We start from the raw sequence: 113,549 nt of genomic DNA, 5'->3' as shown, positions 1-113,549 counted from the left end.
CCATGACGATCCTCTATGCGCTTGGCTGGACGCAGCACTCGATCGGCGCACAGATCATCCGCAGTGCGGCCATGGTGCAGTTGCTGCTGGGTAACGTCGGCATGCCGGGTGGCGGGGTCAACGCCTTGCGCGGGCACTCCAACATCCAGGGCCTGACCGACCTCGGCCTGCTGTCCAACTCGTTGCCGGGTTACCTGACCCTGGCCGGCGATGCCGAGCAGGACTATGCCGCCTATATCGACAAGCGCGCCTCCAAGCCACTGCGCCCTGGCCAACTGTCGTACTGGCAGAACTACGGCAAGTTCCATGTCAGCCTGATGAAGGCCTGGTACGGCGCCAATGCCACGGCGGAGAACAACTGGGGCTACGACTGGCTGCCCAAGCTCGACGTGCCGGCCTACGACGTGCTGCGCATGTTCGAGATGATGGGCCAGGGCAAGGTCAACGGCTATATGTGCCAGGGCTTCAACCCGATTGCCGCGCTGCCGGACAAGAACCGCGTCACCGCGGCCCTGGGCAAGCTCAAGTGGCTAGTGATCATGGACCCGCTGGCCACCGAGACCTCGGAGTTCTGGCGCAACGCCGGGCCGTTCAATGATGTAGACACGGCCAACATCCAGACCGAAGTGATCCGCCTGCCCACCACCTGCTTCGCCGAGGAAGACGGCTCGCTGGTCAACAGCAGCCGCTGGCTGCAGTGGCACTGGAAGGGCGCCGACGGCCCGGGCGAGACCCGCACCGACGTTCACATCATGAGCGAGCTGTTCCTGCGCCTGCGCCAACGCTACCAGGCCGAGGGCGGCGCCTACCCTGATGCGCTGATGAACATCAACTGGCCATACAAGGTCCCTGAAGAGCCATCCCCGGAGGAACTGGCCAAGGAAATGAACGGCTGGGCGGTGGCCGACGTCACCGACCCGACTGGCGCAGTGCTCAAGGCCGGCCAGCAACTGGCGGGCTTTGGCCAGCTCAAGGACGACGGCAGCACCGCGTCCGGCTGCTGGATCTTCGCCGGCAGCTGGACCGAGCAGGGTAACCAGATGGCTCGCCGTGACAACAGCGACCCGTACGGCATGCACCAGGTGCAGAACTGGGCCTGGGCCTGGCCGGCCAACCGCCGCATCCTCTACAACCGTGCCTCCAGCGACCCGCAAGGCAAGCCGTGGGACCCGGAGAAGAAGCGCCTGGTGTGGTGGAACGGCAAGGCCTGGACCGGCACCGACGTGCCCGACTTCAAGGTCGACTCGCCGCCCGAGGCGGGGATGAACCCGTTCATCATGAACCCCGAAGGCGTGGCGCGGTTCTTCGCCATCGACAAGATGGCCGAAGGCCCGTTCCCCGAGCACTACGAGCCGTTCGAGACGCCGATTGGCATCAACCCGCTGCACCCGCAGAACAAGAAGGCCACCAGCAACCCGGCCGGGCGGGTCTTCGACTCGGTGTGGGACAGCCTCGGCAAGCACGACGAGTTCCCGTACGCGGCGACCACGTACCGGCTGACCGAGCACTTCCACTTCTGGAGCAAGCATTGCCGGCTCAACGCCATTGCCCAGCCCGAGCAGTTCGTCGAAATCGGCGAGGTGCTGGCCAACGAGAAAGGTATCAAGGCCGGTGACCGGGTGCGGGTGTCGAGCAAGCGCGGGCACATCGAGGCGGTGGCAGTGGTGACCAAGCGGATTCGCCCGCTCAAGGTCAACAACCAGACCGTGCACCAGATCGGCATCCCGCTGCACTGGGGCTTCACCGGGGCTACGCGGCATGGCTACCTGACCAACACCCTGGTGCCTTTCCTGGGTGACGGCAATACCCAGACGCCAGAGTCCAAGTCGTTCCTCGTCAAAGTGGAGAAACTCTGATGGCCAGCCAAGACATCATCGCCCGCTCGGCCACCACCACCGTACCGCCTTCGGTACGCCAGCAGCAGGAAGTCGCCAAGCTGATCGACACCACCAAGTGCATCGGCTGCAAGGCCTGCCAGGTGGCGTGTTCGGAGTGGAACGAACTGCGTGACGAGGTCGGCCACAACCACGGCACCTACGACAACCCCCAGGACCTCACCGCCGAGACCTGGACCCTGATGCGCTTCACCGAGCACGAGCGCGACGACGGCAACCTGGAGTGGTTGATTCGCAAGGACGGCTGCATGCACTGCGCCGAGCCAGGTTGCCTGAAGGCCTGCCCGAGCCCGGGGGCGATCATCAAGCACGCCAACGGCATCGTTGACTTCAACCAGGACCACTGCATCGGTTGCGGCTACTGCATCACCGGTTGCCCGTTCAACATCCCGCGCATCTCGCAGAAGGACCACAAGGCGTACAAGTGCACCCTGTGTTCCGACCGCGTGACCGTGGGCCTGGAGCCGGCCTGCGTGAAAACCTGCCCGACCGGGGCCATCGTGTTCGGCACCAAGGACGAGATGAAGGTGCATGCCGCCGAGCGCATCGTCGACCTCCAGTCGCGGGGTTACGACAAGGCCGGGCTGTACGACCCGGACGGCGTCGGCGGCACTCACGTGATGTATGTGCTGCACCATGCCGACACGCCGAAGCTGTACGCCGGCCTGCCGGACCAGCCGGTGATCAGCCCGCTGGTGGGGTTGTGGAAGGGCTTCACCAAGCCGCTGGCGCTGCTGGCCATGGGCGCGGCGGTGCTGGCCGGGTTCTTCCACTATGTGCGGGTCGGGCCACAGCGGGTGGAGGAGGACGAACACCCGGCACCTGCGGATGAAAGCGTGCACCAGGTGGACCCGTCGGTCCATGTCTATGATCCGACCAAGCCCGGCGGGCAAGGGGAGCAGCGACCATGAACGACAACAAACCCATCCTGCGCTACAACGCCAACGAGCGCAGCAACCACTGGGTCGTCGCGATCCTGTTCGTCCTGGCTGGCCTGTCGGGGCTGGCGCTGTTCCATCCGGCGCTGTTCTGGCTCAGCAACCTGTTCGGCGGTGGGCCGTGGACACGCATCCTGCACCCCTTCATCGGGGTGGCGATGTTCGTGTTCTTCCTCGGCCTGGTGCTGCGTTTCTGGCGGGCCAACTTCATCACTGCCAACGACCGCCTGTGGCTGCGCCGCGTGGACCGGGTGATGCTCAACAAGGAGGAGGGTGTGCCACCGATCGGCAAGTACAACGCCGGGCAGAAGCTGTTGTTCTGGACCCTGCTGGTGTGCATGCTGGTTCTGCTGGTCAGCGGCGTGGTGATCTGGCGCGCATACTTCAGCCATTTGTTCGGCATCGAGGTCATTCGCCTGTCCGCTCTGCTCCACGCCCTGGCGGCGTTCGTGCTGATCCTCAGCATCATCGTGCACATCTACGCCGGCATCTGGATCAAGGGCTCGATCGGCGCCATGCTGCATGGCTGGGTCAGCCGCGCCTGGGCGCGCAAGCACCATGAGTTGTGGTACCGCGAAGTGACCGGTGACAAGACGCCGGGCAATCACGGACGAAAAGAAGGATGAGCGCTTGAGCACGATACTCGAACCCGGGCAGATCGAAGCGTCGGCAGTGATGCCGCCGTTTCTGCACCTGCCCCCTGCCAACCTGTTCGAACTGCGCGCCGCGCGCCTGGAGCAACTGGCCGAGGGCAATGCCCTTGGCGAATACCTGAAGCTGGTGGCTCGTTTGTGCCGTATCCAGCAGCAGCTTGTGGATAACCCGCCCGCTGGCATGCCGGTGGCCGAGGAGCGTCAGCGCCTGTGCATAAGTCATGGTTTGCCGCCATTGGCGGCGGACAGCCTGGTGCGTGAGGGGCCGTGGCTGGTCTGGTTGCAGGCCTTGCTTGAGCACCTCGACGCGGACACCAGCGGTCCGTTGGGGGAGGCGCTGCAAGCCCTGCGCAGCAGTGACGACCATCAACGCAAGGGTTGGGGCATCGCCTTGCTCGCCGGCCAGTACGATGCCGTGCCTGCGGCACTGGTGCCGTTCATTGGGGCGGCCTTGCAGGCGGCCTGGTCCAGCTGGTTGCTGGCGCTGCCCGCGCCAGAGCTCAAGCCCGCCGGCAGCCTGGCCCAGTGCCCGGCCTGCGGTTCGCCGGCGATGGCTGGGGTGGTGCGCAACCGCGGCAAGCACAATGGCCTGCGCTACCTGGCTTGTTCGCTGTGTGCCTGCGAATGGCATGTGGTGCGGGTCAAATGCGTGTACTGCGAGTCGAGCAAGGACCTGCGCTATACCAGCCTTGACGATGACCGCCATGCGCCGGGCAAGGCGCCGCTACGGGCAGAGTGCTGCCCGGAGTGCGAGAGCTACCTGAAGCAGAACTACCTGGAAAACGATGCGGCGGCCGAGCCGCTGGCCGATGACCTGGCCAGCCTGGCACTGGACATTCGCCTGGACGAGGAGGGCTTCCATCGGTTGGCACCGAACCTGATGCTCGCACCGGGTAGTGGGTGAGGGTCTACACTGCAGTACCGAGTCGCCCTTTTCGCGGGCACGCCCGCTCCCACAAGGACCTGTGCAGGCCTCGAGACCTGTGGAGAACCCTGTGGGAGTGGGCAGGTCGAACCGCCGCGAAGAGGCCAGTACAGACAACGGATCAGTCCAAGGTAGTACCGCATGTCCTCCAGCCTAGCCAGCGACACCCCACGCCTTCCCTCCATCGACACCCTTTTGCGCCACTTGGCCTGCCTCCCGCTGATCGACCGCCACGGTCGCGACGCGGTCCTCACCACCCTGCGGCAACTGCTCGACGACCTGCGCGACCCCGCCCGCACCGGCCAGCTCAGCGCTGCCGAACTGGCCGCTGAAGTCCTGCTGGGCCGCACTGGCGAACGTTTGGCCACCCAGCAACGCAGCCAGGTCCGCCGTGTGTTCAACCTCACCGGCACCGTGTTGCACACCAACCTCGGCCGCGCCTTGTTGCCAGAGGAGGCCATCGAGGCCATGCAGACCGCCGCCCGCTACCCGCTCAACCTGGAATTCGACCTGGCCACCGGCAAGCGCGGCGACCGTGACGACCTGATCGAAGGCCTGATCCGCGAGCTGACCGGCGCCGAAGCCGTCACCGTGGTCAACAACAACGCCGCCGCCGTGCTGCTGGCGCTCAACAGCCTGGGCGCGCGCAAGGAGGGGATCATCTCCCGCGGTGAACTGATCGAGATCGGCGGTGCCTTCCGCATCCCCGACATCATGGCTCGCGCCGGCGTGAAGCTGCACGAAGTCGGCACCACCAACCGCACCCACGCCCGTGACTACGAGGCCGCCATCAGCCCACGTACCGGCCTGCTGATGCGGGTGCATTGCAGCAACTACAGCATCCAGGGCTTCACTACCCAGGTGCCCACCGGCGAGCTGGCGCGCATCGCCCACCAACATGACCTGCCGCTGCTTGAAGACCTTGGCAGCGGCAGCCTGCTTGACCTTACCCGCTGGGGCCTGCCCGCCGAGCCGACCGTGCGCCAGGCCCTGGCTGACGGTGCCGATATCGTCACCTTCAGCGGCGACAAACTGCTGGGCGGGCCGCAAGCCGGAATCATCGTCGGGCGCAAGGAGCTGATCGCCAGGATCAAGAAGAACCCGCTCAAGCGCGCGCTGCGGGTCGACAAGATCACCCTGGCCGCACTCGAAGCGGTGCTGGCGCTGTACCGCAACCCCGACCGCCTGGCCGAGCGCCTGCCCAGTCTGCGCCTGCTGACCCGCAGCCAGGTAGAAATCCAGTTCCAGGCCGAGCGCCTGGCGCCAGAGCTCAAGGCCCGCCTCGGCGAACAATGGACGGTCAGCGTGGAACCGGCGTTGGGCATGATTGGCAGTGGCAGCCAACCGGTGGCCCGCCTGCCAAGCGCGGCATTGTGCCTGCGCCCGCAGGTGTCGAAGAAGCTGCGCGGGCGCAGCCTGCATGTGCTGGAGCGCGCCTTGCGCGGTCTGCCCGTGCCAGTGCTCGGCCGAATCGACGATGACGCCCTGTGGCTGGACCTGCGGCAACTGGATGACGAGGCCCAGTGGCTGGCGCAGTTGCCCGCCCTGCAATTGGGGCCGGTACAGTGATCGTTGGTACCGCCGGCCACATCGACCATGGCAAGACCGCACTGCTCCAGGCCCTGACCGGCCAGGCCGGTGACCATCGCCAGGAGGAGCGCACCCGTGGCATGACCATCGACCTTGGCTACCGCTATGCGGCGTTGACCGAGGGGGCAGCGCTGACCGGCTTCATCGATGTACCGGGCCATGAGCGCTTTATTCACAACATGCTGGCCGGCGCCCACGGCATCGACCTGGTGCTGTTGGTGGTGGCGGCCGACGACGGGGTGATGCCACAAACCCGAGAGCACCTGGCGATCATCGAGCTGCTGGGCATCCCTCAGGCCCTGGTGGCGATCAGCAAATGTGACCGGGTAGAGCCGGCCCGCCTGGTCGAAGTGCAGGCACAGGTCAGCGAGCTTCTGGCGCCGGGCCCATATGCTGGTGCACGGCAGTTTCCGTTGTCGAGTGTGACCGGCGAAGGTATCGATGCCCTGCGCCAGGCCGTGCTGGCCGCGCAACAGCGCGTGCGCCAGCGCAGCGTGCGTGGTGGTTTCCGTCTGGCCGTCGACCGCGCCTTCGCCGTTACCGGTGCGGGTGTGGTGGTCACGGGCACGGCGCTGGCTGGGCGGGTCAGTGCCGGCGACACCTTGTTGCTGGGCAAGGCCGGCAAACCGGTGCGGGTGCGTGGCCTGCATGCGCAGAACCAGGCCGCGCTGGTGGCCGAGGCGGGCCAGCGGGTGGCACTGAACATCGCTGCCGAACGGCTGGCGGTGGAGCAGGTGCGCCGAGGTGACTGGCTGGTGCCAGAGTGGCTGCACGCCCCCAGCGTGCGGGTGGATATCGAGCTGAACCTGTTGCCGGGCGAGACCCGTACCTTCGAACATTTCAGCGCTGTGCACGTGCACCTCGGCACCCAGGACGTAACCGCCCGGGTGGCCTTGCTCGAAGGTGAAACCCTGGCGGCGGGCCAGCGCATGTTCGCCCAGTTGCTGCTCAACGCGCCGCTGCAGGCGGTACACGGCGACCGTCTGGTACTGCGCGACCAGCGTGCCCAGCGCACCCTGGGGGGCGGCAAGGTGCTCGACCCGTTCGCGCCAAGCCGTCAGCGTCGCAGCGATGAGCGCCTGCGCCAATTGCAGGTGCTGCGTGATGCCGAGGACCTGGAGCAGGCCTTGCCGGCACTGCTTGCCAGCGCACCAGGGGGTATCGACCCACAGCGTCTGGAGCGGCAGTTCAATCGCCTGCGCGAAACCTGGCAGTTGCCGGAAGACGTGCTGGTGGTGGCCACGCGGCAGGGCCAACTGCTGTTTGCCAGTGCCCGGTGGCAGGCGCTCAAGCGGCAGGTGCTGGAGCAGCTGGCGCGGTTCCATGAACAGGAGCCCGACCAGCTCGGCCCGGACCGCGACCGCCTGCGCCGCTTTGCTGCCTTGCCGCTGGAGCGGCCCGTTTTTGTCAGCCTGCTGGATGAGTTGCTCGAGGACGGCGCCATTGCCAGCAGCGGGCCTTGGCTGCACCTGCCCGATCACAAGGTGCAGCTGAGCGAAGCCGACAGTGCGTTATGGGCAAATCTGCAACCGAAGTTGCTGGCGGGGCAATACGATCCGCCCTGGGTCAGGACGCTGGCGAGCGAGGAAAATTGTGCCGAAGCCGATGTGCGCCTGTTGCTGCGCAAGCTGGCCCGGTTGGGCATGGTGCACCAGGTGGTGCGCGACCTGTTCTACCCCGAGGCGACGCTACAGCGCATGGCAGAGCTGCTGCTGGGGCAGGCCAGTGAAACGCCGATAGTGCAGGTTGCCGCGTTTCGCGATATGTTGGGCATCGGTCGCAAGCGCAGTGTGCAGATTCTGGAGTACTTCGACCGCATCGGCCTGACCCGGAGGGTGGCCGATCAGCGTCACATTCGCGCCGACAGCGCCCTGGCCCAGCAGCAGGCCAGGCACTGAGTTCAAGGAAGGCAATCGCGCCCGGTGGCGCGGCCGGGCTTCAAACCCGGTTGGGGACGGCAGCCGTTCCCGGGCAGGTTCGACTCCCGCTGCCTTCCGCCATTTTCTTTTGCCTGTCAGGGCCCTATCGCCGGCAAGCCAGCTCCCACAGGTACTCCACAGGCCTCAGGCCTTGTGTTATCCCTGTGGGAGCTGGCTTGCCGGCGATAGGGCCAGACCAGGCAACACTCAGGCCCGTTCCCCACACAGATCCAGGGCAAACCACCGCTCCGCCGTGTCGACATCCAGCCCGGCCCCCAGCAACGCAACCATCTTGGCCAGCGCCGCCTCCCGGGTCATGCCACCGCCACTGACCAGCCCGGCCCCGCGCAAGCGGTTACCCGCCGCATAGGTGTCGAACACCACCGACCCCTCTGGGCACTGGCTGATAGCCGCCAGCATCACGCCCCGCTGGCGTGCCGCGCTCAGCACATCCAGCAACGCCTGGTCATCCGACGGCCCGGTACCGCTGCCGTAGCACTCCAGCAGCAACCCCTGCACGCCGCTGCCCAGCAGTGCCTGCAAGTGCCCGGCCTGCAGGCCCGGGAACACCGGCACTACCGCCAGGTTGACCGGCTGGCGCGGGTGCTTGTAGCCAAGTTCGGCTGGGATCGCCGTGGCGCGCTCACTGTCACGATGACGCGGCAGCGCGGCAAAGGCATCGAACGCCTCGCTGCGCAGCTTCGACGCCCGGCAGCCATGCAGCAGCTGCCCATGGAAGTACAGCTGCACGCCATCTTCCAGCCCCTGTTCGAACTGGCGCAGTGCGCCGCACAGGTTGTCCCAGGCGTCGCTGTCCGCGCTACCCGCCGGCAGCATCGAGCCGGTCAGCAGCACCGGCACCGGCAGGCCCAGCAGCAGGAACGACAATGCCGCGGCGCTGTAGGCCAGGCTGTCGGTGCCATGCAGCACCAACACGCCATCATGGCCAGCCACCTCTACCGCTGCGACGATGGCATCGCGCATCGCCAGCCAGTTGTGCTGTTGCATGTTGGCGCTGTCGAGCAGCGGGTTCAGTTCCTGCAGGGTCCATTGCACCTGGGGCGCATCGGCCAACTGGGCGAAGTGTTCACGCATCCGCGCTTCGAAACCACCGGCCGGCGCCAGGCCTTCCGGTGTTTCGAGCATGCCGATGGTGCCACCGGTATAGAGAACGAGAAGATTCTTTACTGCACGCATGGAAAGCATCCGTAGCGATGAGCGGAGAAAGAAAAGCCGCCCGCGGACGGGGCGGCTGGGCAGGAGAGGATATCAGCGCTGCGTCTGAGCTTGGCCGACTGCTTTGTCAGTGGCTGTTTCCGCCTGCGGATTGGCAGGCCAGGCATTGCGGTCCAGGTCCAGGTCGGTGAACTTGGCCGAGTCGAACACTGGCTGGTCGACGCCCGCCTTGCGCTGGTCGTCGTAGTCGCGCATCACCCGCAGGCCGACCTTGAACAGCAGGGCCAGGGCCACCAGGTTGACGAAGGCCAGGCAGGTCATGGTGATGTCGGCGAAGGCGAACACGGTCGACAGGTCCTGCATCGAACCCCATACCACCAGCGCCAGCACCAGACCACGGAACACCATCAGTACCACGCGGTTGCGGCTGAGGAACTGCAGGCTGTTCTCGCCCAGGTAGTAGTTGTAGAGGATGCAGGTGAAGACGAACAGCGACAGCGCCACGCTGACGAACACGCGGCCCCAGTCACCGACCACGGCGGCCAGCGAGTTCTGGGTCAGGACGATGCCGTCACCTTCGAAGCCCGGGGTGTAGAAGCCCGACAACAGGATCAGCAACGCGGTGCAGGTGCAGATCACGAAGGTGTCGAGGAACACGCTGAATGCCTGGACAACGCCCTGCGCACCCGGGTGTTTCACGGCGGCCACGGCGGCGACGTTCGGCGCACTGCCCAGGCCCGCTTCGTTGGCGAACACACCACGCTTCACGCCCATGACGATGGCGCTGCCGAGCAGGCCGCCGAATGCCGGGTCGAGGCCGAAGGCGCTCTTGAAGATGGTTTCCAGCATGGCTGGCACGTGCTCGATCTGGGTACCGATCACGTACAGGGTCACGCCGATGTAGGCCAGGGTCTTGACCGGTACCAGCAGGTCGGACACCGCAGCGATGCGCTTGATGCCGCCAATGAAGGTGATGGCCAGCAGCACGGCGAGGACGATGCCGGTGTGCTTGGGGTCGAAGGCAAAGGCGTTCTGCAGCGAGTGGGTCACGGTGTACGACTGCAGGCCGATGAAGGCGAAGCCGTAGGTGACCAGCAGCAGGATCGAGAACACGATGGCCATGCTTTTCAGCTTGAGACCGTGCTGGATGTAGTAGGCCGGGCCACCACGGTACAGGCCGTCGCCATCGGCGCGCTTGTAGACCTGGGCCAGGGTGCATTCGAAGAAGCTGCTGGACATGCCCACCAGTGCGGTGACCCACATCCAGAACACCGCGCCTGGGCCGCCCAGGGTCACGGCGATACCGACACCGGCGATGTTACCGGCGCCCACGCGGCCGGCCAGGCTCAGCATCAGGGCCTGGAACGAGCTCAGCTGGCCTGCCTGGCCACGCAGCGATTCTTTGAACACACCGAACATGTGGCCAAAATGGCGGAACTGGACGAACCGGGAACGGATGGTGAAGTAGCTACCCAGCCCTACGATCAGCACAATGAGAAGTTTCCCCGAGAGGAAATCGTTGAGTACTTCGAGCATTGGAAAATGACCTCGATTCTTATTGTTCGTGTGGAAAGATCAGCGGACGGCAGGCGCACCGCTTCGTGGGGCGCATGGTTGGCTATGACAAGAGCGGTTACAATTTCGCGGGTTGCTCTGATTTGGTGCAACTTGATGCTACAATTGCGCCATTCGCGTCACCTGAGTCCCGAGTCATGAGCGATCATTTCGCTACCAACCTCAAACTGGCCTGCAGCCACTACCGCTCTATCTCCGAAGTTTGCCGCCAGCTGTCGATCAACCGCGCGCAGTTCAACAAGTACCTGAGCGGGCAGAGCCGCCCGACGGCCTACAACCTCAAGCGCATCGGCGATTTCTTCGGAGTCGAAGATTACGAATTGCATTTGCCACCCGAGCAGTTCAGCCGCCTGATCGGTGCTCGCGTGTCGACCCCGGCCGAGCAGCCTGGCGACCCGATCAGTGATCTGTTCCGTCCGTTGCACGCCCATGCGGGGAACCTGTCGCGCTATTGCGGTTATTACCTGGAATATTCCAACTGCATGTCGGTTCCGGGCACGGTCCTGGTGTCATTGGTTCACCTGTGGGAGGAGCGCGGGCAGTTCCTTTTCGAACGCCAGGAACGCCAGGAGCGTTCCAGCGCCACCAACCCCCATGCCGAGGTGCGTTGTCGCTATCTGGGAGCGGCGTTCCAGTTGCAGGACCGGATGTTCCTGGTCGATTACGAGTCGCTGACGTTCAACGAGATGAGCCAGACTATCCTCATCCCCAGTTTCAAAAGCCGCATTACCCGCCTCAACGGCCTGAAGGCCGGCGTATCCAGCGGAGACCGGCGCAACCCGGCCTGCACTCGGGTTGTGTGGGACTACCTGGGAGAGGAGATCAATCGCATCAATGTCTACCGGCAGGTAAAACTGTACCAGCCGGATGATCCCCGCATAGATGACGATGTGCGTGAGCGCCTCAGCGTGGGGCCGCTGCGTAACAGTCTGTTCGAAATCGAGTGATGCTTTTTTCAGAGAACAAGTTGATGTAACCACTCGCCAACAGGGTTGCCTGGGTCGAGCAGCAACTTGATTGCCATGATGCAGCAAACACAGACCAGCAATGGCTTGATCAGCCGTGGGCCAAAGTGCACTGCGCAGCGTGCGCCCAATTGAGCCCCCACAAAAGCCGCGAACGCCATTGCCAGCGCCAGTGGCCAGATGATCGCCCCGCTGAGTGAAAAGACTGACAATGCGCCCAGGTTACAGGCTGCGTTCAAAAGCTTGCTGGTGCACACGGCTTGTATCAAGTGCTGGCCCAGGAGGATCACGCAGGCCAGCATGAAAAACGAGCCGACACCAGGGCCGAAGATACCGTCATAAAAGCCAATGATCGGTGCAACCGTCAGGCAGAACAGGCTGGTCGATACCTTTGCCTTGCGCGCTTGTTCATTCGGCTTTGGGCTGAAGGCAAAGTAAGCGGCTATCAGAATCAGCAGTGGTGGGACGCACGCCTGCAGAACGCTTTTGGGCACGTAAGTTATCGACAAGGCACCCAACGCCCCTCCGATAAAAGACATGACAGCCATTGGACTGCCTCGTCTCCAGTCGATCATGCCTTTGCGGGCGAAGGCGCATGTAGCCGAAACCGTAGCCGAAGCCGCCTGGAACTTGTTGGTGGCAATTGCCGCCAAGGGTTCGATACCGGCAATGAACAACACCGGGAGCGTGATCAGGCCGCCACCACCGGCGATGGCATCGAAAAAGCCGGCCATCAGTGCCACCAGTGCGAGTGTCAGAACAAGCGTTACGTCGAATTCGATCATGGGGTGTTTTCCTGTGATCAGCCACGCACGAGCAGTGGGTCTTCAGCGAGCACCAACGGTACTGCGAAGGGGGAGTATCCGAATTGACGGATGAGCAGCCGCCGGTTGTCCTGGACCATGTCGCGGCCGTGCAAGGCTCGGCTGTTGTTGATCAACAGTGCGCTGTCAGGCTGCAGGACAAACGCCAGTGGTCGTGCGTTATCCAGTGCTTTCTGAAAGGCGTCGAAAGCGCGCGCCGCTGCGCTGCAGGCGCGTTCATTCAGGCTGAAGCGATAGCTGTTGTAACGAACAGAGAAACCACCATTGGGCTCGAATTGCAGCATTGAAACTGCTTTGCCTGCATTGCCTTGTCCGTGAGCGAAGCAGTCACTGCGGGTGAAGTCGAAGGACGTTGAAGTCAGCGCAAGTGTGTCCAGGCTACCCAGGCGTTCGATGATTTCCCGGAGCGGGAAGACATTCGTAGGTTCATTGGCGGGGTTCCAGCGCGCAGTCAGAATCAGTGCAGAGGGGGCAGGGGAGTTGGCATTGGTGGAAATTGTCGAGCAGTTGTAGGGCGCTTCAGTGTGCGGCCCCAAGCGCAAGCCCGCATGGGAGCTGGTTTCAACTTCCAGGCAGGGATTTTCGTCGAGCCGCGGGATGCGGCCACCGCCCTTGAAGTTGCCGACCAGGCGAACCTGTTTACCATCGTTGTCTATATCGAAGGCGAAACTGCGGTAGCGCACGAGCTCCAGCAGCAGTTGATTGCGGGAGGCAAGGTATTGGCAGCGAGGGTTTTGCGCCAGGGCGGAAATGTCGGGCAGGTACTCTGGTATTGGCTCGTTGGCACAAGGCATCTGCCTGTACATCAAGGCAGATAGCTGGCCTTCACTGAAGCGTTGTAACAGTGCACGCTGTTCCTCACTCAAGGCTTGCTCGAGTTGATCGGCGAATATACGAGCCTGAAGTGCTACTCCTTTGGTCTCCGGGCCACCCAAGTCAGCAATGGTCTGGCTTGCAAAGGTTATGGCCTTGCTTTGCTCCGGGCTGAAATCCAGGTATGCAACTTCCGAACGAGGCATTGAACGTTCCCTGTACTTGTTTTTGTGAAGCTCCCCGGTTGGCAAGTGGGGGAGTCAACTATTCAATGCGGTTGTGCTGCGGCATGGAAGTCAGCTCGTTCCTGGTATGTCGTAGGAGAATTCTGCCTATGGTGGTATTGAACTGTGGAACTTTGGAATCAATACCGCCTGTGGCATCGAACGGGTCCGGTGTTGGACTTCCCGGGCAGGAAACCGCAAAATGACCCCTTTCCTTCAATCAACCTCTCCGGATCTGCTGACTCTATGCGTATGCGCCTAATGCTGTTGGGTGGTGGCAATGCCCTCGGGCAAGCGCTGATTCGTCTTGGGGCCGAGGAGGACATCGCATTCCTGGCGCCGCGCCCGCCCGAGAACGGCTGGACGCCGGCCAGCCTCACCCAGCTGCTCGACGATCATCGTCCCGATGCCCTGGTCAACCTGGCCTATTACTTCGACTGGTTCCAGGCCGAGTCGGTCAGTGAACAGCGCCTGGCCCAGCAGGAGCGAGCTGTGGAGCGGTTGGCGGAACTGTGCCAGCACCACCAGATCACCCTGGTGCAGCCTTCCAGCTACCGCGTGTTCGATGGTTCGCGGGCCACGGCCTATAGCGAAAAGGACGAGCCGGTACCGCTGGGCCTGCGTGGTCAGGCCCTGTGGCGCATCGAGCAGAGCGTGCGCGCGGCTTGCCCGCAGCACGTGCTGTTGCGCTTTGGTTGGCTGCTCGACGAAAGCATCGACGGGGCGCTGGGCCGTTTCCTGACCCGCGCCGAGCTACCACAGGAACTGCTGCTGGCCGATGACCGGCGTGGCAACCCGACGCCGGTCGACGACGCCGCCCGGGTGATCCTGTCGGTGCTCAAGCAACTCGATTGCAGTGCGCCGCTGTGGGGCACCTACCATTACGCCGGCAACGAGGCGACCACGCCGCTGGCGCTTGGCCAGGCGATCCTTACCGAAGCAGGCCAGTACCGCCAGCTGGCCGTGCAGGCGCCGACGCCGCAGGCCCATGCCGCACGGCCGGATGCCAGCGAAGAGCCGCAGCACGCGGTACTGGCCTGCAAGAAAATCCTTCATACCTTCGGCATCAAGCCGCGCGCCTGGCGCGCCGGCCTGCCGCCTCTACTGGACCGGTTCTACCGCCATGGCTGACGCCCCCATCCTGATCACCGGCGGTGCCGGCTTCATTGGCTCCCACCTGTGCGATGCGTTGTTGGACAAAGGCTACGCCGTACGCATTCTCGACGACTTTTCCACAGGCCAGCGGGGCAACCTGCAGGTCGGCCACCCACGGCTGGAACTGATTGAAGGCGATGTCGCCGATGCCGAGCTGGTCACGCAGGTTGCGGCTGGCTGCAGTGCCGTGGTGCACCTGGCAGCGGTGGCCTCGGTGCAGGCCTCGGTCGAGGACCCGGTGCGGACCCACCAGAGCAATTTCATCGGCACCCTCAACGTGTGCGAAGCCATGCGCGTGCATGGGCTGCGCCGGGTGCTGTTCGCCTCCAGTGCGGCGGTGTATGGCAACAATGGTGAAGGTGAGTCGATTGCCGAAGACACCCCCAAGGCGCCGCTGACCCCGTATGCCGTGGACAAGCTGGCCAGTGAGCAGTACCTGGACTTCTACCGTCGCCAGCATGGCCTGGAGCCGGTGGTGTTCCGCTTCTTCAATATCTTCGGGCCGCGCCAGGACCCGTCCTCGCCGTATTCCGGGGTGATCAGCATTTTCTCCGAGCGCGCTGTGAAGGGTTTGCCGATTACGGTGTTCGGTGATGGCGAGCAGACCCGGGACTTCCTCTACGTGGGCGACCTGGTGCAGGTGATGGTGCAGGCGCTGGAGCAGCCGCAGGTCGAGGAGGGGGCGGTGAATATCGGCCTCAACCAGGCCACATCGCTCAACCAGTTGCTGGCAGCGCTTGAGAAGGTGGTGGGTAGCTTGCCGGCGGTCAGCTATGTGGCGGCACGTTCGGGTGACATTCGCCATTCGCGGGCGGATAACCAGCGCTTGTTGGCGCGGTTCGAGTTTCCGCAGGCGACGCCGATGGTCGAGGGCTTGTCGCGGCTTCTGGGCAAGGGCTGAAATGCTTGGGGGCGCTTTGCGCCCCTATCGCCGGCAAGCCAGCTCCCACAAGAGCGAGTACGCGGTCCCTGTGGGAGCAACTGTCTTGTGCTGCCTGTACTGGCCCTATCGCTGGCAAGGCAGCTCCCCAAGTGATAGCCCATGGCTTGAGGTCAATGCGGTCGAGGTGGGAGCTGGCTTGCCGGCGATGGGCTGCGCAGCAGCCCCAGAATCACTCATGCCGCACCACTTTTCGCAGGCAATCCCCTGCCGCCAGCACCCGCCCATCCCGGGCTCGCACCTGCAATGTTTCCAGTGCCTGCCCCGTATCACCATCCACCAACTCCGAACGCACCTCACCCGCCTCGAACAGAAACCGCTCCCCCCACTGCCTCAAGCCAACCACCACCGGGAACACCGATCGCCCTTTCTCGGTCAGCACATACTCCTTGTAGGCACTGCCATCCGACGCCGGCTGCAGCGTCAGCAGCCCGCTTTCCACCAGCCACTTCAGCCGTGAGGCGAGGATGTTCTTCGCCAGCCCCAGGTTCTTCTGGAATTCACTGAAGCGCCGCAGGCCATCGAAGGCGTCGCGCAGGATCATCAGCGCCCAACGGTCTCCCAGCACCTCCAGGGCCCGGGCGACGGGGCATTGCGCATTGTTTTCATCGAGCATGGACAGGGCCTTTCGTGATCATCTGGTTGCAGATTAAAACCACATTTGCTAAATAGCCAGCATGTGGTTTCAATTCGAAACCAGATTGACGAGGCCAGCCCGATGAACCCTGCACTGACACGCTGGATAACCCTGCTGCTGGCCATCACCAGCGCCATGGCCGTGGCGACTGTGTATTTCGCCCAGCCTTTGCTCGAGTCGATGGCCGCTGACCTGGGCGTGGCGCAGCAGCAGATCGGTTGGGTAGTAGGCGCGACCCAGGCGGGCTATGCCCTGGGGTTGTTGCTGATCGTGCCGCTGGGTGACCTGATCGACCGCAAGCGCCTGTTGCTCGGGCAGTTGCTGTTCTCGGCCCTGGCGCTGGTTGGGGTAGGCATGGCGCCCAACTGGGCGCTATTGCTGCTGGCCCTGGCCATCACCGGGCTGATGGCGGTCATGGTGCAGGTGATGGTGGCGCATGCAGCGAGCCTTGCCGCCCCCGGCCAGCAAGGGCAGGCCGTGGGCACCGTCACCAGCGGCGTAGTGCTGGGCATTCTGCTGGCGCGGCTGGTCTCGGGCGGGCTTGCCGACCTGGCTGGCTGGCGCAGCGTGTACCTGATTGCCGCAGGGCTGCTGATGCTGCTGGCCCTGGTGCTGTGGCGCAGCCTGCCCGCGGGGCAACCGGTGTCGCTGCGGTCTGGCTATCGGGCGCTGATCGTTGCCCAGTTCAGGCTGTACCGGCACGACCGGCTGCTGCGTCAGCGCGGGCTGTTCGGCGTGTTGATCTTCGCTGCGTTCAGCGTGCTCTGGAGTGCCATGGTCATGCCCCTGAGTGCCGAGCCACTGGCGCTGAGCCATACCGCGATCGGTCTGTTCGGCCTGGCGGGTGTTGCTGGCACATTGGCGGCAGCGCGCGCCGGTCGCCTGGCCGACCAGGGGCTGGGGGAGCGCACCACCGGAGTAGCGCTGGTTTTGCTGGTGCTGTCATGGCTGCCCACGGCCTTCGTCGGGCATTCACTGATGGCCTTCGGGTTGGGTGTGCTGATGCTGGACTTTGCCGTGCAGGCGGTGCATGTCACCAACCAGAGCCTGCTGCTGGCCGGGCGTGGCGCAATGGCCAGCCGGTTGATCGGTGCCTACATGTGCTGCTATTCGCTTGGCAGTGGAGTGGGGGCAGTGCTGGCGAGCTGGGTGTATGCCCATTGGGGGTGGGCAGCGGTGTGTGGGCTTGGGATGGGCATCAGCGCGGTGGCGCTGGGGTACTGGCTATGGCTGCAACGCGCGAGGGCGGCCGAAGCCGCCCTGCAGTGTTCAGGTCAGAACTTGTAGCCAAGGCCGACCATGTACACCCACGGGTCGACATCGACGTCGACCTTGGTCTTGCTGTAGCCCAGTGCGGACGGGCCATCGACGCTGGCCTTGGTGTCGATGTCGACGTACCAGACCGATGCGTTGACCAGCAAGTTGTCGGTGATCATGTAGTCCATGCCCAGCTGGCCGGCGATGCCGACCGAGTCTTGCAGCTTCAGGTTGCTGAAGCCCTGCTGCTTGCGTGCGCTACTGAGGTCTTCGTCGAAGAACAGGGTGTAGTTGATGCCGACGCCGGCATACGGCTGGAACTTGGAAGTCGGTTCCATCGGGTAGTACTGCAACGACAGGGTCGGTGGCAGCTGCTTGATGTCGGCGAGCTTGCCGTCCAGGCCGCCGCCCAGGCCTTTGACGCCGACGGTGTGCTTGAACGGGGTGGCAGCCAGCAGCTCGAGGCCGATATGGTCGGTGAGCATATAGGCGAAGGTCAGGCCCAGTTGGGTGTCGCTGTCCAGAGTCGCCTTGGTGCCCGAGACTTTGTTGCCGTCGAATTTCAGGTCGCCGCTGCTTTCGTTGGGAGCTGTGGTAATGGCACCTGCGCGGACGATGATATCGCCTGCCTGGTGGGCGTGGGCGACAGGGGCAGCGAGCGCCAGGGCCGCGAGGGCGGCGCTGAGCAAGGACTTGTTCATGGAAGCTCCCAGAGGACGTGAGTAATCGAGTAGTCCAATGGTACGGATGCCGTTAAACAGAAAGTTTGACCCAGCTCAAAGAAGCGTCGTCACGAATTCGAAACAGTTCTCATCTCAGCTCATAAGCGTATATTTTCTCGGCTTCCATCTGGTAGCCGGCATCGGCCAGTTCGCTGCTGGAGGCTCTAACCTGCAGCTTTCCCTCGATCCAGTAGGGCTGGTAGAGGTCTTCTACGCGCACGCCCATTTCGCTGAAGATGTGCACGATCTGGTTCGAGGGTGGTGGTGGCACGTGGATGCACGCGCCGTAATAGGGGACCAGCAGGAATTCGGTGGTGCGGCCTTCTTCGCTCACCTCCAGCGGCACGATGTAGCCGGGCAGTTTGATCTGCTGGCCGTCGAGGCTTTTTACCACCGGGGCGTCGGGTGCCTGCTGGCGCGCCGGTGGGGCGGACTCGGCGGACAGGGCGTTGCTGAGCTGCGACATGTCGTGCAGCGGCGCCAGTTGGGGCGGGATGACCGGGGCGCCTTCGGGGATGAGGGCGGGCCAGTCAAGTTCGCGGGGTTCCGAGGCCCACAGCGGCATCGCTACTGTCAGCAGCAGGATCAGCAGCGTATGCAGTGCTGGCCTCTTCGCGGGCATGCCCGCTCCCACAGGGTTCACCACAGGCTTCGAACCTTGTGAAAGCCCTGTGGGAGCGGGCGCGCCCGCGAAGAAGGCGGTGAGGTTTCCGATCATTACTCGCACTCAGAGGTGAATGGACAAGCCATCGGCCAACGACTGCCGATAGGCCCGCCACGCCGGTACGCTGCCCATCAACAGCGCAGCTCCCAGGATGATAGCCAGCAACGTCCATTCATGAGCGCTCGGCATGGCCAGCGGCAAATACAAACCATAGTTGGCTTGCACATACCCCTGCGCCAGGGCGATTCCCGCATACAGCAAGCCAAGCCCGGCAGCGATCCCGACCGCCGCCAGCGACAGTGCCTCCAGCACCAGAAGCCCTGCGATATGCCACGGCCTGGCGCCAACCGAGCGCAATATCGCCATCTCCCTGCGGCGTTCATTGAGGCTGGTGAGAATCGCCGTAAGCATGCCGATCAGGCCGGTCAGCACCACGAACAGCGACACCACGAACAACGCCTGCTCCGCGGTGCCCATCAGGCTCCACAGCTCCTGCAGGGCTACCCCGGGCAGGATCGCCAGCAACGGCTCGCTGCGGTATTCATTGATCTCCCGCTGCAGGCTGAATGTCGCGATCTTGCTGTTCAGGCCGAGCATGAACGCAGTGATGGCGGCAGGCTGCAGGTCCATGGTCCGTGCCTGCTCGGCGCTGATACGCCCGGCGCCACGGGCCGGCACGCCGTTGTGCCAGTCGATGTGGATGGCTTCCATGCCGCCCAGGCTGATATGCAGCGTGCGGTCGACCGGCGTACCGGTGCGCTTGAGCACACCGACCACGGTGAATGGCTTGTCGTCGTGCTTGACCAGGCTGATCGCGGCGACACCATGTGCCAGCACCAGCTTGTCGCCCAGCTTGTAGTGCAACGCCTCGGCCACTTCGGCACCCAGCACCACCTCGAACGGATCATCGGCAAACGCGCGGCCCTGGCTCAATTCCAGGTGCTGGCGGCGGCCGTACTGGTAACGGCTGAAGTAGTCGCCGGTAGTGCCCATCACTCGATAACCACGGTGCGAGTCGCCCAGCGAGATGGGGATGGCCCATTTCACCCGCGGGTCCTTGGCGTAGTGCTCATAGCTGTCCCAACGGATGTTGTTGGTGGCGTTGCCGATGCGGAACACCGAATACAGCAGCAGGTTCACCGAGCCGGAGCGGGCGCCGACGATCAGGTCGGTACCGCTGATGGTGCTGGCGAAACTGGCCCGGGCTTCGGTACGGACCCGTTCAACGGCCAGCAGCAGGCACACCGACAGGGCGATGGCGAAGGCGGTGAGGAATGCGGTGAAGCGGCGGTTGGCCAGGCTGGCCAGGGCAAGGCGGAGCAGGTACATCAGGCCTCCCGGGGCTTGGCGGCACGGTTGAGTTCGGCCAGCGACAGGTGGCGGTCGAACAGCGGCGCCAGGCCCTGGTCGTGGCTGACGAACAGCAGGCTGGCACCGGCGGCGCGGCATTCATCGAACAGCAGGCGGATGAACGCTTCGCGGGTGTCGGCATCCAGCGCCGAGGTCGGTTCGTCGGCGATCACCAGTTCGGGTTGGCCGATCAGTGCGCGGGCGGCAGCGACCCGTTGCTGCTGGCCGATCGACAGGCTGTCGGCGCGGCGGGCGAGCAGGGCGGGGTCGTCCAGGCCCAGGTGGGCCAGCAGCGTGCCGGCTGCCTGGTCGACACTGCCATGGCGCTGCTCGGCGCGGGCCTTGCGGCTGCGCGAGAAGCGGCAGGGCAGCTCGACGTTTTCGCGTACCGAGAGGAACGGCAGCAGGTTGAACTGCTGGAAGATATAACCGGTGTGGTCGACCCGGAAGCGGTCACGGGCGCCTTGGCCCAGGCGGCCGAGGTCCTGGCCGAGCAACTGGATGCGGCCCTGGCCCGGTACGTTCACCCCGCCCAGCAGGCCCAGCAATGTGGTCTTGCCACTGCCGCTGGGGCCCTTGAGAAACAGGGCCTCGCCAGCCTCCAGGCGGAATGCCGGAATATCCAGCAGCGCCGGCTGGCCGGGCCAGGCGAACACCAGGTCATGCAGTTCGATCAACGGCTGGCGCATTCAGAACGCGACCGCGGCCTTGGCCGGTGTGGTTTCCATGCCTTTCTGGCCATTGGGGCCGATCAGTTGAACGTTGATCTTCTGGGTGGCCGGGAAGGCCTTGAACAGCGGAGCGAGGTCCACCTGCATCAGTTTGTCGGGGTTGGCGCAGGTCAGTTGGTAATGGGCGCCGATGTCGCTGTGCTGGTGCTCGTGCTCGTCACCATCGTCGTCGGCTTTCGGGGCATCACTGAACAGCGGGCTTTCCAGTTCCTGCTGGTCTTCCTTGCAGCCAGCGGCAGCGGGCAGGCCGAACAGCTTCAGTGGCTGCTCCAGCTGCTGGCGCACCGCCGCGACCTTGGCCTTGTCGGCGTCGCTGTTGGCGGCGTGTTCGAAGCCGACCAGGTTCATTGCCGGGCTGTCCAGCTCCAGCTCCAGGGTGTTGCCATCGAGCACGGCGTTGAGCTTGGCCACGCCATGCTCGTGGGCGCCGAGGGTGCCGTGGGCGTGGTCGTGATCATGGTCATCATCGTGGGCATGGGCCACGGCCAGGGGCAGCAGGGCGAAGGGCAGGGCGAGCAACAGGCGACGCATGGACGACTCCGGAGCGGGCGGGAAGATTGGGTTATGTTATAACAACTTTTCGGCGTGCTGCCAGCCTGCGTGGCGCAGGTTTCATGTTGGGGTAGGATGGTGGCATTGACTTGGGTTCAGGGAATGCAGCATGAGAATTCGTGGACAGATTGGTGACTGGCCTGTGGATCTGACCATCGAGCTGGCGCCTGAAGAGTGGGCGCAACTGGGGCGGCAGATCGAATTGCCCGCGGTGGCACAGACCGCAACAACGGAAACCGTGGCGACAACTCGTCAGGATGACGGGCAATGGACTGCGGCGCGTGAGGTGTTGCGCCTGGCAGGGCAGATGAGCGGGCCGGAATTGCTGGATCGGCTGGAAGGGCTGGCCGGGAGTACGGCGGCGGGTAAACGGCTGCTGGTGCGCTTGCGGCATAGCAGTGAAGTCAAGGTGGAAAGTGGCGTGGATGCGCCGGTGTATCACTGGGTGGGATAAATCTGTATTGCCTGTGCTGGCCTCGTTCGCGGGCTTGCCCGCTCCCACAGGTATACCACCGGTATTGAATTCAGTGCGTACCCTGTGGGAGCGGGCGTGCCCGCGAACGAGGGCAAAGCCCTCGCAATAGGCCTCAGGTCAGAACATCGCCGCCGACAACTTGCGACGATACACGCCGACCAGCGGGTGATCACCGCCCAGCAGCTCGAACACTTGCAGCAACGCTTTCTGCGGCAGCCCGTTCTCATAGCCACGGTTACGCTGGAACAGCTTCAGCAACCCTTCCAGCGCCGCTTCATACTGCTGGCGCGCCAGCTGCTGGATGCTCAGCTGATAGGCCGCCTCGTCATCCTGAGGGTTCTGTGCCAGGCGGCTTTTCAGGTCGGCCACTTCCGGCAGGCTGGCAGCCTGGCGCAGGAAGGTCAGCTGGGCCTTGGCGCCGGCCAGCGCAGCCTTGTGCTCGTCGGTCTTGACCGCATCCAGCACCACCTGGGCTTCACCCAGCTCCCCGCGCTCGGCCAGGCAACGGGCATACAGGATCAGCGCCTCGGCATTGCTGTTGTCCTCACCCAGCAGTGCCTGCAACAGTGCTTCGGCCTCGGCAAAACGGCTTTCGGCAAACAGCCCCTTGGCCTGCTCCAGCGGCGATGCGCTGGGTGCGGCGGGCAGTTGCACGTGTGGCTCGAGCATGGCGCGGATCGCCGATTCTGGCTGCGCACCGGCAAAGCCGTCCACCGGCTGGCCGTCCTTGAACAGCACCACGGTCGGTAGGCTGCGGATGCCGAACTGGGCAACCACCTGTTGCTCCACGTCACAGTTGATCTTGGCCAGCAGCAGCTCGCCCTGGTAACCCTCTGCGATCTTCGCCAGCAGTGGCATCAGTGCCTTGCACGGCGCGCACCACTCGGCCCAGAAGTCCACCAGCACCGGTTTGTGGAAGGAGTTCTCGATAACCAGTTGCTGGAAGGTGGCATCGGTAGCGTCGAAAATGTAAGGCGTGTCTTGGGTCATCGCGACTCTCGCAAACTCGTGGATAACACCACTATAAGGTGTCGCGGCTGGCGTGGTACAGGCTGACCCGGCGGAATTCGTGCGGCTCGGCCAGGTCCGGCAGGGTCAGCGCTTCCAGCACGCCCAGTTGCTGGTACAGCGGGTGGCTGAAGTCGCGTACCCGCGAGTCGGCCACCAGCGCCTGGCGCCCACGGCCGAGGAAGGCATCCAGCAGCGGCAGGTTGGCGCGGTCGTACAGCACGTCGGCAACCAGGATCAGATCGAAGCGATCGTCTTCGGCGAAGAAATCGCTGCTGTAGCCCAGTTCCACCCCGTTCAGCGCGGCATTCGCGCGGCAGGCATCGAGTGCCAGCGGGTCGAGGTCGCAGGCCACCACTTCCAGCGCACCGGCGCGGGCGGCGGCAATACCGGCGATACCGGAGCCGGCGCCAAAGTCCAGCACGCGCTTGCCGGCTACCCATTCCGGGTGCTCGGCCAGGTAACGGGCCATGGCCAGGCCGCTGGCCCAGCAGAAGCTCCAGTAGGGCGGTTCTTCAAGAATGCGCCGGGTCTCTTCGCTGCTGAAGGCGCGGTCCATGTTCTGGTCGTCGATCAGCCACAGCTTGAGGTCGCAGCCGGGCAGTTCGCTGACGACAAGGCGCGCTTCGCCGATCAGGCCGCTGAGGGCCTGTTGCAGGGGCTGTTGTAGGGAGACTGGCGCCACTTACGGCGCCTTCTCGAAACGCAGCGGGCCGATGGCCTGGGTCTGGGCCTGGGTAATGCGCACCGGCGGCAGGTGCATGATCAGCTGGCCAGAGCTGCTGGCGCGGCCGCGCAGCTCGACCCGGGCACCGGCGGGGAAGGCCTCGGGGTTGAAGCGCAGTTGGTAGGGCAGGGCCTGGCCGGTGCCGGTCAGGTTGCTGCTGGCCAGCAGGCGTTGTGGGCGGTCGCGTTCGTCGATGACCAGCAAGGCCAGCTCCACGTCGGCACCGGCCGGGATTGCCAGCAAGGTGCCGCTCAGCTCGCGCTGGTAGGCCGGCAGCGGGCCCAGCACTGCGGCCGGCTTGGCCGTGCGGGCTGGCGTGGGGGCCGGAGGGGTGTCGGGCTTCGGCCTGTCGCTGCCGCAGGCGGCGAGCAGGGCGGCGCAGCACAGCACGACGAGCGCTCGGTAGTGCATGGGGTAGTCCTTCACGGGCAGATTTCCCATGGATGTTAACCCCTTTGGCTTGTCTTGCCAGTGGGATGCGCTACCATGGCCCTCCCTTTTTTTGTTGCCTGCCACCATGCACTGTCCCTTTTGCGGTGCCAACGACACCAAGGTCATCGACTCTCGCCTCGTCGCCGAGGGCGAGCAGGTGCGTCGCCGCCGCGAATGCGTCGCCTGCGGCGAGCGCTTCACCACCTTCGAAACCGCCGAGCTGGTGCTGCCCCGGCTGATCAAGCAGGACGGCACGCGCCAACCCTTCGACGAAGAAAAACTGCGCGCCGGCATGCAGCGGGCACTGGAAAAACGCCCGGTCAGCGTCGAGCGCCTTGAAGCTGCGCTGGCGCATATCAAGAGCCGCCTGCGTGCCACCGGCGAGCGTGAAGTCAAATCGCTGGTGGTGGGTGAGATGGTCATGGCCGAGCTGCGCAAACTCGACGAAGTGGCCTATATCCGTTTTGCCTCGGTTTACCGCCGCTTCCAGGACCTCGACGAGTTCCGCGAAGAAATCGACCGCCTGGCTCGCGAGCCAGCTAAAGAGTGACCATGCCCAGCCAAGCTGCCATCCTCGACGCCCACTACATGGCCCGCGCGCTGGAGCTGGCGCGCAAGGGCCTGTACACCACCCACCCGAACCCGCGCGTAGGCTGCGTGATCGTGCGCGATGGCGAGGTGGTCGGTGAAGGCTGGCATGTGCGCGCCGGCGAGCCGCATGCCGAAGTGCATGCCCTGCGACAGGCTGGTGAGCGTGCCCGTGGCGCCTGTGCCTATGTCACCCTCGAGCCGTGCAGCCACCATGGCCGTACGCCGCCGTGCGCCGAAGCGCTGGTCAAGGCCGGCGTGGCACGGGTGGTAGCCGCCATGCAGGACCCCAACCCGCAAGTGGCGGGGCAGGGTCTGCGGCGCCTGGCCGAGGCCGGTATCGAAGTGGCCAGCGGCGTGCTCGAGGCCGAGGCCCGCGCACTCAACCCCGGTTTCCTCAAACGCATGGAGCACGGCCTGCCGTTCGTTCGCGCCAAGCTGGCCATGAGCCTGGATGGCCGCACCGCCATGGCCAGTGGCGAAAGCCAGTGGATCACCGGCCCGGCCGCCCGTTCGGCGGTGCAGCGCCTGCGCGCCCGCTCCAGCGTGGTGCTGACCAGCGCCGCCAGCGTGTTGGCCGATAACGCGCGGATGACCGTGCGCGGCACCGAGCTGGGCCTGGACGCCGAAACCACCGCCCTGGCACTCAGCCGCACACCGCTGCGCGTGCTGGTCGATGGCCGCCTGCGCCTGCCGCTGGATGCACCGTTCTTCCAGGCTGGCCCGGCGTTGGTGGTGACCGCTGTCGCAGATGACCCGCGCTATGCCGCTGCCGGCCACGAACTGCTCAGCCTGCCGGGTGACAATGGCCAGGTAGACCTGCCGGCGCTGCTGCAGGCCCTGGCAACCCGTGGCGTCAACGAAATCCTGCTGGAAGCCGGTGCCGGCCTGGTCGGCGCCTTCGCCCGGCAAGGCCTGATCGACGAGTACCAGTTGTTCGTCGCTGGCACTTTCCTCGGTTCCCAGGCCCGCCCGCTGCTGGACTGGCCACTGGACAAGATGAGCGAAGCGCCGCGGCTGAAAATTACCGAAATGCGCGCAGTGGGCGATGACTGGCGGGTCACGGCCATCCCCCTGCCGGCGCCCGGCGTATAATGCCAGGCTTGCCCCGCGCAAACCGTTTTTGAGGAAGACCCCATGTTCACCGGCATCATCGAATCCATCGGCACCATCCGCAGCCTGACCCCCAAGGGTGGCGACGTGCGCGTCTACGTCGAAACCGGCAAGCTCGACCTGGATGACGTCAAGCTCGGCGACAGCATCGCCGTCAACGGCGTGTGCCTGACCGCCGTCGAACTGCCGGGTGACGGCTTCTGGGCCGACGTCAGCGTCGAAACCCTCAAGCGCACCGCCTTCATCGACCTCAAGAGCGGCAGCAAGGTCAACCTTGAAAAAGCCCTGACCCCCACCACCCGGCTGGGCGGGCACCTGGTCAGCGGCCACGTCGACGGGGTCGGCGAAATCATCTCGCGCAGCGATAACGCCCGCGCCATCCAGTTCCGCGTGCGCGCACCGAAGGAACTGGCCAAGTACATCGCCCACAAGGGTTCGATCACCGTCGACGGCACCAGCCTGACGGTCAACGAGGTCAATGGCGCCGAGTTCGAGCTGACCATTGTCCCGCACACCCTGTCCGAAACCATCATGGCCGACTACCGTGCAGGGCGTCGGGTAAACCTTGAGGTCGACCTGCTGGCCCGTTACCTGGAGCGTTTGCTGCTGGGTGACAAGGCCGCCGAACCGAGCAAGGGCAGTGGCATTACCGAAAGCTTCCTGGCCGCCAACGGCTTCTTGAAATCCTGATTGAGAAGGGGGTGCCGCGTGGCGCTCAACAGCATCGAAGAACTGGTCGAAGACATCCGCCAGGGCAAAATGGTCATCCTCATGGATGACGAAGACCGCGAAAACGAGGGCGACATCATCATGGCAGCCGAGTGCTGCCTGCCCGAGCACATCAACTTCATGGCCAAGCACGCCCGTGGCCTGATCTGCATGCCGATGACCCGCGAGCGTTGCGAAACGCTGAAGCTGCCGCTGATGGCGCCGCGCAACGGCTCGGGCTTCGGCACCAAGTTCACCGTGTCGATCGAAGCCGCCGAAGGTGTCACCACCGGCATCTCCGCCGCTGACCGTGCACGCACCGTGCAGGCGGCCGCTGCCAAGGACGCCAAGGCCGAAGACATCGTCAGCCCAGGCCACATCTTCCCGCTGATGGCCCAGCCTGGCGGTACCCTGGCCCGTGCCGGCCACACCGAGGCCGCGTGCGACCTGGCGCGCATGGCCGGTTTCGAGCCGAGCGGCGTGATCTGCGAAGTGATGAACGACGACGGCACCATGTCGCGCCGCGCCGAGCTGGAAGTGTTCGCCGCCGAGCACGGCCTGAAGATCGGCACCATCGCCGACCTGATCCACTACCGCATGATCCACGAGCGCACCGTGCAGCGCGTCTCCGAGCAACCGGTGGAGAGCGAGCTGGGCGAGTTCAACCTGGTCACCTACCGCGACGCGGTGGAAGGCGACGTGCACATGGCCCTGACCCTGGGCAAGATCTGCGCCGAAGAGCCGACCCTGGTGCGCGTGCACAACATGGACCCGCTGCGCGACCTGCTGCTGGTCAAGCAACCGGGCCGCTGGAGCCTGCGCGCCGCCATGGCCGCCGTGGCCGAGGCCGGCAGCGGCGTGGTATTGCTGCTGGGCCACCCGCTGGACGGCGACGTGCTGCTGGCGCACATCCGCGAAAGCGCGGGCGATGCACCCGCCAAGGCACCGACCACCTACAGCACCGTGGGTGCCGGTTCGCAGATCCTGCGTGACCTTGGTGTGCGCAAGATGCGCCTGATGAGTTCGCCGATGAAGTTCAACGCGATATCCGGATTCGATCTGGAAGTTGTAGAATACGTGCCCTCCGAGTGACTTGAGGCGGCAGTGACGCCCTCCAGCTCGAGTCCATACCCCTGTCGAGGCCGCCAGCATGCGGCCTCGCTCTTGAAGATGAGAATATCGGAATGACCCTGAAGACCATCGAAGGTACCTTCATCGCCCCCAAAGGTCGCTATGCTTTGGTGGTTGGCCGCTTCAACAGCTTCGTCGTCGAAAGCCTGGTAAGCGGTGCCGTTGACGCCCTGGTACGCCACGGTGTCAGCGAAAGCGACATCACCATCATCCGTGCCCCGGGTGCATTCGAAATCCCGCTGGTGGCACAGAAGGTCGCCCAGCAAGGCGCCTACGACGCGATCATCGCCCTGGGCGCCGTGATCCGTGGTGGTACCCCGCACTTCGAATACGTGGCGGGCGAATGCACCAAGGGCCTGGCCCAGGTGTCCATGGAGTTCGGTGTTCCGGTGGCCTTCGGCGTACTGACCGTCGACTCCATCGAACAGGCCATCGAGCGTTCCGGCACCAAGGCCGGCAACAAAGGTGCTGAAGCTGCCCTGTCCGCTCTGGAAATGGTCAGCCTGCTGGCGCAGTTGGAGGCCAAGTGATTAGCGACGAAAGCGATCGTTTCAACCCGCGCGATCCAAAACCTGCGGATGCCGGCAAGCCATCGAAGAGCGCCAAGCGCCGCGAAGCCCGCAAGCTCGCGACCCAGGCACTGTACCAGTGGCACATGGCGCAGCATTCGCTGAACGAGATCGAAGCGCAGTTCCGGGTCGATAACGATTTCACCGATGTCGACGGTGCCTATTTCCGCGAGATCCTGCATGGGGTCCCGGCAATCAAGGGCGAAATCGACAAAGCGTTGGTGCCGTGCATGACCATCGCATTGGAAGAGCTCGACCCGGTCGAGCTGGCCGTGCTGCGCCTGTCCACCTGGGAACTGATCAAGCGCGTTGACGTGCCGTACCGCGTAGTGATCAACGAAGGGGTGGAACTGGCCAAGGTCTTCGGCGCCACCGACGGCCACAAGTTCGTCAACGGCGTGCTGGACAAGCTCGCCCCGGCCCTGCGCGAAGCAGAAGTCAAGGCGAACAAGCGCTGATCCTGGCGCTTGCGGACCATGGGTGAGTTCGAGCTGATCAGCCATTACTTCGCCGCCGCGCCCTGTGCGCAAGGCGGTGAAGGCGTGGCCCTGGGCATCGGTGACGACTGCGCCCTGCTGAGCCTTCCCGCCGGCGAGCAACTGGCGGTGTCCACCGACACCCTGGTTGCCGGGGTGCATTTTCCGGCTGTGTGCGACCCCTGGTTGCTCGGCCAGCGCTCGCTGGCCGTGGCGGCCAGCGACCTGGCTGCCATGGGCGCCACCCCCATCGGTTTCACCCTTGCCCTGACCTTGCCCGAGGTCAGCACCGACTGGCTGCAAGCCTATGCCAGCGGCCTCAACCGCATGGCCGGCCACTGCCAGCTGAGCCTGATCGGTGGCGATACCACCCGTGGCCCCCTGAGTATCACCATGACCGTGTTCGGCCGGGTTCCGGCGGGGCAGGCGTTGCGCCGTGGCGGGGCTCGCCCGGGCGACTTGCTGTGCGTGGGCGGTGAGCTGGGCAATGCGGCGGGTGCCTTGCCGCTGGTGCTGGGCCAGCGCCAGGCCGATGCCGCGCTGGCGCAGCCGTTGCTCGACCATTACTGGTCGCCATCGCCACAGTTCGCCCTGGGCCAACTGCTGCGCGGGCGTGCCACCTCGGCGCTGGATATTTCCGACGGCTTGCTGGCCGACTGCGGGCATATCGCCAAGGCCTCCCGTGTGGCGCTCGAGGTGAACCTGGAGCAGGTACCGGTGTCAGCCGCTCTGCAGGGGTTCCTCGGTGCCGAGGCCGCCGTGCAGGCGGCGCTGACCGGTGGCGACGACTATGTGCTGGCGTTCACCTTGCCGCCAGCCGAGCTTTCATCCCTGCAGGCACAAGGCCTGGCTGCGTTCCATGTCATCGGGCGGGTGCTCGAAGGGCAGGGTGTCAGCCTGCGCGACCAGCAGGGCCAGGACATCACCCCGCGGCAACGCGGCTATCAACATTTTAGGGAGACACCGTGACCGATCACCCCAACCAGGTGCCTGCGGAGTTCGTTCCGCCTTCGGTCTGGCGCAACCCGTGGCACTTCATCGCCTTCGGTTTCGGTTCCGGCACCTTGCCCAAGGCGCCGGGCACCTGGGGCTCGCTGGTGGCCATACCGTTCATCCCGCTGTGGCAGATGCTGCCCGACTGGGGCTACTGGCTGTTGCTGGGCGTGAGCATGCTGTTCGGCTTCTGGCTCTGCGGCAAGGTCGCCAATGACCTGCGCGTGCACGACCATGAAGGCATTGTCTGGGACGAGATCGTCGGCATGTGGATAACCCTCTGGCTGGTGCCGGAAGGCTGGCAGTGGCTGCTGGCGGGGTTCCTGATGTTCCGCTTTTTCGACATCCTCAAGCCGTGGCCGATCCGCTGGGTCGACCGCCATGTGCATGGGGGCGTCGGGATCATGCTCGACGATATCCTGGCCGGCGTGTTTGCCTGGCTGGGGATGCAGGTTCTGGTGTGGGCGGTTGCCTGATACAGGGAGCGTGTGAATGGCCATGAGGACGGTGCTGCTGGCAATGCTGCTGAGCTTTGCCCCGTGGGCGGCGGCTGCCGAAGGTATGCCGAAGCAGATCCACCTGGTCAGCGAAGAGTGGCTCGACTACACCAACGCCGACGGTACCGGGGTAGCCTGGGACGTGCTGCGCAAGGTGTTCGAGCCGGCCGGGGTCAAGGTCGTGACCCAGAGCGCGCCTTACAGCCGTGCGATCGGGCTGGTCAAGCGTGGCGAGGCTGACGCCTGGGTAGGCTCGTACAAGGACGAGAACGACGACAACCTGTACCCGCGCTGGCACTTCGACATGGACCACATCTACGCCCTGGGGCTGGTCAGCAAGCCTGTGCCTACCCAGCAGACCATAGGCCATTACCGCCTGGCCTGGGTGCGAGGCTACGACTTCGGCAGCTACCTGCCCAATGTGCATGACTTTCGCGAAGTCCAGCGCCGCGAAGGCATTTTGCCGATGCTCGAGCATGACCGCGTGGACTACTACATCGATGCGCTGACCGAGGTCGACTACGTGCTCGGCCAGACCTCCCAACCCGAGCGTTTCCGCCGCACCCATGTGGCCGAGCTGCCGCTGTACCTGGCCTTTGCCCGCAACGCACAGGCCAAGGCCCTGCGCGACCTGTTCGACAAGCGCATGGCCGAGCTGGTGCGCAGTGGCGAGCTGAAGCCGATCTTCGAGCACTGGCAGCAGCCGTATCCGTTCAGCCCGGATAGCAAACCGCATTGAGGCGCAGAGCACCAAGGCCTGTGCGGTCCCTGTGGGAGCGGGTTTACCCGCGAACACCGGCGAAGCCGGTGCCAGGCGCCGCGTTACCTTCTTCGCGGGTAAACCCGCTCCCACAGAAGCCCGCGTAGGGGGCAGGGTTGATCGATGGCCTAATAAGCATCGAACTTTTCGATCTTAAGCCACGGTATTCAGCCAGCCCACATCCCCCAACCTGCTGATACAATCGGCCCACGAGAAATTTTCAACTTATTCCAGGAGCACAACGTGCCCGTCGTCTTTGTTGCCGCCTCTAAACTCCCGACTCCCTTCGCGACCTTCACCATGCATGGCTTCCTCGACGAAGCCACTGGCCGTGAGCACGTGGTGCTCAGCCTGGGTGACATCGCGGACGGCCAGCCGGTGCTGGGGCGCCTGCACTCCGAGTGCCTGACCGGCGATGCCCTGTTCAGCCAGCGCTGCGACTGCGGCTCGCAGCTGGAAGCCGCGCTGCAGGCCATCGCCCGTGAAGGCCGTGGCGTGCTGCTGTACCTGCGTCAGGAAGGCCGTGGCATCGGCCTGCTGAACAAGATTCGAGCCTACGAGCTGCAGGATGGTGGCGCCGATACCGTCGAGGCCAACGAGCGCCTGGGCTTTGCCGCCGACCAGCGCGACTACGCCATGTGCCTGCCGATGCTGGAGCACCTGGGCGTGAAGTCGCTGCGCCTGATGACCAACAACCCGCGCAAGGTCAAAGCCCTGACCGACATGAACATCGTCGTCGCCGAGCGCGTACCACTGCACACCGGGCACAACCCGCACAACCGCTACTACCTGGCAACCAAGGCCGGCAAGCTGGGCCACATGCTGGGTAACGAGCACCAGGGCGAGGTGCCTCAGGCGTGACCCGCGCCGAGGTCAAGCGGCGCCTGGCGCTGGCCTGGTGGCAGTACCTGGCGGTGGGCCTGGTGCCGCTGCCAGTGATGGCCTGGGCCTTCGGTGGCGGGGATGGGCTGGCCTCGGTGCTGGCCATGCCACTGTTCATTGCCGGCGCGGCGACCATGTTCCTCAGCCTGCCGCGCTTCGGTGCCTACAAGCGCGCCCTCATCGCCACGTCCAAGGTGCTCGGCACTGGCGAAGAGCCTGCCGCCTGGATCGAGCTGGCGCGGGTGCGGCGCCTGGCCATGCTGTATGCCTGCTTCCCGGCCTGGGTCGCCGCCTTGTCGGTGCTGGTCGGCCTCGAGGCGGTGCCGCAGATCCTGCTGGCGTTGTCCACCGCAGTTGTGCTGTACCTCTATCGCATTCCACGCCAGCTCGGCTGATGCGCCTGCTGCCCGGCCTGCTGGCGCTGTTCGTCTGTTCCGCACTGGCCGCCGAACCCCTGCGGGTGGTCAGCCTGGCCCCGTCGATGAGCGAGATCATGCTCGAACTGCAGGCCGATGACCTGCTGGTAGGTGTGCTCGACGGTGGCGAACGGCCGGCGGCGCTGCGCGAGCTGCCCTCGGTGGGGCGCCAGGGGCAGCTGGACCTCGAACGCTTGCTCAGCCTTCGCCCCGACCTGTTGCTGCTGTGGCCGGGCAGTGTGTCGCCGGCCCAACGTGGCCAGCTCAAGCGCCTGGGCATCGCAACGTACAGCGCAGAACCCCATGACATCGACCAGCTGATCGAGCAGATCGAAGCCATCGCCGAACGTATCGGCCGTGCCGAACAGGGCCATCGGTATGCCCAGGCCCTGCGTGACCGGCTGCGGCAGCTGCGCCAGCAGTATCGACGGGACGAGCCCCTGCAGGTGTTCTACCAGGTCTGGGACCGACCGCTGTATACGCTCGGTGGCCGGCAGGTGGTCAGCGATGCCCTGGCCGTTTGCGGCGCGCGTAATGTCTTCGCCGATCTCACCCAGCCGGCGCCGCAGGTAAATGTGGAGTCTGTGCTGCTGCGCAACCCGCAGGTCATTCTGGCAGGTGATGAGGCGCAGCTGGAGAGTTGGAAGGCCTGGCCGCAACTGCGTGCGGTTGCCGATGATCGTTTACTGGTGGTGCCCGACAAAGGCCTGGAGCGGCCTAGTGGGCAGATGATCGAAGCTACGGCGCGCTTGTGTGCGCTGCTCGAGGCTAAAGCACCAACGCCCAGGTGAGGTTCTGCGAGGGCTGCGCCATCGATCGCTGGCAAGCCAGGCTCCCACAGGGATAGCGCATGACTTGAGGCTGGCGCGGTCGAGGTGGGAGCTGGCTTGCCGGCGATTGGGCCGCAAAGCGGCCCCCGGGGATTACAGGCCGAGCCTGGCCATGCGGGCCTTCACCGAAGCCCCGATCCCAGCCGCATCAAGCCCACACTCAGCCAGCATCTGCGCAGGCTTGGCATGCTCGACATAGATGTCCGGCAACCCCAGGTGCAGCAGCGGTTTCACGATCGCCTGGCTGGCCAGGAACTCACCCACAGCCGCACCGGCACCGCCCATGATGGCGTTTTCTTCGATGGTCACCAGCAGCTCATGGCTTGCGGCCAGTTCCAGCACCAGTGCCTCGTCCAGCGGTTTGACGAAGCGCATGTCGACCACGGTAGCGTTGATCTGCTCAGCTACCTGCATGGCCTCGGCCAGTTGCACGCCGAACACCAGCAAGGCGACTTTCTCGCCCTGGCGACGGACCACGCCCTTGCCGATTTCCAGCGGTTCCAGGTCACCACTGATCGGCGCGTTCGGGCCGGTGCCACGCGGGTAGCGCACAGCCGCCGGGCCGTTGTACAGGTGGCCGGTGCTGAGCATCTTGCGCAGCTCGTTCTCGTCGCTTGGGGTCATCACCAGCATGCCCGGGATGCAGCGCAGGTACGACAGATCGTAGCTGCCCGCATGGGTCGGGCCGTCTTCGCCGACCAGGCCGGCGCGGTCGATGGCGAACAGCACGTCGAGGTTCTGTACCGCCACGTCGTGGATCAGCTGGTCGTAGGCGCGCTGCAGGAAGGTAGAGTAGATCGCCACCACCGGCTTGCTGCCCTCGCAAGCCATGCCGGCCGCCAGGGTCACGGCATGCTGCTCGGCGATCGCCACGTCGAAGTAACGCTCCGGGTAGCGCTCGCTGAACTCGACCAGGTCGGAGCCTTCCTTCATCGCCGGGGTAATGCCCACCAGGCGGTTGTCGGCGGCAGCCATGTCGCACAGCCACTGGCCGAACACCGCGGAATATTTCGGGCCGCTGGCTTTCTTCGGTGCGGCGGGTTTGTCGGCCGGCTCCAGCTTGGTGATGGCGTGGTAGCCGATCGGGTCGATCTCGGCCGGGGCGAAGCCCTTGCCCTTCTTGGTCACCACGTGCAGGAACTGCGGGCCCTTGAGGTCACGCATGTTGCGCAGGGTGGCGATCATGGTCGGCAGGTCGTGGCCGTCGATCGGGCCGATGTAGTTCCAGCCCAATTCTTCGAACAGCGTGCCCGGCACCAGCATGCCTTTGGCGTACTCCTCGGTGCGACGGGCGATTTCCCAGGCGCCCGGCAGGCGCGACAGCACTTTCTTGCTGCCTTCGCGCATGCTCGCGTAGGTGCGGCTGGAGAGGATCTTGGCCAGGTAGTTGGACAGGCCGCCGACATTGCGCGAAATCGACATGTCGTTGTCGTTGAGGATCACCAGCATGTCGGCGTTGACTTCCTGGGCGTGGTTCAACGCCTCGAAGGCCATGCCGGCGGTCAGCGCGCCGTCGCCGATTACCGCGATCGACTTGCGGTTGCTGTTCTGCAGGCGGGCGGCAATGGCCATGCCCAGTGCGGCGCTGATCGAGGTGCTGGAGTGGCCGACGCCGAAGGTGTCGTACTCGCTCTCGCTGCGGCGCGGGAAGGCGGCGATGCCGTCCTTCTGGCGCAGGCTGAGCATGCGGTTACGGCGCCCGGTGAGGATCTTGTGCGGGTAGGCCTGGTGGCCCACGTCCCACACCAGCCGGTCGTCGGGGGTGTCGAAGACGTAGTGCAGGGCGATGGTCAGCTCGATGACACCCAGGCCGGCACCAAAATGCCCACCGGTCTGACCCACGGTGTAGAGCAGTTCCTGGCGCAGTTCGTCGGCCAGGGTCTCCAGGTCGGCTTCGGCCAGCCGGCGCAGGCCGGCAGGCGTGTCAGCGCGGTCGAGCAACGGCGTGACCGGGCGTTCGCGGGGGATCTCTTGAAACGTCGTGGGCATCAGGCGAGTCGTTATAGGTGTGTGAAGACGCGGCAGTTTACCCCATTGTAGGAAATACTGCCCATTCAGACGGGTGTAGCATCGGGGCTGCTTTGCAGCCTATCGCCGGGCAAGCCAGCTCCCACAGGTTGTTCACAATGCTCAAGGCCTGTGGGGGCTCTGTGGGAGCTGGCTTGCCGGCGATGGGCCGCACAGCGGCCCCAATCAAATCAGTTGCGACGTTCGACGATGTAGCGTGCCAGCGCTCGCAGCGGCTCGGCCTTGTCGTCGAACCCACTCAGTGCGACCAGCGCCTGGTCGCGCAGTTCGATCGCATAGGCCTTGGCCGCTTCCAGGCCCAGCAGTGCCGGGTAGGTCGGTTTGTCACGGGCGATATCGGCCCCCTGGCGTTTGCCCAGGGTGGCGGTGTCGCTTTCCACGTCGAGGATGTCGTCCTGCACCTGGAACGCCAGGCCGATGGCCTGTGCATAGGTCTGCAGGGCATCCAGTTGCGCCTGTTCGGCGCGGGCGCTGGCCAGGGCGCCGAGGCGCACGCTGGCTTCGATCAGCGCACCGGTCTTGTGCCGGTGCATGAACTCCAGCGCCTGTTGGTCCAGCTTCAGGCCAACCGAGCCCAGGTCGATGGCCTGGCCACCGACCATGCCTGCCGGGCCGGCAGCCTTGGCCAGGGCCTGGACCATGGCCAGGCGAATGCTGTCAGCCTGCGGGCTCAGGCGCGGGTCGAGCAGGGCGCTGAAGGCCAGGCTCTGCAAACCGTCGCCGGCGAGGATCGCGCAGGCTTCATCGAAGGCTTTGTGGGTGGTCGGCTGGCCGCGGCGCAGGTCGTCGTCATCCATGGCCGGCAGGTCGTCATGCACCAGCGAGTACGCGTGGATCAGTTCCACCGCACAGGCTGCGCCGTTGGCCTGTTCGGCCGGGGCGCCCAAGGCTTCGCAGGCCGCGTAGGCCAGCAGCGGACGAACGCGTTTGCCGCCGTTCATCACGCTGTAGCGCATGGCGGCGTAAAGGCGTTCGAGTTCCTTGGTCGGGGCGACGAACAACGGTTCGAGGGCGGCGTCGACCCGCGCCTGGCAGCTGGCCTGGTAGGTGCCGATCATGCTTCCGGCTCCGCGTCGAAGGGCTGTGCTGCCAGTTCGCCATCGCGTTCCAGCAGGATCTGCACCTTCTGTTCGGCCTGGGCCAGGGCGCCCTGGCAATCGCGGGTCAGGGCGATGCCTTGCTCGAAGGCGGCCAGCGACTCTTCCAGCGACAACTCGCCGTTCTCCAGGCGCTCGACCAGTGCTTGCAGGTCTGCGAGGGATTGCTCGAAATCGAGGGAGGCTTTTTTGCGGGCCATGGCGACTGTCTCGGTGGCATTCAGAACGGCGCGACACTAGCAGAGCGGGGCGGGGGGAGCAAACTTCAGGGGCAACGCTGTTGGTTTCAAGGGCCCTTTCGCGGGCTTGCCCGCTCCCACAGGTGCACCACAGGTCTTGAAGACTGTGATGTACCTGTGGGAGCGGGCAAGCCCGCGAATGGCCCCAAGGTGGCCTGTCAGGCTGGCTCTGCTTCCAGCTCCAGCATGGCCTCACGGTACCGCGCCAGTTCCTCGATGGTCAGCACCGGCAGATTGTATTGCCGCGCATACATCGCCACCTGTTCGCCACGGGCCATCGTGCCATCGGGGTTCATCAGTTCGCACAGTACTGCCGCCGGTCGCAATCCGGCCAGGCGTGCCAGGTCTACGGAGCCTTCGGTGTGGCCACGGCGGGTCAGCACCCCGCCATTGCGGGCGCGCAGCGGGAACACATGCCCCGGGCTGACGATATGGCGCTGGTCCGCAGTGGAGCGCAGTGCCGCGCCAATGGTGGTGATGCGGTCCTGGGCGGACACCCCGGTGGTAATGCCTTCCGCCGCCTCGATGGTGACGGTGAAGCCGGTGCCATGGCGGGCCTGGTTGTTCTGCACCATCGGTGCCAGTTGCAGTTCGTCGACGGTGGCCTCGTCCAGGCACAGGCAGACGATGCCGCTGCAATCGCGAATCATCATGGCCATGGTCTGCAGCGAGATGTTCTCGGCGGCGGCGATGATGTCCGCTTCGTCCTCGCGGTCGTCGTCGTCGAGCAGCAGCACAGGGCGCCCGGCCTGGAAGGCGGCGATGGCGGCGCTGACATTGGGGAATTGCGGGTGGTGCTTGGTGGACATGAAACGCTCCTCGTGAATGATCGATGAACGTCTCGGGGCGAACAAAATGCGCGCGCAGGGGCGCCCGGATGGCCCCTGCCTGACGCCTTCTTTCATCCGGACTATGACCGTCGGCTCTGGAGTCTCACCAGATCTGCTGACCCCCGGCATGGCCGGGGCGCTCGCGGGCTCATCTTTCGATTTACCGCCGGTGGGGACTTTCACCCCGCCCTGAAGACCCGCCAAGCATACAGCACATTGCCACCCCGCTGGCAACCCACGGCTCTACGACCTTTGGCGGTACCGCTTGCCCATGGTGCTTTGGCTTATCAGGGTAGCCTAGGTCAGTATCGCGGTTTCTTCCTCAGCCGGCCTGAGTTTAATAGAGATCATTGGCATTTATCAGATCAATTATCAAACACTCAAGTAGGTCACTGAGCCATTTCACTTCGATGACTTCCTTGTTGCTCAGGCCAATGATCCTGTCAAGGCGCTCTCCGTGAGCGGATTTGTTTCTAACGAAGTAAGCATACTTGATGCACAGGATGGCAATGACTTCCTGGCTTTTCGATAAGCCTGCCTTGAGGTGTTTCTCTATATGTGCCTCTACGGCGCCGATGTGCTGGGCTTTGGTGAGCGAATCCTTACGGTAAGACAAAGTCTCTTTGAATACTTGCATGAGTCTTGCGTCTGTGTACCTCAGTACGAAATCTTTGAATGCGCCTGCCTTGCCGTCATGTTCGTAATCGTTGAGGATCAACTGCCTCCAGCGGAGTTTTTGGCGTAGTTCATCTGCCGTTATGTCTCCCAGCAAGGTTCTCGAGCTTTCCGACGCTCGGGCATGATCTAGGAGAAGTGATCTGGTCGTCTGTTGACATTCGAAATCAGTGCTTTTCCTGGCGATAGTTCGATAAAGAGCATTGAATGACTTCCACAGGGAGTCAAACCGGTCATAAATGTCATGTTTGGTTTTCGAACGAGTCAGGTGAGATACAGCCTTAAGAAGACCTGCACCTTTTTCTGATTCTGCGAGGATGGCTTCAAGTCGATCAATCTTGAAGCCAGAAAGGAATCCGCATGTGAGCTTGGCGTGGCTTTTGAAGTCGGTATCTTCGATCTTCTTTACACCGGCTGGGCGGTCGCGATATTGGGTTGATATGGTTATGGAGGTTAGTTCTGGGATTGTCGTTTTTCTGCAGATGTAGAAGAATATGGCTTTAGTGATCTGCCCATACAGTGCGCTTTGGTAGTTGTTGAATACGCCATTCAAATCGATTTTCGAGGCTCGGGTGCAGTTTATCGAGATTTTTCGGTTTGTGATTACCAGTTGGTCTTGATACGAACCGCCGCCGCTGTAATCGATAAACCCAGAAAAAAGTGTTTCTGGCTTTTCGCTGTTTTTCAGGTCTATCTCAATAAGGTAATGGTATCTTTGACGCATCGTTCATCCATGATTCAGAGAGCACATGAATGAACCGTATCAGTAAATCATGAGTGATGGCTATAGGCCATTTCTGGCGGCAAGGCAGTACTTCGCCCAGGCATCATGGTTTCCCTTCATTTCAATGTGTTCAGATCGTCATCGGCTCTACTGTGACATCCCTTCAATCACCCGCTTCAGCGAAGCCGGTAACATCGGCCCATGCCCCAGCCCGTCAATCCGCTCGAACCGTGCCTGCAACCCCGGCACCTTGGCCAGGTCTGCCACCAGCTCCCGCGCCGCCCGTTCTCCATCCCCTTGCACCGGCATGCGCGGGTTAGCCGGCTCCTCACTCCCGCGCATCAGCAACAATCGAGGCCGGCTGCTACCCAAGCGCTGGTCAAGCCCCTGCGCCTCACGCACGATCGCACCGTCATGCCACCACAGCGAAGGGCTGGCCGCCACATAGTCACTGAAAGCCCCAGGCCGGGTGAACAGCGCATGCAGCACGGCCAACCCACCGTAGGAATGCCCCCACAACGTCTGCCGCTGCAGGTCGATCGGTGCCACACCCGCCACTAGCGGCCGCATGCGCTCGCTCAGCAGATCGAGGAACTCGTCCACGCCACCGCTCGGTTGCCCGGTCAACGGGTCCAGTTGCTCAGCCTGACCAGGCAACGCCGGGGTGTAGTCATAGGTACGCCCGACCCGCTCGATCCGCTGATCGGTCTGGTACCCCACGGCCACCAGCAATGGCGCCTGGCCGGCGGCAAGCTTGCCCAGCAGCAGGCTGTCCAGCGCCCCCAGCGCGGCGTTGCCATCGAGCACCCACAGCACCGGGTAACCCGCCGCTGGCGCCGGGCGGTCTGGTTTGCCGACCCACAAGCGGTAATGACGCTGGCCATCGGCCGAGTCCAGGTCGAGCTGGCTGAAGCGGTAGGCCAGGTCCTGGCGCTGCAGCAGCGAGGTATCCATCCTCTGTTGATGCTCGGGCTGCGCCAGGGCAGCAGGGGCCGCAAGGGCCAGTGCCAAAGCCAGCGTCAGGGTCATCTTGCTCATCAGGTGTCTCATCAGGGCTTTGCAAGGAGCGCAAGGCAGAAACGCCAAGATGATAATCAGTCCTGATTGAGCGTAAAGCGCATTAACTTTCTAAACAGTCCCGGGCCATCGGCAAAGTCATGTGCAGGCACAGGCCTGGGTGACCGTTGCTGGCCCACAAGCGACCGCCTTGCAGTTCGATGGCGCGGCGGGCGATGGCCAGGCCCAGGCCGAAGCCCGCGCCGCTGTCGGCCAGCCGCTGGTAGGGCTTGAAGATGCGTTCGAGCTCGGCGTGCGGCACCCCGGGCCCCTGGTCACTCAGGCGCAGGTGCCAGCAGTCGCCCTCCAACCAGCCATCCAGGCTGACCCGGCCCTCGGCCGGCGAGTGGCGGATGGCATTGCGCATCAGGTTTTCCAGGGCTTGGGCCAGGCTGTCCAGGTGGGCTTGCACCACGCAGTCGGTGCCGAGCGAGCAGGGCAGGCGGGCGCGGTCCCAGCCGCTTTCGAAGCAAATGTCCTGGCACAAGGCTTCCCACACCGAAACCATCAATACCGGTTCGGTCGGCAAGCAGGGCTGTTCGGTGTCCATCCAGGCCAGGTCCAGCGTGTTCTCCAGAAGCTTCTGCATGTCGGCGACCTCGCGGTCCAGGCGCTCGCGCAACTGGGCCGGCGGCAAGCCGCTGTCATGGGCGATGCGCAGCCGCGCCAGCGGCGTGCGCAGTTCGTGAGACAGCGTGCGCAGCAACAGGCGCTGCTGCTCCAGGCTCTGGCGCAGGCGCCCGGCCATGTGCTCGAAGGCCTGCGCCAGTTCGCCAAGCTCATCGCGCCGCTCCTGCAGGGGCAGGGCCGGGCTGTCGAGGTCGTCGGCACGCAGGGCGTCGGCGCGGTCGCGCAGGCGGTTCAGTGGCACCACAAGGTGGCGGTACAGCGCCAGAACCAGCAGCAGGGCGAGTAGCGTGGGGGCAACGCCATGGGTGATTACATGGGTCCATGGGGTCAGGCCGGTAGGCAACAGGTGTTCGGGCAGTTGCATTACCAGGCGACCGTGCTCGGGGTGTTGCGGGAACTCGATGCTGACGTAGGGCAGTTCATCCTGCAGGCGCCGGCTCATCGGCCAGTCGAGCTTGCGCATGAAAGTCAGGTGGCTAGCTTCCTCAGCGCTCAGTGGGGTGCTGCCAAGGCTCTGCAGGTGCGGCCCGACCAGCGCCACCCAAGTGCCCTCGGCCTGTTGCAGTTGCCTGCGCCAGGCCTCGGCACTCTCCGCGCCGCCTTGCTCCCATGCCTGTTCGGCTTGCTGTGCAAAGCGCGCCAGGTAGTCCTGGTCGGCTTGGGACAGGAAGTAGGTACTGCGCTCCACCGACAGGCCCCAGGTCCAGATCAGCCAGGTCAGCAACAGGCAGAAGCCAACCTGCAGTACGGCCAGTTTCCATAGCAGGGGATGACGGCGCATCAGGCTTTTTCCGTGTCGACCAGGATGTACCCCTGGCCGCGTACGGCCTGGATCTGCAGGTGCTGGGCATCGATGTCGGCCAGCTTGCGGCGCAGGTTGCACACATGCACATCCAGGCCGCGATCCAGGCGGGTGTAGGCCCGGTGCAGCACGGTCTGGTAGAGAAATGGTTTGCTCAAGGCTTCGGAAGGGTGGGCCCGCAGGGTGGCCAGCAAGCGGAATTCGGACGCGGTGAGGCCGGCAGCCTTGCCGTTGTGGATAACGTCCTGGCGGTCCTGGTCGAGCATCACCTCGCCGACGTCGGCACGCAGCGCCGTACCACGATCGAACGCCACACGCCGCAGCAATGCATCGACCCGGGCGTCCAGCTCGGCCAGGCTGAAGGGCTTGGGCAGGTAATCGTCCGCGCCCCGGGTAAAGCCACTGATGCGATCCTGCTCGGCCCCCAGCGCCGACATCAGCATGACCGGCACCGCCTGCTGCTGGCGCAACTCGTCGAGCAGGCTGAGGCCGTCGATGCCTGGCAGCATGATATCCAGCAGCACCAGCTCGAACTGTGATTGCTGTATGGCATTCAGGGCCTGGACGCCGGTGGCGCATGCGTGCACTCGGAAACCCCGGTTGAGGAAATGGCGTTCCAGGTCCTGACGCAGGCTTGCGTCGTCTTCGGCTAGGAGGAGTGAGGTGGGCACGGCGAGCCTTGAATGAGAATTCGTATCAGTTACGAATCATCCCATTGCCGGCAGGGCGAGGGCAACGCCTGGATGTGTTAAGAAGGTTAATCCTGCTGCACCCCCGATTTCCCTTCGGTATCGTTCGCAAAAAGCAACTTGTTTCGTTTGCGAATTACTACCATTTGGGGAAAGGGTGTGTCATGAGCAGTTTCAAAAGTTTGGGGGACTCGCGACGGGGTCGGGGCTGGCTGGTGCTGGGGCTGTTGGCGCCGTTCTCGTTGTCGGCACTGGCCGAGACGGTAGCGACTCAGGCGTCTGCCGAGGACAGCGCGCTTGACCTGCCGGCATTGACCATCGAGGGCAACCGCCTGTATGACATGCTGCCGTCGGAAGAAACTGGCGGCTACAGCGTGGATGCCGCCACGGTGGGCACCAAGACCCCCGCAGCGCTCAAGGACATCCCGCAATCGATCACCGTCTACACCCAGGACTACGTCAAGGACCGCCAGTTCGTGCACCTCGATGACCTGGCCAAGTACACCGCCGGCCTGCGCACCCTGACCAACGACAGTGGCCGTTCGTCGATCTACGCCCGTGGCTACGAGTACAGCGAGTTCAATATCGACGGCCTGCCGGCGCCCATGGCCAGCATCTTCGGTACAGTACCGTCGCTGGCGGCATTCGACCGTGTCGAGATCATGCGTGGCCCGGCTGGGCTGTTCAGCAGCACCAGCGAACTGGGCGGCATCGTCAACATGGTGCGCAAGCGCCCGACCGCCGAGTTCCAGGGGCATGTCGAAGGCAGCTATGGCACCTGGGACACCAACCAAGAAGAAATCGACCTGAGCGGGCCGCTGGATGATGCCGGCCGCGTGCGCGGGCGCTTCATCGCCTCGCGTGACGACACCAATGGCGAGGTCGACTACAACGCCAACACCAGCAACAGCTACTACGGTGCGCTGGACGTCGACCTGGACGACGCCACCACCCTGTCGTTCGGCCTGATTCATGAAGTGAAGAACATCACTCCGCACAATGGCTATCCGGCAACGCTGTCCGGCGAAGTACCCGACTTCAGCCATTCGAAGTTCCTGGGGGCTGACTGGAATTACTTCGACGGCAAGACCACCGACCTGGTCGCCGAGCTGACCCACCGCTTCGACAACGGCGGCTATGGCCGTGTCGCAGCCCGTGGCTCGCATCGCGACACCAATTACCTGTACGCCTTCACCGCGACCAACGCCACCACTGGCGCGAACTCCGAGCGCGCCAGCGCCCGCGATTTCACCCAGGACACCTACTCGCTGGACGCCAGCTACAGCCAGCCGTTCGAAACCTTCGGCCAGGTCAGCGAATTCGTGGTCGGCAGCGACTACAAGAATTACGACACCGAGTACCTCAACGGCACAACCAACCTGGGCGCCATCAACGTCGATACATACTCGCCCAAGCAGTTCGCCAAGCCATCGCCCAACTACAGCACCGAGACCGGTATGCAGGAAGAGGAATACGGCCTGTACTCCAAGGTCACCTTCCGCCCGGTCGAGCGTCTGGCGCTGATCGCCGGGGGCCGCTTCAGCTGGTATCGCGGTGATTTTTACACCACTACCCTCAGCAGCGGCGCCACCACCAACGACAGCAAGCGCGTGGATGGCCACTTCACCCCGTATGGCGGCCTGGTCTACGACCTGACCGAGAACCATGCGCTGTACGCCAGCTATTCGCAGGTTTTCAAGCCGCAGTCCGACACCGACAGCAATGGCCGGGTGCTCAAGCCGCGTGAGGGCGAGCAATACGAGTTCGGTCTCAAGAGCAGCTACTTCGGCGGCGACCTGAATACTCGCTTCTCGGTGTTCCGCCTGACGGACAAGAACCGCGCGACCACCGTGTATGACGCCGACGGTGTCGCTACCACTGACTCTGTTGCATCCGGCAAGACCCGTGTGAAAGGCGCCGAAGTGGAAGTGAGCGGCAAGCTGACGCCGAACTGGGAAGTGCTGGCCGGCTACACCTGGATGGAAACCGAAACCCTCAAGGGCGATGCCGAAACCACCTTCTTCATCATGCCGCGCAACCAGGCATCGCTGTGGAGCAAGTACACCATCAGCCAAGGGCCGCTGAACGGCCTGGCCATTGGTGGCGGTATTTCGGCGATGAGCAACTTCTATTCCGAGAACGGCGGTGTGCGCATCGACGCGCCAGGCTATGCGACGGTGGATGCAATGCTGTCTTATCCGGTTACCTCGAAGCTGACGGCCACCTTCAACATCAACAACCTGTTCGACCGGGACTACCTGTCGCGGGTGGGGTCGACCTCGACGTTCAACTTCTACGGGCCGTCGCGGAGCATGATGGTTGGGGCGCGGTATGACTTCTGATAATCAGATTTTTCCCGTTGCGCGTAGGCCATTTCTGAAATAGCTTCCTAGCGCCCTTGAGCCATTGCGGTAGTGTTCCTGGCGGACTAGTGTAGCCCAGTCGTTGCCAAATCAGCGACCGGGCCTGCAAGCCTGTCCAGAGCAAAATGCCGATCACCGATGCCAATGGCATGCCATTGCGCGCGCTTAATGGTGGCTGCGTACGGGAGGTTTTCGAACCTGCCGGATTTTGCTCTCTGCCGGTCTTGCAGACCCGTACGTGGCTGCCACCCATCACACTGCAAGTCATGAGTGGCAGCTCTAGCCAACCTATAGAGAGTGTCACCATGCTTAAGATTGTCCCCGATCCACCCCACGATATTCATTCCCTTGAAGACACCCTGATCCAGGCCACGGACTATGCGCTGTGCGCTGCGACCGTTGTGCATCAGGCCATGCTGCTGCAGCCCAAGTCGCCGGCGTCGGTTTTGATGATGACGTCGATGCATGAACTGGAGACGCTGCGGGCTTTGCTGGAGTCGGCATTGATTCAGGTGCAGATGCCCACTGGGCCCAGGACTTTGCACTAGGGCCTAAGCAATGTGTTGCCTGTTCCGGCCTCTTCGCGGGCACGCCCGCTCCCACAGGATCTTCACGGTACTCAAGACTTGCACAGTACCTGTGGGAGCGGGCGTGCCCGCGAAAGGACCAGAGCAAGCAGTCGAGAACTTTCAGGGATTCAAAAATGACCACAGAAGACACCCATTTCACTGTCGGCAAGACCACGTTCTACCAAGGTGAACATGGCACCCACCCACTGTTCCGCATAGAGCCCGGCATCCCCTGCCGCGATGCCCGCGAGCAGTCCTCAGAGTTGATGGGCTATGTCCGCGAGCTGACCATCACCGGCCTGATGGATGAGAAGCCGATGATGATCTGGGCTGCGCACTACCTGAGTGCGATGGCCAAGGCGCTGATGGATGATGCCGAGCTGGGCATGGGGCATTGAGGCGACCCCGCACAGTCACTTGATCACGATCGGATTCACCGGTGCACCGCTGCCGCCGACGATCTTCAACGGCGCTGCGGTGTACAGGAATTGCCACTGCCCATCTTCCGCGCAATCCCTGGCCAGCTCATCAAGAATCACCACTTCGGTGAAGGCCACGCCGAGGTTGCGCATCAGGGCGTTGTGCAGCGGGATCAACACCCCGGACTGCGGGTCCACCGCGACCTCGTTGGCCATGGTGTCGGTGATCAGGTTGGGGATTTCCATCTCGTGGAACCATTCCACCAGCTCCCGGCTGAAGGTCAGGCCCGGCTCGGCGAAGTCCTGGTAGAACTCCTCCGGCTCGCGCTCGTAGAACGAGCCGATCCAGCCGGTACGGATGATCAGGATGTCGCGCTTTTCAATTGCAACACCCTGGGCCTCGGCAGCTGCCATCAAGTCCAGATGGTTGAAGGTCTCGCCCTTGTCCAGCACGCTTTTGCCACGGTGGCGGGCCATGTCGATCAGTACCGCGCGCCCGACTACGCCACGCTCGGCGATCGGCAGGATACTGGCCTTGTCCATGCCGCCGATGGTGCTCATGGCGTCATAGCCGTTCCACAGTTTGTCGTCGTGCCATACATGGCCGAGGGCGTCGTACTGGGTAGAACCCTGCAGGTGCATGAAGATCACATCGTCGGCGTACTCCACATGGCCGTCGAAGTGTGCTTTCCCAGCCAGGAAGTGGCCCTTGTCCAGCACGTTGGCCCTCACCGACGGGCGCCGACCGGGCCACAGGGGTTCGCCCTTGGGGTGGCCGATCTGCACTTGCAGGGTGAAGGTCTTGCCTTGGCGCACGCTGGCGATGCCGCGCAGGATCTGCGCGCTTTGCAGGTAGTTGAGGGCGCCGACTTCATCGTCCGGCCCCCATTTGCCCCAATTGCTGGGTAGGCCTTCGAGCAGGGCTTTGACGTTGGGTGCGTGATTGTTGTTGAACTTGTGATCGCACATGGGCTGTCCTTGGTTTGAGTGCAGACCAAGCCACAGTAATCAGGCGGTGCGGTGCGTCGATAATGAAAAGAGCTGATCCGGGGATGACTATTCGTTATCGGGGAGCCGCGGCGAAACCCGCTGTCTGGAGGCTGGTGAGAGATAACGTGGGGTGATCTCCCGATCAGAACCCTTCATTATTCACTGGCCAAGTGCTTGATTAGAGTGGCGCCTGGGGTGATACAGGCCAGTCAAGCCTTTCGACAAGCGAGGTACAGGTGAGCGTTGATATCGAGTGTGTGGTGGTCGGGGCCGGTGTGGTCGGCCTGGCGGTGGCGCGCGCCTTGGCCCAGGCCGGCCATGAAGTGCTGGTGGTGGAGGCGGGCGAGGGCATTGGCGTCGGGGTCAGCTCGCGCAACTCCGAGGTGATCCATGCCGGCCTGTATTACCCCGATGGCAGCCTCAAGGCGCAGCTGTGTGTCGAGGGCAAGCAACGCCTGTATGCCTATTGCGACAGTCGGGGCGTTGAATACCAACGCCTCGGCAAACTGATCGTCGCCACCGATGCGGCCCAGGTCGAAGGCTTGCAGCGCCTGCTGGAGCAGGGCCGGCGCAATGGTGTCGATGACCTGCAATGGCTCGACGCCGACCAGGCGCGTGAGTTGGAGCCGGCGCTGTCATGTGTCGCCGCGCTGTGGTCGCCGTCCACCGGCATCATCGACTCCCATGGCTTGATGCTCGCCCTGCTGGGTGACGCCGAGGCTGCGGGCGCCACCTTGGTACTGCATACCCCACTGCTTGTCGCGCAGGTGATCGAGGCCGGTTTCAGCCTGGACATGGGCGGTTCCGACCCGATGAGCCTGACCTGCCAGCGGCTGGTCAACTGCGCTGGGTTATCGGCAGTTGAAGTCGCTGGGCACATCACCGGCCTCGACCCGGCCCATGTGCCCCAGGCCTATCTATGCAAAGGCAGCTATTTCAGCCTGAGCGGTCGTGCGCCATTTCGGCACCTGGTGTACCCCGCACCGGAACACGCCGGCCTGGGCGTGCACATGACCCTCGACCTGGGCGGCCAGGCGCGCTTCGGCCCGGATGTGGAGTGGGTGGAACATATCGACTACCCGGTAGACCCCCGGCGCGGCGACAGCTTCTATGCCGCCGTACGGCGCTATTGGCCCGACCTGCCCGACGCCAGCCTGCAACCGGCCTACAGCGGCATCCGCCCGAAAATCAGCGGCCCGCTGGACCCGGCGGCGGACTTTGTCATCAGTACGCCCGCCGAGCATGGAGTGCCGGGGCTGGTGAACCTGTTTGGTATCGAGTCACCGGGGTTGACCAGTTGCCTGGCATTGGCGGATCGCGTGCTGCATACCCTGCGTGACAACTGAGGGCAGTGCCAAGCTGCCTTCAGTCTTTATGCATGTGCTGCTTGCCATCGCGATGAGTATGGGCCTTTGAATGCCCCTCATCATGCTGGCTTGCGCCCGAGGCCTGCTCACCATGGTGGCCAGGCACGTTGCCGCGGTGCTGGCCTTCATGGTTGTGCATTTCACTTTCGCCACCACCATGCTGGTGGCCGCCACTGGCCGCGACCATCGTTTTGTATTGTTCGGCGTTCAACTGGGGTAACTGGTCCAGGAAGGCGACGATGCCCCAGATGTATTCATCGCCCATGCTCTTGCCCCAGGCCGGCATGCCGGAGGCCTTGATGCCGTGCTTGATGATCCAGAACGCCGCAGCGGGGTCGCCACCAATCCCGCTTTTGGTCAGGTTGGGGGGCGATGGATACAGAGCCTGGCTGAGCTCGGTCTTCTCGACGCCAGGTGCAAGGTGACAACCGATGCACATGGCGTTGTAATTACCGGCGCCGGTACCAATCAGCGCTTCATTTTTCAGGTCCGGCACCTGGATGTCCCTGGCCCGTACGGCGATCGATCGGTCCCGTGCCATGGCCAGAAAGGCATGCACGGCGGGGAAATGGGGATCATCGGCCCCGACGTTGACCAGGCCGGAGTACGCAGCACCCAGTACGGCCACGCTGGCCACCGCGCCTGCTGCAACAAGCGTTGTTATTGTTCTTTTCATGTCTGGTTCTCAAAACCACATGCGGATACCGGCCACGAAACGCGCTTCATCCACATCACCACCCTCGTCGCGGATGAAATCGGCGGTCTTGCCGTAGGAGCGGTTCCAGGTGATGCCGATGTAAGGGGCGAACTGGCGGACTATTTCATAGCGCAGGCGCAGCCCGACTTCAGTATTTGCCAGGCCGGAACCGACGCCGCGCACAGGGTCGTTCTTGCCATAGAAATTGGCTTCAGCGGTCGGCTGCAGGATCAGGCGGTTGGTCAGCAGAATGTCATAGTCGCCTTCCAGGCGCGCGGCAGTCTGGCCGTTCTCGCCAATGAACGCGGTGGCTTCGGCTTCGAAGTCGTAAAGCGCCATGCCCTGGATACCGAACGCCGCCCAGGTCTGGGGGGATTCAGGCTTGAAGTCCTGGCGCACCCCGGCAACCACATCCCACCATGGGCTGATCGAGCGGCCGTACAGCAGCTGCAATTCGGCATCCTCGGTGACACCGTTGGTACGTTCACCTTCGGAGCGGATCCACAGCCGGTTGATATCGCCGCCTACCCAGCCGGAAGCATCCCAGGCCAGCGTGCTGCCTTCATCGGCATCCTGGTACTCGAGCTGGTCCAGCAGGAAGAAACTGTTGATAGCACTGTCGTGCATCTGATGCCCGCCCAATGGGGGGAAGGCTGCCTGGCGGTCGGCATCGGTCAGCACCGGGATCGGGGTACGGCTGGTCGTCGGCGTATCCGCCGTGCCGTGGTTCATTTTCGAATGGTCCATCGCTTCATGGTTCATGGCTCCATGGTCCATAGCCCCATGATCCATGGCGCCGTGGTCCATGCCCGGCATGCTGCCATGATCCATCTTGCCGTGGTCCATCATCGAATGGTCCATTTCTTCAGCGGCGAAGCTGGGCGCAGCGCCCAGCACGCCGAGCGAAACGGTCAATGCCAGCAGCGATGGACGTGCCAGGCTATTGAGCATCTTTCCCTGCCTCAGCTTTGTTGCTGCCATGCGATTCCATCATCTTGCCGTGGTCCATGCCTTGCATCGAGCCATGGTCCATTCCTTTCATGGCGTCATGGTCCATACCCTTCATCGAACCATGGTCCATGCCCTTCATGGCGCCATGATCCATGCCCTTCATCGAACCATGGTCCATGCCTTGAGCACCCTTGGCTTTTGCGCCATCTGCAGGCTGCTGGTTGTTGTCGCCGGACCACGACGGCGGGGCATATACGGCAAACAGGCCGGCCATCACGGCAGAAAGGAAAAACGCGCTTCGTTTCATTGGTTTGCTCATCTCGGATCTCCAGTTCATTCGTCCACACGGACTTCGCGGAACATGCCCATTTCCATGTGGAACAGCAGGTGACAGTGATAGGCCCAACGCCCCAGGGCATCTGCCGTGACGCGATAGCTTCGTTTTGAGCCAGGCGGCATGTCGATCGTGTGCTTGCGTACCATGAAGTTGCCGTTCTCATCCTCCAGGTCGCTCCACATGCCATGCAGGTGGATGGGGTGGGTCATCATGGTGTCGTTGACCAGGGTGATGCGCAGGCGCTCGCCATACTTGAGGCGCAGTGGCTCGGCATCGGAAAACTTGATGCCGTCGAAGGACCAGGCGAACTTTTCCATGTGGCCGGTGAGGTGCAGCTCGATTGTGCGACCAGGCGCGCGGCCGTCCGGGTCCGGGAAGGTACTGCGCAGGTCCGCATAGGTCAGCACACGGCGGCCGTTGTCACGCAGGCCGATGCCCGGATCGCCCAGTTTTGGTGTCGGGGTCATGGTCTGCATGTCGACCAGGGGGTTGTTGCTCTCGGAGTCTGGGTGGCTCTGCATGGGCGCGCTGGTGCCAGCCATTTCGCCATGGTCCATGCCGGCCATGTTGCCGTGTTCCATGCCAGCCATGTCGCCATGGTCCATGCCTGCCATGCTGCCGTGATCCATGCCTGTCATGTCGCCGTGATCCATGCCCATATCGCTCATGGAAATGATCGGCCGTGGATCGACAGCTGGAACAGGGGCTTGCAAGCCTTCGCGAACAGCCAGGGTGCCCCTGGAATACCCGGTACGGTCCATGGATTGAGCGAAGATGGTGTAAGCCTGCTCGCTTTCGGGCTCGACGATGACATCGTAGGTTTCGGCAACGGCGATGCGGAACTCGTCGACCGCAACGGGTTTGACATGCTGCCCATCCGCCGCGACAACCGTCATCTTCAGGCCGGGAATTCGCACATCGAAATACGTCATGGCCGAGCCATTGATGAAGCGCAGGCGGATTTTCTCGCCCGGCTTGAACACGCCCGTCCAGTTACCGTCCGGGGCCTGGCCGTTCATCAGGTAGGTGTAGGTGTAGCCGCTCACATCAGCGAGATCGGTGGGGCTCATTTTCATCTCGGCCCACATCTTGCGGTCGGCTACCGCCGCGGACCAGCCCATTTCGCTCACATCGTTGACGAAATCACCCACCGTGCGCTTGTGGTAGTTGTAGTAGTCGGACTGCTTCTTGAGCTTGGACAGCACCCGTGCAGGGTCTTCATCCGTCCAGTCGCTGAGCATGACCACGTAGTCTCGGTCATAGGTGAACGGCTCAGGCTCTTTCGCGTCGATGACCAGGGCGCCATACACCCCGACCTGCTCCTGGAAACCGGAGTGGCTGTGGTACCAGTAGGTGCCGTTCTGCTGGACCTTGAACCTGTACTCATACATGCCGTCGGGGGCGATGCCATGGAAGCTCAGGCCCGGCACGCCGTCCATGTTCGCCGGCAGGATGATGCCGTGCCAGTGGATGGAGGTGTCCTGCTGCAAGCGGTTGCGCACACGCAGCGTGACGGTATCGCCTTCGCGCCAGCGCAGGATGGGCCCGGGAATGGAGCCGTTGATGGCCATTGCTGTACGTGCAGTGCCGGTAATGTTGACCGGCAGCTCACCGATGTAGAGGTCGAAGTCGGTGCCGCTCAGCACATTCGGTTGGCCGGGGCTGGTCACGGCCCAGACCGGCGCGCGCCACATGCCCAGCCCGCCAAGCAGTCCGGTAGCGGCCAGGCCTTTGACGAAGGAGCGTCTGGTGGTTTTGCTTTGCATGCCGTTGCGTCCAGTCAGTCGAAAAGTTGCTGGTGTTCAGGCGGTTGAACGCCCCAGCCGTGGGTCGAGAAGCCCCACAATCTTCCCTAACGCTAGCGGACCTCCGCTGTCAGCTGGCTGAGCTTCAGATTACTTTTCTGTCAGCTTGTGGTGGGTATGACTGATGAAGCGCATGGCATGCAGAATCTGGGGCCGCTTTGCGGCCCTTCGCGGGCACGCCCGCTCCCACAGGGATGGCGCTGTAGCCAGGACATGCGCGGGACCTGTGGGAGCGGGCGTGCCCGCGAAGGGCTGCAAAGCAGCCCCATCAAGCGGCTCTTTGGCCTGGCCGCTACTCGATGCGCAGCGCCGCCACCGGATGCAAGCGGGCCGCCCGCACGGCCGGAGCCAGGCCGGCGAGAATGCCGAGCACCGCCGCCAGCAGCAGCGCCAGCAGCAGAAACAGCGGTTGCAGCGCCAAGGGCAGGCTCGGCATGGCCAGGTGCAGTAGCCCCAGCAGCAGGCCCATCAACAGCAGGCCAAGCAGGCCACCGGCCAGGGACAGCAGCGTCGCTTCAGCGAGAAACAACCCAAGTACCTGCCGCGGACTGGCGCCAATCGCCCGCAACAGGCCGATTTCTGCCGTGCGCTCGCCCACAGTGGTCGTCATGATGGTGAGAATGCCGACGGCGCCGACCAGCAGCGAAATGCCCCCCAAGGCACCAATGGCCAGGCTCAGGGTGCCGAGAACGCGGTTGAAGCTGCGCAGCATGTCGTCCTGGGTGGTCAGGCTGAAATCCTCCGCACCGTGCCGTTCGCCGAGCACCTCGCGAATCTGCCGGCTCAATGCCCGTGACGTGGTACCTGCGCCGAACACCACATGGGCTTTGACCACTCCGGTGCGGTTGAACAGGCTTTCCGCCCAGTCCACCGGGATGTAGGCAATATCGTCGAGATTGAAACCGAGCAACTGGCCTTTCTCCGCCATCACGCCGATCACCCGGAAACGCACGCCGCCGACGCGGATCAGCTCACCCAGCGGGTTGCGCGCCCCGAACAGCTCGGTACGCAGCTGATGGCCGAGCACCACATAGGGCGGCGAACGGCCGTCGCGGGCCGGAGGCAGGAACTCGCCCAGGCTCAGTTGCATGCGCCAGGCCTGCGCCATCTGATGGCCGCCACCGAGAATGTCGCTGCGCCGGCTCAGTTGACCGAACTGTATATTCCCGCTGCCCTGAATGATCGGCACCGCCGCCTCGACATGCGGCAAGCGCCGCAGGGCGTCGGTGTCACTGATGGTCAGTGGCCGCACGCTGCCGAGCAGGCCGCCGAGGCCGCTGGTCTGGGTCTTGCCCGGGCGCACGGTGATGATCCGCGTACCAAACTGCGAGAAGTTCTCCAGCACATAGCCGCGCACGCCTTCGCCTATGGCCGTGAGCAGCGCCACGGCGGCTATGCCGATCGCTACCCCGAGCAGGGTCAGCAGGCTGCGCAGCGGGCGGCAGGTCAGCGCCGAGCTGGTCAGCCGGAAACCATCTTGCCAGCGCATCAGTGCGCCCCTGGCGGGCGTAGCGCCACCACCGGCTCCAGCGCCGAGGCCCGAGCGGCAGGCAGCCAGGCGAACAGCAGCGCCGTGCCGAGTGCCAGCAGCACGGCGCCAGCCCGCGCCCACCAGGGGGCATAGAGCGGCAGATCGAACGCCAGGCGCCCCAGCCAGAGCAAGGTTTCGGCCAGCAGCAGCCCTGCCAGTGCCCCTGTCAGGGCCAACAGCGCCGCCTCGCCGAGGAACAGCAGGCGCAGCTGCGCCGCCGTCACGCCTATGGCTTTGAGCAGGCCGATCTCGGCGCTGCGCTGGCTTACTGCAATCCAGGTCACGTTCATGATCAGGATGCCTGCCACCAGCAGGCTGATCGCGGCAATGCCGGCCACCGCCAGGGTCAGCACCGCGAGTATCTGGTCGAAGGCGCTGAGCAGGCTGTCCTGGCTGACGAGGGTGACGTCCTCCTCACCCTCGTGGCGCTCCTTGAGCGCGGCGAGTATCAGCTGCTTGCTACGGTCGAGAAAGCTCGGACCATGCACCTCGACAAACACCCGCGACAACCCCTCGCTATTGAACAAGGCCTGGGCGCTGGCCACCGGAATGATCAACATCTCGGCGAAATCCATCCCCAGCGACTCGCCCCGCTCGCCGAGAATGCCGACCACCCGGAAGCGCCGGTCGCCAGCGCGCAACCATTCACCCAGAGCCGGGCGAGCCCCGAACAGCTCGCGCCGGAGTTTGCCGCCGATCACGCAGACGGCTTCGGCCTGCTCAGGGTCCAGCGTCGGCAGGGGCTGGCCTTGTACGACCGCCAGTTGGCGAATGGCGAAGAAGTCCCGGGTGGTGCCCAGCGTCAGCACCTCACGATTGCGGTTGCCGACTATCACCTCCATCTGCCCGGCCTGCTGCGGCGCGACCCGGCGGATGCCCGGCAACCGGGTGATGGCCTGGACATCCTGCAAGGTCAACTCGTGTGGCGTCAGCCCGGTGAGCGGCGGCATTCGCCCGGTGGTTTCCTTGCGCCCCGGGAAAACGATGAGGATGTCGCGCCCGAGCAGCGAGAACTCGTTCAGGACGAAGGCCCGCGCCCCCGCGCCAAGACCGGTGAGCAGATTGACCGCGACCACCCCGATAGCGATGGCCAGCAGTAGCATCAGGCTGCGCGAGCGATGCCCACGCAAGGCACCTAGCCAGAAGCCCAGGGCATCGGCAGCGCGCATCAGGCCAGCGCCCACTGCGGCGCAGTACTGTGGATCCGCCCGTCACGCATGTGCAGCTGGCGCTGTGCACGGGCGCCCAGGTTGGCATCGTGGGTCACCACTATCAGGGTCAGCCCCTCGCCGTTGAGCTCCTCCAGCAGGCTGAAGACCTCTGCGCCGGCCTGGCTATCGAGATTGCCGGTGGGTTCGTCGGCCAACAGCAGCGCCGGTTGCATGACCATCGCCCGGGCGATCGCGACGCGCTGGCGCTGGCCACCGGAAAGCTCGGCCGGGCGGTGGGCAATGCGCTCGCCCAGCCCCAGCCGTGCCACCAATTGGCTGCTGCGCTTGCGCCGTTGTGCCGCACCAATGCCGGCAAGGACCATCGGCAGCTCGATATTCTCCAGCACCGTCAGCCGTGCGATCAGGTGGTAGGACTGGAACACGAAACCTATCAGTCGGCTGCGCAACTGGGCGCGGCGCGCCTCGCTCAGGGCCGCCGTGGCCTCGCCCTGCAGCCAGTATTCGCCGGCGCTCGGCGCGTCGAGCAGGCCGAGGATGTTCAGCAAGGTCGACTTGCCCGAGCCCGACGGGCCCATCACCGCCATGTAGTCACCGGCGGCGATGTCCAGGTCCAGGCCATCCAGCCCCATCACCTGCTGTTCGCCCAACTGGAAGCTGCGGCTACCGCCGCGCAGGCGGATCATTTCTCGGTCTCCGCGGCATCCACCGGGATCACCGCCACGGTATCCTTGAGCCCTTCCTGCTCGTGGCTGGCAACTATGCGTGCGTCCTCGTCCAGCCCTGCAAGCACCTCGGTCCAGCGCCAGTTGCTCAGCCCGGTTTGCACCTGCACCTCGCGCAACACCCGGGCGCTCGGGTCATATCGCAGCACACGCTGCCCCTCCAGCAGGGTCTCGGTGGGGATGCGCAAGGCGCCCGCGTGCTGCTCCAGGAGGATCTCGACATCGGCGCTATAGCCGGTGAGCAGGGCCAGGTCTGCCGGCGGCTGGTCGAAGCGCACCTCGACATCGACGGTGCGCGCCTGCTTCTCCAGTTCGCGCACATAGGGCGCGATGCGGCTGACGCGGCCGGTGAAATGCTGACCACGGAAGGCATCCAGGCTGATCCGTACGGCGGTTCCTGGGTGAACCCGGGCAGCGTCCACCTCATCGATCGGTGCCTCTACAAACAGGCAGCTGTCGTCGATCAGGTCGACTGCTGGCGGTGTGGGAATACCTGGCGGCGAAGGGGTGACGAACTCGCCGAGTTCGCCGTTGATTTCTGCGACGATGCCGGCGAATGGTGCACGCAGGGTTGTCTGTTCCAGCAGTGAACGCTGCAACTGCAGGCTGGCGTCGGCCTCGCGGATCAGTACGGCACTGGCACTGCACATCAGCTTCGCCAGGTTGGCCTTGGTCGCCGCCTGATCGAGGCGATCGGCGGCAATCAACTTGCGGTCGGCCAACTGGCCCAGGCGATCAAGGTCGCGCCGGTCCAGCAGAGCTTGCTGGCAGCGCTGTTCGCGGGTGTTGCGCTGGGCCTCCAGCCGCGCCTCGGCTTCCTGTAGCCTGGCCTGTTGCTCGTCCTGCCGCAGGCGCATGAGCACCTGGCCCGGCTGGACCCGCTGGCCCTCGCTGACCAGCAACTCGTCAACCTGGCCGCCGACATTGAAGGACAGGTGCGAGCGTCGACAGGACTTCAGCGTACCCGCGCGCGTGTTGGCCACCACCGTCTCCACCGGCCCCCGCTCAACTTCCAGCAGCCTGACCGGCACCGGCTGCGGTCGACTCAACCAGCCGCCCAACACCACGAGACAAGCCAGGATCGACGAGCCAATCAATAATTTGCGCATGGACTACACCTCCTCCCATATGGCTTGAGCCTAGATCAGGAGGGTGAAAGCTCCACGCGAAACGTCATTTATCCGACGATTTTCGGATGAGCGTTAGTATAGTGTCAGATAAATGGCGAATGAGATTTTTTTCGCTCACGCAGCGGCGATTCCCCCGGCCATGGGAAGGCTGCAGAAAGTTTCAGAGGATGAGAATGGCGGGCATTAAAAAGCCGGCTTGTGGCCGGCTTCTCGGGGACGCTTCCGACTAATTTATGGTAAGCCGCAATCGCCTTAACTGTGTGGCCATCAAGGGCCTGAAAGAGATGGCAGATGCCCGTGTGGGATATCGCCGAGCCCTCTGGAACGCGGCTCGCGCCGGTCGGGGGCTGAATGTGCGGCGTAGCATACAAGGGCGCGCGCAGGATGCCCAGCAAAAAATGGCACAGGTTGTTTCAGTCGGGCCGTTGCTGGCGGAAATGCGACCAGTGGAATACCCAGCCCAGAATCTCCAGCCCTTGTGTCTGGCGCTGGGCGGTGGTGTAGCGTTCGACCGCATAGTTGCGCCGATCATGGCTGTGCAGGTACAGCGTGCCGTGCTGGCCGAGGCTGAGGTTGTTCACCCTGAGCACGCCGTTGTGCAGCAGGGCATAGGTTTCGCCCTCGAACACCTGGGTCATGCCCAGGTCGATGGCCAGGGTGGCCTGCAGCGGAATCAGCGGGGTCATGTTGCTGGCGGGCATGGCCACGCAGATGGCGTTGTCGGCATGCACTCCCAACCCTTTCAGGGCTTTTGCGGGCAGGCACATGTGCTTGCCCGCCACGGGCGACAGCAGGCCGTTGTGCAGTTCGTAAAAGGGCACCTTCAGTGCCCGGCCGCCTTGCGCCGACAGCGGCGTGCGCGGGTTGGCGGGCGCCGGCCCTGGCGGGCAGCTGCGCAGGATCGGGTTGTGGTGTTTGGGGCCTTCGCCCGTGCGCAACCAGCGACGATGCACGCAGAACAGGTCGGCCATTTCGTCCAGCCGGGCCAAAGGCACGCCGCGCTTGAGCCAGTTGTTGACGTGCTGGGGGGTGACGCTGCGCTGGGCGGCGAAATCGGAAGAGGTCAGGCCACATTCGTGGAGGAGGGCTTTGAGTCGGTCGCCGGATGTGTTCATGGCGGCGAGTGTAGCGGCGGGGTGCCAGCAAGGATATGAACCGGATGTTGATGGGGCTTGTGTGAAAAGCGCCTGTTTGTAGGGCGTTGGAGTAGGACTGCGTAGGATTTTTTACTCTCCCAAGCAAGTGCACGGTTCCTGTGGGAGCGGGCGTGCCCGCGAAGAGGCCAACGCGGTGGCTGGCACCGGCTGCGCCGGTGTTCGCGGGCACGCCCGCTCCCACAGGGATCGCGCCAGCAATTAGAATTTGAGCAAGGCAGTTGCTTCTGCGCAGGCAGGTCAATTAGTTCCAGGGCGACCAGCCATCCATCAGGCATAAAAAAACCCCGCCTGGGCGGGGTTCTTCATGCAACCGGCATCAGCCCTTGTAGGCAGCAACCGATTTGGTGATCGCGGCGCGGGCGGCGTCAGCGCCTTCCCAGCCTTCGATCTTGACCCACTTGCCCTTCTCGAGATCTTTGTAGTTGGCAAAGAAGTGCTCGATCTGCTGGATCAGCAGGGCTGGCAGGTCGGTGTATTCCTTCACGTCGACGTACAGCTGCGACAGCTTGTCGTGAGGAACAGCGATGACCTTGGCGTCGCCGCCGCCGTCGTCGGTCATGTTCAGCACGCCGACCGGACGGGCGCGGATAACCGAACCTGGGGCTACCGGGTAAGGGGTAACGACCAGCACGTCCAGCGGATCACCGTCATCGGCCAGGGTGTTCGGGATGAAGCCGTAGTTGGCTGGGTAGAACATCGGGGTAGCCATGAAACGGTCGACGAACAGGGTATCGCTGTCCTTGTCGATCTCGTATTTGATCGGCGCGTGGTTGGCCGGGATCTCGATGGCGACGTAGATGTCGTTCGGCAGGTCTTTGCCCGCCGGAATCTTGCTGTAGCTCATTGGGCAGTGCCCCCGTGTTTGACCAAAAAAGTGGCGGCGATTATAGGCACATTCTGCATGGGCATGCCACGCCTGGCCTGATGTGCGGCCCCGTCAGGCGTGGCTTTCGCGGTATTCCGGGTGTTCGGCCTGCAGCCGGCACAGGCGCGCCAGCGGGTCCTGGCGGTAGAACAGCGACAACTGGCGGTAGACCTGTGGATAAGCCTGTTGCAGCAGGTCGGGGGCACTAAAGAAGTACTCGCTGGTGACGGCAAAGAACTCCGCGGGGTTCTCCGCGGCATACGGGTCGATGGCGGTTTCGGCGTCGGGGTTGGCGTCCAGCTGGCGGTTGAGGTCGTCATAGGCCTGTTGCATGGCGGTTGCCCATTCATCCACGGGCATGCCGCTGTGCAGCGGCGGCAGGCCGTTGGCATCGCCGTTGAGCATGTCGAGCTTGTGCGCCAGTTCATGGATGACCAGGTTGTAGGCTTCCCAGCCACCGCTTGCCAGCACGCCGTTCCAGGCGAGGATGATCGGGCCCTGCTGCCAGGCCTCGCCGCTGTGCTCGCCGTCCCACACGTGCTCAACGCCACTGGCATCGCGGTGGCGCTGGGGGCTCTTGAAGTCGTCGGGGTAGAGGATGATTTCGTGGAAACCCTGGTACCAGTTCAGCTCGCCCAGGTGCAGCAGCGGCAACTGCGCCTGGGCCGCCAGCAACAGGCGCTGCTCGTCGTCCGGCTCGACGCCGGGCAGGCAGGTGAGGTGCTTGTCGAGCAGGAACAGGATGCAGGCTTCACGCAGCCAGCGATCTTCTTCGTCCGTGATGCCGTCCAGCATCGGCAGGCGCTCGCGCACGGCCTGCCATTGCTGGGAGGTGATGGGGTAGCGCGCCAGGGTGCGCTTGCGCCGCCAGGCGCTGAACGACCACATCGGCAGGTTTCAGTGGGCCTTGGCCGTGCGGCCCAGGCGGCCACGCAGCAGGCCGAGGATCATCGGCACCAGCGACAGGATGATGATGCCCACCACCATCAATGACAGGTGCTGCTTGATGAATGGCACGTTGCCGAAGAAGTAGCCCAAGGTCACCAGGCCGCCGACCCACAGCAGCGAACCGGCGACGCTGAAACCGAGGAAGCGCGGGTAGTGCATGTGGGCGATGCCGGCGACGAACGGTGCAAAGGTGCGCAGGATGGGCAGGAAGCGCGCCATGGTCACGGTCTTGCCGCCGTGGCGTTCATAGAAGTCGTGGGTACGCTGCAGGTAGTCGCGACGGAAGATCTTCGAGTTGGGGTTGTTGAACAACCGCTCGCCGGCCGTGCGGCCGATCACGTAGTTGGTGCTGTCGCCGAGGATTGCGGCGGCCATCAGCAGGCCGGCCAGCAGCAACGGGTCCATGCCGCCACCGGCGGCCACGGCGCCGGCAATGAACAGCAGCGAATCGCCGGGCAGGAAGGGCATGACCACCAGCCCGGTTTCACAGAAGATCACGGTGAAGAGGATGGCGTAGATCCAGGGACCGTAGTTGGTGACCAGCAGATCGAGGTAGGCATCGAGATGCAGGATAAGGTCCAGCGGGTTGAAATCCATGTACAGCACCTGTGTTCTTGGGCGTAGGCTCGGTTACCTGGGGATGGGTAAATTTTCACACATGACAGGTGGGCCATTATACGGCTAAGTCAGGAACATGCCCGGCGAGTTTGTAGCGGGGGGTTACGGCAGGGGGGGATTCCTGTACCGGCCTCTTCGCGGGCTCGCCCGCTCCCACAGGTACAGCACCGACTTCAGATGCGCCGCTATGCCTGTGGGAGCGGGCGAGCCCGCGAAGAGGCCGGTGCAGGTCAATCCTGGCTGATCGGCAGGATATAGCTCTTGAACTCGTTATCCTCACGAAACCCGATGGATTCGTAAGTCTTGTGCGCTACCTCATTGTCCGCACTGGTCGACACCCGCATGCGCACGGCGTTGGTTTCCTTGGCCATTTTCTTCGCCTCGCGCATCAGGTGGTCGGCCACCAGCATGCGCCGCGAGTCCTCGGCCACATAGATATCGTTCAGAATCCATACCCGCTTCAACGACAGCGATGAGTAGCTTGGGTACAGCTGGCAGAATCCCAGCAGTTTGCCGTCGTCATCATCGGGTAGCGCCAGGTAGATCACCGACTCATCCCGCTTCAGGCGCTTCTCCAGGAAACTGCGGGAGCTGTCAGGGTAGGGTAGCTGCCCATAGAACTCACGGTATTTGACGAACATCGGCGTGAGCAGGTCGAGGTGTTCCAGGGTTGCCTTGATGATGCGCATGTGCGGCCCTCAGAGTCCATTAGGGGAAACAGCGGATTGCCATCAGCCTTCAAGGGCATGCTGCCCAATGCGCGGTGCAAGTGCAATCCGCCTTCCGTGACATGTTTTTTACCCTTTGCCGAGCAGGAAGTTACCTTTCTGGCCGGTGCTGTGTTCACTCTCCAGGCTATGGACCTCGGCTTCGTCCTTCAGATTCACCCCGGAAAGCTGGCGTCGGCAGGCTTCGCGCATCAAGTACAGCAAGCGGTGCGCCGCCATGCCATAACTCAGGCCCTCCAGGCGGATGTTGGAAATGCAGTTGCGGTAGGCATCGGTCAGGCCGACCTTCGGTGAATAGGTGAAGTACAAGCCAAGGCTGTCGGGCGAGCTGAGCCCCGGGCGTTCGCCGATCAGCATCACCGTCATCCGTGCGCCCAGCAGCTCACCAACCTCGTCGGCCACTGCCACGCGGCCCTGCTGCACCAGCACCACCGGGGCGCTGGTCCAGCCGTCGGCGGCGGCCTGTTCCTCGAAGCGCGCCAGGAACGGCAGGGTGTGGCGGTGCACGGCCAGTGCCGACAGGCCGTCAGCGACGACGATGGCCAGGTCGACCCCGCCGGGGTTGGCCTGGGCGTGCTGGCGCAGCGCGGCAACCGAATCTTCGTTCAGCCGTCGCCCCAGGTCCGGGCGTTGCAGGTACTGGTTGCGGTCGCTGGCGGCGCTGTGCAGCACCAGGCTTTCGCGCCCGCGGTCACTCAGCTGGGTAGCCAGGCCGGCATGGTCGAAGGCCAGGTGCACGGCGTCGCGGGCCTGGGCGTGGGCAAACTGGAAGTCCAGTTGCGCACCGGTCGGCAGGCTGGTGCCGGTGCGGCCCAGGGCTATGCGCGCCGGGGTCAGGTTGCGCAGGGCCAGCCAAGGGTTGTCGGGGGTAGGCGTGCGGTGGTCCATGGTCATCCCTATGCAAGCTGTGCCAAGGCCTGGCGGAAGGCCGGCGGCAGGTTGTCACCAAAGCGCACCCGGCCATCGGCCTGGGTGAAGATGCCGGTGCGGGCCAGCCATGCCTCGAATTCCGGCCCGGGCTTCAGGCTCAGGGTCTGGCGCGCGTACAGCGCGTCGTGGAACGAGGTGGTCTGGTAGTTGAGCATGATGTCGTCGGAGCCGGGGATGCCCATGATGAAGTTGATCCCGGCCACGCCCAGCAGGGTCAGCAGGGTGTCCATGTCGTCCTGGTCGGCTTCGGCGTGGTTGGTGTAGCAGATGTCGCAACCCATCGGCACTCCCAGCAGCTTGCCGCAGAAGTGGTCTTCGAGGCCGGCGCGGATGATCTGCTTGCCGTTGTACAGGTACTCCGGGCCGATAAAACCGACCACGGTGTTGACCAGGAACGGCTTGAAGTGGCGGGCCACGGCATAGGCGCGGGTTTCACAGGTCTGTTGGTCGACGCCGTGGTGGGCGTTGGCCGACAGCGCGCTGCCCTGGCCGGTTTCGAAGTACATCAGGTTCTGCCCGAGGGTGCCGCGTTTCAGCGAAAGGCCCGCTTCGTAGCCTTCCTGCAGCACGTTCAGGTTGATGCCGAACCCGGCGTTGGCCGCCTCGGTGCCGGCGATGGACTGGAACACCAGGTCCAGTGGCACGCCACGGTTGATCGCCTCGATCGAGGTGGTGACGTGGGTCAGCACGCAGGCCTGGGTGGGGATGTCGTAGCGCTGGATGATGGCGTCGAGCATTTCCAGCAGGGCGCAGATCGAGGCGATGCTGTCGGTGGCCGGGTTGATGCCGATCATGGCGTCGCCGTTACCGTACAGCAGGCCGTCGAGAATGCTGGCGGCGATGCCGGCTGGCTCGTCGGTGGGGTGGTTGGGCTGCAGCCGGGTCGACAGGCGCCCGCGCAGGCCCATGGTGCCACGGAACCGGGTGACCACGCGGATCTTCTGTGCCACCAGCACCAGGTCCTGCACGCGCATGATCTTCGACACCGCGGCGGCCATTTCCGGCGTCAGCCCGGGTGCCAGGTTGCGCAGGCTGTCCTCGTTGGCTTCTTCGCTCAGCAGCCAGTCGCGCAGGCCACCCACGGTCAGGTGGCTGACCGGGGCGAAGGCCTGGGCATCGTGGGTGTCGATGATCAGGCGCGTGACTTCATCATCTTCGTAAGGGATCAGCGCTTCGTTGAGGAAATGCGTCAGCGGGATATTGGCCAGGGCCATCTGCGCGGCGACCCGTTCGCCGTCGTTGCTGGCCGCGACGCCCGCCAGGTAGTCCCCCGAGCGGGCGGGGCTGGCCTTGGCCATCACTTCCTTGAGGCTGTCGAAGCGGTAAACCAGATGGCCGACCGTGTGTACGAAACTTGCCATACAGATTCTCCAGAGCCGCGGGTTGCCCCGCGGCGGGTGGCGGCGATCAGTGCAGGGCCTCTTCGGCCTTCTGAATCGCGGCGAATTCCTCTTCCGGTGTACCCGCGACCAGGTGGTGGCGGCTGTAGAAAGCAAAGTAGGCAATTAATACCGCATAGATCACTGCGGCGCCAATCACCACCCGTGGGTCGACCAGGAAACCGGCGACCACGGCGATGCAGGCCAGTACCAGTGCCAGGCCCGAGGTGAAGATGCCACCGGGGGTGCGGTATGGGCGCTCCATCTTCGGCCGGCGGATGCGCAGGGTGATGTGCGCGGCCATCATCAGCACGTACGACAGGGTAGCGCCGAACACTGCCACCAGGATCAGCAGGTCACCCTGGCCGGTCAGCGACAGGGCAAAGCCGATGATCCCGGGGATGATCAAGGCCAGTACCGGGGCCTTGCTCTTGTTGGTTTCCGACAGCTTGCGCGGCAGGTAGCCGGCGCGGGACAGGGCAAAGATCTGCCGGGAGTAGGCGTAGATGATCGAGAAGAAGCTGGCGATCAGCCCGGCCAGGCCGACCAGGTTGACGAAGCCACCCATCCAGGTGCTGCCGCCGTAGGCTTTGGACAAGGCTTCTACCAGCGGGTTGCCGGACGCTTTCAGTGCTTCGGAGCCTGCGCCGCCGGGGCCGACCACCAGGATCAGCAGGGCGAAGGCCAGCAGCACCAGCATGGCGCCGATCAGGCCGCGTGGCAGGTCACGCTTGGGGTTCTTGGTTTCTTCGGCAGCCAGCGGCACGCCCTCTACGGCGAGGAAGAACCAGATGGCATAGGGGATGGCCGCCCACACGCCGACATAGCCGAACGGCAGGAAGCTGCTGGCGCCCACGGCGTCCGTTTTGGCGATGTCGAACAGGTTGGCTGCATCAAAATGGGGCACCATGCTCACCAGGAACACGGCCAGGGCGATGGCGGCGATGGCGGTGATGATGAACATCAGCTTCAACGCCTCACCCACGCCAAAGATGTGGATGCCGATGAACACGATGTAGAACGCCAGGTAGATCATCCAGCCGCCGATGCCGAACAGTGACTGGCAGTAGGCGCCGATGAACACCGCGATGGCGGCGGGGGCGATGGCGTACTCGATGAGGATCGCCGTCCCGGTGAGGAAGCCGCCCCAGGGGCCGAATGCGCTGCGGGCAAAGCCGTAGCCGCCGCCTGCGGTGGGGATCATCGACGACAGTTCGGCCAGCGAGAAGCACATGCACAGGTACATGGTGGCCATCAGCAGGGTGGCGAGGAACATGCCGCCCCAGCCGCCCTGGGCCAGGCCGAAGTTCCAGCCGGCATAGTCGCCGGAGATGACGTAGGCCACGCCCAGGCCGACCAGCAGGACCCAGCCGGCGGCACCTTTTTTCAGTTCACGTTGCTGGAAATAGTCCGAGCCGACTTTTTCGAAGTCGACGGAAGAGCCTGCCGGCGAGCCGGCGGAATGATCGCTTGGCATAGATTCACCTGTTGTTTTTCTTGGTGGCCGGACGGGTTCCGGGCCGATGGTGATGGGTACTGCAGGAAGCGAGCCAGAGCGGTTGGTGCTCTGGATATTGTGTTTGCAGGTCCGGCCTCATCGCCGGCAAGCCGGCTCCCACAGGTACTGCACAGGTCTGGAATCCCCTGCGATCCCTGTGGGAGCGGGCGAGCCCGCGAAGGCCGCGACGCGGTTTAGAAGAAGCCCAACGGATTGATGTCGTAGCTCACCAGCAGGTTCTTGGTCTGCTGATAGTGGTCAAGCATCATCTTGTGGGTCTCACGCCCGACCCCCGACTTCTTGTAGCCACCGAACGCGGCATGCGCCGGGTACAGGTGGTAGCAGTTGGTCCACACGCGGCCAGCCTTGATCCCACGGCCCATGCGGTAGGCACGGTTGATGTCGCGGGTCCACACGCCGGCACCCAGGCCGAACTCGGTGTCGTTGGCGATCGCCAGGGCTTCGGCTTCGTCCTTGAAGGTGGTGACGCTGACCACCGGGCCGAAGATTTCTTCCTGGAACACGCGCATCTTGTTGTTGCCCTTGAGCAGGGTCGGCTGGATGTAGTAGCCGGTGGCCAGCGAACCTTCCAGTTTTTCCACCTTGCCGCCAGTCAGCAACTCGGCGCCTTCCTTCTGGGCGATGTCGAGGTACGACAGGATCTTCTCGAACTGCTGTTGCGAGGCCTGGGCGCCGACCATGGTGTCGGTGTCCAGCGGGTCGCCGCGCTTGATCTGCAGCACCTTCTTCATCACCACTTCCATGAACTGCGGGTAGATCGACTCCTGTACCAGTGCCCGTGACGGGCAGGTGCATACCTCGCCCTGGTTGAAGAACGCCAGCACCATGCCTTCGGCCGCCTTCTCGATGAAGCTTGGCTCGGCTTGCATGATGTCTTCGAAATACACGTTCGGCGACTTGCCGCCCAGTTCGACGGTGGACGGGATGATGTTCTCGGCGGCGCACTTCATGATGTGCGAGCCGACCGGGGTCGAGCCGGTGAAGGCGATCTTGGCGATGCGTTTGCTGGTGGCCAGTGCTTCACCGGCTTCGCGGCCAAAGCCTTGCACCACGTTGAGCACGCCTTTTGGCAGCAGGTCACCGATCACTTCCAGCAGCACGGTGATGCCCAGCGGGGTCTGTTCGGCCGGCTTGAGCACCACGCAGTTGCCGGCGGCCAGTGCCGGGGCGAGCTTCCAGGCGGCCATCAGGATCGGGAAGTTCCACGGGATGATCTGCCCGACCACGCCCAGTGGCTCATGGATGTGGTAGGCCACGGTGCCTTCGTTGATTTCCGCGGCGCCGCCTTCCTGGGCGCGGATGCAGCCAGCGAAGTAGCGGAAGTGGTCGACCGCCAGCGGAATGTCGGCATTGAGGGTTTCGCGGATCGGCTTGCCGTTGTCCCAGGTTTCGGTAATGGCCAGCAGTTCGAGGTTCTGCTCGATACGGTCGGCGATCTTCAGCAGAACGTTGGAGCGGTCCTGCACTGAGGTGCGGCCCCAGGCGTCGGCCGCAGCGTGGGCGGCATCCAGGGCTTTATCGATGTCTTCGGCAGTGGAGCGGGGGAATTCAGCGATCAGCTTGCCATTCACCGGGGAGGTATTTTCGAAGTACTGCCCCTTTACCGGAGGAACGAACTCACCACCGATGTAGTTGCCGTAGCGGCTCTTGAAGGAAACCTTCGCGCCTTCGGTACCGGGATGTGCGTAACGCATGGTGTGTCTCCTGGCTATTGTGTTTGTTAGGGAGTTGGAAAGCGTAGAGCAAAGGTTGGGCCAGCGTTTCGAGCACCAGGCAAATCAATGACTTGGCTCGGTTCTTTGGGCCGGGCCCACGGTCGCTGTGCCAGCGCCGGTACGCGCGGGGGTGACACTTTGTGCCATTTGCGACACGTAACCGGAGGGTGCATTGCAAAGCCTTCCCGGGTGGAGGATGCTGGCGGGACTCTCTATCTGCGGAGAACTACAACAATGCAGAGCAATCATTTCAGCCGCCATGCCCAGCAAGTCCATACCGTCGCCCATGGTGGGGCCGGGGAGGGCGGCAGTGACCCGTCCATCGCCCGCTCCTGGCTGCGCTGCCTGGAGGACTACCACCTCGACCCGTCGGTGATCGAGGCCCCGGTGGTGCTCGAGCATGGGCGCCTGCTGGAAAGCCGCGAGCGCCTGCGCCAGGTGCTGCAGATTGCCGACCATGAAATGAACAGCCTGCACCAGCAGCTTTCCGGGGCCGGCCATGCAGTGCTGCTGACCGATGCCCGTGGGGTGATCCTGAATTGTGTCAGCGCGCCGACCGAGCGGCGCAGCTTCGAGCGCGCCGGCCTGTGGCTGGGCGCTGACTGGAGCGAGGCGCGCGAGGGCACCAACGGCATCGGCACCTGCCTGGTCGAGCGCCAGGCGCTGACCATCCACCAGAACGAGCACTTTCGTGGCCGCCACACCGGCCTGACCTGCTCCGCCAGCCCGGTGTTCGACCCGCATGGCGAGCTGCTGGCAGTGCTGGATGTGTCTTCGGCGCGGCCCGACGTTTCCCGGCAGAGCCAGTTCCATACCATGGCCCTGGTCAACCTGTCGGCGAAGATGATCGAAAGCTGCTACTTCCTGCGCCATTTCGAACAGCAATGGCTGCTGCGTTTTCACCTGCAGGCCGAGTCGGTCGGCCTGTTCAGCGAAGGCCTGCTGGCGTTCGACGGTGACGGGCGCATCTGCGCCGCCAACCAGAGCGCGCTGAACCTGCTGGGCACGGTGCGTGGTGGCGTGCTGGGCAAGCCGCTGGAACGCTTTTTCGCTTGCAGCCACGACGAACTGTTCAGCCGCGCCACGCCCGGTGGCAGCACGGCCTGGCCGCTGCATACCCTGGACGGGCGCCAGGTGTTCGCCAGCCTGCGTGGCCAGGCGCGCGCACCGGTGTGGTCGGTGCCGGCCGCCCAGCCGCGACCCGCACGGGAAGTGGAACTGCTAATCTGCCTGCTCGACCCGGCCTTGCAGAACGACTTCCGCCGCAGCGTGCGGGTGTTCGAGCGCGATGTGCCGCTGTTGCTGCGCGGCGAGACCGGCTGTGGCAAGGAGGCCTTTGCCCAGGCCGTGCACCAGGCCAGCGAGCGGCGCGGCAAGCCGTTCGTTGCCATCAACTGTGCCTCGATCCCGGAGAGCCTGATCGAGAGCGAACTGTTCGGCTACCGCGGCGGCAGCTTTACCGGTGCGCGCAAGGAAGGCATGCGCGGCAAGCTGCTGCAGGCCGATGGCGGCACCTTGCTGCTGGACGAAATTGGCGACATGCCACTGGCCCTGCAAACCCGCCTGCTGCGCGTGCTGGAGGAGCGCCAGGTGGTGCCGATCGGTGGCGAGCCGCAGGCGGTCGACGTGCGCATTGTCAGCGCTACTCACCGTGACCTGCTGGAACGGGTAGAGCAGGGCAGTTTCCGCGAGGACCTGTATTACCGGCTGAATGGCCTGGAAGTGGCATTGCCTGCGGTGCGCGAGCGCAGTGACAAGGCGCAGTTGCTGGACTTTCTGCTGCGTCAGGAGGCACAGGGAGAACCGATCGATATCGAGCCCAGGGCGCGGCAGGCACTGCTCGACTTCGCCTGGCCGGGCAACGTGCGGCAGATGCGCAACGTGCTGCGTACCTTGGTGGCGCTTTGCGAAGACTCCCGGATCGTGTTCCCTGATCTCCCCGCCATTGTTCGCGAGGGCTTCGCCCTCGATCGCCGGCAAGCCAGCTCCCACCTCGATCGCGGTGGCTTCAGGCCATGTGCAATCCCTGTGGGAGCCGGCTTGCCGGCGATAGGGCCAGAGCAGGTAGCACAAGACAGTTGCTCCCTCAGGGTGAATGGGGCTTTCGAAGCTGGAGCTGTATCTGTGGGAGCTGGCTTGCCGGCGATAGGGCCTGCCGCGTTGGAGGATGCCGAGCGTCATGCGCTGCTGGCCACCCTGGAGGCAAAACACTGGCACCTCACCCGTGTCGCCGAGCACTTGGGCATCAGCCGCAATACCTTGTATCGAAAACTGCGCAAACACGGCATCACCAGGGCCGACTGAGCGAAACATCTGGTGCGATTTGTCGCGCCCTGGGCTACCCTGCCTCGATGTTTTGCGAGGTCGACCATGCATATTCACATTCTCGGTATTTGCGGCACTTTCATGGGCTCGCTGGCGGTGCTGGCCAAGGAACTTGGCCACCGCGTCACCGGCTCGGACGCCAACGTCTATCCCCCGATGAGCACCCAGCTCGAAGCCCAGGGCATCGAGCTGACCCAAGGCTATGACCCGGCCCAGCTGGACCCGGCGCCAGACCTGGTGGTCATCGGCAACGCCATGTCGCGTGGCAACCCGGCGGTGGAATACGTGCTGAACAAGGGCCTGCCCTATGTTTCCGGCCCGCAGTGGCTGGCCGACCACGTGTTGCAGGGCCGCTGGGTGCTGGCCGTTGCCGGTACCCACGGCAAGACCACTACCAGCAGCATGCTGGCCTGGGTGCTGGAACATGCCGGCATGAGCCCGGGCTTCCTGATTGGCGGTGTGCCGCAGAACTTTTCGGTGTCGGCGCGCCTGGGCGATACGCCGTTCTTCGTGGTCGAAGCCGACGAGTACGACAGCGCCTTCTTCGACAAGCGTTCGAAGTTCGTCCACTACCACCCGCGCACGGCGATCCTCAACAACCTTGAGTTCGACCATGCGGACATCTTCCCCGACCTGGCCTCGATCGAGCGGCAGTTCCACCACCTGGTGCGCACTATCCCTAGCGAAGGCCTGGTCATCCACCCCACCACCGAGCTGGCGCTGGAGCGGGTGATCGGCATGGGTTGCTGGACCCCGGTGCAGACCACCGGCGAAGGTGGCCAGTGGCAAGCCCGTCTCCTCAGCCCCGACGGCTCGCGTTTCGAAGTGCTGTTCGACGGCGAAGCGCAGGGCGTGGTGGACTGGGCGCTGACTGGCCAGCACAACGTCGCCAACGCCCTGGCCACCCTGGCAGCGGCGCGCCATGTAGGCGTGATGCCAGCCATGGGCATCGAAGGCCTGAGCGCCTTCAAGAGCGTCAAGCGGCGCATGGAGAAGGTTGCCGAAGTGCAGGGCGTGACCATCTACGATGACTTCGCCCACCACCCGACCGCCATCGCCACCACCCTCGACGGCCTGCGCAAGCGCGTCGGCGAGGCCCCGGTGATCGCCGTGATCGAGCCGCGCTCCAACTCGATGAAGCTCGGTGCCCACCGTGACGGCCTGCCGGAAAGCGTCAACGACGCGGACCAGGTGATCTGGTACGCCCCGGCCAACCTTGGCTGGGACCTGGCTGCCACCGCCGCGCAATGCAAAGTGCCCAGCGTGGTGGCCGACAGCCTCGAAGCGATCATCGAGCGGGTCAAGGGCCAGGCTCGCCCAGGCACCCATGTGGTGATCATGAGCAACGGCGGCTTCGGCGGCCTGCACGGCAAGCTGGCCGAGGCACTGAAGTGAGCGGGCCGGAACGCATCACCCTGGCCATGACGGGCGCCTCTGGCGCTCAGTATGGCCTGCGCCTGCTCGACTGCCTGGTGCGTGAGGACCGCGAGGTGCACTTCCTGATCTCCAAGGCCGCGCAACTGGTGATGGCTACCGAGACGGACGTGGTGCTGCCGGCCAAGCCACAGGCGATGCAAGCCTTCCTCACCGAATATACCGGTGCTGCCGACGGGCAGATTCGCGTGTATGGCAAGGAGGACTGGATGTCGCCGGTGGCCTCGGGTTCCGGCGCCCCGGCGGCAATGGTGGTGGTGCCCTGTTCCACCGGCACGCTGTCGGCGATTGCCACCGGTGCCTGCAACAACCTGATCGAACGTGCTGCCGACGTTACCCTCAAGGAGCGTCGCCAGCTGATCCTGGTGCCGCGCGAAGCGCCGTTCTCCACCATCCACCTGGAGAACATGCTCAAACTGTCGCAGATGGGCGCGGTGATCCTGCCGGCGGCGCCGGGCTTTTATCACCAGCCGCAGACCATCGACGACCTGGTCGACTTCGTGGTGGCGCGCATTCTCAACCTGCTGAACATTCCCCAGGACATGTTGCCGCGCTGGGGTGAGCACCACTTCGGGGTGGATGATTGAAGCGAGCGCTGGCGGGTTTGCTGGCGCTGGTGCTGCTTGGTGGCTGCGCCACGGTGCGCACGCTGGATGCCAACAAGCCCGGGGCACCGGTGGTGTATGCCGGTACCCGGTTGGACTTGTATGTGATCAATGGCGGGTGCTGCCCGCGGGATCGTTACGGGGCTGATGCGCCGGCGTATCCGGGGCTGGACCTGCCGGGGAGCATGTTGCTCGATACTCTGTTGTTGCCGTTGTCGCTGCTCACAGCGGCCGGTGTTGGTTTTCAGGCCACCGGTGGCCTGTGAGGGCCCTTTCGCGGGCACGCCCGCTCCTACAGGGATCACTGTACCTGTGGGAGCGGGCGTGCCCGCGAAGAGGCCATCACAAGTGAAGCCTATTTCTTGCCCAACCTGCGCAACTCATCCGACTCCACAATCCGCACCCCGTCCTCTTCCTCCAGCGCCAGCCGCCACAGCGCCCGGGCCAAGGTACAAGCCTCGATCCCCCGATACTTCCCGGGTATCAGCTTGGCAAACGGCGAAGCCAACTGTTCGCCGAGCCGCGGCTGGACCCGCTCGCCCAGCAGCAACGATGGCCGCACGATAGTCAGCTGTGGCCAATCCTGGGCCTTGAGCGCCTCTTCCATCTCGCCCTTGACCCGGTTGTAGAAAACCGACGATTTCGGGTCGGCGCCCAAGGCACTGACCACCAGCAGATGCCGTGCGCCCAACTCCCGGGCGCGCTTGCTGAACGCCACCACCATGTCCAGATCCACCGCGCGGAAGGCCGATTCGGAACCGGCCTGCTTCAGCGTGGTGCCCAGGCAGCAATAGGCGATATCGACCCGCCCGGCCAGCTGTGGAAGGAACACCGCCGGGTCGCCTACCGGGTTTTCCAGGTGCGGGTGCTCGGCCAGTGGCCGGCGGGTTGGCGCCAGTACGCGGGTGATGGTGGGCTCGTTGAGCAGGCGGTCGAGCAGGTGTTCACCTGTCAGACCCGTGGCACCGGCAAGCAGGACATGCTGAGGCGTCAAATACATGATGTCTCTCCCTTGTTACACACAAGCTTAGTGGTTGCCGGGCGTTTGCGCCTGTTCCCCCACGTTGGCCTGTGCGGCGTTACGCAATGCTTCTTCGGCCTGTTGCCGGCGCAGGTGCTGCCAGTGCTCAAGCACATTCGGCGGCGCCCACAGCTGCGGTTCGGAGGCCTCGAAACCTTCCCTTTGTTCTCTTTCGGCAACGCTGGCGCGCGCCAGTTCAAACGCCTGTTTCAGGTCGTCGGTCTGGTTCAGCGCTTCGGCGAACAGGGCATCGCCGAAGTAGGTGAAATCGGCTTCTTCCGAGCAACCGAAGGACACGCGGTCGGCCCGGGCGGCGGTCATGATCACCGTGCGCTCGTCCTTGAGCGGGGCGATATAGCCCCCTGAATAGCACGCGGATATGACAATGACCTTGTCGCGGTCCTTCAGCGGTGCCAGGGCGCTGGCGAGTTCATCGGCGGACAGGTCGGCCAGCTGCAGGCGCGGCTGGTCGAACACCAGCTGGTGGTCGTGGCTGCCATGGCTGGTGAGGTAGATGAACACCAGGTCTTCGGGGCCGCTGCGCTCGGCCAGGGTGCGGGCGGCGCGGGTAAGGTTTTCACGCGTGGCCATGGGGCGGGTGGTCATGTGGTCGCGGTGGTTGACCAAGGTCACCTGGCCACGGGCGCCAAAGCGCACCTTGAGCATGTTGCTGACGTAGTCGGCTTCGCGCATGAACACGCTCTGCTGGCCATCGCCGCCTACCACCAGGCTGTACAGCTGGACTGCTGGCGCCGACCGCGGTACCCGGGTCAGCGCTTCGTCCAGCAAACGGCCCTGGTTGAGCAGTGCCAGGTCCAGCGGGTCGGGCAACAGTTTGCCGTTCTGGTCCCGTACGCGCACGCCGTTGCTCCAGGTGCCGCTTTCGACCTTGCCGTTGGTCATGATCAGCCGGCCCTGGCCGTGGTAGGCATCGTTGAGGAAGCCACCGATGTACTTGCTGCCGTCGGCCAGTTGCAGGCTGCCCTGGCCCGACAGGCGCCAGTCGGCGAAGGTGCCCTTGTAGTGGCTGCCATCGCTGCCCAGCAGTTCGCCTTCGCCGACCAGCGAGCCGTCCTTGAATTCGCCGATCCACACATCACCATCGGCGTTTTCGTAGCGGCCACGGCCTTCCAGGCGGTTGTCCTTGAACTCACCGATGTACTGCTCGCCGTCGACGCTGTCGTAGGTGCCGCTGCCTTCCAGCTGGCCGTTGATGAAGTGGCCGCTGAACTGGTTGCCGCTGGCATCGCTGCGCACCCCGGCACCGTTGGGCTTGCCCTTGGCGAACAGGCCCTGGTAGCGGCTGCCGTCGGCCAGTTCCAGCTCGCCGGCGCCTTCGTACAGGTCGTCCTTGAACTGGCCGCGGTAGGTCTGGTCGGCTTGCTTGAGGGTGCCTTCGCCGTCGCGGCGGCCGTGGCTGAAGGTGCCGGCATAGTGGCTGCCCGGGGTATTCAGCTCACCCAGCCCCTGGAACAGCCCTGCGGCGAACTGGCCGCGGTACACCTCGCCGTTGCGGCCGTGCCATTCGCCCTGGCCGTGCCATTGGCCGTCCTTGAAGGTACCGGCGTACCAGCTGCCGTTGGGATAGTCGATCCGTCCCTCGCCTTGCAGCAGGCCATCGACCACCTGCCCCCGGTACCGCCCACCGTCAGGCAGGCGCGCATCCGGCGGGAGCAGCGATTCGCCATCGCCGCAGGCGGCGAGCAGCAGGACCAGGGTGACGGGGAGCAGTGAACGCATGGCGAGAACCGGGCAATAGGTCTGCCGAGTATGACGCAGAATGGGATCCTGAAACAGCGAAGGCATGTGCTGGCGCAGCTCTCGAGCCTGCACTGCATCCAAAAGCTGGCACGGAACCTGTGGGAGCGGGCGTGCCCGCGAACACCGGCGAAGCCGGTGCCATCCACCGAGCTGCCTGATTCGCGGGCACGCCCGCTCCCACAGGTTCCGCGGGGACTTTCAACTTTGCGTAATACCTGTGAGAGCAACTGTCTTGCTCAATTTCAAAAAGCTGGCGCGATCCCTGTGGGAGCGGGCGTGCCCGCGAACACCGGCGGAGCCGGTGCCATCCACCGAGTTGCCTGCTTCGCGGGCACGCCCGCTCCCACAGGTTCCGTGTTGCCTTTGAGGTGCAATCAGCGCACGCCTGGCGAAACGATGATCTTCACGTTCTCCTCCTTGTTGTTGACCAACTCCTCGAAGCCCAGCTCGACAATCTGCTCCAGCCCGATCCGCCCGGTCACCAGCGGGCGAATGTCCAGCCTGCCGTCAGCGATGAAGGCAATCACATCGGCAAACTCGCCGTTGTACGCCAACGCTCCCAGCACCTGCTTTTCGGTGGACACCAGTTCGAAGAAGTTGAATTCGCTAGGCTCCTCGAATATCCCCACCAACACGCACTTGCCCGCCTTGCGGATGGTGTCGATAGCCAGCTTGGCCGTGTGCTTGTTGCCGATGCATTCAAAACTCACATCCGCCCCCAGCCCGGCAGTCAGCTTGCGAATTTCCGCCAGGGCGTCGCACTGGCTGGGGTCCAGCACCACGCTGGCGCCAACCTCTTTGGCCTTGGCCTTGCGTGCCGAGGACATTTCCAGGGCGATCACCTGCGCCGCGCCTGCCGCCTTGGCACACATGATGGTGCACAAACCGATAGTGCCGGCTCCAACTACCACCACCGTTTGGCCAAGCAGACTGCCGGCCTTCTTTACCGCATGCATGCCCACCGCCAGCGGTTCGATCAGCGCCCCGGCCTCTGCCGGGAAACCCTGCGGCAGCCGGTACAGCAGGTTGGCGGGCACGTTGACCAGTTCGGCAAAGGCGCCGTTGTTCATCAGGCCGGTGAAGGCCAGCCGCTCGCAGATGTTGTACAGGCCGTGGGTGCAGTAGTAGCAGGTGCCGCAATGCTGGCAGGCGTCCGCAGCCACCGGGTCACCGACGGCAAAACCTTCCACGCCTTCACCCAGCTTGGCGATCTGGCCGCAGAACTCGTGGCCGAGGATGCACTGGCCCTGGATGCCGGTCAGCGGGTGTGGTGCCTCCACCGGGATGAACACCGGGCCGGCGACGTATTCGTGCAGGTCGGAGCCGCAGATGCCGCACCAGTCCACCTTGATCTGTACCCAGCCGGGCGCAGGGTCGGCCGGCAGGGGCACCTGTTCGACGCGAATATCATTGCGGCCATGCCAGACGGCGGCACGCATGTGGGTGTGGCTCAGGTCATTCATTGTTGTTCTCCAGGCTCACGGAAAGGGCTTAGTGCTTGCGCAGGAACGCGAGCAGTTGCTGGTTGACCTGTTCGGCCGCCTCCATCTGCACCATGTGCCCAGCCTCGGGCAGCACCAGCACTTCAGCCTCCAGCCCTTCGGCATGGCTGGCCGGGATGATCGCGTCCTTGCCGCCCCACACCACCTGTGCCGGGTGCTGCCCCAGCACCCCGCGCAGGTCGTGGCGCTGCCGGTCGCCGTCGGCGATGGCCGATGCCAACAGGCGCAACGCGTCGTCCACCCCTTCCAGGCGCTTGAACTTGAGCATGTCCTCCAGCATCTGCCGGGTGACCAGTGCCGGGTCGGCAAACAGCTGCACCATCTGCGGCTTGAGGGCATTGCGGTTGGCGGCAGCGACGAAGCCTTGCAGGTACTGCCCGTTGATCGCCTCGCCCAGCCCGGCACTGGCCACCAGGCTCAGGCTGGCCACCCGCTGCGGCGCCAGGCGCGCCACGTTCAGGCTGACCGCGCCACCCATGGAGTGGCCGGCCAGGTGGGCCTTGGCGATGTCCAGGTGGTCGAGCAGGGCCAGCACGGTTTCGCTCAACTCATCCAGGTCGCCCCGTTGCAGGGCCTTGGCCGACTCGCCATGGCCCGGCAGGTCGAGGGCGATCACCCGTCGCTCGGCAGCCAGCGCCGGGTGGTTGAACAGCCAGTTGTTGAGGTCGCCGCCAAAACCGTGCACCAACACCAGTGGCGTGCCGCCTTCGCCCAGCTCGAACCAGCGCAGCAGGCGGCCCCCCACTTGCGCCTTCTGCGGGGCCGGCCCCTGGGCCTGGTCGGCGCCACCCTCGGCGACGAATTCGGCCTGGAAGCGCTGCACCACGGCATCGATTTCAGCCTCTTCGGCTTCGCCTTCCACCACCACCGCCAGCAGGGCACCGACCGGCAGGGTTTCATCCGGTTTGGCCACCTGGCGGCGCAACACTCCGCTGAACGGGGCTTCGACGCTGCTGCTGATCTTGTCGGTCTCGACGTCCAGCACCTCGTCGCCCTTGTTGATTTCGTCACCTTCCTGTTTCAGCCAGGTATCCACCCGGCCCTCGGTCATCGACAGGCCCCACTTGGGCATGGTCAGGGTATGGATCTGGCTCATGCGGCACTCCTTGCGGCTTCGATCACTTTGCGTACCGCAGCCTCGATCTTCGCCGCGTCAGGGATGTACAGGTCTTCCAGGGCATCGGAGAACGGCACGGGAGTATGCGGGGCGGTGACCATTTCGATCGGGCCCTTGAGCGCGCCGAAGGCCTTCTGTGCCACCAGCGCGCTGATGTCGGTGGCCATGGAGCAACGCGGGTTGGCTTCGTCGATCACCACCAGGCGGCCGGTCTTTTCCACGCTTTCCAGGATGCTGTCCTCATCCAGCGGGCTGGTGGTGCGCAGGTCCAGCAGCTCGCAGTCGATACCCTGGCGGGCCAGGTTGTTGGCTGCTTCCAGCGCCACATGCACCATGCGGCCATAGGTGACCAGGGTCACGTCGTCACCATCGCGCAGGAAGTTGGCTTCGCCGAACGGCACGGTGTAGACCTCTTCCGGTACCTCGCCTTGCATGCTGTACAGCAGCTTGTGCTCGCAGAAGATCACCGGGTCGTTGTCGCGGATCGCCTGAATCAACAGGCCCTTGGCATCGTACGGCGAGGACGGGCAGACCACCTTCAGGCCGGGAATGTGCGTCCACAGCGAGGTGAGCATCTGCGAGTGCTGGGCCGCCGCGCGCAGGCCGGCGCCGTACATGGTGCGCATCACCAGCGGGGTGACCGCCTTGCCGCCGAACATGTAGCGGAACTTGGCGGCCTGGTTGAGGATCTGGTCCAGGCAGCAGCCGGCGAAGTCGACGAACATCAGCTCGCACACCGGGCGCAGGCCCTGGGTGGCAGCACCAACGGCGGCGCCGACGTAGCCGATTTCCGACAGCGGCGCGTCGAGCACGCGCCCCGGGAACTGATGGTAAAGGCCCTTGGTCACGCCCAGCACGCCACCCCAGGCATCATCCTCGCCGGGGGCACCGGCGCCGCCGGCAACGTCTTCGCCAATGATGAACACCGTGTTGTCGCGGCGCATTTCCTGGGCCAGGGCTTCGTTGATGGCCTGCTGGTAGCTGATCTTTCTTGCCATGGTGATTCTCCTGTTGTTCTTGTAATCCGCGGCTCAGGGGTAGGCGACGTAGACGTCGGTGAGCAGGTCGGCGGGCTGTGGCTTGGGATCGGACTTGGCGCGGCGCACGGCGTCTTCGATCAGGTCTTCGACGCGGGCGTCGATGGCGTCCAGTTGCGCAGCCGTGAGCAGGCCGGCGCGGGTGGTCTTGTTGCGGAACTGCATGAGGCAGTCGCGGGATTCGCGCAGGTTCTTCACTTCGTCCGGGGCGCGGTAGGTTTGTGCATCGCCTTCGAAATGGCCGTAGTAGCGGCTGAGCTTGACCTCGATCAGCGACGGGCCTTGCCCGGAGCGTGCACGTTCGATGGCAGCACCGGCGGCTTCGTACACGGCAAAGAAATCGAAACCGTCGATGGTGACACCGGGCATGCCGAACCCGGCGGCGCGGTCGGCGATATGGTCGCAGGCAACCGACCAGGTCGAGGCGGTGGCTTCGGCGTAGCCGTTGTTCTCGGCCACGAAGATGCACGGCAGGTTCATGATCGAGGCCATGTTCATGGCTTCGAACACGGCGCCTTCGTTGGAAGCGCCATCGCCGAAGAAGGCCACCGATACATCGTCGCTGCCCTTGATCTTGGCCGCCAGCCCGGCCCCGGCCACCAGCGGTGCACCGGCACCGACGATGCCGTTGGCGCCGAGCATGCCTTTTTCCAGGTCGGCGATATGCATCGAACCGCCCTTGCCACCGCACACGCCGGTCTTCTTGCCGTAGATTTCGGCCATCATGCCGTACACATCCACGCCCTTGGCGATGCAGTGGCCATGGCCACGGTGGGTCGAGGCGATGCAGTCGCTGTCGCGCAGGTGGGCCATCACCCCGGCCGCGGAAGCCTCTTCGCCGGCATACAGGTGGACGAAGCCGGGGATCTCGCCGGTGGCGAACTCCACGTGCAGGCGTTCTTCGAAGGCGCGGATGGTGCGCATCACTTCATAGGCATGCAGCAATTGTTCGGTACTGAGTTGATTGGACATCTTGTAGTTCTCCAGGGTTGTCTCAACACGGGTTTGCAGGGTGCAACCGGTGGCCGCGCGGTACGGCCAGCAGGTGATGGCGGGCGGCATGCGCCAGCACGGCCTCGACATCCACGCTCAACGGGCCTTGGTGATCGAGGGTGATGGTGGGGGTGTCGTGCTCGGCGAATTCGATTTCGCGCTCGCCGTCCAATGCCAGGGTGCCGCTGGCCAGGCTCAGGCGATGGGCTACGCCGGGCGTCAGCGGGCCGCTGGCGGTGATGCCGCAGCCTTGCAGCAGGCCGGGTGCCAGCGGCGCCAGCAGCGCCTGCTCGGCGCCGGGGTTCAGGCGTACCCAGGCGCCGTGCGGGTCCTGGCGCGAGACTGGGCACCACAGGCCGCACAGGGCCGAGAGGCCAATGGCATGGGGTTCAGCGAAACAGGCGAAGACTTCACAAAGGTCCTCGCTGCGGCTCAGTGCCCGAGCGCCGATGAAACGCTGGGGCGACACCGCCACCTCCACCAGGGCCCATTCGGCAAGCTGTTGTTCGGGCACCTTAACCAGCAGGCGCTTGTTGCGGCGCAGGCCGATGCTGGCCGGTACCCGGCCGCTGGCAAGCAGGCCACCGGCCAGGCCGGCGCTGGTGGCCTCGCGCAGTTCGGGGAAGGCATTGTTGGTGCCGGTGGACAAGGTCAGCAGCGGTACGTCACCGGCCTCGGCAGCGACTGCCTTGTGGGTGCCGTCGCCGCCAAGCACGGCGATCATCGCCACACCGCGTTCGACCATGCGGCGGGTGGCCAGGCGGGTATCGGCAACGGTCTGGGTCAGTGGCAGGTCGAGTATTTTGATGGCAGGCCAGTGCTGGTCACGGGCGACCGGGCCCTGGCTGGCCTTGAGCACGGCGGCGGCAATGCCGGTCATGTCACTGGGCAGCAGCACCTGACCGATGCCGGTGGCACCGAAGGCGGCCAGCAGGCGCTGGATCGCCGAAGCCTTGTCGGTGCTCGAATAGAGCCCGGCGTTGGCGGTCAGGCGGCGCAGGTCGCGGCCAGAGGCAGGGTTGGCAATGATCCCGATGGTCGGGGCGGGTAGCGGCATGGCGCACCTCGTATTTTTTGTTTGCCAGGGCAGGAGCAAGCGCGGTGCCAGCTTTTTTTAGATTGGCTGAAGTGGCTGCAATAGAGCGGTTTGCTTGCGCTTCGGCAGGGGCTGATGGTTTGGCTGGCGAGACGCCCGGTGCCAGTGCGGGGCCGACGTTGCCGAGACGCTGAGACGCTGCGTCTCAAGCCGGCCGGTAATCACGCAGTGCTTGTCGGGGCATGCCCGGAAGCGCTTAATGGCCGGACAACGATAAAAACAGCAACGAGAACCGGAGGGCCTGAATGCTTGCCGCGAACTCCCGAGCCCATGTCGACTGCGTCAGCAGGGTGCTGAAGAATGCCGACCGCCTGCCGCAGGCGCCGGTGCCACCGCTGATTCTCGATTCATGGCGCCGTTCCATGGAGCTGTACCGCCTCGACCCCGGGTCCCAGCAGGGGCCGCGCATCTTGTCCCAAAGCCTGCTCAACGAGTGCCGTGAGCGCGCCGAACTGTTCCTGCGTATCGCCAGCGATGCCGTGGCCCGCCTGCATGAACGGGTGCGCGATGCCGACTACTGCGTGCTGCTCACCGATGCCTTGGGGCGCACCATCGATTACCGGGTCGAGTCGGCCATCCGCAACGACTGCCGCAAGGCCGGGCTGTACCTGGGCACCTGCTGGTCGGAGGGCGAGGAGGGCACCTGCGGCGTGGCGGCGGTGTTGACCAGCAAGGCGCCGGTCACGGTACACAAGCGCGACCACTTCCGCGCTGCGTTCATTGGCCTGACCTGTACGGCGGCACCGGTGTTCGACCCGTTGGGCGAGTTGCTGGGCGTGGTGGATGTCTCGGCCTTGCAGTCGCCGGATGATCGCCGCAGCCAGCACCTGATCCGCCAACTGGTCGAGCAGACTGCCCGCGAGATCGAAAATGCCTTCTTCATGCACAGTGCCCAAGGCCATTGGGTGATGCGTGCCCATGGCACGCCGGGCTATGTGGAAAGCCAGCCCGACTACCTGCTGGCCTGGGATGGCGATGGCCGCCTGCAGGCGATCAACAGCCTGGCGCGCCAGCGGCTGGTGGAGCACCTGGGGCGTTTGCCCGAGCACATTGGCGAGCTGTTCGACATGGACCAGCTGCGCCGCGTGAACGCATCGTCTGCACAGCGCCTGCCGGGCCTGGGTGGGCTGTACGGCCGGGTCAGCGCACCCCGCCAGCGCCAGCGTGCGCAGCCGTTGCGCCAGGCCCAGGACGCCCGCATCGAGCAGCATCTGCGCCTGGCCACGCGGGTCAAGGACTGCAACCTGGCGGTGCTTGTGCAAGGCGAGACGGGGGCCGGCAAAGAGGTATTCGCCCGCCAGCTGCATCAGCAAAGCCTGCGTCGCGATGGCCCGTTCGTCACCCTGAACTGCGCGGCCATTCCGGAAAGCCTGATCGAGAGCGAGCTGTTCGGCTATGTGGCCGGGGCCTTCACCGGGGCTTCCAGCAAAGGCATGCAGGGGCTGTTGCAGCAGGCCGATGGCGGCACGTTGTTCCTCGACGAAATAGGCGACATGCCGCTGAACCTGCAAACCCGGTTGCTGCGCGTGCTGGCCGAGGGTGAAGTGGCGCCGCTGGGCGCGGCGCGGCGGGAGCGGGTGGATATCCAGGTGATTTGCGCGACCCACCGTGATTTGGCGGCGATGGTGGAGGATGGGCGTTTTCGTGAGGACCTGTACTTCCGCCTGGCCAATGCCCGCTTCGAGTTGCCGCCGCTGCGCGAGCGTGAGGACCGCTTGGGGTTGATTCACCAGTTGCTGGCCGAGGAAGCCGAGGCCTGCGGGGTCGAGGTGGTGTTGGCGGATGATGCGCTGCAGGCGCTGCTGGTTTACCGCTGGCCGGGGAACTTGCGCCAGCTGCGGCAGGTGTTGCGCTATGCCTGTGCGGTGAGCGAGGGCGGGCGGGTACAGGTGCAGGACCTGCCGCAGGAAGTACGTGGCGAGGTGGTCGCTTCGGCGGAAAGCAGCATGTCTTGTCCGGCCCGGCAGTTGCTGCTGGATGCGCTGATCCGCCATCGCTGGAAGCCGGCCGATGCGGCGCGGGCTTTGGGGATATCGCGGGCGACCTTGTACCGGCGGGTGCATGAGCACCACATCGAGATGCCGCGGATGAAGGGGTAGGGCCCGGGGGCTGCTTTGCAGCCCAATCGCCGGCAAGCCAGCTCCCACCTCGACCGCATAGACCTCAAGCCGTGTGCAATCCCTGTGGGAGCTGGCTTGCCGGCGATGAGGCCCTGACAGGCAATAAAAAACCCCGGAACAAGTCCGGGGTTTTCAGTACATCACACTACGCGATCACTCCTGGCTCCCACCTCGACCGCATAGACCTCAAGCCGTGTGCAATCCCTGTGGGAGCTGGCTTGCCGGCGATGAGGCCCTGACAGGCAATAAAAAACCCCGGCACAAGTCCGGGGTTTCGGTACATCACACTACGCGATCACTCCTGGCTAGCCAGTTTGTGCTCGAGGTAGTGAATGTTGACGCCGCCTTTGCAGAAACCTTCATCACGCACCAGGTCGCGGTGCAGCGGGATGTTGGTCTTGATGCCGTCGACGACGATCTCGTCCAGGGCATTGCGCATGCGCGCCATGGCTTCGTCGCGGTCCTTGCCGTAGGTGATCAGCTTGCCGATCAGCGAGTCGTAGTTCGGCGGAACCGAGTAACCGCTGTACAGGTGCGAATCCACACGCACGCCGTTGCCGCCCGGGGCGTGGAAGTGCTTCACCTTGCCTGGGCTCGGGATGAACTTCTTCGGGTCTTCGGCGTTGATACGGCATTCCAGCGCATGGCCACGGATGACCACGTCTTCCTGGCGGAACGACAGCTTGTTGCCAGCGGCGATGCTCAGCATCTCCTTGACGATGTCGATACCGGTCACCATCTCCGACACCGGGTGCTCAACCTGCACGCGGGTGTTCATCTCGATGAAGTAGAAGCGGCCGTTCTCGTACAGGAACTCGAAAGTACCCGCACCACGGTAGCCGATCTCGATGCACGCATCGACGCAGCGCTTGAACACTTCCTGACGGGCTTTCTCGTCGATGCCCGGGGCTGGCGCTTCTTCCAGTACCTTCTGGTGACGGCGCTGCAGCGAGCAGTCACGGTCGCCCAGGTGGATGGCGTTGCCCTGGCCGTCGGACAGTACCTGTACTTCCACGTGACGTGGGTTGGTCAGGAACTTCTCCAGGTAGACCATCGGGTTGCCGAAGGCTGCACCGGCTTCGGTACGGGTGAGCTTGGCCGAGGAAATCAGGTCCTCTTCCTTGTGCACCACGCGCATGCCGCGACCACCACCGCCACCGGCGGCCTTGATGATCACCGGGTAGCCGACGTCACGAGCAATCGCCAGGGCGACTTCTTCATCTTCCGGCAGCGGGCCATCGGAGCCCGGTACGGTCGGTACGCCCGACTTGATCATCGCGTCCTTGGCCGAAACCTTGTCGCCCATCAGGCGAATGGTGTCGGCTTTCGGGCCGATGAAGGCGAAACCGGATTTTTCCACCTGCTCGGCGAAGTCGGCGTTTTCCGCCAGGAAGCCATAGCCCGGGTGGATCGCGGTGGCGCCGGTCACTTCGGCGGCAGCGATGATCGCCGGGATATGCAGGTAGGAATCCTTGGACGATGCAGGGCCGATGCAGACCGACTCGTCTGCCAGGCCCAGGTGCATCAGTTCACGGTCGGCAGTGGAGTGCACGGCGACGGTCTTGATGCCCAGCTCTTTGCAGGCACGCAGGATCCGCAGGGCAATTTCCCCGCGGTTGGCGATCAGGACTTTTTCGAGCTTCCCAGACATCGTTGGCTCTCCGCGATTCAAACGACGGTGAACAGCGGCTGGTCGAACTCAACCGGCTGGCCGTCTTCTACCAGGATGGCGTCGATGACACCGCCAACATCGGCTTCGATGTGGTTCATCATCTTCATGGCTTCGACGATGCACAGGGTGTCGCCTTTCTTCACGCTCTGGCCAACTTCAGCGAAGTTCGGCGAGGTCGGCGAAGGCTTGCGGTAGAAGGTACCTACCATCGGCGAGCGGATCACGGTGCCTTTCAGGGCCGGGGCAGCGGCAGCGGCTTCAGCGGCCGGAGCGGCAGCGGCGACCGGGGCAGCAACAGGGGCAGCGGCTACCGGAGCCGGTGCGAAGTACTGCTGGGCAGCTGGGGTCTTGCTGTGACGGCTGATACGGACCGACTCTTCGCCTTCCTTGATCTCCAGTTCGTCGATGCCAGACTCTTCCAGCAGCTCGATCAGTTTCTTGACTTTACGGATATCCATTAATCATCAACTCCCAAAGGTTCGGTCAGGGGGCGAAATACAAAAAAACGTATCTGAAACGTTTCTCTCGAACCCTGGCCCACTGAGGCCAGGGTTTTCATCATTTGGGCTGTGCGTTGGCAGCCAGTTGTTCCAGCGCGGACTCCAGGGCCAGGCGATAACCGCTGGCGCCCAGGCCGCAAATCACCCCTACGGCAACATCGGAAAAGTAGGAGTGGTGGCGGAACGGTTCGCGTTTGTGCACGTTGGACAAGTGCACTTCGATGAATGGGATGCTCACCGCAAGCAATGCGTCACGTAATGCGACGCTTGTGTGGGTGAAAGCAGCCGGATTGATCAGGATGAAGTCCACACCCTCGTTGCGTGCGGCGTGAATGCGGTCGATCAGTTCGTATTCGGCGTTGCTCTGCAGGTACTGCAGATGGTGGCCTGCGGCGCGGGCACGTTGCTCCAGGTCCTGGTTGATCTGGGCCAGGGTCACGGCGCCGTAGTGGCCAGGCTCGCGGGTACCGAGCAGGTTGAGGTTGGGGCCGTGGAGCACCAGTAGCGTTGCCATCTGCGGATTCCTTGGATTTGTAGGGCAATTCGACACAGCGCGGCGAGTGTGCCGTAAAGCGACGGCAAGTGTCCAGTTCCCGGCAATAGCCAGCACGATGTCCGAGGTTCGCGCGAAGTATGTGACCAAATAATTAAATTTGGTCACTGATTTCAGGATTTTTCACAGCTCGCGGGAAGTTATAGACCGACTTTGCCGCGCACGCGTGTCAGAATTTGCGCGAATTCATCGGCATTTATCTCGCCAATGACCCGATCAGCGGTTATTTCGCTACCGTTCGCGGCAAAGAACAACAGGGCGGGAGGGCCGAACAGCTGGTAGCGGTCGAGCAGGCTGCGTTGTTCGGCATTGCTTTCGGTGATGTCGAAACGCAGCAGCTTGAAGCCAGCCAGTTGCGCTTGCACCTGCGGGGCGGTGAGCACCTCGCGCTCGATCACCTTGCAGCTGATGCACCAGTCGGCGTACCAGTCCAGCAGTACCGGCTGGCCGGCCGCCTTGGCCTGGGCCAGGGCTGCGTCCAGTGCGGCGGGGGTAGTGATGGTCTGCCAGCTATCCGCCTGCACCGCCGGCCCGTTGCCGGTGGCCACAAGGGTTGCCGGCGGCAGCGGGCGCAGTGGGTCGCCGTGGCCGCTGAGGGCGCCGTACCAGCAGGCCAGGGCGTACACCAGCAGGGCCAGGCCGAGCAGTTGGGCCAGGCGCTGGCGCGCGGTCTTGACGACAAACTCGAGGGCACCGAGGAACAGCGCCACGCCAGCGGCGAGGAAACCGACCAGCAGCAAGGTCAGCGGGCCTGGCAGCACACGGCTGAGCAAGCCGATGGCCAAGCCCAGCAGCAGGACGCCGATGGCGTTCTTCACCGTGTTCAGCCAAGGGCCGCTTTTCGGCAGCCACGCCGCGCCACCGGTAGCCACCAGCAGCAATGGTGCGCCCATGCCCAGGCCCAGGGCGAACAGCTTGAGTGCGCCGCCCAGGGCATCGCCGCTGGCGCTGATGTACAGCAACGCACCGGCCAGCGGCGCCGACACACAGGGCGAAACCAGCAGGCTGGAAAGTACGCCCAGTATTGCCGCGCCCAGCAGCGAGCCGCCCCGGGTGTGGCTGGCGACATTGTTCAGGCGGTTGCTCAGGGCTTGCGGCAGTTTCAGTTCGAACAGGCCGAACATGGCCAGGGCGAACACCACGAAGAACAGCGCGAAGGGCACCAGCACCCAGGCCGACTGCAGGCGCGCCTGCAGGTTCAGGCCGGCGCCGAACAACCCCATCAGGGCGCCGAGTACCGCGAAGCTGGCTGCCATCGGCAGCACGTAGGCCAGCGACAGCGCCAGCCCGCGCAGGCCGCCGGCCTGGCCACGCAGCACCACGCCGGAGAGGATCGGCAGCATCGGCAGCACGCAGGGGGTGAACGTCAGGCCCACCCCGGCGAGGAAGAACAGCAGCAGCGACTTCCAGGTCCAGGCGTGTTCACCGCTGGCCGGGGTGCTTGCGCCGCCTTCGCCATCGATGCTCAGGCGTGCGGTTTCCGGTGGGTAGCACAGGCCTTTGTCGGCGCACCCCTGGTAGCCCACCAGCAGGGTGAAGGCACGCGGGTCGTTGCGCGGCAGCTCGATATCGAGCACGCCGTGGTATACCTCGACATCACCGAAGAACTCATCGTGCTTGGCCTCGCCCTTGGGGATATTTGGTGTGCCCAGGGCAATGTCGGCCGGTTCGGTGCGGAACTGGAAACGGTGGCGATAGAGGTAGTAGCCGTCGGTAGCGACGAAGCGCAGCTTGATGGTTTGCGCATCGGCCTGGACCAGGCTGAGCTTGAAGGCCTCGTGTACCGGCAGGAAGTCGGCGTTGTTGGCCAGCGAAGCTGCGCCGAGGGTGGCGCTGGGGCGGTTGTCGAGCAGGCCTGTGGCGAAGGCAGGGCTGGCCAGCAGCAGGAACAGCAGGAAAAACAGGCGGCGCATGGCGGACTCGCGAGGTGGAACGTGCTGGGCATGATAGCGGAGTTGGTGCAGGTTGGGGCCATGCGGGTGGCGGGGGCGACACATGGCCGCTGGCTCATGTGCTGCCTGTGCCGGCCTCTTCGCGGGCATGCCCGCTCCCACCTCGACCGCATAAACCTCAAGACATGCGCTATCCCTGTGGGAGCGGGTTTACCCGCGAAGAGGCCGGCACAGGCCAGCCTAGACTCTGAAGGCCCGCACCGCCCGGTTCAGTTCACCGCCCAGGCTCAGCAACTGCTCGCCTTGCTCGCGCCCCTCGCCAATGCGCTGCAGGTTGTCCTCACCCAGCTCGTGAATCCGCTCGCTGTGGTCGCGAATCTCGCTCACGGCACCACTCTGCTGCGCCGTGACATCGGCAATCCGCACCGCAGTGTCCGAAATGGTGCGAATGGCACAGACAATCTCGTCCAGCGCCCCATCCGCCGCCTGGGCCTGGTTGGCCGTGGCCTCGGCATGCTCAAGCTGCGCACGCATCCCGGCCACCGAACTTCTGGCTGCCTGCTGCAAGCGGTCGATCAGTGCCTGAATCTCGCCGGTCGCCCCGGTGGTGCGCTGTGCCAGCGAACGCACCTCATCGGCCACCACGGCAAAACCACGGCCCATCTCACCGGCGCGGGCCGCTTCGATCGCGGCATTCAGCGCCAGCAGGTTGGTCTGCTCGGCAATCGAGCGGATCACCGTCAGCACGCCGCCGATGGTGGCCGACTCCTCCGCCAGTTGTTCGATCATGCGGGCGTTGCCCTGCACCTCGTCGACCAGCTCACGCAAGCCCGACAGGCTCTGGCCGATCACCGCCTGGCCCTGCTCCACTGCACGCCCGGCATCGCGGCTGGCGTCGGCTGCGGCACTGGCGTCGCCAGCTACTTGCTGGATGGTCGCTTCCAGCTCACCCAAGGCATCGCGGATCTGCCCGGTGTCGCCGGCCTGGCGTTCGGCGCCGTCATGCAGGGCGGCGCTCATGCCGGCCAGGGCGTGGCTGCTGCCAGCCACCTGCTCGGCGTTGTGGCGGATGGTGCCGACCAGCTCCACCAGGTACTGGCGCAGGCGGTTGAGCGATTCCTGGATGTCGCGCAGTTCGCGGTTGGTCCTGCCCAGGGCGATGGCCTCGGCGAAGTCACCCTCGGCCCAGCGCGACAGGGCCGGGGCCAGGCCGGTCAGGGTGCGCGCCAGGCGGCGTTGCAAGGTGTCGATCAGCAGGGCGATAAGCAGGATCAGGCCGATCATCAGGCCCTGGATGATGCGCACTTCGCCGGCAATTTTCGCATGCTGGCCGCGTACCTCGGGCTCCAGTGCCGCAATGGCCTGTTGCACGGCCTCCAGGCGTTGGCCGGTGCTGGCCGCCAGGGCGACGCGGCGCTCGATCTGTTCGCGGGTGCGCTGCAGTTCCGCCGGGTAGCGGCCGAGCAGGCTCTGCAGTTCGCGCTTGAGGCCGACGGCAATGTCCTCCTGCTGGGCGCTGGCCTGGGTTTCCAGGCCCATCATCGCGGCGAAGTCGTCGGCACCGGATTCGGCGCTACGGGTTACGCCCAGCAAGGGCAAGGCGTCGATCGCCTGGGCCTGGGCACGGATCAGTTGCAGCTCGCGCTCCACTTCGTCGGCCAGCTCCGGGCGGCCGCTGCTGACCAGCTTGTCCCGGGCCAGCGACAGGCGACCGAGGTGCACGGTGGCGTCGAGCAGTGGCACCAGGTAGCGGTTGGCGTCGGCGCTGCCGCTGTCGCGGGCGTAGCCGGCCAGTTGTTCGAAGTTGGCGCCCAGTTCCCGCTCGGCCTGCAGCAGCAGGGCTTGCGGGTCGCCGGCCAGCTTGCCGGCGGCCAGCAGCTCATCGGCGGTAAAGGCCTGCAGGCTGTCCAGGCTGGGGCGCAGTTTGTCGGCCAGTTCGCTGGGCCATTCGGCCAGCGCGGCCTGCAGTTGCTGGTTGGCCTCCATCGCCGCGGCGTGGCGCAGGGCATCGCCGCTGCCCAGGTACGCCTGGATGTTGCGGGCCGCCTGGTTCTGGAACTGCTGGGACAGGCCCAGGTAGCGCTCCATCAACTGGTAGGGGCGCTCAAGCGCCCGCTGCGACCACCAAAGGGTGGCGCCCAGGGCGATACACACGGTTACCAGCAACAGGGTGTTGAAATTGGTCAGCCACTTCAGGCGCATAGCCGCGAGCTTCCTGCGGGGAGGGGAGAGGTCGGTGGCTGAAGTTATTGCGATTTTGTGACGGGGTGATGACGACAGGGGGTTGGCGCCATAAAAAAAGTGGCACAGTGCCTGTATCTGTATTGCCTGTACTGGCCTCTTCGCGGGCTCGCCCGCTCCCACAGGATATCTACCAGACCTGAATGCAGCGTAATCCCTGTGGGAGCGGGCAAGCCCGCGAAGAGGCCGGAACAGGCGATGAAGAATTCAGGGCTCTACACGCACCACGCAATTACGCCCGGCATGCTTGGCCCGATACAGCGCCTCGTCTGCCGCACTGGCCATGGTCAGTGCATCCAGCCCCTCATCCAGCTGCACCACCCCGGCACTGAAGGTGCACTGCAAGTCCCGTGGCTGCGCCGGGTAGAGAATCTCGGCAAAGCGCCGGCGGATTTCGTCCAGCACCTTGTGCGCCGCGTCCAGCGCGGTATTGGGCATGACAATGGCGAACTCTTCACCACCGTAACGGCCAATGAAATCGGTCTTGCGCAAGCGCTGCTTGAGAAACAGCGCCAGGCTCTTGATCACCCGGTCGCCCATGGGGTGGCCGTGGCGGTCGTTGATCTTCTTGAAGTGGTCGATGTCGAGCATGGCAAAGCTCAACGGCTGCTGCTCGCGGCGGGCGCGGAAGCTGCAGTCTTCCAGCAGTTGCAGGATGTGGGTGTGGTTGTACAACCCGGTCAGGCTGTCGCGCACCATGCGCGCCTTCAGGTGCCGGGCGCGGGCGGCGCGGTTGCGCACGGTGGTGATCAGGTGGCGTGAGCGAAACGGCTTGGTCAGGAAGTCATCACCGCCTTCGCTCATGGCATCCAGCTGCTTGTCCAGGTCGTCCTCGGCAGACAGGTAGATGATCGGCACGCTCACATAACGGTCGCTGTGGCGGATCACCTTGGCCAGCTCAGGGCCGGTGCAGGCCGGCATGTACAGGTCGAGGATGATCAGGTCGGGCTGGAAGTCGGCCAGCTCGGCCATGGTGCGGATCGGGTCGGTCAGGCTGCGGGTGATCATGCCGGCACTGGCCAGCACGCGCTCGGTGTACAGCGCCTGGGTGCGCGAGTCGTCGATGATCAGCACGCGCAACGGGTCGTGCTGGGTGGCATTGGTCAGCAGTTCGACCTTTTCCAGCAGGCTGGAGGCTTCCAGGGTGCCGGTGAGGAAGTCCTGGCCACCGGCGCGCACGGCGGCCAGGCGGGTCGGGGTGTCGGTTTCGTGGTGGCTGAAGAACAGCAGCGGTATATGCCGGGCCAGCCCCTGCTGCACCTGGGCAGCCAGCAGCAGGCCTTGGCCAGCACCGTTGAAGTCGACATCCATGATGATGGCCGAAGGCGGGTATTCGCCGATCGAGGCCAGAAACGCCGCGGCACTGGCCAGCGCCTGCGCCACCAGGCCAAAGAATTCCAGTTGCTGGGCCAGGCGCTGGGCACGTTCGTGGTCCTGCAGCAGGATGTACACCGGCTTGCGCAGGGGCGGCAGCAGCACCTGGTCGAGCGGGTCGTCCTTGCGCAGGCCGCTACGCGTCAGCTGTTGGGCGGGGCACAGCGGGCTCGGCTCGGCTGCTTGGCTCATGTCCTGGCTACTTGTAGGTTGGGGTGTGCAGGGGCAATGATGGCTCTATGCTAGCAGTTCTTTTCAGGCGCGTGAGTGCGCTGTATCAACAAAGCGGCCAGAACGAATATTCAGTTGCTGACCGATTGGTCGCTTATGCGTAAGGCGGTGTCTGCTTTATAGTGCTGCCACGCGGGCTTGCCGTGGCACCCTGGCGCAGGCCTGTGGTCCAAGCCCCTGAACCGTCGTGACTGATTAAGGACAAAGCCATGCTGGACTGGAAAAACCGCGAGGCCAAAGCCGAGCCCCGCGAGCGTGTCGACGGCCGTGGCGCCGCCGCCCGTAGCTACCTTGGCGGCCTCTGGAGCCGTGCCCTGGGGACCCTGATCGGGTTGTACCTGCTGGTGTGTATCGGCCTGGGCTGGTACTGGAGCCAAGAGCCGGAGCTGTTCCCGGTGCAGCAGAACGCTCAGGCCGCAGCCGAGCGTACCGGCCAGCAGATGGTGGTGGGCTACACCACTATCGAAACCCTCAAGACCGTGGCCGGCACCTTGCTGAACAAGCCCGGTGGCTACATTTCCAACGACCGCTTCCCGCCAGGGCTGTGGATGGACAACATGCCGAGCTGGGAATATGGCGTGCTGGTCCAGGTGCGCGACCTGTCCCGTGCCCTGCGCAAGGACTTCGCCCGTTCGCAGTCGCAGTCGACCGAAGACGCCGACCTGGCCAAGGCCGAGCCGCGTTTCAACTTCGACAACAAGAGCTGGATCCTGCCATCGAGCGAGTCGGAGTTCGAAGAGGGCATCAAGTCGCTGACCCGCTACCAGACCCGTCTGGCTGCCGGCGACAAGGGCGCGATCTTCTACACCCGTGCCGACAACCTGAACAACTGGCTGGGTGATGTGGCCACCCGCCTGGGCTCGCTGTCGCAGCGCCTGTCGGCCAGCGTTGGCCGGGTCAAGCTCAATACCACGCTGAAGACCGAGTCGCTGGTCGCCGGCCAGGCGCCGCAGGTGGACGAGGAGCTGGTAGAAACCCCATGGCTGCAGATCGACAACGTGTTCTACGAAGCCCGTGGCCAGGCCTGGGCGCTGTCGCACCTGCTGCGCGCCATCGAGGTGGACTTTGCCGACGTGCTGGCGAAGAAGAACGCCACGGTCAGCGTGCGTCAGATCATCCGTGAGCTGGAAGCCTCGCAGGAAGCCCTGTGGAGCCCGATGGTGCTCAACGGCAGCGGCTTCGGCATGTGGGCCAACCACTCGCTGGTCATGGCCAACTACATTTCCCGGGCCAACGCGGCGGTCATCGACCTGCGTCAGCTGCTGTCGCAGGGTTGATGATGGCGATCAGCCCGAACGAGGCCGCCCACCGGGCGGCTTCCGACCGAGAACTGGTCACCTGGGTGGACGAAGCCGACCAGGTGCTGGGGGCCTTGCCCCGCGCCGAACTGCGCGAGCGCGGCCTGATCGGGCGTTGCACGTTCATTCTGCTGTTCAACAGTGCCGGTGAGCTGTGCGTGCACCGGCGCACCCTGAGCAAGGCGCTGTACCCGGGGTACTGGGATGTGGCGGCAGGCGGAATGGTGACGGCCGGGGAGGCGTATGCCGATTCGGCGGCGCGGGAGCTGGCCGAGGAGCTGGGGATCGACGGTGTGGAGCTGCGTTTTCATGAGCGGTTCTACTTTGACCAGCCGGATAACCACTTGTGGTGTGCGGTGTATTCGGCGGTGTCGGATGCGCCGTTGCGGTTACAGCCGGAAGAGGTGATCGAGGCGCGCTTCATTGGCCTGGAGCAGGCTGAGCAAGAAAGCCTGACCAAGCCGTATTGCCCGGACTCGTTGGCGGCGTTGCAGCGCTATAAAGCCAGCCTGGGATAGTTGTTTTGGCAGTGCCGGCCCTTTCGCGGGCACGCCCGCTCCCACAGGGACAGTGCAGTGTTCTAGAGCGGCGCCGTACCTGTGGGAGCGGGCGTGCCCGCGAATAGTCGCAAAACATTCGCAAAATGCCGCATTCCAGTACTTAGCAACAGCCGGATTTATCGTTACACTGCGCGCCCTTTTCGGGCTGCCGCAGGTCTTGCGGTGGTAGCGCCGCCCCTGCCAGAGTGGGGCTTCGCGGTCGGCTCCCGTCGACCAGTTTTTGTCCTCAGCACAGAGGAACAAAAGTGGCCAAGAAAGCTTCTTCCTTCGCCGCCCTTGGCGGTCTCGTTTACTCCACCGACACCGGTCGGCACTGCCCCGACTGTAGCCAGCCGGTGGATGCCTGCACCTGCAAGCAGCAGGTCATCCCCGAAGGCGATGGCATTGCCCGTGTGCGCCGCGAAAGCAAGGGCCGCGGCGGCAAGACCGTGACCACCGTCACCGGCGTGCCGCTGCCGCTCGATCAGCTCAAGGAGCTGGCCTCTACCCTCAAGCGCCGCTGCGGTACCGGTGGCGCTCTGAAGGATGGGGTCATCGAAATCCAGGGCGACCATGTCGAACTGCTGATCGGTGAGCTGACCAAGCAGGGCTTCAAGGCGAAAAAATCCGGCGGCTGATGCGGCCACGCGATTTTTTGCCCAGTGCTTTCTAAACTCGTTGCCGTGACCAGGGTCTACCTCAGGGCACGGACGAATCGTCATTTTTGGCTTTTACACTGCGCCCGCCTCCTTGCGGGGCAGTGTCTTCGACTTATCTATAGGGGACTTGAATGTCCGTACGACGCACACGCAAAGACGATGGTAGCCAATGGACCGTGGCCGACAGCCGCAGTGTTTATGGTATCCGCCATTGGGGCGCTGGTTATTTCGCCATCAATGAGGCCGGGCGCGTCGAAGTACGCCCCAACGGCCCCAAAAGCGCACCGATCGACCTGTTCGAACAGGTCGACGAATTGCGCCAGAGCGGCCTGTCGCTGCCATTGCTGGTGCGCTTCCCCGACATTCTGCAGGACCGCGTACGCCAGCTGACCGGCGCCTTCGATGCCAACATCGCGCGCCTGGAATACCAGAGCAAGTACACCGCGCTGTACCCGATCAAGGTCAACCAGCAGGAAGCGGTGGTGGAAAACATCATCGCCACGCAGAACGTCTCCATTGGCCTGGAAGCCGGCTCCAAGCCCGAGCTGCTGGCAGTGCTGGCGTTGGCGCCGAAGGGCGGCACCATCGTCTGCAACGGCTACAAGGACCGCGAGTTCATCCGCCTGGCGCTGATGGGCCAGAAGCTCGGCCACAATGTGTTCATCGTCATCGAGAAAGAGTCGGAAGTGGCCCTGGTGATCGATGAGGCTGCCGAGCTCAAGGTCAAGCCGCAGGTCGGCCTGCGCGTGCGCCTGTCGTCGCTGGCCTCGAGCAAGTGGGCCGACACCGGTGGCGAGAAGTCCAAGTTCGGCTTGTCCGCCGCCCAGCTGATCTCGGTGGTACAGCGCTTCCGCGATGCCGGCCTGGACCAGGGTATCCGCCTGCTGCACTTCCACATGGGTTCGCAGATCGCCAACCTGGCCGACTACCAGCACGGCTTCAAGGAAGCCATCCGTTACTACGGTGAGCTGCGTGCGCTGGGCCTGCCAGTCGACCATATCGACGTTGGCGGTGGTTTGGGCGTGGACTACGACGGTACCCACTCGCGCAATGCCAGCTCGATCAACTACGACATGGACGACTATGCCGGCGTGGTGGTGGGCATGCTCAAGGAGTTCTGCGACGCGCAGGGCTTGCCGCACCCGCACATCTTCTCCGAGAGCGGCCGTTCGCTGACCGCGCACCACGCCATGCTGGTGATCCAGGTGACCGACGTCGAGAAGCACAACGACGACGTGCCGACCATCGAGAACAAGGAAGCCCTGCCCGAGACGGTGCAGTGGCTGGTCGACCTGCTCGGCCCGACCGACATCGAGATGGTGACCGAGACCTACTGGCGCGCCACCCACTACATGGGTGACGTGGCTGCGCAGTATGCCGATGGCAAGATCAGCCTGGCCGAGAAGGCCCTGGCCGAGCAGTGCTACTTTGCCGTGTGCCGCCGCCTGCACAACTCGCTGAAAGCCCGCCAGCGCTCGCACCGCCAGGTGCTGGACGAGCTGAACGACAAGCTGGCCGACAAGTACATCTGCAACTTCTCGGTGTTCCAGAGCCTGCCGGACACCTGGGCCATCGGCCAGGTACTGCCGATCATCCCGCTGCACCGCCTGGACGAAGAGCCGATGCGCCGTGCCGTGCTGCAGGACCTGACCTGCGACTCCGACGGCAAGATCAACCAGTACGTCGACGAGCAGAGTATCGAGACCAGCATGCCGGTGCATGCGGTGAAGGAGGGCGAGGACTACCTGCTGGGTGTGTTCCTGGTCGGTGCCTACCAGGAAATCCTCGGTGACATGCACAACCTGTTCGGTGACACCGACTCGGTGAACATCTACCAGAATGCTGACGGTAGCGTGTACCACGCCGGTATCGAGACCCACGACACCATCGAAGACATGCTGCGATATGTGCACCTGTCGCCGGAGGAGTTGATGACGCACTACCGTGACAAGGTGGCCAGCGCCAAGATCACTTCGCGGGAGCGGACTCAGTACCTGGATGCGTTGCGCCTTGGTCTGACCCGGTCTTCGTACCTGTCGTCGTGATTGCCAGGCCGCTCCCGCTTTTTTGTGGGAGCGGCCTTGCGTCGCGATATGAGGGCGAAGCCCTCACCGCGTCATACCTGGTAATGGTCCAGTCCTCGCCTATCGCATCAGCGCCGCTACCTTTGAATGCAATGTTCAAAGGAGGATGACATGGAAAGTCCCGGCTCCCATCGTTTACGTAGTGGCCGAGTGTCCGAACCAGGGCGTCTCTACCTGCTCACCACGACCACCCGCAACCGAACACCGTTGTTCAAAGACTTCTTGTTCGCCAGAACAGTTATCCAGCAATTGCGGCTCAGCGAAGAGCGCAAGGCGTGTCAGTCTCTGGCGTGGGTCTTGATGCCGGATCATCTTCACTGGCTTGTCGAGCTTGGGCCGTCGAGCCTGGGTAGGCTGATGTGCGAGTTCAAGTCCAGAAGCAGTTGTGCGCTGTACAAGGTGGGGGCTGAAAGGCGGCATATCTGGCAGACCAGCTTTCATGACCGGGCTTTGCGCCGCGAGGAGGATGTGAGGGCAGTGGCGCGCTACATCATCGCCAATCCCATTCGGGCTGGCCTGGTGCGGCGGGCTGATGATTATCCACATTGGGATTGTGTGTGGCTGTGAATCCGCAGGTGAGGGCTTCGCCCTCATTTCGCGACACAAGGCCGCTCCCACAAAGTCCTGCGTACGTCGATCAATGTGGGAGCGGCCCCGGCATTACTGAATCCACTCGCCTTTTTCCTGCAACCGCCACCCCACCCACCCCAACGTCACCGCCCGCAACGCCATGAACCCGAGAAACGCCAACCACAACCCATGGTTGCCAAACCCACCCATGAGCACTCCCAAGGGCAGCGCAATCACCACCGACACCAACATCGCATTACGCATCTCCCGCGCCCGTGTTGCGCCAATGAACAAGCCATCCAGCAAATAGCTCCACACCGCAATCAACGGCAGCAATGCCAGGTACGGCAGGTACGGATAGGCCGCTGCCCGCACACTTTCGATGTCGGTCTGCAAATCGATGAACAGGTGCCCGCCCAGCAGGAACAACCCGGCAAACCCCAGGCTGGTGATCAGCGACCAGCCACAGGCCACCACCAGCGAGCGGCGCAATGTGTCGCGGTCGCGGGCGCCAATGGCATGGCCGCACAGGGCCTCCACCGCATGCGCCAACCCGTCGAGCGCATAGGCAGTCAGCAGCAGGCCGTTGAGCAGCAGGGCATTGGCCGCCACGGTAGCTTCGCCCAGGCGAGCGCCCTGCACGGTTATCAGCAGGAACACCAGTTGCAGCGCCAGGCTGCGCAGGAAGATGTCGCGGTTCACCGCCAGCAGCGGCCGCCAGGCCTGCCAGCGCTTGAGCGCCGCCCACACGATCTGCCCCGGGTAGGAGCGCAGGGCCGGGCGGGTCAGGGCCAGGCCGAGCAGGGCGGCGCTCCACTCGGCAATCACCGATGCCCGCGCCGAACCCTGCACGCCCCAGCCCAGGCCAAGCACGAACCACAGGTTCAAGGCGATGTTCAGCAGGTTGGTGGTCAGCAGGATGGCCAGCGGCGCCCGCGCGTTCTGGGTGCCGAGGAACCAGCCGACCAGGGCGTAGCTGGCCAGTGCCGCGGGCAGGCCGAGCAGGCGGGTATGGAAGAAGTCTTCGGTGGCTTGCTGCAGGGCCGCGCTGGGTTGCATCGCCTGCAGCGCCAGCTGGCTGAAGGGCAGGGCCAGCAGGCCGATCAGCAGGGCGAAGCCGACCGCCAGCAGCAGCCCTTGTACCAGCACCTGGCGCAGCGCTGCACCGTCGCCACGGCCGGCGGCCTGGGCGGCGAAGCCGGTGGAGCCCATGCGCAGGAAGCCCATCAGGCCGACCATGAAGGTGAACAGCGTGGCGCCCACGGCTACGGCACCCAACTGGTGGGCGTGGGGGAGGTGGCCGATGACCGTGCTGTCGACCAGGGCTACCAGCGGCACGGAGATATTGGACAGGATCATCGGCGCGGCCAGTGCCCAGACCTTGTGGTGGGTGGGGCGGTGCTGCCAGTCTGTGGTCAGTGAGGTCATCGGGTGTCCTGGGGAATCCTGGGGCTGCTGCGCAGCCCTTTCGCGACACAAGGCCGCTCCCACAAGAATCGTGTAAACCGGAAGCCTGTGCAGTACCTGTGGGAGCGGCCTTGTGTCGCGAAAGGGGCGCAAAGCGCCCCCGCTTTTCTAAATTGCCAGCAGTGTACCGGCCATGCAGTCAATTCGCGCGACCATAGTTGCGCTATAGTTGCTGCCCTCACGTACACGCTGCCTAAGAGTTCTACTCCATGTTCAACAAAGGATTGTTGCTGGCCTGCGCGCTGGCCTTGCTCAGTGCCTGTGACTCTTCGACGCCGGACAAGCCGGCGCCATCCGAAAAGCCGGCGGCCACAGCGCCCGCTGCCACCCCGGCACCCCAACGCGAAGACCCGGCCGTACTCGCCAAACGCTACGAGGGCCGCGAGCTGACGGTGCTGGATGTTTCCGAAGTGCAGCTCGATGGCGCCGCGACGCTGTCGATAAGCTTCTCCGCGCCGCTGGATGCCAAGCAGGACTTCGCCAGCAAAGTGCACCTGGTCGACACCGTCAAAGGCAAGCTCGACGGCGCCTGGGAGCTCTCCGACAACCAGATGGAGCTGCGCCTGCGCCACCTGGAGCCGCAGCGCAAGCTGGTGCTGACCGTCGACAAGGGCCTGCTGGCGGTCAATGGCAAGCAACTGGACAGCGAGTCGATCAGCCGCCTGGAAACCCGCGACATGCAGCCGACCATCGGCTTCGCCAGCCGCGGTTCGCTGCTGCCCACGCGCCTGGCCGAGGGCCTGCCGGTGATCGCCCTCAACGTCGACAAGGTCGATGTCGAGTTCTTCCGCGTGAAGCCGGACATGCTCTCGACCTTCCTGGTCAACTGGGGGCGCAACAGCAGCCTGTACTACTACCAGTCCAAGGAAACCCTGGACATGGCCGAGCTGGTCTACAGCGGCCGCTTCGACCTCAACCCCGCACGCAACACCCGCGAGACCGTGCTGCTGCCGATCGCCGGCATCAAGCCGCTGCAGGAGCCAGGCGTGTACCTGGCGGTGATGCGAGCCTCGGGCACCTACGACTACTCGCAACCAGCGACCCTGTTCACTCTTAGCGACATCGGTGTGTCCGCGCATCGCTACCGCGACCGCCTCGATGTGTTCGCCCAGGCCCTGGAAGGTGGCAAGGCGATGAGCGGCGTGAACCTGGAAATCCATGACGACAAGGGCAAGCTGCTGGCCCAGGCCAGCACCGATGGCGATGGCCACGCCCAGCTGCCGATCACGCCCAAGGCCGACACCCTGATCGCCACCCAGGGTGTGCACACCACCCTGCTGCGCCTGAGCAGCGCGGCGCTGGACCTGGCCGAGTTCGACATCACCGGCCCGCAGGCCAACCCGCTGCAGTTCTTCATCTTTGGCCCGCGTGACCTGTATCGCCCCGGTGAAACGGTGTTGCTCAACGGCCTGCTGCGTGACCAGGACGGCAAGCCGGTCAAGGTGCAGCCAGTGAGCGTGGAAGTGCGTCGCCCGGATGAGCAGGTCAGCCGCAAGTTCGTCTGGGAAGCCGACGGCAATGGCCTGTACCAGTACCAGCTGCAGCTGGCCAGCGAGGCCCCGACCGGGCGCTGGCAACTGCTGCTCGACCTGGGCGGCGGGCGCAAGCAGGTGTACGAATTCCTCGTCGAAGATTTCCTGCCCGAGCGCCTGGCGCTGGAACTCAAGGGCAGCAGCAAACCGTTGTCTCCGGATCAGGATGCACGCATCCAGGTCAATGGCCGTTACCTCTACGGCGCCCCGGCTGCCGGCAACCGCCTGAGCGGCCAGGCCTATGTTCGCCCGCTACGCGAGGCGGTACCGGCGCTGCCTGGCTACCAGTTCGGCTCGGTCACCGAAACCGAGCTGAACCAGGACCTGGAGCTGGACGAAGTCACCCTCGACCAGGCCGGCAAGGCCGTGGTCGACATCGAAAGCCGCTGGGCCGAAGCCCGCTCGCCGCTGCAACTGACCGTGCAGGCCAGCCTGCAGGAGTCCGGTGGCCGGCCGATTACCCGGCGCCTGGAACAACCCATCTGGCCGGCCGAGCGCCTGCCAGGCCTGCGTGGCCTGTTCGACGGCGAGGAAACCGACAGTGACGGGCCGGTGGAGTTCGAGTTCCTGGTGGCCGACCGCAACGGCAAGAAGCTGGCGGCCAACGACCTCAAGGTGCGGCTGGTACGCGAGCGCCGCGACTACTACTGGAACTACTCGCAGAGCGATGGCTGGAGCTACGCCTACAACGAGAAATTCCTCACCCAGAGCGAAGAGACCGTCAGCGTCAAGGCCGGCTCCACCGCCAAGCTGAGCTTCCAGGTGGAATGGGGCCCGTACCGTGTCGAGGTGGAGGATCCGGAGACGGGCCTGGTGTCCAGCGCGCGCTTCTGGGCTGGCTACCGCGCCCAGGACAACGCCGAAGGCGGCGCGGTGCGGCCGGACCAGGTCAAGCTGGCGCTGGACAAACCGGCCTACGCCGACGGCGCTACCGCCAAGGTCACCGTCACCCCGCCCGCAGCCGGCAGTGGCTACCTGATGATCGAGTCCAGCGACGGCCCGCTGTGGTGGCAGGAGATCGACGTGCCCGCCGAGGGCAAGACGTTCGATGTGCAACTGGACAAGCAGTGGGCACGCCATGACCTGTACATCAGCGCGCTGGTGATCCGCCCGGGTGAGCGCAAGGCCAACGCCACGCCGAAACGCGCGGTGGGCGTGCTGCACCTGCCGCTGAACCGCGCCGAGCGCAAGCTGGCGGTGAGCCTGCAGGCGCCGGAGAAAATGCGCCCGAAACAGCCGCTGACCGTGAAGGTCAAGGCTGCAAATGCCGATGGCAGCGTGCCTGAACAGGTGCATGTGCTGTTGTCGGCGGTGGACGTGGGCATCCTCAACATCACCGACTTCAAGACCCCTGACCCGTTCGCCAGCCTGTTCGGGCGCAAGGCTTACGGTGCTGACCAGCTGGATATCTACGGCCAGTTGATCGAAGCCGGCCAGGGCCGCCTGGCCAGCCTGGCATTTGGTGGTGACGCGGCGATGGCCAAGGGTGGCAAGCGCCCCAACACCACGGTGACCATCGTCGCCCAGCAGAGCCTGCCGGTGACCCTGGACGACAAGGGCGAGGGCCAGGCCACGGTCGATATCCCCGACTTCAATGGCGAACTGCGGCTGATGGCCCAGGCCTGGACCGAGGAACAGTTCGGCATGGCCGAAGGCAAGACCGTGGTCGCCGCGCCGCTGATCGCCGAGCTCTCGGCGCCGCGTTTCCTGGCCGGTGGCGACCGCACCAGCCTGGCGCTGGACCTGGCCAACCTGTCGGGCCGCGCCCAGCAGCTGAACGTTGAAATCAGCACTGAAGGGCAGCTGAGCCTGGCGGCCAACGCCGTGCAGAACGTTGCCCTGGCTGAAGGTCAGCGCTCGACGCTGATGATCCCGGTACAGGCCCAGGGAGGCCTGGGGCAGGGCAAGGTGCATGTGCGGGTCACTGGTCTGCAACTGCCGAACGAGCCGACCGGCGCGTTCGAGCGCGAGTGGACGCTGGGCGTGCGCCCGGCCTACCCGGCGATGCTCAAGCACTACCGCGTGGCCTTGAAGGACCAGCCATGGACCCTGCCTGAAGCAGACCTGGCCGCCTTCGAACCCGCCGGGCTTGAAGCCAGCCTGGCCTTGTCGAGCCGGCCACCGCTGAACCTGGCCGAGCAGATCCGTGCCCTTGAAGCCTACCCCTACGGTTGCCTGGAGCAGACCACCAGCGGCCTCTACCCGTCGCTGTATGCCGATGCCGACAGCCTCAAGCGCCTGGGCATCAAGGGTGAGCCAGCCGATGTGCGCAAGCGCAAGATCGAGATGGGTATCGAGCACCTGCTGGGCATGCAGCGCTACAACGGCAGCTTCGGCCTGTGGAACTCGGACAGCGAAGAAGAATACTGGCTGACCGCCTATGTCACCGACTTCCTGCTGCGCGCCCGTGACCAAGGCTATGGTGTGCCCGCCGAAGCGCTGAAGAAGGCCAGCGAGCGCCTGCTGCGCTACCTGCAGGAGCGCAACCTGATCGAAGTCGACTACAGCGAGAACGCCGAACACACCCGCTTCGCTGTGCAGGCCTATGCGGCATTGGTGCTGTCGCGCAGCCAGCAGGCGCCGCTGGGTGCCCTGCGTGGCCTCTTCGAACGCCGTGCCGACGCCCGCTCTGGCCTGCCGCTGGTGCAACTGGCGGTGGCGCTGGACAAGATGGGCGACAAGCCGCGTGCCGAGCAGGCCCTGCAGGCAGGCCTGGGCATCAGCCGCGGTAAAGGCTGGATGGCCGACTATGGTAGCGCCCTGCGCGATCAGGCACTGATCCTGGCGCTGCTGCAGGAAAGCAACCTGGCCAGCCGCCAGGTCGACCAGCGCCTGTTCGCCCTGTCGGATGAACTGGCGGCCAACCGCTGGCTGTCGACCCAGGAGCGCAATGCGCTGTTCCTGGCCGGCCGTGGCCTGCTGGGCAAACCGGAAGGCCAGTGGCAGGCGCGCCTGGACAGCGCGGGCGAAGTGCGCGAGTTCAACAATGCCGAGGCCGGCATGAAGCTCGAAGGCCCGTTGCTGGCTTCGCCATTGAGTGTGCAGAACCAAGGCAGCGAAACGCTGTACCAGCAACTGACCTTGTCGGGTTACCCACGCCAGGCGCCTGCGGCCGGTGGCAACGGCATGCAGATCCGCCGTGAGTACCTGGGCATGAATGGCCAGCCGTTGGACCTGCACAACCTGCGCAGCGGTGACCTGGTGCTGGTGCACCTGGCGCTCAAGGCCGAAGACCGGGTGCCGGATGCGCTGGTGGTGGACTTGCTACCGGCAGGCCTGGAGCTGGAGAACCAGAACCTGGCGCAGAGTGCCGCCAGCCTGGACAACGCCAGCAGTGCGGTGAAGGAATGGCGCGAGTCGATGCAGAACGCCAGCGTGGTGCACCAGGAGTATCGCGATGACCGTTACGTCGCTGCGCTCAAGCTGGACAGCTACGGCACCACCCACCTGCTGTACCTGGCTCGGGCAGTGACCCCGGGCACCTACCGCGTGCCGCCGCCGCAGGTTGAATCGATGTACCGGCCAAACCTGCAGGCCGTGGGGGATGGGCAAGGGGAGATGACCGTAAAAGCCCGCTAGAATTGTGTCGCCTTTACCGGCCTCATCGCCGGCAAGCCAGCTCCCACAGGATGGAGCATGGCTTGAGGGCGACGCGGTCGAGGTGGGAGCTGGCTTGCCGGCGATTGGGCCGCAACGCGGCCCCCGGCCTTGTTCAGTGAATCACCCAGCTCATCACCCACAACCCCAGCAGCAGCCAGATGATCCCGAGGATGATCGAGGCGCGCATGAACGCGCGGATTGCCGAGTACAGCAGCACCAGCCCGATGATCAGGGCGAGGATGCTGAGCAGCGAGGTCTCCATGCCCAAGGTGCGCGCCAGGCCATCAATGAAATTGCCTCCGGCACTGGCCAGCAGGTTGAACAGCCCGCTCAATGCGTCGACGATGAAGCGGATCAACGACCCCAGCGCCTGGCCCAGCCACTCGAAAAAACCTTCTACATGCATAGTTGCTTCCTGATGAACGAATCGGCGATGTTGCCGTTCCCAAGCCTTTGGCCATCACCTGACCAGGTCGGTTCCCGATGCCAAGCTTAACGCGGCCGCGTACCCGTGCGGGCAGGCTGTTGCGCGCCACGGTGATCGGCATGCTGGTGCTGTTCGGCCTGTTGTGGCTGGCCGACCGCCTCTGGCCGCTGCCCATGCCCGGCGACGACCTGGCCCGCGTGGTGCTGGCCGAGGACGGCACGCCGTTGTGGCGCTTTGCCGATGCCGATGGCGTGTGGCGCTACCCGGTCAGCCCCGACGAGGTTTCGCCGCTGTATCTGCAGGCGCTGCTGACCTACGAGGACCGCTGGTTCTACAGCCACCCCGGGGTCAACCCGTTGGCCCTGGCCCGCGCTGCCTGGCTGAACCTGCGTGGCGGGCGTGTGGTGTCGGGCGGTAGCACGCTGTCGATGCAGGTCGCGCGCCTGCTCGACCCGCATGAACGCACCCTGGCCGGCAAACTGCGCCAGCTGTGGCGCACGGCGCAGCTGGAATGGCATTTGTCCAAGCGCGAAATCCTGCAGATCTACCTGGACCGCGCGCCTTTCGGCGGCACCCTGCAGGGCGTGGCGGCCGCCAGTTGGGCATACCTGGGCAAGTCACCCATGCACCTGACCCCGGCCGAAGCTGCGCTGCTGGCCGTGCTGCCCCAGGCGCCCAGTCGCCTGCGCCCGGACCGCCACCCCGAACGTGCCCAGCGCGCCCGGGACAAGGTGCTGCAACGCCTGGCCGAATACCAGGTGTGGCCGGCCCAGCAAATCCGTGAGGCAGGCGAAGAACCGCTGGTGCTGGCGCCACGTCAGGAGCCGGCCCTGGCGCCGCTGCTGGCCCGGCGCCTGAACAGCGCCGATAGCCCGCCGCTGATCCGCACCACGCTCGACGCCGCGCTGCAGCGGCGCCTCGAAGACCTGCTGCTGGGCTGGCGTGCTCGGCTGCCGGAGCGCACCTCCGCCGCCATCCTGGTGGTCGATGCGCAAACCATGGCGGTGCGTGCCTACCTGGGCTCCATCGACCTGGCCGACGAGCGCCGTTTCGGGCATGTCGACATGGTGCGTTCGTTGCGCTCGCCGGGCTCCACCCTCAAGCCGTTCCTCTACGGCATGGCGCTGGATGATGGCCTGATCCATTCCGAGTCGTTGCTGCAGGATGTGCCGCGACGCTATGGCGACTATCGCCCCGGCAACTTCTCCATGGGTTTCAGCGGGCCGGTGTCGGCCAGTTCGGCGCTGGCGCTGTCGCTCAACCTGCCGGCGGTGCAGCTGCTGGAGGCCTACGGCCCGAAACGCTTTGCCGCGCAACTGCGCATGGCGGGCATGCCGCTGATACTGCCGCCCCTGGCCGAGCCCAACCTGTCGTTGATCCTGGGTGGCGCGGGCAGCCGCCTGGAGGACCTGGTGGGTGGCTACGCTGCGCTGGCGCGTGGTGGCAACAGTGCGCGGGTACGCCTGCAACCGCAGGATCCGTTGCTGGAACGGCGCCTGCTGTCACCAGGGGCTGCGTGGATCATCCGGCGTATCCTCAGCGGCCAGGCGCGCCCCGACCGCGACCCGCATGCCGAGCTGGTACAACGCCCGCAACTGGCCTGGAAAACCGGCACCAGCTACGGCTTTCGCGATGCCTGGTCGATCGGCGTGGGCCCGCGCTACCTGATCGGCGTATGGATCGGCCGCCCCGACGGCACACCGGTACCCGGCCAATTCGGGCTGGCTTCGGCGGCGCCGCTGATGCTGCAGGTGCACGATCTGCTGAGCAACCGTGACAGCCAGCGTGGCATCGGCGTGCCGGTGGAGCGGGTGCCGGCCAATGTCGGCGTGGCGGCGATCTGTTGGCCGCTGGGCCAGCCGATGAACAGACAGGACCGCAACTGCCGCCGTCAGCGTTTCGCCTGGACCCTGGACGGCACTACGCCGCCAACCCTGCAGGCCGCCGACCAGCCACTCGGCCTGGGCCTGCGCGAAAGCGTATGGGTCAACGACCAGGGGCTGCGCGTCGATGGCAGTTGCCCGGGCGCCAAGGCCCGCGACATCGCCCTATGGCCCGCCCCGCTGGAGCCTTGGCTGCCGCGCATGGAACGGCGTGCGGCGCGCCTGCCGGCCATCGACCCGGCCTGCCCGCCGCAGGTGCCGGCCAGCGCGCCACCGCTTTCGATCGTGGGCGTGCGCCCGGGCGACAACCTGCGCCGCCCGGCCACCAGCAGCGAACCGTTGCAACTGTATGTGTCGGCGCTGGGCGGCGGCGGGCGGCGCTGGTGGTTCCTCAACGGCCAGCCATTGGGCGAAACCCATGGGCAGGACAGCCTGCTGGTGCGCTTCCAACAGGTAGGCCAGGCCGAAATCAGCGCGCTGGATGAAAGCGGCGAGACGGCGCGCGTGGCGTTCCAGGTCAGCGAGTAGCCGTTCGACGAGGGCCGAGACAGCACCTACGCTTGCAGGTAACGGGTGTGACCGGCTGGCGCCCTTGATGCCTGTCAGTCAAGCAATTTGGGGCCGCTTTGCGGCCCTTCGCGGGCACGCCCGCTCCCACAGTTCAGGAAATGCGCGATCTCTGTGGGAGCGGGCGCGCCCGCGAAGGGCTGCAACGCAGCCCCAGGGAACATGGAGCGCCCTATGCGTCCTCTGGCCGTGCCCCTGTTGTTGCTGCCTTGGGCGCTTGCGGCCCATGCCGAGCCTTTGCCGGGGTTTCTCGACAGCCATGAGTATGAACGTCGCCTGCCCGGCGCCAACCTGCCGATAGACGCCTACCGCCCGGTCAGCGCTCACCTGCAGCTGGCCGGGGCGGATGGCGACAGCCCCGCGTGGGCGCCTGCGGATACCCCGCTGGTGCTGCATAAAGTGCGCTTCGAAGGCGGCACGGTGTTCCCCTTGAGCGACCTGCGCGAACACTACCAACCGCTGATCGGGCACCAGACCACGTTGGGCGAGCTGCAGCAGTACACCGCGCGCCTGACCCAGCGCTATCGGCAGCAAGGCTACCTGTTGTCGTACGCCTACCTGCCGCCGCAGGAGGTGGCCGATGGCCGGGTCAATGTGGTGCTGGTCGAAGGCTATATCCGTGATTACCGCGTGGACGGCGATATCGGCCCGGCCGGCGCCTATCTGCACCAACTGCTGGAGCGGCTTGCCACCGAGCGCCCGCTGACCCGAGAAACGCTGGAGCGCTACCTGGGCCTGGCCGAGCGCCTGCCGGGGGTAACGATAGAGCCGCAACTGACCGTGGCGCAAACCGCTGATGGTGCTGCGCGGTTGACCGTGCATGCGCAGCGCAAGCCGTTCAGCGCTGCGGTTACCGTTGCTGATGGCAACCGCGACGATGCGCAGGCGCTGCTGACGGCAACCAGCCACGCCCAGACCCGCTTTGCCGAACAGATCGAGGCCAGCCTGTTGCTGCCACCGGGAGATGACCAGGTGCATTACCAGCGCCTGGCCTACAGCCAGTACCTGGACGCGGGCGGCAGCCAGCTGCTGCTGTCGGCTTCGCGCTACCGCAGCGAGCCCGGCACGCGGATTCGTCTGGACGATGGCCGTGACATCACCCGCAAGCGCGACAGCGATCGCTATGCGATCGGCCTGCGCCAGCCGGTGATCGTCAGGCCGGATGAATGGATGGTGGTGCAGGGGCAGGTGTATTCGGTCAGTGAGCACTTCGAGGACCGGGTGGATGGGTTGCCATCGGCACGGGACTTCGACACCTACGTGCGTGCGCTGTCATTCGAGGGCGACTGGCGCAAGGTGGAAGAGGGCCGTTTGCGCATCGTCAGCGCCGGGGTCTATCAGGGCCTGGATTACCTGGGGGCGCGCAGCGATGCCGATTACGATCTGGATTTTCTGCGGTTGCGGCTTTCCGGCCTGCAAAGCGACAGGTTGCTCGGTAACTGGCAGGGGGTGATGTCCGGGGCGTTGTACTGGAGTGATGACCGCTTGCCCGACAGCGAGCGTGCGGGGTTTGGCGGGCAGAGTTTCGGCCGTGGCTACCCGCGCGACCAGGCGGACGGGGACAAGGGCTGGGGTGTGGCTTACGAGGTGAATTACAGCATGCACGCCAACTGGCTGGCGTTGCTGCAGCCCTATGCGGTGTTGGATACGGCGCAGGCCTGGCATAACCGGGGGCCTGTGGAGGATGCCCACCTGGCTTCGGCGGCGCTTGGTGTGCGGTTGGGCGATGGGCGCTTGTTCAATGTGGCGCTGGAGCTGGCCAAGCCTTTGGCGGATGTGGCCTTGGACAGCCTGGACCGCGGGCCTCGGCTGACTTTGACGCTTGGCGTTCAAATGTAAGGGGGCGCTGTGGGAGCGGGCGCGCCCGCGAAGAATCCAACGCGGTGCATGGCACCGGCTGCGCCGGTGTTCGCGGGCGCGCCCGCTCCCACAGGTGGCGCGATGGGCTGCAACGCAGCCGCCAAAATTTTGAAGCTACCTGTTTAGTGGGTAGTAAACCGCTGATGCACCGGCGACGAACTGGGTGTCAGTGCCAGGGCCAGCTGGGTGCGGTTGTGCATGTGGGTCAGGCGCAGCACCTGCGACACATACAGCTTCACGGTGTTCTCGGTAATGCCCAGCTCACAGGCGATCTGGTAGTTGGTCTTGCCCTTGCCCACCAAGCGGGCCACCTCCAGCTGGCGTGGCGACAGCTTCCCGAACGCCGCTGGCAGCTCGCTTTCGCTTTCTTCCACATCCGTGGCACGTCGATGAGTACCTTGGCCCCGGGCCTTTTCCAAATCCTGGTAAAGCTCGTCAATCGATTCGGCCAGATCCTGCAGGCGCTGATTCAATCCGCCGAGGTCGTGGAAGTTGCGCTGGCGTTCCAGCAATGCCTCTTCCTGCCGACGTACGCCTTCAAGCAGTTCATCGAGTTCCACCGGCTTCTGGTAGTAATCGGCAAAGCCTTCGCGCAGCGCGCGGATCAGGTCCTGTTTCTCGGCACGCCCGGTCAACATGATGGCTTCGAACATGCGCTGGCTGCCGTCGACCTGCTTCAGGGTGCGCATCAGTTCAACGCCATCCCGTCCTGGCATGTGCAGATCGCAGATAAGCAGACCGATGGCTGAGTCTGCCATATAGCGCTCGATGGCTTCGTCAGCAGAATGGGCCGGTACGCAAACATAGCCCTTGGTTTCGAGGAATTCACAGAGTTGTTCGACAATGACCGGTTGGTCATCCACCACCAAAACCTTCAACTCACTCACTTGTCTGGACACGATCCACTCCCTGTTCGTATACGGCCCTGCTCCCGGGCCAGACGCTCTGGCAGTTTAAAAATAGTCGCACCAAGCGAATATGTACAAGTTTTGTACAAGGTGTCGGACCACAGGCTGGCTCATTGGACCCATACCGCTGTCAACAGAAAGCCGGCCAGCACATAGGGGACGAACGCCTGCTTGTCACCCATTTCTTCGGTCAGGGCCTGCAAACGCTTTTTCACCTTTGGGTTGAGCAAGGTCCACAGGCGCCGGCGGGTGAGCAGCCACAGCAGCACGCTGACACCGGCGCCGATGAAGGTGCCAAGCACGTATTGCGGGCTGGTGGCCAGGGCCAGGGCGCCCATCAGCTTGACGTCATCGGCGCCGAAACGGCCGAGCATGTAACCGGGCAGCGTCAGCAGCATGACGATGGCCAGCGCCCAGCCTGCATCGCTGGCATCGGCGCCGATCCAGCTGTGGCCGGTGGCGAACAGCCAGGCCAGGGCGCAGGTAGCCACGCCAAGGGTGAGCATGTTGGATATCTGGCGTTGACGCACGTCCTGTTCGGAGCACAAGGCAAGCCACAGCAGGAGAACAATGCTTTGCATTGGCAGGTCGCCCTTCCCAAATGTTGAACACATCTACCCGGTCAGTCAGGTTTCCTTAAGTGAAGATAGACGGGAACCTGCGGACGAGTGGGGCGGGAAAGGCAAAAAGGCGTGGTCGGGATGGATTTTGTCGTAGCTGGCACAGGTACTTGCCGTTGAAAATCTTGCGCGACCCCTGTGGGAGCGGGCGAGCCCGCGAACACGGGCGAAGCCCGTGCCATCCACCGCAGCGCCTGCTTCGCGGGCATGCCCGCTCCCACAGGTCCGCGGCGCCCATCGAGTTTGTGTTTGAGCGTTACTTTCTGCTCCCCGGCGGGTAGTTGGCCAACACCTTGGTCACGGTGTTCTGGATCGCGCTGTTGCGTTCCTCGGGGCTTGGCGGGTAGTTGTTCATGATCTGCTCGGCACTGCCGCGCCACACCAGCTTGCTGTCACGCCCATCGAAGAGGTCGATCTGGATGGTGGCGACCTTGTAGTCGACGCTGCGGGTTTCGTTGTACATCGGGCCACCCCAATAGCCGCCCCAGTAGCCCCCCCAGCCACCGCCGTAGTTGGTGGTGATCTGTTGCTGGCGCTGCTCGACGATCAGGTACGCGCGCACTGTCAGGTCTGGCCGCGCGCCACTTTGCACCGGGCGCAGGCCGCGCTGGTCGAGTTGGTTTGCGACTGCCTGGCGAATGCGCTGCTCGGTCAGATCGCTCTTGATTCGTGGGTCGTCCGGGCGGTACTGCAGGCCCGGTTCCTGCCATGCCCAGCTGCGGTAGGCGGCAAAGTCACGGCTGGCATCGAAATCCTGCTGGACGTTATTGCTGGAGCAGGCGGCGAGCAATAACGCGAATGACAGTAGAACGAGACGGCGCAACATGATGGTTCTCCGTTGGATATCAACTGGGAGGATAGCCGTTGAGCGCCTTGTGCACAGAATCGCGCAGGGCGCTTTCGCGTTCACGCGGCGAGTCCTTGTCGCTGCCGCTTTCGGCGCTGGCACTCCATACCGGCTGGCCGCTGCGGGCGTCGTACAGGTCGATACGCACCACCATCACTTGCACCTCGTAGGTGCGCACGATGGGCACGCTGGCATAGCCACCATAGCCATGCCGGTAGCCGCCATAACCGACACCACCGTAGGGGTACGGGCCGTAGTAAGGGTCGTAGGCATCGTAGTCACGTACCTGGCGCAAGCGCTTTTCCAGGCGTATGTCGGCGCTGACCAGCAAGTCGCCGGGGCCGCCCCGGGCGGGACGCAGGCCATGCTGGTCCAGCGCGCCGCTGACGGCATCGGCCAGTTGCCCCGGGTCGGTATCGACCGAGCCACTGGGCAACTGGCCGTCGCGCCAACTCCAGCTACGGTAGTGCCCGTAATCACGGGCCGGTGTCGGGTAGGCACTGGCATCGAAGGTGCTGGCCGCCTGGGCAGGCGCCGGTGGTAACGGGCGGCTGCTGGCCACATAGGGGTTGCTGCCCTGGCAGCCAGCCAGGGCAAGCGGCAGCACGGCCAGGCACAACAGACGGTACGGCATGTATTCCTCCCGGCGGGCAGGTCAGCGGGGGCGGCAGACCCAGTGCAGGTAGCGGCCGAGCCCGGCGAAGCTGGGGTGTCGACGGTAGGCCAGTTCCATTTCCAGCAGGTCGAGCAGCTCGGCCTTGCCTTGGAATTCCTTGGGCATGTAGTCGTGGAACACCCGCACGCCACTTTCGCTTTCAACCTGCCACATAGGATCAAGTTGCGCCCTGAGTTCGCGTGGATCAAGCGGTTTTTGCGGGGTCAGGCTCTGCTTTTCACCTTCCAGCCGGTTGCTGCGCAACTTGCGGAAATGGCCCTTGAGCAGGTTGCGATAGACCAGGGCGTCGCGGTTGTAGAAGGCCAGCGACAGCCACCCGGAAGGGGCCGTGAGCTGATGCAGCACCGGCAGGATGCTTTCGGGCTCGGCCAGCCATTCGAGTACGGCGTGGCATAGCACCAGGTCGTAGGGTTCGGTCAGCTGGCCGAGCAGGTCTTGCCAGGGGGCCTGGATGAAGGTGGCCGGTTGGCCGGCTTCGGCAAAGCGCGCCCGTGCGCCGTCGAGCATCGGCGCGGCGGGTTCGGCCAGGGTCAGCTGGTGGCCGCGCTGGGCCAGCCACAAAGCCATATGACCCAACCCAGCACCGATGTCGAGGATGCGCAGCGGGCGGTCGGGCAGGGCTTCGGCCAGGTCGGCCTGCAGCACGGCCAGGCGGATGGCGCCTTTGGCGCCGCCGTAGATCTTCTCGGCAAAGCGGGTGGCCAGCTCATCGAAGTGACGGTCGTTCATCGGGCGAAGCGCCTCTCGCTGTCGGCCAGCTTGGCTCGCACTACCTGGTCCATGTCCAGGCCAAGTTCGCTGCACAGCAGCAACAGGTAGAGCACCACATCGCCGATTTCCTGGCCGGCATGGGCCAGCTTGTCGGCGGGCAGCTGGCGCGATTGGTCTTCGCTCAGCCACTGGAAGATTTCCACCAGTTCGGCCATTTCGACGCTGGCGGCCATGGCCAGGTTCTTCGGGCTGTGGAAGCCACGCCAGTCGTTGTTGTCGCGGATCTGGTGCAGGCGTTGGGTGAGTTCTTGCAGGTTCATCGGGGGTCTCCTAATGCTGCATAGCTTCTGCGCAGGCCCGATGCAAAGCAAGGGGGCCGCATTGCGGCCCAATCGCCGGCAAGCCAGCTCCCACAGGATTACCACCGGCCCAAGCCTGCGCGCCCCCTGTGGGAGCTGGCTTGCCGGCGATGAGGGCTTAAAGCCGGTCCCAGCGCCCGACCATATGCAGAACCCCTCCATGCCCATCCAGCCGCAGCTCTCCCGCAGCCCCCGCCTCACTGGCACCCAGCACCACCTCCGACGGCAACCGCACCGGTTTGCGGAAATCCACCTCGAAGGCATAGCCACTGTGCGGCAGGTGCCCGCGCAGTGCCGCCAGGGCCATGGCCTTGCTCCACATGCCATGGGCAATGGCCGTGGGGAAGCCGAACAGCCGCGCACTGGTTGCGCTGAGGTGGATCGGGTTGTAGTCCCCGCAGACCTTGGCATAACGCCGGCCGATATCGCTGTCGGCGTACCAGCGGGTCGCCTCTGGCAGCGCTTGCGGTTCGTCCTCGGCAGGCTCACCTGCCTCGCTTTCCAGCTTCAGCCCGCGCACCAGCATGCGGCTGGTCTCGCGCCAGAGCAGGCCGATGCCGTCTTCGGCTTCGGTGACCAGGTCGAAGGTGCCGCCCTTGGCATGCGCTTGCAGGTTGCCTGCATGCACCGCAAAGCGCAGCCCTTCGATACCGCCCAGTGGGCGCAGCACCTCGATGCGGTTGTGCAGGTGCACCAGGCCAAGCAGCGGGAAGGGGAAGTTTGGCGCGGTCATCAACTGCAACTGCAGCGTGAACGCCATGACATGTGGATAAGTACCCGGCAGGCGGCCATCGTCGGTGAAGTGGCACAGCCGACGATAAGCGGCCAGGTTGCTCGGCTGGACGCGGATGAAGCAGCGCAGGCCGTCGTCCGGCAGCTGGTTGCCGCTGATGCTGCGCTTGCTGGCCGCGCGCAGGTACAGGCTGGTGCGCGAAGCCGGGCTGTGCAGGTCGTGCCAGTGTCGGCTCATGTTCAGGCCCCCATCAAGGCCTGGCCGCATACCCGCAGCACCTGGCCGTTGACTGCACCGGAACCCGGCTGGCTGAGCCAGGCGATGGCTTCGGCGACATCCTGCGGGCGGCCGCCCTGGCCAAGCGAACTCAAGCGTCGCCCGGCCTCGCGCAGGCCTATGGGCATGGCGGCGGTCATGTGGGTTTCGATGAAACCGGGTGCCACGGCATTGATGCTGCCGCCGCGCTCGGCGAGCCGGGGCGCCCACGCCTGGGCCAGGCCGATCAGCCCGGCCTTGCTCGCGGCATAGTTGGCCTGCCCGCGGTTGCCGGCGATGCCGCTGACCGAGGCCAGCAGGGTGATACGCGCGTTTTCACCCAGGGCGCCGTTGTCGTACAGCGCCTGTGTCAGCACCTGCGGTGCCTTTAGATTGACCGCCAGCACCGCGTCCCAGTATTCCGGGGTCATGTTGGCCAGGGTCTTGTCACGGGTGATACCGGCGTTGTGCACCACGATGTCGATGCCGTCGGGCAGGGCCGCAAGCAGTTGCGTTGCCGCGTCGCCGGCGCAGATGTCCAGGGGCAGCGCCTTGCCGCCCAGGCGCGCGGCCAGGGCGTCGAGGTCCTGGCTGGCTTGCGGCACATCCAGCAGCAGTACGTCGGCACCGTCCCGGGCCAGGGTTTCGGCAATGGCGGCGCCGATGCCGCGCGCGGCACCGGTTACCAGGGCGCGGCGCCCAGCCAGCGGCCGGGTCCAGTCCTCGACCTGGCTGGCGCAGGCATGCAGGCGCAGCACCTGGCCGGAGATGAAGGCGCTTTTGGGCGAGAGGAAGAAGCGCAGGGCACCTTCCAGCTGGTCTTCCGCGCCGGGCCCGACATACAGCAACTGCGCGGTCGCACCGTTGCGCAGCTCCTTGGCCAGCGAGCGGCTGAAGCCTTCCAGGGCCCGTTGGGCAATGCTGGCCAGTGGGTCGTCGAGGCTTTCTGGTGCGCGGCCCAGCACCACCACATGGGCGCACGGCGCCAGGCTGCGCAGCAGTGGCTGGAAAAATTCGCGCAACTGCTTCAACGCGTCGCTGTCGGACAGGTGACTGGCATCGAATACCACGGCCTTGATCTTCGGCCCCAGGCCAGCCACCCACGCTTCGGCCTGGAGGTTGTCGGTATTGAAGCTGTAAAGCGTGTCGGTCAGGCGCGGGGCAATGGCTTCGACCTGGCTCGCCAGTGGCCCGCCACCCAGTACCAGGGCACCCTCGACCGGGCGCAGGCGGCCGGCCTGCCAGCGCTCCAGCGGCGCCGGGCGTGGCAGGCCAAGGGCATCCACAAGACGGCGGCCTAGGTTGGAGTTGGCAAAGCCGAGGTAGCGATCGCTCATGAGTGGGTCTCCCGGAAGGCAAGCTTGAAAGTGTGGACCAACTTTGTGGCAAGGTCGTTCGAGTGCGGTAAAAACACCTAGGCTGTACGGATCAAATTGTTTCAGGAGGAACAAGCGCATGCGTTCACTTCGCCGGGTCGCGATCCTGGGCGGCAACCGAATTCCCTTCGCCCGCTCCAATGGCGCCTACGCCACGGCCAGTAACCAGGCGATGCTCACCGTCGCCCTCGAAGGGCTGATCGAACGCTACCGCTTGCATGGGTTGCGCATGGGGGAAGTGGTGGCCGGTGCGGTGCTCAAGCACTCGCGTGACATGAACCTGACCCGTGAGTGCGTGCTGGGCTCGCGGCTGTCGCCGCAGACGCCGGCCTACGACATCCAGCAAGCCTGCGGCACCGGGCTGGAGGCAGCGCTGCTGGTGGCCAACAAGATTGCCCTGGGGCAGATCGACTGCGGCATTGCCGGCGGCGTGGACACCACCTCCGATGCGCCGATTGCGGTCAACGAAGGCCTGCGCCACATCTTGCTGCAGGCCAACCGTGGCAAAAGCCTGGGCGAGCGGCTCAAGCCATTCCTCAAGCTGCGCCCTCACCACCTGAAACCCGAATTGCCGCGCAACGGCGAGCCGCGCACCGGGTTGTCGATGGGCGAGCATTGCGAACGCATGGCCCAGGCCTGGCGCATTGGCCGTGCCGAACAGGACGAGCTGGCGCTGCTCAGCCACCAGGCGCTGGCTGCCGCGTACGCCGAAGGTTGGCAGGATGACCTGCTGACGCCGTTTCTGTCGTTGACCCGTGATAACAACCTGCGCCCCGACCTGACCCTGGAGCAACTGGCCAGGCTCAAGCCGGCCTTCGATCGCAGCGGGCAGGGCACGCTGACGGCGGGCAATTCCACACCGCTTACCGATGGTGCTTCGCTGGTGTTGCTGGGCAGCGAGGAATGGGCCGAGCAGCAGGGGCTGTCGGTGCTGGCCTATCTGGTCGATGGCGAAACTGCTGCGGTGGATTTCGTCACTGGTCGCGAAGGCTTGCTGATGGCGCCGGTGTATGCGGTGCCGCGGCTGCTGGCGCGCAATGGCCTGACGCTGCAGGACTTTGACTATTACGAGATTCACGAAGCCTTTGCTGCCCAGGTGCTGTGCACGCTCAAGGCCTGGGAAGATGCCGATTATTGCCGTGAGCGGTTGGGGCTGGATGCGCCGCTCGGGGCGATCGACCGCAGCAAGCTCAACGTCAAGGGCAGTTCGCTGGCGGCCGGGCACCCGTTTGCCGCGACCGGTGGGCGGATATTGGCCAACCTGGCCAAGTTGCTGGCGAGGGCGGGGAAGGGGCGGGGGTTGATTTCGATC

At 64.6% G+C, this 113,549-nt stretch carries 103 protein-coding genes, 1 tRNA gene and 1 riboswitch (1 of these 105 running past the window's edge); of the genes, 42 read left to right on the top strand and 62 right to left on the bottom strand.

The features are described from left to right. The 7 genes from fdnG to CAG34_RS20070 all read left to right on the top strand — a co-directional run. Positions 1-1,856, top strand: the 3' portion of a protein-coding gene (gene fdnG, locus CAG34_RS20100) for a formate dehydrogenase-N subunit alpha (protein ID WP_143516518.1). Its footprint begins 1,213 nt before the window's first position; 1,856 of the gene's 3,069 nt are visible here — the last part of the coding sequence; the start codon falls outside the window, past its left edge; the stop codon is at positions 1,854-1,856. Continuing rightward, on the top strand, positions 1,856-2,806 hold the full coding sequence (gene fdxH, locus CAG34_RS20095) for a formate dehydrogenase subunit beta (protein WP_085592035.1): 951 nt from the start codon (positions 1,856-1,858) through the stop codon (positions 2,804-2,806). The genes fdnG and fdxH overlap by 1 nt, the downstream gene beginning before the upstream one ends. Next, complete coding sequence (locus CAG34_RS20090; protein ID WP_075044437.1) at positions 2,803-3,459, top strand: formate dehydrogenase subunit gamma; 657 nt, start codon at positions 2,803-2,805, stop codon at positions 3,457-3,459. The genes fdxH and CAG34_RS20090 overlap by 4 nt, the downstream gene beginning before the upstream one ends. A 4-nt stretch (positions 3,460-3,463) precedes the next feature. Further along, complete coding sequence (fdhE, locus tag CAG34_RS20085) at positions 3,464-4,390, top strand: formate dehydrogenase accessory protein FdhE (RefSeq protein ID WP_085592033.1); 927 nt, start codon at positions 3,464-3,466, stop codon at positions 4,388-4,390. A gap of 162 nt (positions 4,391-4,552) precedes the next feature. Continuing rightward, on the top strand, positions 4,553-5,980 hold the full coding sequence (selA, locus tag CAG34_RS20080) for an L-seryl-tRNA(Sec) selenium transferase (protein WP_085592031.1): 1,428 nt from the start codon (positions 4,553-4,555) through the stop codon (positions 5,978-5,980). Further along, positions 5,977-7,899, top strand: a complete 1,923-nt coding sequence (gene selB, locus CAG34_RS20075; RefSeq protein ID WP_085592028.1) for a selenocysteine-specific translation elongation factor — start codon at positions 5,977-5,979, stop codon at positions 7,897-7,899. Before selA ends, selB begins: the two co-directional genes overlap by 4 nt. 6 nt (positions 7,900-7,905) lie before the next feature. Next, a tRNA-Sec gene (locus tag CAG34_RS20070) sits at positions 7,906-8,001 on the top strand. A 126-nt stretch (positions 8,002-8,127) separates the two neighbouring features. On the opposite strand, the gene CAG34_RS20065 is transcribed toward CAG34_RS20070, so the two are convergent. Beyond that, positions 8,128-9,117 carry an asparaginase gene (locus CAG34_RS20065; RefSeq protein ID WP_085592026.1) on the bottom strand — a complete coding sequence of 330 codons (990 nt, stop codon included), beginning with the start codon at positions 9,115-9,117 and terminating at the stop codon, positions 8,128-8,130. A 72-nt stretch (positions 9,118-9,189) separates the two neighbouring features. Beyond that, positions 9,190-10,632, bottom strand: coding sequence for a sodium:alanine symporter family protein (locus tag CAG34_RS20060; RefSeq protein WP_025337506.1), 1,443 nt, complete (start codon positions 10,630-10,632; stop codon positions 9,190-9,192). 176 nt (positions 10,633-10,808) lie between these two features. Between CAG34_RS20060 and CAG34_RS20055 the strand changes: the two genes are divergently transcribed. Then, positions 10,809-11,618: a helix-turn-helix transcriptional regulator gene (locus CAG34_RS20055; RefSeq protein WP_025337507.1), complete on the top strand. Its 810-nt coding sequence runs from the start codon at positions 10,809-10,811 to the stop codon at positions 11,616-11,618. An 8-nt stretch (positions 11,619-11,626) separates the two neighbouring features. On the opposite strand, the gene CAG34_RS20050 is transcribed toward CAG34_RS20055, so the two are convergent. Together CAG34_RS20050 and CAG34_RS20045 are read right to left on the bottom strand one after the other, a co-directional pair. Beyond that, positions 11,627-12,421: a TSUP family transporter gene (locus CAG34_RS20050; protein WP_085592024.1), complete on the bottom strand. Its 795-nt coding sequence runs from the start codon at positions 12,419-12,421 to the stop codon at positions 11,627-11,629. A gap of 17 nt (positions 12,422-12,438) precedes the next feature. Next, a complete protein-coding gene (locus CAG34_RS20045) occupies positions 12,439-13,479 on the bottom strand; it encodes a TauD/TfdA family dioxygenase (protein ID WP_085592022.1) in 1,041 nt (346 codons plus the stop codon). Between the two features lie 264 nt (positions 13,480-13,743). Between CAG34_RS20045 and CAG34_RS20040 the strand changes: the two genes are divergently transcribed. After that, positions 13,744-14,628 carry a sugar nucleotide-binding protein gene (locus tag CAG34_RS20040; RefSeq protein WP_085592019.1) on the top strand — a complete coding sequence of 295 codons (885 nt, stop codon included), beginning with the start codon at positions 13,744-13,746 and terminating at the stop codon, positions 14,626-14,628. Then, positions 14,621-15,553, top strand: coding sequence for an NAD-dependent epimerase/dehydratase family protein (locus tag CAG34_RS20035; protein ID WP_085592017.1), 933 nt, complete (start codon positions 14,621-14,623; stop codon positions 15,551-15,553). The genes CAG34_RS20040 and CAG34_RS20035 overlap by 8 nt, the downstream gene beginning before the upstream one ends. Before the next feature lie 211 nt (positions 15,554-15,764). On the opposite strand, the gene CAG34_RS20030 is transcribed toward CAG34_RS20035, so the two are convergent. Next, entirely contained in the window at positions 15,765-16,208 is a 444-nt protein-coding gene (locus CAG34_RS20030; protein ID WP_085592015.1) for a helix-turn-helix domain-containing protein, read from the bottom strand. A 102-nt stretch (positions 16,209-16,310) separates the two neighbouring features. Here CAG34_RS20030 and CAG34_RS20025 point away from each other — a divergent pair, with 102 nt between their 5' ends. Next, positions 16,311-17,516, top strand: a complete 1,206-nt coding sequence (locus CAG34_RS20025; protein ID WP_085592013.1) for an MFS transporter — start codon at positions 16,311-16,313, stop codon at positions 17,514-17,516. On the opposite strand, the gene CAG34_RS20020 is transcribed toward CAG34_RS20025, so the two are convergent. The 5 genes from CAG34_RS20020 to CAG34_RS20000 form a co-directional block, all read right to left on the bottom strand. Then, the gene (locus CAG34_RS20020; RefSeq protein WP_085592011.1) at positions 17,504-18,187 is read right to left on the bottom strand and encodes an OmpW family protein; all 684 of its coding nucleotides are present in this window, start codon (positions 18,185-18,187) and stop codon (positions 17,504-17,506) included. The genes CAG34_RS20025 and CAG34_RS20020 overlap by 13 nt on opposite strands. A gap of 109 nt (positions 18,188-18,296) precedes the next feature. Beyond that, positions 18,297-18,809 (bottom strand): DUF3299 domain-containing protein, encoded by a 513-nt coding sequence (locus CAG34_RS20015; protein ID WP_025337514.1) that lies wholly within the window; start codon positions 18,807-18,809, stop codon positions 18,297-18,299. A gap of 126 nt (positions 18,810-18,935) precedes the next feature. Then, entirely contained in the window at positions 18,936-20,201 is a 1,266-nt protein-coding gene (locus tag CAG34_RS20010) for an ABC transporter permease (RefSeq protein ID WP_085592009.1), read from the bottom strand. Further along, positions 20,201-20,911: an ABC transporter ATP-binding protein gene (locus CAG34_RS20005; RefSeq protein WP_085592007.1), complete on the bottom strand. Its 711-nt coding sequence runs from the start codon at positions 20,909-20,911 to the stop codon at positions 20,201-20,203. Before CAG34_RS20005 ends, CAG34_RS20010 begins: the two co-directional genes overlap by 1 nt. Continuing rightward, positions 20,912-21,484 (bottom strand): DUF2796 domain-containing protein, encoded by a 573-nt coding sequence (locus tag CAG34_RS20000; RefSeq protein WP_085592005.1) that lies wholly within the window; start codon positions 21,482-21,484, stop codon positions 20,912-20,914. Between the two features lie 130 nt (positions 21,485-21,614). On the opposite strand from CAG34_RS20000, the gene CAG34_RS19995 reads away from it, so the two are divergent. Beyond that, entirely contained in the window at positions 21,615-21,959 is a 345-nt protein-coding gene (locus CAG34_RS19995; protein ID WP_075044453.1) for a hypothetical protein, read from the top strand. A 138-nt stretch (positions 21,960-22,097) separates the two neighbouring features. On the opposite strand, the gene trxA is transcribed toward CAG34_RS19995, so the two are convergent. The 3 genes from trxA to CAG34_RS19980 are packed head-to-tail and all read right to left on the bottom strand — an operon-like array spanning position 22,098 to position 24,126. Further along, positions 22,098-22,970: a thioredoxin gene (gene trxA, locus CAG34_RS19990; RefSeq protein ID WP_025337519.1), complete on the bottom strand. Its 873-nt coding sequence runs from the start codon at positions 22,968-22,970 to the stop codon at positions 22,098-22,100. Between the two features lie 31 nt (positions 22,971-23,001). Further along, entirely contained in the window at positions 23,002-23,673 is a 672-nt protein-coding gene (locus tag CAG34_RS19985; protein WP_025337520.1) for a methyltransferase, read from the bottom strand. Continuing rightward, the gene (locus CAG34_RS19980; protein ID WP_025337521.1) at positions 23,674-24,126 is read right to left on the bottom strand and encodes a YbaY family lipoprotein; all 453 of its coding nucleotides are present in this window, start codon (positions 24,124-24,126) and stop codon (positions 23,674-23,676) included. A 106-nt stretch (positions 24,127-24,232) separates the two neighbouring features. Here CAG34_RS19980 and nrdR point away from each other — a divergent pair, with 106 nt between their 5' ends. The 12 genes from nrdR to CAG34_RS19920 all read left to right on the top strand — a co-directional run bounded on the left by nrdR (position 24,233) and on the right by CAG34_RS19920 (position 33,071). Beyond that, a complete protein-coding gene (gene nrdR, locus CAG34_RS19975) occupies positions 24,233-24,697 on the top strand; it encodes a transcriptional regulator NrdR (protein WP_003255402.1) in 465 nt (154 codons plus the stop codon). 2 nt (positions 24,698-24,699) lie between these two features. Beyond that, positions 24,700-25,830, top strand: coding sequence for a bifunctional diaminohydroxyphosphoribosylaminopyrimidine deaminase/5-amino-6-(5-phosphoribosylamino)uracil reductase RibD (gene ribD / locus CAG34_RS19970; RefSeq protein ID WP_085592002.1), 1,131 nt, complete (start codon positions 24,700-24,702; stop codon positions 25,828-25,830). A 42-nt stretch (positions 25,831-25,872) separates the two neighbouring features. Next, positions 25,873-26,538, top strand: a complete 666-nt coding sequence (locus CAG34_RS19965) for a riboflavin synthase (protein ID WP_060499542.1) — start codon at positions 25,873-25,875, stop codon at positions 26,536-26,538. 18 nt (positions 26,539-26,556) lie between these two features. Next, complete coding sequence (ribBA, locus tag CAG34_RS19960) at positions 26,557-27,648, top strand: bifunctional 3,4-dihydroxy-2-butanone-4-phosphate synthase/GTP cyclohydrolase II (protein WP_016484697.1); 1,092 nt, start codon at positions 26,557-26,559, stop codon at positions 27,646-27,648. Between the two features lie 92 nt (positions 27,649-27,740). Beyond that, the gene (gene ribE / locus CAG34_RS19955; RefSeq protein ID WP_003255395.1) at positions 27,741-28,217 is read left to right on the top strand and encodes a 6,7-dimethyl-8-ribityllumazine synthase; all 477 of its coding nucleotides are present in this window, start codon (positions 27,741-27,743) and stop codon (positions 28,215-28,217) included. Beyond that, positions 28,214-28,714: a transcription antitermination factor NusB gene (nusB, locus tag CAG34_RS19950; protein ID WP_003255393.1), complete on the top strand. Its 501-nt coding sequence runs from the start codon at positions 28,214-28,216 to the stop codon at positions 28,712-28,714. The genes ribE and nusB overlap by 4 nt, the downstream gene beginning before the upstream one ends. A gap of 18 nt (positions 28,715-28,732) precedes the next feature. After that, positions 28,733-29,701, top strand: a complete 969-nt coding sequence (thiL, locus tag CAG34_RS19945) for a thiamine-phosphate kinase (protein WP_085592000.1) — start codon at positions 28,733-28,735, stop codon at positions 29,699-29,701. Beyond that, on the top strand, positions 29,698-30,201 hold the full coding sequence (locus CAG34_RS19940; protein ID WP_004376077.1) for a phosphatidylglycerophosphatase A: 504 nt from the start codon (positions 29,698-29,700) through the stop codon (positions 30,199-30,201). Before thiL ends, CAG34_RS19940 begins: the two co-directional genes overlap by 4 nt. Positions 30,202-30,217: 16 nt before the next feature. Continuing rightward, positions 30,218-30,961, top strand: coding sequence for an ABC transporter substrate-binding protein (locus CAG34_RS19935; RefSeq protein ID WP_085591998.1), 744 nt, complete (start codon positions 30,218-30,220; stop codon positions 30,959-30,961). Between the two features lie 264 nt (positions 30,962-31,225). Then, the gene (gene ribA / locus CAG34_RS19930) at positions 31,226-31,843 is read left to right on the top strand and encodes a GTP cyclohydrolase II (RefSeq protein WP_003260612.1); all 618 of its coding nucleotides are present in this window, start codon (positions 31,226-31,228) and stop codon (positions 31,841-31,843) included. Next, entirely contained in the window at positions 31,840-32,259 is a 420-nt protein-coding gene (locus CAG34_RS19925; protein ID WP_085591996.1) for an MFS transporter, read from the top strand. Before ribA ends, CAG34_RS19925 begins: the two co-directional genes overlap by 4 nt. Continuing rightward, the gene (locus CAG34_RS19920) at positions 32,259-33,071 is read left to right on the top strand and encodes a cobalamin-binding protein (protein WP_085591994.1); all 813 of its coding nucleotides are present in this window, start codon (positions 32,259-32,261) and stop codon (positions 33,069-33,071) included. Before CAG34_RS19925 ends, CAG34_RS19920 begins: the two co-directional genes overlap by 1 nt. Before the next feature lie 132 nt (positions 33,072-33,203). On the opposite strand, the gene dxs is transcribed toward CAG34_RS19920, so the two are convergent. From dxs to CAG34_RS19880, 8 genes are all read right to left on the bottom strand, one after another. Beyond that, positions 33,204-35,099, bottom strand: a complete 1,896-nt coding sequence (dxs, locus tag CAG34_RS19915) for a 1-deoxy-D-xylulose-5-phosphate synthase (RefSeq protein WP_085591992.1) — start codon at positions 35,097-35,099, stop codon at positions 33,204-33,206. A 209-nt stretch (positions 35,100-35,308) separates the two neighbouring features. After that, positions 35,309-36,196, bottom strand: coding sequence for a (2E,6E)-farnesyl diphosphate synthase (gene ispA, locus CAG34_RS19910; RefSeq protein ID WP_085591990.1), 888 nt, complete (start codon positions 36,194-36,196; stop codon positions 35,309-35,311). Then, positions 36,193-36,435 (bottom strand): exodeoxyribonuclease VII small subunit, encoded by a 243-nt coding sequence (locus CAG34_RS19905; RefSeq protein ID WP_003255380.1) that lies wholly within the window; start codon positions 36,433-36,435, stop codon positions 36,193-36,195. Before CAG34_RS19905 ends, ispA begins: the two co-directional genes overlap by 4 nt. A 197-nt stretch (positions 36,436-36,632) precedes the next feature. Next, complete coding sequence (gene ribB / locus CAG34_RS19900; RefSeq protein ID WP_085591988.1) at positions 36,633-37,283, bottom strand: 3,4-dihydroxy-2-butanone-4-phosphate synthase; 651 nt, start codon at positions 37,281-37,283, stop codon at positions 36,633-36,635. 80 nt (positions 37,284-37,363) lie between these two features. Beyond that, positions 37,364-37,505, bottom strand: a riboswitch (FMN riboswitch). A 136-nt stretch (positions 37,506-37,641) separates the two neighbouring features. Continuing rightward, positions 37,642-38,703 (bottom strand): hypothetical protein, encoded by a 1,062-nt coding sequence (locus CAG34_RS19895; RefSeq protein ID WP_085591986.1) that lies wholly within the window; start codon positions 38,701-38,703, stop codon positions 37,642-37,644. A 147-nt stretch (positions 38,704-38,850) separates the two neighbouring features. Further along, complete coding sequence (locus tag CAG34_RS19890; protein ID WP_085591984.1) at positions 38,851-39,741, bottom strand: alpha/beta hydrolase; 891 nt, start codon at positions 39,739-39,741, stop codon at positions 38,851-38,853. An 82-nt stretch (positions 39,742-39,823) separates the two neighbouring features. Beyond that, positions 39,824-41,170 carry a sensor histidine kinase gene (locus tag CAG34_RS19885; protein WP_085591982.1) on the bottom strand — a complete coding sequence of 449 codons (1,347 nt, stop codon included), beginning with the start codon at positions 41,168-41,170 and terminating at the stop codon, positions 39,824-39,826. Next, positions 41,170-41,862 (bottom strand): response regulator transcription factor, encoded by a 693-nt coding sequence (locus CAG34_RS19880; RefSeq protein WP_025337533.1) that lies wholly within the window; start codon positions 41,860-41,862, stop codon positions 41,170-41,172. Before CAG34_RS19880 ends, CAG34_RS19885 begins: the two co-directional genes overlap by 1 nt. A 182-nt stretch (positions 41,863-42,044) precedes the next feature. Here CAG34_RS19880 and CAG34_RS19875 point away from each other — a divergent pair, with 182 nt between their 5' ends. From CAG34_RS19875 to CAG34_RS19860, 3 genes are all read left to right on the top strand, one after another. After that, positions 42,045-44,222 (top strand): TonB-dependent siderophore receptor, encoded by a 2,178-nt coding sequence (locus tag CAG34_RS19875; RefSeq protein WP_085591981.1) that lies wholly within the window; start codon positions 42,045-42,047, stop codon positions 44,220-44,222. Between the two features lie 326 nt (positions 44,223-44,548). Further along, complete coding sequence (locus CAG34_RS19870) at positions 44,549-44,791, top strand: hypothetical protein (RefSeq protein WP_025337535.1); 243 nt, start codon at positions 44,549-44,551, stop codon at positions 44,789-44,791. Between the two features lie 155 nt (positions 44,792-44,946). Continuing rightward, positions 44,947-45,210, top strand: coding sequence for a DUF3077 domain-containing protein (locus tag CAG34_RS19860; RefSeq protein WP_075044464.1), 264 nt, complete (start codon positions 44,947-44,949; stop codon positions 45,208-45,210). Positions 45,211-45,225: 15 nt separating this feature from the next. On the opposite strand, the gene CAG34_RS19855 is transcribed toward CAG34_RS19860, so the two are convergent. Further along, positions 45,226-46,200: a cyclase family protein gene (locus tag CAG34_RS19855; RefSeq protein ID WP_075044465.1), complete on the bottom strand. Its 975-nt coding sequence runs from the start codon at positions 46,198-46,200 to the stop codon at positions 45,226-45,228. Between the two features lie 257 nt (positions 46,201-46,457). Between CAG34_RS19855 and CAG34_RS19850 the strand changes: the two genes are divergently transcribed. After that, positions 46,458-47,567: an NAD(P)/FAD-dependent oxidoreductase gene (locus CAG34_RS19850; protein WP_085591977.1), complete on the top strand. Its 1,110-nt coding sequence runs from the start codon at positions 46,458-46,460 to the stop codon at positions 47,565-47,567. Positions 47,568-47,586: 19 nt separating this feature from the next. Here the strand turns inward: CAG34_RS19850 and CAG34_RS19845 are convergent, their stop codons facing one another. The 17 genes from CAG34_RS19845 to CAG34_RS19765 form a co-directional block, all read right to left on the bottom strand. Next, a complete protein-coding gene (locus CAG34_RS19845) occupies positions 47,587-48,264 on the bottom strand; it encodes a cytochrome c (RefSeq protein WP_085591974.1) in 678 nt (225 codons plus the stop codon). 9 nt (positions 48,265-48,273) lie between these two features. Continuing rightward, on the bottom strand, positions 48,274-49,236 hold the full coding sequence (locus CAG34_RS19840) for a copper resistance protein B (protein WP_085591972.1): 963 nt from the start codon (positions 49,234-49,236) through the stop codon (positions 48,274-48,276). Next, positions 49,226-49,555: a hypothetical protein gene (locus CAG34_RS19835; protein WP_256573568.1), complete on the bottom strand. Its 330-nt coding sequence runs from the start codon at positions 49,553-49,555 to the stop codon at positions 49,226-49,228. Before CAG34_RS19835 ends, CAG34_RS19840 begins: the two co-directional genes overlap by 11 nt. Before the next feature lie 14 nt (positions 49,556-49,569). Then, positions 49,570-51,339: a copper resistance system multicopper oxidase gene (locus CAG34_RS19830; RefSeq protein WP_085591968.1), complete on the bottom strand. Its 1,770-nt coding sequence runs from the start codon at positions 51,337-51,339 to the stop codon at positions 49,570-49,572. Between the two features lie 331 nt (positions 51,340-51,670). Further along, positions 51,671-52,867: an ABC transporter permease gene (locus CAG34_RS19825; protein ID WP_085591966.1), complete on the bottom strand. Its 1,197-nt coding sequence runs from the start codon at positions 52,865-52,867 to the stop codon at positions 51,671-51,673. Beyond that, positions 52,867-54,078: an ABC transporter permease gene (locus tag CAG34_RS19820; RefSeq protein WP_085592053.1), complete on the bottom strand. Its 1,212-nt coding sequence runs from the start codon at positions 54,076-54,078 to the stop codon at positions 52,867-52,869. Before CAG34_RS19820 ends, CAG34_RS19825 begins: the two co-directional genes overlap by 1 nt. Further along, positions 54,078-54,764: an ABC transporter ATP-binding protein gene (locus CAG34_RS19815; protein ID WP_085591964.1), complete on the bottom strand. Its 687-nt coding sequence runs from the start codon at positions 54,762-54,764 to the stop codon at positions 54,078-54,080. Before CAG34_RS19815 ends, CAG34_RS19820 begins: the two co-directional genes overlap by 1 nt. Next, a complete protein-coding gene (locus CAG34_RS19810) occupies positions 54,761-55,912 on the bottom strand; it encodes an efflux RND transporter periplasmic adaptor subunit (RefSeq protein WP_085591962.1) in 1,152 nt (383 codons plus the stop codon). The genes CAG34_RS19815 and CAG34_RS19810 overlap by 4 nt, the downstream gene beginning before the upstream one ends. A gap of 434 nt (positions 55,913-56,346) precedes the next feature. Next, the gene (locus CAG34_RS19805) at positions 56,347-57,048 is read right to left on the bottom strand and encodes an XRE family transcriptional regulator (RefSeq protein WP_085591960.1); all 702 of its coding nucleotides are present in this window, start codon (positions 57,046-57,048) and stop codon (positions 56,347-56,349) included. Positions 57,049-57,406: 358 nt separating this feature from the next. Then, entirely contained in the window at positions 57,407-57,934 is a 528-nt protein-coding gene (gene ppa, locus CAG34_RS19800; RefSeq protein WP_003255365.1) for an inorganic diphosphatase, read from the bottom strand. Between the two features lie 93 nt (positions 57,935-58,027). After that, complete coding sequence (locus CAG34_RS19795) at positions 58,028-58,843, bottom strand: zinc-dependent peptidase (protein ID WP_085591958.1); 816 nt, start codon at positions 58,841-58,843, stop codon at positions 58,028-58,030. Positions 58,844-58,852: 9 nt separating this feature from the next. Next, the gene (locus CAG34_RS19790) at positions 58,853-59,500 is read right to left on the bottom strand and encodes a DedA family protein (protein WP_025337547.1); all 648 of its coding nucleotides are present in this window, start codon (positions 59,498-59,500) and stop codon (positions 58,853-58,855) included. Between the two features lie 251 nt (positions 59,501-59,751). Beyond that, positions 59,752-60,210: a GNAT family N-acetyltransferase gene (locus CAG34_RS19785; protein WP_003257044.1), complete on the bottom strand. Its 459-nt coding sequence runs from the start codon at positions 60,208-60,210 to the stop codon at positions 59,752-59,754. Positions 60,211-60,318: 108 nt separating this feature from the next. After that, the gene (gene eutC, locus CAG34_RS19780; protein ID WP_085592051.1) at positions 60,319-61,137 is read right to left on the bottom strand and encodes an ethanolamine ammonia-lyase subunit EutC; all 819 of its coding nucleotides are present in this window, start codon (positions 61,135-61,137) and stop codon (positions 60,319-60,321) included. An 8-nt stretch (positions 61,138-61,145) separates the two neighbouring features. Next, the gene (locus CAG34_RS19775; protein WP_085591956.1) at positions 61,146-62,540 is read right to left on the bottom strand and encodes an ethanolamine ammonia-lyase subunit EutB; all 1,395 of its coding nucleotides are present in this window, start codon (positions 62,538-62,540) and stop codon (positions 61,146-61,148) included. A 46-nt stretch (positions 62,541-62,586) separates the two neighbouring features. Continuing rightward, a complete protein-coding gene (eat, locus tag CAG34_RS19770) occupies positions 62,587-64,035 on the bottom strand; it encodes an ethanolamine permease (RefSeq protein ID WP_013970695.1) in 1,449 nt (482 codons plus the stop codon). A 215-nt stretch (positions 64,036-64,250) separates the two neighbouring features. Next, positions 64,251-65,771 carry an aldehyde dehydrogenase family protein gene (locus CAG34_RS19765; RefSeq protein ID WP_025337551.1) on the bottom strand — a complete coding sequence of 507 codons (1,521 nt, stop codon included), beginning with the start codon at positions 65,769-65,771 and terminating at the stop codon, positions 64,251-64,253. A 255-nt stretch (positions 65,772-66,026) separates the two neighbouring features. Here CAG34_RS19765 and CAG34_RS19760 point away from each other — a divergent pair, with 255 nt between their 5' ends. From CAG34_RS19760 to CAG34_RS19745, 4 genes are all read left to right on the top strand, one after another. After that, positions 66,027-68,096 carry a sigma-54-dependent Fis family transcriptional regulator gene (locus tag CAG34_RS19760; protein WP_085591954.1) on the top strand — a complete coding sequence of 690 codons (2,070 nt, stop codon included), beginning with the start codon at positions 66,027-66,029 and terminating at the stop codon, positions 68,094-68,096. Between the two features lie 66 nt (positions 68,097-68,162). After that, positions 68,163-69,512 (top strand): UDP-N-acetylmuramate:L-alanyl-gamma-D-glutamyl-meso-diaminopimelate ligase, encoded by a 1,350-nt coding sequence (gene mpl / locus CAG34_RS19755; RefSeq protein WP_085591952.1) that lies wholly within the window; start codon positions 68,163-68,165, stop codon positions 69,510-69,512. Then, positions 69,509-70,138: a flavin prenyltransferase UbiX gene (ubiX, locus tag CAG34_RS19750; RefSeq protein ID WP_013970698.1), complete on the top strand. Its 630-nt coding sequence runs from the start codon at positions 69,509-69,511 to the stop codon at positions 70,136-70,138. The genes mpl and ubiX overlap by 4 nt, the downstream gene beginning before the upstream one ends. Further along, positions 70,135-70,422, top strand: a complete 288-nt coding sequence (locus CAG34_RS19745; protein ID WP_085591950.1) for a YceK/YidQ family lipoprotein — start codon at positions 70,135-70,137, stop codon at positions 70,420-70,422. The genes ubiX and CAG34_RS19745 overlap by 4 nt, the downstream gene beginning before the upstream one ends. An 89-nt stretch (positions 70,423-70,511) precedes the next feature. On the opposite strand, the gene CAG34_RS19740 is transcribed toward CAG34_RS19745, so the two are convergent. The 7 genes from CAG34_RS19740 to CAG34_RS19700 form a co-directional block, all read right to left on the bottom strand. Continuing rightward, positions 70,512-71,156: an oxidoreductase gene (locus tag CAG34_RS19740; protein ID WP_085591948.1), complete on the bottom strand. Its 645-nt coding sequence runs from the start codon at positions 71,154-71,156 to the stop codon at positions 70,512-70,514. Between the two features lie 27 nt (positions 71,157-71,183). Further along, positions 71,184-72,917 (bottom strand): C13 family peptidase, encoded by a 1,734-nt coding sequence (locus CAG34_RS19735; RefSeq protein ID WP_085591946.1) that lies wholly within the window; start codon positions 72,915-72,917, stop codon positions 71,184-71,186. A 395-nt stretch (positions 72,918-73,312) separates the two neighbouring features. Beyond that, positions 73,313-74,377 (bottom strand): 2,3-butanediol dehydrogenase, encoded by a 1,065-nt coding sequence (locus tag CAG34_RS19720; protein WP_230386520.1) that lies wholly within the window; start codon positions 74,375-74,377, stop codon positions 73,313-73,315. A 52-nt stretch (positions 74,378-74,429) separates the two neighbouring features. Further along, on the bottom strand, positions 74,430-75,536 hold the full coding sequence (locus CAG34_RS19715; protein ID WP_085591940.1) for an acetoin dehydrogenase dihydrolipoyllysine-residue acetyltransferase subunit: 1,107 nt from the start codon (positions 75,534-75,536) through the stop codon (positions 74,430-74,432). Continuing rightward, positions 75,533-76,555, bottom strand: coding sequence for an alpha-ketoacid dehydrogenase subunit beta (locus CAG34_RS19710; protein WP_085591938.1), 1,023 nt, complete (start codon positions 76,553-76,555; stop codon positions 75,533-75,535). The genes CAG34_RS19715 and CAG34_RS19710 overlap by 4 nt, the downstream gene beginning before the upstream one ends. Positions 76,556-76,588: 33 nt before the next feature. Continuing rightward, positions 76,589-77,566 (bottom strand): thiamine pyrophosphate-dependent dehydrogenase E1 component subunit alpha, encoded by a 978-nt coding sequence (locus CAG34_RS19705; RefSeq protein ID WP_085592049.1) that lies wholly within the window; start codon positions 77,564-77,566, stop codon positions 76,589-76,591. Positions 77,567-77,588: 22 nt separating this feature from the next. Further along, a complete protein-coding gene (locus CAG34_RS19700; RefSeq protein ID WP_085591936.1) occupies positions 77,589-78,644 on the bottom strand; it encodes an ATP-NAD kinase family protein in 1,056 nt (351 codons plus the stop codon). 284 nt (positions 78,645-78,928) lie between these two features. Between CAG34_RS19700 and CAG34_RS19695 the strand changes: the two genes are divergently transcribed. Next, the gene (locus CAG34_RS19695) at positions 78,929-80,782 is read left to right on the top strand and encodes a sigma-54-dependent Fis family transcriptional regulator (protein ID WP_085591934.1); all 1,854 of its coding nucleotides are present in this window, start codon (positions 78,929-78,931) and stop codon (positions 80,780-80,782) included. 316 nt (positions 80,783-81,098) lie between these two features. Here CAG34_RS19695 and accC read toward each other — a convergent pair whose 3' ends face one another. The 6 genes from accC to CAG34_RS19665 form a co-directional block, all read right to left on the bottom strand. Then, the gene (gene accC, locus CAG34_RS19690; RefSeq protein ID WP_003257054.1) at positions 81,099-82,454 is read right to left on the bottom strand and encodes an acetyl-CoA carboxylase biotin carboxylase subunit; all 1,356 of its coding nucleotides are present in this window, start codon (positions 82,452-82,454) and stop codon (positions 81,099-81,101) included. Between the two features lie 17 nt (positions 82,455-82,471). Then, entirely contained in the window at positions 82,472-82,933 is a 462-nt protein-coding gene (gene accB / locus CAG34_RS19685) for an acetyl-CoA carboxylase biotin carboxyl carrier protein (RefSeq protein WP_075044486.1), read from the bottom strand. A gap of 100 nt (positions 82,934-83,033) precedes the next feature. Next, positions 83,034-83,489 carry a type II 3-dehydroquinate dehydratase gene (gene aroQ, locus CAG34_RS19680; protein ID WP_003255330.1) on the bottom strand — a complete coding sequence of 152 codons (456 nt, stop codon included), beginning with the start codon at positions 83,487-83,489 and terminating at the stop codon, positions 83,034-83,036. A gap of 179 nt (positions 83,490-83,668) precedes the next feature. After that, a complete protein-coding gene (locus tag CAG34_RS19675) occupies positions 83,669-85,441 on the bottom strand; it encodes a protein-disulfide reductase DsbD (protein WP_085592047.1) in 1,773 nt (590 codons plus the stop codon). A gap of 219 nt (positions 85,442-85,660) precedes the next feature. Then, on the bottom strand, positions 85,661-86,440 hold the full coding sequence (locus tag CAG34_RS29510; RefSeq protein WP_371053098.1) for a methyl-accepting chemotaxis protein: 780 nt from the start codon (positions 86,438-86,440) through the stop codon (positions 85,661-85,663). Between the two features lie 1,428 nt (positions 86,441-87,868). Beyond that, a complete protein-coding gene (locus CAG34_RS19665) occupies positions 87,869-89,227 on the bottom strand; it encodes a diguanylate cyclase (protein WP_085591930.1) in 1,359 nt (452 codons plus the stop codon). Between the two features lie 248 nt (positions 89,228-89,475). On the opposite strand from CAG34_RS19665, the gene CAG34_RS19660 reads away from it, so the two are divergent. From CAG34_RS19660 to CAG34_RS19640, 5 genes are all read left to right on the top strand, one after another. Next, positions 89,476-90,543 (top strand): DUF2333 family protein, encoded by a 1,068-nt coding sequence (locus CAG34_RS19660; protein WP_013970713.1) that lies wholly within the window; start codon positions 89,476-89,478, stop codon positions 90,541-90,543. 2 nt (positions 90,544-90,545) lie between these two features. After that, positions 90,546-91,082 carry an NUDIX hydrolase gene (locus CAG34_RS19655; RefSeq protein ID WP_025337566.1) on the top strand — a complete coding sequence of 179 codons (537 nt, stop codon included), beginning with the start codon at positions 90,546-90,548 and terminating at the stop codon, positions 91,080-91,082. Positions 91,083-91,369: 287 nt separating this feature from the next. Next, positions 91,370-91,741 carry a translation initiation factor Sui1 gene (locus tag CAG34_RS19650; protein ID WP_003257057.1) on the top strand — a complete coding sequence of 124 codons (372 nt, stop codon included), beginning with the start codon at positions 91,370-91,372 and terminating at the stop codon, positions 91,739-91,741. 152 nt (positions 91,742-91,893) lie between these two features. Beyond that, entirely contained in the window at positions 91,894-93,807 is a 1,914-nt protein-coding gene (speA, locus tag CAG34_RS19645; protein ID WP_085591927.1) for an arginine decarboxylase, read from the top strand. Between the two features lie 150 nt (positions 93,808-93,957). Next, positions 93,958-94,413: a transposase gene (locus CAG34_RS19640; protein WP_085591925.1), complete on the top strand. Its 456-nt coding sequence runs from the start codon at positions 93,958-93,960 to the stop codon at positions 94,411-94,413. Between the two features lie 93 nt (positions 94,414-94,506). Here CAG34_RS19640 and CAG34_RS19635 read toward each other — a convergent pair whose 3' ends face one another. Further along, entirely contained in the window at positions 94,507-95,844 is a 1,338-nt protein-coding gene (locus CAG34_RS19635; protein WP_085591923.1) for an MATE family efflux transporter, read from the bottom strand. Positions 95,845-96,092: 248 nt separating this feature from the next. Here CAG34_RS19635 and CAG34_RS19630 point away from each other — a divergent pair, with 248 nt between their 5' ends. Continuing rightward, positions 96,093-100,994 carry an alpha-2-macroglobulin gene (locus tag CAG34_RS19630; protein WP_085591921.1) on the top strand — a complete coding sequence of 1,634 codons (4,902 nt, stop codon included), beginning with the start codon at positions 96,093-96,095 and terminating at the stop codon, positions 100,992-100,994. Between the two features lie 133 nt (positions 100,995-101,127). On the opposite strand, the gene CAG34_RS19625 is transcribed toward CAG34_RS19630, so the two are convergent. Continuing rightward, the gene (locus CAG34_RS19625) at positions 101,128-101,421 is read right to left on the bottom strand and encodes a hypothetical protein (protein WP_025337571.1); all 294 of its coding nucleotides are present in this window, start codon (positions 101,419-101,421) and stop codon (positions 101,128-101,130) included. A 77-nt stretch (positions 101,422-101,498) separates the two neighbouring features. On the opposite strand from CAG34_RS19625, the gene pbpC reads away from it, so the two are divergent. Continuing rightward, a complete protein-coding gene (gene pbpC, locus CAG34_RS19620) occupies positions 101,499-103,853 on the top strand; it encodes a peptidoglycan glycosyltransferase PbpC (protein ID WP_085591919.1) in 2,355 nt (784 codons plus the stop codon). Positions 103,854-104,066: 213 nt separating this feature from the next. Then, positions 104,067-105,731 (top strand): ShlB/FhaC/HecB family hemolysin secretion/activation protein, encoded by a 1,665-nt coding sequence (locus CAG34_RS19615; RefSeq protein ID WP_085591917.1) that lies wholly within the window; start codon positions 104,067-104,069, stop codon positions 105,729-105,731. A gap of 143 nt (positions 105,732-105,874) precedes the next feature. Here CAG34_RS19615 and CAG34_RS19605 read toward each other — a convergent pair whose 3' ends face one another. The 8 genes from CAG34_RS19605 to CAG34_RS19565 all read right to left on the bottom strand — a co-directional run bounded on the left by CAG34_RS19605 (position 105,875) and on the right by CAG34_RS19565 (position 112,198). After that, positions 105,875-106,651, bottom strand: a complete 777-nt coding sequence (locus CAG34_RS19605) for a response regulator transcription factor (protein WP_085591915.1) — start codon at positions 106,649-106,651, stop codon at positions 105,875-105,877. Between the two features lie 119 nt (positions 106,652-106,770). After that, a complete protein-coding gene (locus CAG34_RS19600; RefSeq protein WP_075044498.1) occupies positions 106,771-107,241 on the bottom strand; it encodes a prepilin peptidase in 471 nt (156 codons plus the stop codon). 295 nt (positions 107,242-107,536) lie between these two features. Further along, a complete protein-coding gene (locus CAG34_RS19590; protein WP_025337576.1) occupies positions 107,537-108,106 on the bottom strand; it encodes a DUF4136 domain-containing protein in 570 nt (189 codons plus the stop codon). Between the two features lie 19 nt (positions 108,107-108,125). Next, a complete protein-coding gene (locus CAG34_RS19585; protein WP_025337577.1) occupies positions 108,126-108,761 on the bottom strand; it encodes a DUF4136 domain-containing protein in 636 nt (211 codons plus the stop codon). A gap of 21 nt (positions 108,762-108,782) precedes the next feature. Next, positions 108,783-109,532, bottom strand: coding sequence for a methyltransferase domain-containing protein (locus CAG34_RS19580; protein WP_015268825.1), 750 nt, complete (start codon positions 109,530-109,532; stop codon positions 108,783-108,785). After that, positions 109,529-109,834: a MazG-like family protein gene (locus CAG34_RS19575; protein ID WP_013970728.1), complete on the bottom strand. Its 306-nt coding sequence runs from the start codon at positions 109,832-109,834 to the stop codon at positions 109,529-109,531. Before CAG34_RS19575 ends, CAG34_RS19580 begins: the two co-directional genes overlap by 4 nt. 157 nt (positions 109,835-109,991) lie before the next feature. After that, entirely contained in the window at positions 109,992-110,843 is an 852-nt protein-coding gene (locus CAG34_RS19570; RefSeq protein ID WP_085591911.1) for a MaoC/PaaZ C-terminal domain-containing protein, read from the bottom strand. A 2-nt stretch (positions 110,844-110,845) separates the two neighbouring features. Further along, positions 110,846-112,198 (bottom strand): 3-oxoacyl-ACP reductase, encoded by a 1,353-nt coding sequence (locus CAG34_RS19565; protein ID WP_085591909.1) that lies wholly within the window; start codon positions 112,196-112,198, stop codon positions 110,846-110,848. A gap of 118 nt (positions 112,199-112,316) precedes the next feature. Here CAG34_RS19565 and CAG34_RS19560 point away from each other — a divergent pair. Continuing rightward, on the top strand, positions 112,317-113,549 hold a 1,233-nt coding region (locus CAG34_RS19560), incomplete at its 3' end, for an acetyl-CoA C-acetyltransferase (RefSeq protein WP_085591907.1).

It is taken from the genome of Pseudomonas sp. B14(2017) (genome assembly GCF_002113255.1).
GTDB lineage: Bacteria > Pseudomonadota > Gammaproteobacteria > Pseudomonadales > Pseudomonadaceae > Aquipseudomonas > Aquipseudomonas putida_Z.
Note: the sequence above shows the minus strand (reverse complement) of the source record. Positions and strands in the feature narration are given on the sequence as shown.

Excerpts from the sequence above, each read along its gene's own strand:
- fdxH (WP_085592035.1), top strand. The coding sequence starts at position 1,856 with ATGGCCAGCCAAGACATCATCGCCCGCTCGGCCACCACCACCGTACCG.
- CAG34_RS20090 (WP_075044437.1), top strand. The coding sequence starts at position 2,803 with ATGAACGACAACAAACCCATCCTGCGCTACAACGCCAACGAGCGCAGC.
- selA (WP_085592031.1), top strand. The coding sequence starts at position 4,553 with ATGTCCTCCAGCCTAGCCAGCGACACCCCACGCCTTCCCTCCATCGAC.
- CAG34_RS20065 (WP_085592026.1), bottom strand. The coding sequence starts at position 9,117 with ATGCGTGCAGTAAAGAATCTTCTCGTTCTCTATACCGGTGGCACCATC.
- CAG34_RS20060 (WP_025337506.1), bottom strand. The coding sequence starts at position 10,632 with ATGCTCGAAGTACTCAACGATTTCCTCTCGGGGAAACTTCTCATTGTG.
- CAG34_RS20055 (WP_025337507.1), top strand. The coding sequence starts at position 10,809 with ATGAGCGATCATTTCGCTACCAACCTCAAACTGGCCTGCAGCCACTAC.
- CAG34_RS20050 (WP_085592024.1), bottom strand. The coding sequence starts at position 12,421 with ATGATCGAATTCGACGTAACGCTTGTTCTGACACTCGCACTGGTGGCA.
- CAG34_RS20045 (WP_085592022.1), bottom strand. The coding sequence starts at position 13,479 with ATGCCTCGTTCGGAAGTTGCATACCTGGATTTCAGCCCGGAGCAAAGC.
- CAG34_RS20040 (WP_085592019.1), top strand. The coding sequence starts at position 13,744 with ATGCGTATGCGCCTAATGCTGTTGGGTGGTGGCAATGCCCTCGGGCAA.
- CAG34_RS20035 (WP_085592017.1), top strand. The coding sequence starts at position 14,621 with ATGGCTGACGCCCCCATCCTGATCACCGGCGGTGCCGGCTTCATTGGC.
- CAG34_RS20030 (WP_085592015.1), bottom strand. The coding sequence starts at position 16,208 with ATGCTCGATGAAAACAATGCGCAATGCCCCGTCGCCCGGGCCCTGGAG.
- CAG34_RS20025 (WP_085592013.1), top strand. The coding sequence starts at position 16,311 with ATGAACCCTGCACTGACACGCTGGATAACCCTGCTGCTGGCCATCACC.
- CAG34_RS20020 (WP_085592011.1), bottom strand. The coding sequence starts at position 18,187 with ATGAACAAGTCCTTGCTCAGCGCCGCCCTCGCGGCCCTGGCGCTCGCT.
- CAG34_RS20010 (WP_085592009.1), bottom strand. The coding sequence starts at position 20,201 with ATGTACCTGCTCCGCCTTGCCCTGGCCAGCCTGGCCAACCGCCGCTTC.
- CAG34_RS20005 (WP_085592007.1), bottom strand. The coding sequence starts at position 20,911 with ATGCGCCAGCCGTTGATCGAACTGCATGACCTGGTGTTCGCCTGGCCC.
- CAG34_RS20000 (WP_085592005.1), bottom strand. The coding sequence starts at position 21,484 with ATGCGTCGCCTGTTGCTCGCCCTGCCCTTCGCCCTGCTGCCCCTGGCC.
- CAG34_RS19995 (WP_075044453.1), top strand. The coding sequence starts at position 21,615 with ATGAGAATTCGTGGACAGATTGGTGACTGGCCTGTGGATCTGACCATC.
- trxA (WP_025337519.1), bottom strand. The coding sequence starts at position 22,970 with ATGACCCAAGACACGCCTTACATTTTCGACGCTACCGATGCCACCTTC.
- CAG34_RS19980 (WP_025337521.1), bottom strand. The coding sequence starts at position 24,126 with ATGCACTACCGAGCGCTCGTCGTGCTGTGCTGCGCCGCCCTGCTCGCC.
- nrdR (WP_003255402.1), top strand. The coding sequence starts at position 24,233 with ATGCACTGTCCCTTTTGCGGTGCCAACGACACCAAGGTCATCGACTCT.
- ribD (WP_085592002.1), top strand. The coding sequence starts at position 24,700 with ATGCCCAGCCAAGCTGCCATCCTCGACGCCCACTACATGGCCCGCGCG.
- CAG34_RS19965 (WP_060499542.1), top strand. The coding sequence starts at position 25,873 with ATGTTCACCGGCATCATCGAATCCATCGGCACCATCCGCAGCCTGACC.
- ribE (WP_003255395.1), top strand. The coding sequence starts at position 27,741 with ATGACCCTGAAGACCATCGAAGGTACCTTCATCGCCCCCAAAGGTCGC.
- thiL (WP_085592000.1), top strand. The coding sequence starts at position 28,733 with ATGGGTGAGTTCGAGCTGATCAGCCATTACTTCGCCGCCGCGCCCTGT.
- CAG34_RS19935 (WP_085591998.1), top strand. The coding sequence starts at position 30,218 with ATGGCCATGAGGACGGTGCTGCTGGCAATGCTGCTGAGCTTTGCCCCG.
- CAG34_RS19920 (WP_085591994.1), top strand. The coding sequence starts at position 32,259 with ATGCGCCTGCTGCCCGGCCTGCTGGCGCTGTTCGTCTGTTCCGCACTG.
- dxs (WP_085591992.1), bottom strand. The coding sequence starts at position 35,099 with ATGCCCACGACGTTTCAAGAGATCCCCCGCGAACGCCCGGTCACGCCG.
- ispA (WP_085591990.1), bottom strand. The coding sequence starts at position 36,196 with ATGATCGGCACCTACCAGGCCAGCTGCCAGGCGCGGGTCGACGCCGCC.
- CAG34_RS19905 (WP_003255380.1), bottom strand. The coding sequence starts at position 36,435 with ATGGCCCGCAAAAAAGCCTCCCTCGATTTCGAGCAATCCCTCGCAGAC.
- ribB (WP_085591988.1), bottom strand. The coding sequence starts at position 37,283 with ATGTCCACCAAGCACCACCCGCAATTCCCCAATGTCAGCGCCGCCATC.
- CAG34_RS19895 (WP_085591986.1), bottom strand. The coding sequence starts at position 38,703 with ATGCGTCAAAGATACCATTACCTTATTGAGATAGACCTGAAAAACAGC.
- CAG34_RS19890 (WP_085591984.1), bottom strand. The coding sequence starts at position 39,741 with ATGAGCAAGATGACCCTGACGCTGGCTTTGGCACTGGCCCTTGCGGCC.
- CAG34_RS19885 (WP_085591982.1), bottom strand. The coding sequence starts at position 41,170 with ATGCGCCGTCATCCCCTGCTATGGAAACTGGCCGTACTGCAGGTTGGC.
- CAG34_RS19875 (WP_085591981.1), top strand. The coding sequence starts at position 42,045 with ATGAGCAGTTTCAAAAGTTTGGGGGACTCGCGACGGGGTCGGGGCTGG.
- CAG34_RS19870 (WP_025337535.1), top strand. The coding sequence starts at position 44,549 with ATGCTTAAGATTGTCCCCGATCCACCCCACGATATTCATTCCCTTGAA.
- CAG34_RS19860 (WP_075044464.1), top strand. The coding sequence starts at position 44,947 with ATGACCACAGAAGACACCCATTTCACTGTCGGCAAGACCACGTTCTAC.
- CAG34_RS19855 (WP_075044465.1), bottom strand. The coding sequence starts at position 46,200 with ATGTGCGATCACAAGTTCAACAACAATCACGCACCCAACGTCAAAGCC.
- CAG34_RS19845 (WP_085591974.1), bottom strand. The coding sequence starts at position 48,264 with ATGAAAAGAACAATAACAACGCTTGTTGCAGCAGGCGCGGTGGCCAGC.
- CAG34_RS19840 (WP_085591972.1), bottom strand. The coding sequence starts at position 49,236 with ATGCTCAATAGCCTGGCACGTCCATCGCTGCTGGCATTGACCGTTTCG.
- CAG34_RS19835 (WP_256573568.1), bottom strand. The coding sequence starts at position 49,555 with ATGAGCAAACCAATGAAACGAAGCGCGTTTTTCCTTTCTGCCGTGATG.
- CAG34_RS19830 (WP_085591968.1), bottom strand. The coding sequence starts at position 51,339 with ATGCAAAGCAAAACCACCAGACGCTCCTTCGTCAAAGGCCTGGCCGCT.
- CAG34_RS19825 (WP_085591966.1), bottom strand. The coding sequence starts at position 52,867 with ATGCGCTGGCAAGATGGTTTCCGGCTGACCAGCTCGGCGCTGACCTGC.
- CAG34_RS19820 (WP_085592053.1), bottom strand. The coding sequence starts at position 54,078 with ATGCGCGCTGCCGATGCCCTGGGCTTCTGGCTAGGTGCCTTGCGTGGG.
- CAG34_RS19815 (WP_085591964.1), bottom strand. The coding sequence starts at position 54,764 with ATGATCCGCCTGCGCGGCGGTAGCCGCAGCTTCCAGTTGGGCGAACAG.
- CAG34_RS19810 (WP_085591962.1), bottom strand. The coding sequence starts at position 55,912 with ATGCGCAAATTATTGATTGGCTCGTCGATCCTGGCTTGTCTCGTGGTG.
- CAG34_RS19805 (WP_085591960.1), bottom strand. The coding sequence starts at position 57,048 with ATGAACACATCCGGCGACCGACTCAAAGCCCTCCTCCACGAATGTGGC.
- ppa (WP_003255365.1), bottom strand. The coding sequence starts at position 57,934 with ATGAGCTACAGCAAGATTCCGGCGGGCAAAGACCTGCCGAACGACATC.
- CAG34_RS19795 (WP_085591958.1), bottom strand. The coding sequence starts at position 58,843 with ATGTGGTCGTTCAGCGCCTGGCGGCGCAAGCGCACCCTGGCGCGCTAC.
- CAG34_RS19790 (WP_025337547.1), bottom strand. The coding sequence starts at position 59,500 with ATGGATTTCAACCCGCTGGACCTTATCCTGCATCTCGATGCCTACCTC.
- CAG34_RS19785 (WP_003257044.1), bottom strand. The coding sequence starts at position 60,210 with ATGCGCATCATCAAGGCAACCCTGGAACACCTCGACCTGCTCACGCCG.
- eutC (WP_085592051.1), bottom strand. The coding sequence starts at position 61,137 with ATGGACCACCGCACGCCTACCCCCGACAACCCTTGGCTGGCCCTGCGC.
- CAG34_RS19775 (WP_085591956.1), bottom strand. The coding sequence starts at position 62,540 with ATGGCAAGTTTCGTACACACGGTCGGCCATCTGGTTTACCGCTTCGAC.
- eat (WP_013970695.1), bottom strand. The coding sequence starts at position 64,035 with ATGCCAAGCGATCATTCCGCCGGCTCGCCGGCAGGCTCTTCCGTCGAC.
- CAG34_RS19765 (WP_025337551.1), bottom strand. The coding sequence starts at position 65,771 with ATGCGTTACGCACATCCCGGTACCGAAGGCGCGAAGGTTTCCTTCAAG.
- CAG34_RS19760 (WP_085591954.1), top strand. The coding sequence starts at position 66,027 with ATGCAGAGCAATCATTTCAGCCGCCATGCCCAGCAAGTCCATACCGTC.
- mpl (WP_085591952.1), top strand. The coding sequence starts at position 68,163 with ATGCATATTCACATTCTCGGTATTTGCGGCACTTTCATGGGCTCGCTG.
- CAG34_RS19740 (WP_085591948.1), bottom strand. The coding sequence starts at position 71,156 with ATGTATTTGACGCCTCAGCATGTCCTGCTTGCCGGTGCCACGGGTCTG.
- CAG34_RS19735 (WP_085591946.1), bottom strand. The coding sequence starts at position 72,917 with ATGCGTTCACTGCTCCCCGTCACCCTGGTCCTGCTGCTCGCCGCCTGC.
- CAG34_RS19720 (WP_230386520.1), bottom strand. The coding sequence starts at position 74,377 with ATGCGTGCCGCCGTCTGGCATGGCCGCAATGATATTCGCGTCGAACAG.
- CAG34_RS19715 (WP_085591940.1), bottom strand. The coding sequence starts at position 75,536 with ATGAGCCAGATCCATACCCTGACCATGCCCAAGTGGGGCCTGTCGATG.
- CAG34_RS19710 (WP_085591938.1), bottom strand. The coding sequence starts at position 76,555 with ATGGCAAGAAAGATCAGCTACCAGCAGGCCATCAACGAAGCCCTGGCC.
- CAG34_RS19705 (WP_085592049.1), bottom strand. The coding sequence starts at position 77,566 with ATGTCCAATCAACTCAGTACCGAACAATTGCTGCATGCCTATGAAGTG.
- CAG34_RS19700 (WP_085591936.1), bottom strand. The coding sequence starts at position 78,644 with ATGCCGCTACCCGCCCCGACCATCGGGATCATTGCCAACCCTGCCTCT.
- CAG34_RS19695 (WP_085591934.1), top strand. The coding sequence starts at position 78,929 with ATGCTTGCCGCGAACTCCCGAGCCCATGTCGACTGCGTCAGCAGGGTG.
- accC (WP_003257054.1), bottom strand. The coding sequence starts at position 82,454 with ATGTCTGGGAAGCTCGAAAAAGTCCTGATCGCCAACCGCGGGGAAATT.
- accB (WP_075044486.1), bottom strand. The coding sequence starts at position 82,933 with ATGGATATCCGTAAAGTCAAGAAACTGATCGAGCTGCTGGAAGAGTCT.
- aroQ (WP_003255330.1), bottom strand. The coding sequence starts at position 83,489 with ATGGCAACGCTACTGGTGCTCCACGGCCCCAACCTCAACCTGCTCGGT.
- CAG34_RS19675 (WP_085592047.1), bottom strand. The coding sequence starts at position 85,441 with ATGCGCCGCCTGTTTTTCCTGCTGTTCCTGCTGCTGGCCAGCCCTGCC.
- CAG34_RS29510 (WP_371053098.1), bottom strand. The coding sequence starts at position 86,440 with ATGAGCGCCGCCCTGCATGACGGCGCCGAACGCCAGGCCGGCGACACC.
- CAG34_RS19665 (WP_085591930.1), bottom strand. The coding sequence starts at position 89,227 with ATGAGCCAAGCAGCCGAGCCGAGCCCGCTGTGCCCCGCCCAACAGCTG.
- CAG34_RS19660 (WP_013970713.1), top strand. The coding sequence starts at position 89,476 with ATGCTGGACTGGAAAAACCGCGAGGCCAAAGCCGAGCCCCGCGAGCGT.
- CAG34_RS19655 (WP_025337566.1), top strand. The coding sequence starts at position 90,546 with ATGGCGATCAGCCCGAACGAGGCCGCCCACCGGGCGGCTTCCGACCGA.
- speA (WP_085591927.1), top strand. The coding sequence starts at position 91,894 with ATGTCCGTACGACGCACACGCAAAGACGATGGTAGCCAATGGACCGTG.
- CAG34_RS19640 (WP_085591925.1), top strand. The coding sequence starts at position 93,958 with ATGGAAAGTCCCGGCTCCCATCGTTTACGTAGTGGCCGAGTGTCCGAA.
- CAG34_RS19635 (WP_085591923.1), bottom strand. The coding sequence starts at position 95,844 with ATGACCTCACTGACCACAGACTGGCAGCACCGCCCCACCCACCACAAG.
- CAG34_RS19630 (WP_085591921.1), top strand. The coding sequence starts at position 96,093 with ATGTTCAACAAAGGATTGTTGCTGGCCTGCGCGCTGGCCTTGCTCAGT.
- CAG34_RS19625 (WP_025337571.1), bottom strand. The coding sequence starts at position 101,421 with ATGCATGTAGAAGGTTTTTTCGAGTGGCTGGGCCAGGCGCTGGGGTCG.
- pbpC (WP_085591919.1), top strand. The coding sequence starts at position 101,499 with ATGCCAAGCTTAACGCGGCCGCGTACCCGTGCGGGCAGGCTGTTGCGC.
- CAG34_RS19615 (WP_085591917.1), top strand. The coding sequence starts at position 104,067 with ATGCGTCCTCTGGCCGTGCCCCTGTTGTTGCTGCCTTGGGCGCTTGCG.
- CAG34_RS19600 (WP_075044498.1), bottom strand. The coding sequence starts at position 107,241 with ATGCAAAGCATTGTTCTCCTGCTGTGGCTTGCCTTGTGCTCCGAACAG.
- CAG34_RS19590 (WP_025337576.1), bottom strand. The coding sequence starts at position 108,106 with ATGTTGCGCCGTCTCGTTCTACTGTCATTCGCGTTATTGCTCGCCGCC.
- CAG34_RS19585 (WP_025337577.1), bottom strand. The coding sequence starts at position 108,761 with ATGCCGTACCGTCTGTTGTGCCTGGCCGTGCTGCCGCTTGCCCTGGCT.
- CAG34_RS19580 (WP_015268825.1), bottom strand. The coding sequence starts at position 109,532 with ATGAACGACCGTCACTTCGATGAGCTGGCCACCCGCTTTGCCGAGAAG.
- CAG34_RS19575 (WP_013970728.1), bottom strand. The coding sequence starts at position 109,834 with ATGAACCTGCAAGAACTCACCCAACGCCTGCACCAGATCCGCGACAAC.
- CAG34_RS19570 (WP_085591911.1), bottom strand. The coding sequence starts at position 110,843 with ATGAGCCGACACTGGCACGACCTGCACAGCCCGGCTTCGCGCACCAGC.
- CAG34_RS19565 (WP_085591909.1), bottom strand. The coding sequence starts at position 112,198 with ATGAGCGATCGCTACCTCGGCTTTGCCAACTCCAACCTAGGCCGCCGT.